At 61.5% G+C, this 110,979-nt stretch carries 114 protein-coding genes, 2 tRNA genes and 3 pseudogenes (2 of these 119 running past the window's edge); 42 read left to right on the forward strand and 77 right to left on the reverse strand.

All coding sequences use genetic code 11. From position 1 onward, the window contains the following. The 3 genes from tssC to tssA form a co-directional block, all read right to left on the reverse strand. Positions 1-361 carry the 5' portion of a type VI secretion system contractile sheath large subunit gene (gene tssC / locus AAZU54_RS06160; RefSeq protein ID WP_186552834.1) on the reverse strand. It extends 1,133 nt beyond the left edge of the window, so the window shows 361 of its 1,494 coding nt (coding positions 1-361); its start codon is at positions 359-361; the stop codon falls past the left edge of the window. A gap of 11 nt (positions 362-372) precedes the next feature. Beyond that, positions 373-888, reverse strand: a complete 516-nt coding sequence (gene tssB, locus AAZU54_RS06165; protein ID WP_186552833.1) for a type VI secretion system contractile sheath small subunit — start codon at positions 886-888, stop codon at positions 373-375. Between the two features lie 71 nt (positions 889-959). After that, positions 960-1,997: a type VI secretion system protein TssA gene (tssA, locus tag AAZU54_RS06170; protein WP_405129013.1), complete on the reverse strand. Its 1,038-nt coding sequence runs from the start codon at positions 1,995-1,997 to the stop codon at positions 960-962. A 396-nt stretch (positions 1,998-2,393) separates the two neighbouring features. Between tssA and tagH the strand changes: the two genes are divergently transcribed. From tagH to AAZU54_RS06250, 16 genes are all read left to right on the forward strand, one after another. Next, positions 2,394-3,779, forward strand: a complete 1,386-nt coding sequence (gene tagH, locus AAZU54_RS06175) for a type VI secretion system-associated FHA domain protein TagH (RefSeq protein ID WP_312155498.1) — start codon at positions 2,394-2,396, stop codon at positions 3,777-3,779. A 49-nt stretch (positions 3,780-3,828) separates the two neighbouring features. Then, positions 3,829-4,326 (forward strand): type VI secretion system lipoprotein TssJ, encoded by a 498-nt coding sequence (tssJ, locus tag AAZU54_RS06180; protein WP_186552830.1) that lies wholly within the window; start codon positions 3,829-3,831, stop codon positions 4,324-4,326. A 15-nt stretch (positions 4,327-4,341) separates the two neighbouring features. Continuing rightward, on the forward strand, positions 4,342-5,676 hold the full coding sequence (gene tssK, locus AAZU54_RS06185; RefSeq protein WP_405129015.1) for a type VI secretion system baseplate subunit TssK: 1,335 nt from the start codon (positions 4,342-4,344) through the stop codon (positions 5,674-5,676). Positions 5,677-5,682: 6 nt separating this feature from the next. Further along, the gene (locus AAZU54_RS06190) at positions 5,683-6,990 is read left to right on the forward strand and encodes a DotU family type VI secretion system protein (protein WP_186552828.1); all 1,308 of its coding nucleotides are present in this window, start codon (positions 5,683-5,685) and stop codon (positions 6,988-6,990) included. After that, positions 6,987-10,490 carry a type VI secretion system membrane subunit TssM gene (gene tssM / locus AAZU54_RS06195; protein ID WP_405129016.1) on the forward strand — a complete coding sequence of 1,168 codons (3,504 nt, stop codon included), beginning with the start codon at positions 6,987-6,989 and terminating at the stop codon, positions 10,488-10,490. Before AAZU54_RS06190 ends, tssM begins: the two co-directional genes overlap by 4 nt. Continuing rightward, a complete protein-coding gene (tagF, locus tag AAZU54_RS06200) occupies positions 10,487-11,143 on the forward strand; it encodes a type VI secretion system-associated protein TagF (protein ID WP_186552826.1) in 657 nt (218 codons plus the stop codon). Before tssM ends, tagF begins: the two co-directional genes overlap by 4 nt. Further along, entirely contained in the window at positions 11,140-11,859 is a 720-nt protein-coding gene (locus AAZU54_RS06205; RefSeq protein WP_186552825.1) for a PP2C family protein-serine/threonine phosphatase, read from the forward strand. The genes tagF and AAZU54_RS06205 overlap by 4 nt, the downstream gene beginning before the upstream one ends. A gap of 7 nt (positions 11,860-11,866) precedes the next feature. Beyond that, a complete protein-coding gene (locus tag AAZU54_RS06210) occupies positions 11,867-14,881 on the forward strand; it encodes a serine/threonine-protein kinase (RefSeq protein WP_434726828.1) in 3,015 nt (1,004 codons plus the stop codon). After that, positions 14,881-15,597: an ABC transporter ATP-binding protein gene (locus tag AAZU54_RS06215; protein WP_434726829.1), complete on the forward strand. Its 717-nt coding sequence runs from the start codon at positions 14,881-14,883 to the stop codon at positions 15,595-15,597. The genes AAZU54_RS06210 and AAZU54_RS06215 overlap by 1 nt, the downstream gene beginning before the upstream one ends. Beyond that, positions 15,597-16,799 (forward strand): ABC transporter permease, encoded by a 1,203-nt coding sequence (locus tag AAZU54_RS06220; RefSeq protein WP_186552822.1) that lies wholly within the window; start codon positions 15,597-15,599, stop codon positions 16,797-16,799. Before AAZU54_RS06215 ends, AAZU54_RS06220 begins: the two co-directional genes overlap by 1 nt. Beyond that, complete coding sequence (locus AAZU54_RS06225; RefSeq protein ID WP_312155701.1) at positions 16,792-18,564, forward strand: formylglycine-generating enzyme family protein; 1,773 nt, start codon at positions 16,792-16,794, stop codon at positions 18,562-18,564. Before AAZU54_RS06220 ends, AAZU54_RS06225 begins: the two co-directional genes overlap by 8 nt. Before the next feature lie 77 nt (positions 18,565-18,641). After that, complete coding sequence (gene tagQ, locus AAZU54_RS06230; RefSeq protein WP_434726830.1) at positions 18,642-19,568, forward strand: type VI secretion system-associated lipoprotein TagQ; 927 nt, start codon at positions 18,642-18,644, stop codon at positions 19,566-19,568. 151 nt (positions 19,569-19,719) lie between these two features. Beyond that, entirely contained in the window at positions 19,720-20,610 is an 891-nt protein-coding gene (locus AAZU54_RS06235) for an NAD synthetase (protein ID WP_189661677.1), read from the forward strand. Then, a complete protein-coding gene (locus tag AAZU54_RS06240; RefSeq protein ID WP_312152520.1) occupies positions 20,610-21,023 on the forward strand; it encodes a hypothetical protein in 414 nt (137 codons plus the stop codon). The genes AAZU54_RS06235 and AAZU54_RS06240 overlap by 1 nt, the downstream gene beginning before the upstream one ends. A 163-nt stretch (positions 21,024-21,186) precedes the next feature. Next, positions 21,187-21,378 (forward strand): type II toxin-antitoxin system HicA family toxin, encoded by a 192-nt coding sequence (locus AAZU54_RS06245; protein WP_186552817.1) that lies wholly within the window; start codon positions 21,187-21,189, stop codon positions 21,376-21,378. A gap of 16 nt (positions 21,379-21,394) precedes the next feature. After that, positions 21,395-21,802, forward strand: a complete 408-nt coding sequence (locus tag AAZU54_RS06250) for a type II toxin-antitoxin system HicB family antitoxin (protein WP_186552816.1) — start codon at positions 21,395-21,397, stop codon at positions 21,800-21,802. Positions 21,803-21,816: 14 nt separating this feature from the next. On the opposite strand, the gene AAZU54_RS06255 is transcribed toward AAZU54_RS06250, so the two are convergent. After that, positions 21,817-23,208: an ATP-binding protein gene (locus AAZU54_RS06255; RefSeq protein WP_434726831.1), complete on the reverse strand. Its 1,392-nt coding sequence runs from the start codon at positions 23,206-23,208 to the stop codon at positions 21,817-21,819. A 1-nt stretch (position 23,209) separates the two neighbouring features. Beyond that, on the reverse strand, positions 23,210-23,917 hold the full coding sequence (locus tag AAZU54_RS06260) for a response regulator (RefSeq protein WP_186552814.1): 708 nt from the start codon (positions 23,915-23,917) through the stop codon (positions 23,210-23,212). A gap of 138 nt (positions 23,918-24,055) precedes the next feature. On the opposite strand from AAZU54_RS06260, the gene AAZU54_RS06265 reads away from it, so the two are divergent. Continuing rightward, positions 24,056-26,350, forward strand: coding sequence for a TonB-dependent siderophore receptor (locus tag AAZU54_RS06265; RefSeq protein ID WP_434726832.1), 2,295 nt, complete (start codon positions 24,056-24,058; stop codon positions 26,348-26,350). Here AAZU54_RS06265 and dsdC read toward each other — a convergent pair. The 20 genes from dsdC to AAZU54_RS06365 all read right to left on the reverse strand — a co-directional run bounded on the left by dsdC (position 26,302) and on the right by AAZU54_RS06365 (position 42,684). Beyond that, complete coding sequence (dsdC, locus tag AAZU54_RS06270) at positions 26,302-27,348, reverse strand: DNA-binding transcriptional regulator DsdC (RefSeq protein WP_434726833.1); 1,047 nt, start codon at positions 27,346-27,348, stop codon at positions 26,302-26,304. The genes AAZU54_RS06265 and dsdC overlap by 49 nt on opposite strands. 8 nt (positions 27,349-27,356) lie before the next feature. Then, positions 27,357-28,715: a D-serine ammonia-lyase gene (dsdA, locus tag AAZU54_RS06275; protein WP_434726834.1), complete on the reverse strand. Its 1,359-nt coding sequence runs from the start codon at positions 28,713-28,715 to the stop codon at positions 27,357-27,359. Positions 28,716-29,325: 610 nt separating this feature from the next. Next, on the reverse strand, positions 29,326-30,039 hold the full coding sequence (locus AAZU54_RS06280; RefSeq protein ID WP_434726835.1) for a hypothetical protein: 714 nt from the start codon (positions 30,037-30,039) through the stop codon (positions 29,326-29,328). Positions 30,040-30,601: 562 nt separating this feature from the next. Further along, a complete protein-coding gene (locus AAZU54_RS06285; protein ID WP_212623612.1) occupies positions 30,602-30,865 on the reverse strand; it encodes a hypothetical protein in 264 nt (87 codons plus the stop codon). Positions 30,866-31,030: 165 nt separating this feature from the next. Next, entirely contained in the window at positions 31,031-31,636 is a 606-nt protein-coding gene (locus tag AAZU54_RS06290) for a hypothetical protein (RefSeq protein WP_434726836.1), read from the reverse strand. Then, complete coding sequence (locus AAZU54_RS06295) at positions 31,633-32,175, reverse strand: ImmA/IrrE family metallo-endopeptidase (protein WP_410045236.1); 543 nt, start codon at positions 32,173-32,175, stop codon at positions 31,633-31,635. The genes AAZU54_RS06290 and AAZU54_RS06295 overlap by 4 nt, the downstream gene beginning before the upstream one ends. Positions 32,176-33,287: 1,112 nt before the next feature. Next, complete coding sequence (locus AAZU54_RS06300; protein WP_434726837.1) at positions 33,288-34,424, reverse strand: RES family NAD+ phosphorylase; 1,137 nt, start codon at positions 34,422-34,424, stop codon at positions 33,288-33,290. A 233-nt stretch (positions 34,425-34,657) separates the two neighbouring features. Continuing rightward, positions 34,658-35,800 carry a site-specific integrase gene (locus AAZU54_RS06305; protein WP_434726838.1) on the reverse strand — a complete coding sequence of 381 codons (1,143 nt, stop codon included), beginning with the start codon at positions 35,798-35,800 and terminating at the stop codon, positions 34,658-34,660. Continuing rightward, a complete protein-coding gene (locus tag AAZU54_RS06310) occupies positions 35,797-36,012 on the reverse strand; it encodes a DUF4224 domain-containing protein (protein ID WP_434726839.1) in 216 nt (71 codons plus the stop codon). The genes AAZU54_RS06305 and AAZU54_RS06310 overlap by 4 nt, the downstream gene beginning before the upstream one ends. 124 nt (positions 36,013-36,136) lie before the next feature. Further along, a complete protein-coding gene (locus AAZU54_RS06315) occupies positions 36,137-36,337 on the reverse strand; it encodes a hypothetical protein (protein ID WP_434726840.1) in 201 nt (66 codons plus the stop codon). Further along, complete coding sequence (locus AAZU54_RS06320) at positions 36,334-36,642, reverse strand: hypothetical protein (protein WP_434726841.1); 309 nt, start codon at positions 36,640-36,642, stop codon at positions 36,334-36,336. Before AAZU54_RS06320 ends, AAZU54_RS06315 begins: the two co-directional genes overlap by 4 nt. 63 nt (positions 36,643-36,705) lie before the next feature. Then, on the reverse strand, positions 36,706-37,071 hold the full coding sequence (locus AAZU54_RS06325) for a hypothetical protein (RefSeq protein WP_434726842.1): 366 nt from the start codon (positions 37,069-37,071) through the stop codon (positions 36,706-36,708). Continuing rightward, positions 37,068-37,655 carry a hypothetical protein gene (locus AAZU54_RS06330; RefSeq protein ID WP_434726843.1) on the reverse strand — a complete coding sequence of 196 codons (588 nt, stop codon included), beginning with the start codon at positions 37,653-37,655 and terminating at the stop codon, positions 37,068-37,070. The genes AAZU54_RS06325 and AAZU54_RS06330 overlap by 4 nt, the downstream gene beginning before the upstream one ends. A 279-nt stretch (positions 37,656-37,934) precedes the next feature. Beyond that, positions 37,935-38,207, reverse strand: a complete 273-nt coding sequence (locus AAZU54_RS06335; RefSeq protein ID WP_434726844.1) for a hypothetical protein — start codon at positions 38,205-38,207, stop codon at positions 37,935-37,937. A gap of 50 nt (positions 38,208-38,257) precedes the next feature. Further along, positions 38,258-40,969 carry a toprim domain-containing protein gene (locus AAZU54_RS06340; protein WP_434726896.1) on the reverse strand — a complete coding sequence of 904 codons (2,712 nt, stop codon included), beginning with the start codon at positions 40,967-40,969 and terminating at the stop codon, positions 38,258-38,260. A 14-nt stretch (positions 40,970-40,983) separates the two neighbouring features. Continuing rightward, a complete protein-coding gene (locus AAZU54_RS06345; protein ID WP_434726845.1) occupies positions 40,984-41,229 on the reverse strand; it encodes a hypothetical protein in 246 nt (81 codons plus the stop codon). Positions 41,230-41,301: 72 nt separating this feature from the next. Continuing rightward, the gene (locus tag AAZU54_RS06350) at positions 41,302-41,676 is read right to left on the reverse strand and encodes a hypothetical protein (protein WP_434726846.1); all 375 of its coding nucleotides are present in this window, start codon (positions 41,674-41,676) and stop codon (positions 41,302-41,304) included. Continuing rightward, complete coding sequence (locus tag AAZU54_RS06355) at positions 41,673-41,972, reverse strand: ogr/Delta-like zinc finger family protein (protein ID WP_434726847.1); 300 nt, start codon at positions 41,970-41,972, stop codon at positions 41,673-41,675. The genes AAZU54_RS06350 and AAZU54_RS06355 overlap by 4 nt, the downstream gene beginning before the upstream one ends. Next, entirely contained in the window at positions 41,969-42,442 is a 474-nt protein-coding gene (locus AAZU54_RS06360) for a YmfL family putative regulatory protein (protein WP_434726848.1), read from the reverse strand. Before AAZU54_RS06360 ends, AAZU54_RS06355 begins: the two co-directional genes overlap by 4 nt. 29 nt (positions 42,443-42,471) lie before the next feature. Continuing rightward, positions 42,472-42,684, reverse strand: a complete 213-nt coding sequence (locus AAZU54_RS06365) for a DNA-binding protein (protein WP_434726849.1) — start codon at positions 42,682-42,684, stop codon at positions 42,472-42,474. A gap of 84 nt (positions 42,685-42,768) precedes the next feature. Between AAZU54_RS06365 and AAZU54_RS06370 the strand changes: the two genes are divergently transcribed. The 3 genes from AAZU54_RS06370 (at position 42,769) to AAZU54_RS06380 (ending at position 43,742) form a co-directional block, all read left to right on the forward strand. Further along, positions 42,769-43,104: a helix-turn-helix domain-containing protein gene (locus AAZU54_RS06370; protein ID WP_434726850.1), complete on the forward strand. Its 336-nt coding sequence runs from the start codon at positions 42,769-42,771 to the stop codon at positions 43,102-43,104. Between the two features lie 3 nt (positions 43,105-43,107). Beyond that, a complete protein-coding gene (locus AAZU54_RS06375) occupies positions 43,108-43,452 on the forward strand; it encodes a DUF2511 domain-containing protein (protein WP_434726851.1) in 345 nt (114 codons plus the stop codon). 128 nt (positions 43,453-43,580) lie between these two features. Beyond that, on the forward strand, positions 43,581-43,742 hold the full coding sequence (locus tag AAZU54_RS06380) for a hypothetical protein (protein ID WP_434726852.1): 162 nt from the start codon (positions 43,581-43,583) through the stop codon (positions 43,740-43,742). Between the two features lie 36 nt (positions 43,743-43,778). Here the strand turns inward: AAZU54_RS06380 and AAZU54_RS06385 are convergent, their stop codons facing one another. From AAZU54_RS06385 to AAZU54_RS06505, 25 genes and pseudogenes are all read right to left on the reverse strand, one after another. Next, positions 43,779-45,056 carry a phage late control D family protein gene (locus AAZU54_RS06385; RefSeq protein ID WP_434726853.1) on the reverse strand — a complete coding sequence of 426 codons (1,278 nt, stop codon included), beginning with the start codon at positions 45,054-45,056 and terminating at the stop codon, positions 43,779-43,781. Next, complete coding sequence (locus AAZU54_RS06390) at positions 45,053-45,493, reverse strand: phage tail protein (protein ID WP_434726854.1); 441 nt, start codon at positions 45,491-45,493, stop codon at positions 45,053-45,055. Before AAZU54_RS06390 ends, AAZU54_RS06385 begins: the two co-directional genes overlap by 4 nt. Positions 45,494-45,499: 6 nt before the next feature. Continuing rightward, a complete protein-coding gene (locus AAZU54_RS06395) occupies positions 45,500-48,145 on the reverse strand; it encodes a phage tail tape measure protein (protein WP_434726855.1) in 2,646 nt (881 codons plus the stop codon). Continuing rightward, complete coding sequence (locus AAZU54_RS06400; RefSeq protein ID WP_434726856.1) at positions 48,135-48,254, reverse strand: GpE family phage tail protein; 120 nt, start codon at positions 48,252-48,254, stop codon at positions 48,135-48,137. Before AAZU54_RS06400 ends, AAZU54_RS06395 begins: the two co-directional genes overlap by 11 nt. An 8-nt stretch (positions 48,255-48,262) precedes the next feature. After that, positions 48,263-48,610 carry a phage tail assembly protein gene (locus AAZU54_RS06405; RefSeq protein WP_434726857.1) on the reverse strand — a complete coding sequence of 116 codons (348 nt, stop codon included), beginning with the start codon at positions 48,608-48,610 and terminating at the stop codon, positions 48,263-48,265. Between the two features lie 24 nt (positions 48,611-48,634). Further along, the gene (locus AAZU54_RS06410; RefSeq protein ID WP_434726858.1) at positions 48,635-49,150 is read right to left on the reverse strand and encodes a phage major tail tube protein; all 516 of its coding nucleotides are present in this window, start codon (positions 49,148-49,150) and stop codon (positions 48,635-48,637) included. A gap of 14 nt (positions 49,151-49,164) precedes the next feature. Next, positions 49,165-50,337 (reverse strand): phage tail sheath protein, encoded by a 1,173-nt coding sequence (locus AAZU54_RS06415; protein ID WP_434726859.1) that lies wholly within the window; start codon positions 50,335-50,337, stop codon positions 49,165-49,167. 87 nt (positions 50,338-50,424) lie between these two features. Beyond that, entirely contained in the window at positions 50,425-50,838 is a 414-nt protein-coding gene (locus tag AAZU54_RS06420; protein ID WP_434726860.1) for a phage tail assembly chaperone, read from the reverse strand. A gap of 1,436 nt (positions 50,839-52,274) precedes the next feature. Further along, positions 52,275-53,348 (reverse strand): annotated as a pseudogene (locus AAZU54_RS06425) (phage tail protein); the annotation flags it as partial. Then, positions 53,341-53,952, reverse strand: a complete 612-nt coding sequence (locus tag AAZU54_RS06430) for a phage tail protein I (RefSeq protein WP_434726861.1) — start codon at positions 53,950-53,952, stop codon at positions 53,341-53,343. The gene AAZU54_RS06430 and the pseudogene AAZU54_RS06425, both read right to left, overlap by 8 nt. Continuing rightward, positions 53,949-54,863, reverse strand: a complete 915-nt coding sequence (locus AAZU54_RS06435) for a baseplate assembly protein (protein WP_434726862.1) — start codon at positions 54,861-54,863, stop codon at positions 53,949-53,951. Before AAZU54_RS06435 ends, AAZU54_RS06430 begins: the two co-directional genes overlap by 4 nt. Then, positions 54,860-55,204 (reverse strand): GPW/gp25 family protein, encoded by a 345-nt coding sequence (locus AAZU54_RS06440; protein ID WP_434726863.1) that lies wholly within the window; start codon positions 55,202-55,204, stop codon positions 54,860-54,862. The genes AAZU54_RS06435 and AAZU54_RS06440 overlap by 4 nt, the downstream gene beginning before the upstream one ends. After that, entirely contained in the window at positions 55,201-55,806 is a 606-nt protein-coding gene (locus tag AAZU54_RS06445; RefSeq protein WP_434726897.1) for a phage baseplate assembly protein V, read from the reverse strand. Before AAZU54_RS06445 ends, AAZU54_RS06440 begins: the two co-directional genes overlap by 4 nt. A gap of 25 nt (positions 55,807-55,831) precedes the next feature. Then, positions 55,832-56,287 carry a phage virion morphogenesis protein gene (locus AAZU54_RS06450; protein ID WP_434726864.1) on the reverse strand — a complete coding sequence of 152 codons (456 nt, stop codon included), beginning with the start codon at positions 56,285-56,287 and terminating at the stop codon, positions 55,832-55,834. Further along, positions 56,280-56,813 carry a phage tail protein gene (locus AAZU54_RS06455; protein WP_434726865.1) on the reverse strand — a complete coding sequence of 178 codons (534 nt, stop codon included), beginning with the start codon at positions 56,811-56,813 and terminating at the stop codon, positions 56,280-56,282. The genes AAZU54_RS06450 and AAZU54_RS06455 overlap by 8 nt, the downstream gene beginning before the upstream one ends. Next, entirely contained in the window at positions 56,797-57,057 is a 261-nt protein-coding gene (gene lysC, locus AAZU54_RS06460; protein WP_434726866.1) for an Rz1-like lysis system protein LysC, read from the reverse strand. Before lysC ends, AAZU54_RS06455 begins: the two co-directional genes overlap by 17 nt. After that, positions 56,984-57,352: pseudogene (locus AAZU54_RS06465) on the reverse strand (Rz-like lysis system protein LysB); the annotation flags it as partial. The gene lysC and the pseudogene AAZU54_RS06465, both read right to left, overlap by 74 nt. Then, positions 57,352-58,185 carry an N-acetylmuramidase domain-containing protein gene (locus AAZU54_RS06470; protein ID WP_434726867.1) on the reverse strand — a complete coding sequence of 278 codons (834 nt, stop codon included), beginning with the start codon at positions 58,183-58,185 and terminating at the stop codon, positions 57,352-57,354. The gene AAZU54_RS06470 and the pseudogene AAZU54_RS06465, both read right to left, overlap by 1 nt. Then, positions 58,182-58,496: a phage holin, lambda family gene (locus AAZU54_RS06475; RefSeq protein ID WP_434726868.1), complete on the reverse strand. Its 315-nt coding sequence runs from the start codon at positions 58,494-58,496 to the stop codon at positions 58,182-58,184. The genes AAZU54_RS06470 and AAZU54_RS06475 overlap by 4 nt, the downstream gene beginning before the upstream one ends. Positions 58,497-58,529: 33 nt before the next feature. Next, entirely contained in the window at positions 58,530-58,742 is a 213-nt protein-coding gene (locus tag AAZU54_RS06480; protein WP_434726869.1) for a tail protein X, read from the reverse strand. Next, positions 58,742-59,218, reverse strand: a complete 477-nt coding sequence (locus AAZU54_RS06485; protein ID WP_434726870.1) for a head completion/stabilization protein — start codon at positions 59,216-59,218, stop codon at positions 58,742-58,744. Before AAZU54_RS06485 ends, AAZU54_RS06480 begins: the two co-directional genes overlap by 1 nt. Further along, complete coding sequence (locus AAZU54_RS06490; RefSeq protein ID WP_434726871.1) at positions 59,215-59,511, reverse strand: hypothetical protein; 297 nt, start codon at positions 59,509-59,511, stop codon at positions 59,215-59,217. The genes AAZU54_RS06485 and AAZU54_RS06490 overlap by 4 nt, the downstream gene beginning before the upstream one ends. A gap of 95 nt (positions 59,512-59,606) precedes the next feature. Further along, complete coding sequence (gpM, locus tag AAZU54_RS06495; RefSeq protein WP_434726872.1) at positions 59,607-60,308, reverse strand: phage terminase small subunit; 702 nt, start codon at positions 60,306-60,308, stop codon at positions 59,607-59,609. Positions 60,309-60,311: 3 nt separating this feature from the next. Next, entirely contained in the window at positions 60,312-61,322 is a 1,011-nt protein-coding gene (locus AAZU54_RS06500; protein WP_434726873.1) for a phage major capsid protein, P2 family, read from the reverse strand. 38 nt (positions 61,323-61,360) lie between these two features. Next, a complete protein-coding gene (locus AAZU54_RS06505; protein ID WP_434726874.1) occupies positions 61,361-62,209 on the reverse strand; it encodes a GPO family capsid scaffolding protein in 849 nt (282 codons plus the stop codon). A 151-nt stretch (positions 62,210-62,360) separates the two neighbouring features. On the opposite strand from AAZU54_RS06505, the gene AAZU54_RS06510 reads away from it, so the two are divergent. Beyond that, positions 62,361-64,112, forward strand: coding sequence for a terminase ATPase subunit family protein (locus AAZU54_RS06510; protein ID WP_434726898.1), 1,752 nt, complete (start codon positions 62,361-62,363; stop codon positions 64,110-64,112). Between the two features lies 1 nt (position 64,113). After that, positions 64,114-65,154 (forward strand): phage portal protein, encoded by a 1,041-nt coding sequence (locus AAZU54_RS06515; protein WP_434726875.1) that lies wholly within the window; start codon positions 64,114-64,116, stop codon positions 65,152-65,154. Between the two features lie 162 nt (positions 65,155-65,316). On the opposite strand, the gene AAZU54_RS06520 is transcribed toward AAZU54_RS06515, so the two are convergent. From AAZU54_RS06520 to AAZU54_RS06565, 10 genes are all read right to left on the reverse strand, one after another. Further along, the gene (locus tag AAZU54_RS06520; RefSeq protein ID WP_434726876.1) at positions 65,317-65,634 is read right to left on the reverse strand and encodes a hypothetical protein; all 318 of its coding nucleotides are present in this window, start codon (positions 65,632-65,634) and stop codon (positions 65,317-65,319) included. Between the two features lie 742 nt (positions 65,635-66,376). Next, positions 66,377-66,733 carry a hypothetical protein gene (locus AAZU54_RS06525; RefSeq protein WP_434726877.1) on the reverse strand — a complete coding sequence of 119 codons (357 nt, stop codon included), beginning with the start codon at positions 66,731-66,733 and terminating at the stop codon, positions 66,377-66,379. Further along, entirely contained in the window at positions 66,730-67,236 is a 507-nt protein-coding gene (locus AAZU54_RS06530) for a Panacea domain-containing protein (protein ID WP_434726878.1), read from the reverse strand. The genes AAZU54_RS06525 and AAZU54_RS06530 overlap by 4 nt, the downstream gene beginning before the upstream one ends. 255 nt (positions 67,237-67,491) lie before the next feature. Continuing rightward, a tRNA-Thr gene (locus AAZU54_RS06535) sits at positions 67,492-67,567 on the reverse strand. A 98-nt stretch (positions 67,568-67,665) separates the two neighbouring features. Next, positions 67,666-67,914: a hypothetical protein gene (locus AAZU54_RS06540; protein WP_186552808.1), complete on the reverse strand. Its 249-nt coding sequence runs from the start codon at positions 67,912-67,914 to the stop codon at positions 67,666-67,668. 307 nt (positions 67,915-68,221) lie between these two features. Further along, positions 68,222-69,448 (reverse strand): methyltransferase, encoded by a 1,227-nt coding sequence (locus AAZU54_RS06545; RefSeq protein WP_434726879.1) that lies wholly within the window; start codon positions 69,446-69,448, stop codon positions 68,222-68,224. Positions 69,449-69,548: 100 nt separating this feature from the next. Then, entirely contained in the window at positions 69,549-70,238 is a 690-nt protein-coding gene (locus tag AAZU54_RS06550; protein ID WP_186552806.1) for an ABC transporter permease, read from the reverse strand. After that, positions 70,235-70,930 carry an ABC transporter permease gene (locus AAZU54_RS06555; RefSeq protein WP_186552805.1) on the reverse strand — a complete coding sequence of 232 codons (696 nt, stop codon included), beginning with the start codon at positions 70,928-70,930 and terminating at the stop codon, positions 70,235-70,237. Before AAZU54_RS06555 ends, AAZU54_RS06550 begins: the two co-directional genes overlap by 4 nt. Before the next feature lie 55 nt (positions 70,931-70,985). After that, complete coding sequence (locus AAZU54_RS06560) at positions 70,986-71,741, reverse strand: ABC transporter substrate-binding protein (protein WP_186552804.1); 756 nt, start codon at positions 71,739-71,741, stop codon at positions 70,986-70,988. An 11-nt stretch (positions 71,742-71,752) separates the two neighbouring features. Continuing rightward, on the reverse strand, positions 71,753-72,526 hold the full coding sequence (locus AAZU54_RS06565) for an ABC transporter ATP-binding protein (RefSeq protein WP_186552803.1): 774 nt from the start codon (positions 72,524-72,526) through the stop codon (positions 71,753-71,755). Positions 72,527-73,198: 672 nt separating this feature from the next. Here AAZU54_RS06565 and gabP point away from each other — a divergent pair. Continuing rightward, a complete protein-coding gene (gabP, locus tag AAZU54_RS06570) occupies positions 73,199-74,593 on the forward strand; it encodes a GABA permease (protein WP_186552802.1) in 1,395 nt (464 codons plus the stop codon). Positions 74,594-74,745: 152 nt separating this feature from the next. Here gabP and AAZU54_RS06575 read toward each other — a convergent pair whose 3' ends face one another. After that, positions 74,746-75,189 carry a hypothetical protein gene (locus tag AAZU54_RS06575; RefSeq protein ID WP_186553220.1) on the reverse strand — a complete coding sequence of 148 codons (444 nt, stop codon included), beginning with the start codon at positions 75,187-75,189 and terminating at the stop codon, positions 74,746-74,748. Between the two features lie 131 nt (positions 75,190-75,320). Here AAZU54_RS06575 and AAZU54_RS06580 point away from each other — a divergent pair, with 131 nt between their 5' ends. Further along, positions 75,321-75,854: a hypothetical protein gene (locus tag AAZU54_RS06580; RefSeq protein ID WP_186552801.1), complete on the forward strand. Its 534-nt coding sequence runs from the start codon at positions 75,321-75,323 to the stop codon at positions 75,852-75,854. Positions 75,855-75,909: 55 nt separating this feature from the next. Here AAZU54_RS06580 and ppk2 read toward each other — a convergent pair whose 3' ends face one another. From ppk2 to AAZU54_RS06605, 5 genes are all read right to left on the reverse strand, one after another. Continuing rightward, complete coding sequence (gene ppk2, locus AAZU54_RS06585) at positions 75,910-76,923, reverse strand: polyphosphate kinase 2 (RefSeq protein WP_434726880.1); 1,014 nt, start codon at positions 76,921-76,923, stop codon at positions 75,910-75,912. A gap of 214 nt (positions 76,924-77,137) precedes the next feature. Beyond that, positions 77,138-77,213 (reverse strand) — tRNA-Phe (locus AAZU54_RS06590). A 91-nt stretch (positions 77,214-77,304) separates the two neighbouring features. After that, entirely contained in the window at positions 77,305-77,577 is a 273-nt protein-coding gene (locus AAZU54_RS06595) for an oxidative damage protection protein (protein ID WP_186552800.1), read from the reverse strand. Continuing rightward, the gene (gene mutY, locus AAZU54_RS06600; RefSeq protein WP_186552799.1) at positions 77,574-78,641 is read right to left on the reverse strand and encodes an A/G-specific adenine glycosylase; all 1,068 of its coding nucleotides are present in this window, start codon (positions 78,639-78,641) and stop codon (positions 77,574-77,576) included. The genes AAZU54_RS06595 and mutY overlap by 4 nt, the downstream gene beginning before the upstream one ends. Next, on the reverse strand, positions 78,638-80,890 hold the full coding sequence (locus AAZU54_RS06605) for an AsmA family protein (RefSeq protein WP_405129028.1): 2,253 nt from the start codon (positions 80,888-80,890) through the stop codon (positions 78,638-78,640). Before AAZU54_RS06605 ends, mutY begins: the two co-directional genes overlap by 4 nt. A gap of 418 nt (positions 80,891-81,308) precedes the next feature. Here AAZU54_RS06605 and AAZU54_RS06610 point away from each other — a divergent pair, with 418 nt between their 5' ends. From AAZU54_RS06610 to hisF, 6 genes are all read left to right on the forward strand, one after another. Then, a complete protein-coding gene (locus AAZU54_RS06610) occupies positions 81,309-82,967 on the forward strand; it encodes an OFA family MFS transporter (RefSeq protein WP_186552797.1) in 1,659 nt (552 codons plus the stop codon). 188 nt (positions 82,968-83,155) lie between these two features. Then, positions 83,156-83,749, forward strand: a complete 594-nt coding sequence (gene hisB, locus AAZU54_RS06615) for an imidazoleglycerol-phosphate dehydratase HisB (protein WP_186552796.1) — start codon at positions 83,156-83,158, stop codon at positions 83,747-83,749. Beyond that, the gene (gene hisH, locus AAZU54_RS06620) at positions 83,750-84,388 is read left to right on the forward strand and encodes an imidazole glycerol phosphate synthase subunit HisH (protein ID WP_434726881.1); all 639 of its coding nucleotides are present in this window, start codon (positions 83,750-83,752) and stop codon (positions 84,386-84,388) included. Then, entirely contained in the window at positions 84,389-84,649 is a 261-nt protein-coding gene (locus AAZU54_RS06625; RefSeq protein WP_186552794.1) for a DUF2164 domain-containing protein, read from the forward strand. A gap of 27 nt (positions 84,650-84,676) precedes the next feature. Beyond that, positions 84,677-85,414: a 1-(5-phosphoribosyl)-5-[(5-phosphoribosylamino)methylideneamino]imidazole-4-carboxamide isomerase gene (gene hisA / locus AAZU54_RS06630; RefSeq protein ID WP_186552793.1), complete on the forward strand. Its 738-nt coding sequence runs from the start codon at positions 84,677-84,679 to the stop codon at positions 85,412-85,414. 9 nt (positions 85,415-85,423) lie between these two features. Further along, positions 85,424-86,194 (forward strand): imidazole glycerol phosphate synthase subunit HisF, encoded by a 771-nt coding sequence (gene hisF / locus AAZU54_RS06635; protein WP_186552792.1) that lies wholly within the window; start codon positions 85,424-85,426, stop codon positions 86,192-86,194. Positions 86,195-86,440: 246 nt separating this feature from the next. Here hisF and choV read toward each other — a convergent pair whose 3' ends face one another. The 3 genes from choV to AAZU54_RS06650 all read right to left on the reverse strand — a co-directional run bounded on the left by choV (position 86,441) and on the right by AAZU54_RS06650 (position 89,493). After that, complete coding sequence (gene choV, locus AAZU54_RS06640) at positions 86,441-87,619, reverse strand: choline ABC transporter ATP-binding protein (protein WP_186552791.1); 1,179 nt, start codon at positions 87,617-87,619, stop codon at positions 86,441-86,443. Then, complete coding sequence (gene choW / locus AAZU54_RS06645) at positions 87,616-88,464, reverse strand: choline ABC transporter permease subunit (protein ID WP_186553218.1); 849 nt, start codon at positions 88,462-88,464, stop codon at positions 87,616-87,618. Before choW ends, choV begins: the two co-directional genes overlap by 4 nt. Positions 88,465-88,545: 81 nt before the next feature. Next, positions 88,546-89,493, reverse strand: a complete 948-nt coding sequence (locus AAZU54_RS06650; RefSeq protein ID WP_186552790.1) for a choline ABC transporter substrate-binding protein — start codon at positions 89,491-89,493, stop codon at positions 88,546-88,548. 442 nt (positions 89,494-89,935) lie between these two features. Here AAZU54_RS06650 and AAZU54_RS06655 point away from each other — a divergent pair, with 442 nt between their 5' ends. Together AAZU54_RS06655 and AAZU54_RS06660 are read left to right on the forward strand one after the other, a co-directional pair. Next, positions 89,936-91,312 (forward strand): L-serine ammonia-lyase, encoded by a 1,377-nt coding sequence (locus AAZU54_RS06655; protein WP_434726882.1) that lies wholly within the window; start codon positions 89,936-89,938, stop codon positions 91,310-91,312. A 470-nt stretch (positions 91,313-91,782) separates the two neighbouring features. Then, on the forward strand, positions 91,783-92,889 hold the full coding sequence (locus AAZU54_RS06660; RefSeq protein WP_186552788.1) for a GlxA family transcriptional regulator: 1,107 nt from the start codon (positions 91,783-91,785) through the stop codon (positions 92,887-92,889). A 176-nt stretch (positions 92,890-93,065) separates the two neighbouring features. Here the strand turns inward: AAZU54_RS06660 and AAZU54_RS06665 are convergent, their stop codons facing one another. The 5 genes from AAZU54_RS06665 to choX all read right to left on the reverse strand — a co-directional run bounded on the left by AAZU54_RS06665 (position 93,066) and on the right by choX (position 97,182). Beyond that, a complete protein-coding gene (locus AAZU54_RS06665; protein ID WP_186552783.1) occupies positions 93,066-93,323 on the reverse strand; it encodes a hypothetical protein in 258 nt (85 codons plus the stop codon). A 278-nt stretch (positions 93,324-93,601) separates the two neighbouring features. Then, positions 93,602-94,072 carry a thioesterase family protein gene (locus AAZU54_RS06670; protein ID WP_312153388.1) on the reverse strand — a complete coding sequence of 157 codons (471 nt, stop codon included), beginning with the start codon at positions 94,070-94,072 and terminating at the stop codon, positions 93,602-93,604. A gap of 10 nt (positions 94,073-94,082) precedes the next feature. Then, complete coding sequence (locus AAZU54_RS06675; protein ID WP_186552781.1) at positions 94,083-95,048, reverse strand: L-carnitine dehydrogenase; 966 nt, start codon at positions 95,046-95,048, stop codon at positions 94,083-94,085. Between the two features lie 134 nt (positions 95,049-95,182). Beyond that, the gene (locus AAZU54_RS06680) at positions 95,183-96,067 is read right to left on the reverse strand and encodes a 3-keto-5-aminohexanoate cleavage protein (protein ID WP_434726883.1); all 885 of its coding nucleotides are present in this window, start codon (positions 96,065-96,067) and stop codon (positions 95,183-95,185) included. 170 nt (positions 96,068-96,237) lie between these two features. Beyond that, the gene (choX, locus tag AAZU54_RS06685; RefSeq protein WP_186552779.1) at positions 96,238-97,182 is read right to left on the reverse strand and encodes a choline ABC transporter substrate-binding protein; all 945 of its coding nucleotides are present in this window, start codon (positions 97,180-97,182) and stop codon (positions 96,238-96,240) included. A 147-nt stretch (positions 97,183-97,329) separates the two neighbouring features. Between choX and AAZU54_RS06690 the strand changes: the two genes are divergently transcribed. Continuing rightward, positions 97,330-98,277: a GlxA family transcriptional regulator gene (locus AAZU54_RS06690; RefSeq protein WP_186552778.1), complete on the forward strand. Its 948-nt coding sequence runs from the start codon at positions 97,330-97,332 to the stop codon at positions 98,275-98,277. A gap of 98 nt (positions 98,278-98,375) precedes the next feature. Here AAZU54_RS06690 and AAZU54_RS06695 read toward each other — a convergent pair whose 3' ends face one another. Continuing rightward, entirely contained in the window at positions 98,376-98,777 is a 402-nt protein-coding gene (locus tag AAZU54_RS06695; RefSeq protein ID WP_186552777.1) for a lysozyme inhibitor LprI family protein, read from the reverse strand. Positions 98,778-99,061: 284 nt separating this feature from the next. Between AAZU54_RS06695 and AAZU54_RS06700 the strand changes: the two genes are divergently transcribed. The 8 genes from AAZU54_RS06700 to AAZU54_RS06735 all read left to right on the forward strand — a co-directional run bounded on the left by AAZU54_RS06700 (position 99,062) and on the right by AAZU54_RS06735 (position 108,704). Continuing rightward, complete coding sequence (locus tag AAZU54_RS06700) at positions 99,062-100,039, forward strand: dipeptidase (protein ID WP_186552776.1); 978 nt, start codon at positions 99,062-99,064, stop codon at positions 100,037-100,039. 127 nt (positions 100,040-100,166) lie between these two features. After that, a complete protein-coding gene (locus AAZU54_RS06705) occupies positions 100,167-100,697 on the forward strand; it encodes a DUF5943 domain-containing protein (RefSeq protein WP_264235280.1) in 531 nt (176 codons plus the stop codon). A 15-nt stretch (positions 100,698-100,712) separates the two neighbouring features. Continuing rightward, on the forward strand, positions 100,713-102,773 hold the full coding sequence (gene dgcA, locus AAZU54_RS06710; RefSeq protein WP_434726884.1) for a dimethylglycine demethylation protein DgcA: 2,061 nt from the start codon (positions 100,713-100,715) through the stop codon (positions 102,771-102,773). A gap of 49 nt (positions 102,774-102,822) precedes the next feature. Beyond that, entirely contained in the window at positions 102,823-104,772 is a 1,950-nt protein-coding gene (dgcB, locus tag AAZU54_RS06715) for a dimethylglycine demethylation protein DgcB (RefSeq protein WP_434726885.1), read from the forward strand. After that, positions 104,772-106,004, forward strand: a complete 1,233-nt coding sequence (locus tag AAZU54_RS06720) for an electron transfer flavoprotein subunit alpha/FixB family protein (protein ID WP_186552772.1) — start codon at positions 104,772-104,774, stop codon at positions 106,002-106,004. The genes dgcB and AAZU54_RS06720 overlap by 1 nt, the downstream gene beginning before the upstream one ends. Positions 106,005-106,014: 10 nt before the next feature. Beyond that, positions 106,015-106,785: an electron transfer flavoprotein subunit beta gene (locus AAZU54_RS06725; protein WP_186552771.1), complete on the forward strand. Its 771-nt coding sequence runs from the start codon at positions 106,015-106,017 to the stop codon at positions 106,783-106,785. A gap of 640 nt (positions 106,786-107,425) precedes the next feature. Next, positions 107,426-108,328, forward strand: a complete 903-nt coding sequence (locus AAZU54_RS06730; protein WP_409456866.1) for an RHS repeat-associated core domain-containing protein — start codon at positions 107,426-107,428, stop codon at positions 108,326-108,328. Positions 108,329-108,368: 40 nt separating this feature from the next. Next, positions 108,369-108,704, forward strand: coding sequence for a hypothetical protein (locus AAZU54_RS06735; RefSeq protein WP_186552769.1), 336 nt, complete (start codon positions 108,369-108,371; stop codon positions 108,702-108,704). Between the two features lie 164 nt (positions 108,705-108,868). Here the strand turns inward: AAZU54_RS06735 and AAZU54_RS06740 are convergent. Next, positions 108,869-109,075, reverse strand: a pseudogene (locus AAZU54_RS06740) (SRPBCC family protein); the annotation flags it as partial. 320 nt (positions 109,076-109,395) lie between these two features. Here AAZU54_RS06740 and AAZU54_RS06745 point away from each other — a divergent pair. Continuing rightward, positions 109,396-110,259, forward strand: a complete 864-nt coding sequence (locus AAZU54_RS06745; protein WP_225915732.1) for an RHS repeat-associated core domain-containing protein — start codon at positions 109,396-109,398, stop codon at positions 110,257-110,259. A gap of 101 nt (positions 110,260-110,360) precedes the next feature. Here AAZU54_RS06745 and gbcA read toward each other — a convergent pair whose 3' ends face one another. After that, positions 110,361-110,979 carry the end of a glycine-betaine demethylase subunit GbcA gene (gene gbcA / locus AAZU54_RS06750; RefSeq protein WP_186552767.1) on the reverse strand. 671 nt of this gene lie beyond the right edge of the window, so 619 of the gene's 1,290 nt are visible here — the last part of the coding sequence; the start codon falls outside the window, past its right edge; it ends in the stop codon at positions 110,361-110,363.

A 110,979-nucleotide genomic window follows, 5' to 3' on the forward strand; every position in this document is an offset into this window, starting at 1 on the left:
AGATGTTGAGCACGCGGATCTTCAGCTGCTCGTCGCTCTCGGTGTTGTTGACCAGGTAGTGCAGGCCACGCCAGGCGCTTTCCAGCTGCTGGAAGTCGGGGTGATGGATGACCTGGTTGACCTGGGCGGTGAGCTTGGCGTCGATGGCGGCGATGATCTGCTCGATCGAGCCGATGGCATCGTTGGAGACCAGGTTGGTCTGTGCCAGGGCTTGTTCGGCGAGGGTGCGCACGGCGCTCTCGACGGCTTCCTTGGCGCGCTCGGTCTTGGGCTTGAACTCTTGCAGCAGCAGCGCTGCGAATTCACTCGGCTCCTGGGTGGTGGCCGGTTGCGACTGGGTGTCGCGCAATGGATCGTTCATGGGCGGTCTCCTCAGGCGCTTGGGTCAACGTCGGCAGGCTTTGGCGCGCTGGCCAGGGCCTGCAGCAGGGCAGGGTCTTTGATCGCTTTGAGGATGATGTCCTCGGCGCCGGTCTTGCCGTCCATGTAGGTCAGCAGGTTGGCCAGCTGGGTGCGTGCTTCGAGCAGCTGGTTGAGCGCGTCGATCTTGCGCGCCACCGCTGCAGGGCTGAAGTCGTCCATGCTCTCGAAGGTGATATCCAGGCTCAGGTTGCCTTCACCGGTCAGCTCGTTGGGCACGTTGAATGCTACCCGCGGCTGCATGGCCTTGAGGCGCGAGTCGAAGTTGTCGACGTCGATCTCCAGGAACTTGCGCTCGGCCACAGCCGGTAGCGGCTCGGCGGGTTTGCCGGCAAGGTCCGAGAGCACGCCCATGACGAACGGCAATTGGACTTTCTTCTCGGCGCCATACAGCTCGACGTCGTATTCGATCTGCACCCGCGGCGCACGGTTGCGTGCGATGAATTTCTGGGAGCTGGTGTTCGCCACGTTGTTCCTCCTGGTCGCCGGTGCGGCGGCTTCGTCTGTTGCGGGCGTCGGTTAAGCGGTGCGCGTGGGGCTCAGTCGGCCTCGGGACCGCGCAGGTTTTCAAATTGCGAGAGACCGTCCGGGATCAGGTCGCGGACGATGGTCGCGAAGTCGGCATTGACCAGGTTTTTGGCCCGGCGCAGCAGCACCGGCAACGGGCTCGACGGCTCGTGACGGGCGTAGTACTGGAGCAGGCGGTCAAGGCTTTGCAGCACCTCTTCGCGGCTGCTGACCTCACCGGGGCGAGCTGATGGGCGCAGGCTTTGCGCAGGCTGCGCTTCGCTCTGCTGGTCGCTGCCTGGGCTGTCGTCAGCGCCACTCTGGGCTTGGCTCAGTGGCAGTTCGCCGCCTGGCGCGTAATCGCCAAGCACTTGCTGCGCCTGGCGCAGTGGCTGCTTGAGGGCGCTGAGGTCGACCCCGCTGGCCGAACCGACCTGATCGCTGACGCGTCGCTCGATGGCCTCGCAGGCTTCGCGGGCTGCGGCCAGGGCCTGACGGGTCTGGGCCAGTTGTTCGGGATCGGCGTCGCGCAGGGCCGCGGCCAGTTCTTCGACGCTCAGCTGCTCGCTGGCGAAGTGCTGTACACCGGCGGCATTGAGTGCCGCGCGCAGGCTCACCGGGCCAAAGGCGCGCGAGCGGGCCAGCACGGCTTCGCGCAGCAGGGCAATGTTGGCATCGCAGGTCAGCCCGGCGAGGGCGTTGATGCGCACGGTAGGGTCGTTGTCGTCGGAGGCATCGAGCTGCGGGTGCACGTGCAGCCAGTATTCATCGAGCAAGTCGCGGATCAGTTCGAGGCTGGCGGCCAGGCCTGGCAAGCCGTGCAGGGCGAGGTTGGCCTGCAGCAAAAAATGGGTGATGCGCAGGTCTTTGCTGCGTTGCAGCAACGCGCTGCAAGACGCTTCGATAGCACGCCACTGTGGTGGCTCGGCAGGCTGGATGGCATCGCCCATGACACGCTCGGGCCGGCCCTGGGCATCGCGCTCCAGTTGCAGGAAGTCCGGGTCGTATTCGAGGTCTTCGCCGCAAGGAAAGTCTGCGCAAACAGCGGCGAGCAGCAACGGCGAGTTCACCAGAATTCGATCTCCATATCGGCCCGTGGTGGGGGCTTGATTGGCGCGAGTTGCGTTATGTGAACTGGCGCACAAACTTGTCAAAGAATGCGAAGTTGACATCACAGTGATATCACTTTGGCACTCTCAAGTTGCGCATTTATGGTTTATTTCCAAATTGCTGTCAAGGTAAGCTAGCCGCCCTCGAGTGGTGGTGTGATCGAGTTGGCAGGTGTTGAGCGCCATTGGTCGACTGCCAGCAAAGTGCGAGTTTCGTGTGGTTAGAATTCACGATCCAAGCGCAAAGAACCGCAAGAATACCCAGGAAATTCAACGGGTTTACTGAGTTTTTTGGACGATTGTGCTGAAACACTCAAATGAATGGAATCGAGCGTTGCAATATATGCAGGAGGCGTGGTGGCACTTTGCCTAACAATTACTAGTTACCACAAGATCACCCCGGGACAATGCTCGGAGAAGGTCGTGGAAAGTAGTGCCATCACTATTGGTCGTGGCCCTGATAATGACTGGGTACTGCCCGATCCTGAACGCTTGGTATCTTCACAACATTGCGTCATCCAATTCAGGGATGGCCGATACTATCTGACCGATAACAGTACAAACGGTGTGGAGTTAGTTCACGCCGGGATTCGCCTGCGCCGCGGCAACAGTGAGCCATTGATGGATGGCGAAGTTATTCGGATTGGCGATTACGAGATCCAGGCGCGGGTCGATGCGGGCTTTTCCCTGGGTGATGGCGGACAGCCGCAAGCGCAGAGCTTCGAAGCGTTGATGGCCAATCAGGCGAGTGCCTCCAGCTCACCGATTGCCCCGGCACCTGCGGCGTTCTTGCAGGGGGCGTCGAGCCACGACACCCTGCCGGATCTGTTCGACTTTCTCGGCCCATCTTCCGTGCCTGCGGCCAGTCAAGCCGATCACCTGCCAGCCCAGCAACACGATTTCCGTCCACCCACGCCGGTGGCGCCACCCGCGCCAGCAGAGGCTGTGCCCGCACCTGCTGGGCCAGGGGTGATTCCAGCGGACTGGCACCTGCTCGATGACCTGCCGCCGGCTGCTGCACTGGCGCAAGCTGTGCCGCCTGCCCCGGCCGCTGCGCCGCTGGCGCCAGCGCAAACTACTGCGCCTGTGCCACCAGAGCTGCCCCAGCAGGCACCTGAGCCTGTGCCGCGTGCAGCAGCACAGGCGGTCGATGGCGATGCGCTGCTGCAGGCCTTCCTGCGTGGTGCGGGCATCGAGCATCTGCGTATCGATGGCGGTGACGCCACGGCGCAGATGGAAGCTATCGGCCGCAGCTACCGGCTGATGGTCGAAGGGCTGATCGACGTATTGCGTGCACGCAGCAGCCTCAAGGGTGAGTTCCGCATGCAACAGACCTCCATCGCCCCGGTGCAGAACAACCCCCTGAAGTTCGCCCCCAACGCTGACGAAGCCCTGCTGTTGCTGCTGCGTCATGGCAATCAGGCGTTTCTCGCTCCGGACCAGGCGGTACGCGACAGCTTCGATGACCTGCGCGCCCATCAGTTGGCCGTGATGGCTGGCGTGGAAGCCGCGATCAAGCACCTGCTGACGCGCTTCGAACCTGCTCGCCTGGAGGCGCGTCTAGCCCCCGCCGCAGGCTTGGCCAAGCTGTTCGGTGGCTCGCGCCAAGCCCATTGCTGGCAGCAGTTCACCGAACTTTACGGGCAGATTTCGCGCGAGGCCGAGGACGATTTCCAGGACTTGTTCGGCCGCGAGTTCAGCCGCGCCTACGAGGCTCACAGCGCTCGCTTGCAACGCTCCTGAGGCACACGCAGCAGGACAGGAAGAACACCAAGACGTCATGAGGACGAGGATGAATGCAACAAGACTGATCGCAGTCGCGGCTCTCGCACTGCTCAGTGCCTGCAGCAAGGATGCGAGCGTAGCGCCCGTGGCCGAACAGGCCGCCGCCGGCCATGCCGTGACCCTGTACTTCAGCGCCGCCGAAGGCCTCAACCCAGGTGCCAGCGGTATACCTGCGCCAGTCCGGGTGCGTATCTACGAGCTGAAAAACAGCGCGGCGTTTGCCCGCGCCGACTACTTCGCCCTGGCCGAGCGCGCCCAGGCGACCTTGGCCGCCGACCTGCTCGACCAGGACGAGGTGCTGCTGCAGCCCGGTGAACAATTGAGCGTCGAGCGTCCCCTCGACCCGGCCACCCGCCAGATTGGCCTGGTGGTCGGCTACCGCGAAATCGACCAGGCCCAGTGGCGCAGCGTGCTCCCTGTGCCACCGCGCGATTATCAGATCAGCCTCGATGTGCGCGCCGTGCGCAGCGCCGTGGCCGTCCAACCCATTGAGTCTGCCCGCTAGGCAATCGGAGAACCCATGTCCTGGAACAATCGCGTGGTCTGGTCGGAAGGCATGTTCATCACGACCCAGCACTTCCAGCAGCAAGACCGCTACCTGGAGAACTTCATCGATGCCCGCAGCCGGCCATTGTCCTGCGCTGCCTGGGGGTTCTCCGAGCTGCTGATCGACCAGGGCCTGCTGGCCCAGGGCAAGCTGGCGATCCTCAGCGCCCGCGGCCTGCTGCCTGACGGCACGCCGTTCGATATCCCTCGCGATGACCTGCCGCCGCCGCCGCTGGAGATTCCTGATGACCTGCGCGATGGCCTGATCTACCTGGGCCTGCCGCTCAAGCGCTCCGGCGCCCGCGATACCGTCGACGAAGGCGAAGCTGCCGAGGGGGCGCGCTACGTCAGCCGTATCAGCGAGGTGCGTGACGATAACGCCCCGTTCGAGAACCGAGCGCCGCTGGCCTTGGGCAGCCGCGCCCTGCGCTTGCTGCTTGAGGTCGATGGGGTCAGCGATCATGCCGCGCTGGGTGTGGTGCGTATCCGTGAGAAGCGCGCCGACCGCGCCCTGGTGCTCGACGACAACTACATTGCGCCGCTGCTGGATGTCAGTGCCAACAACCTGCTCTCGGGGTTTCGCAGCGAACTGCTGGGCCTGCTGCACCAGCGTGGCGAAGCGTTGGCCGGGCGGGTGGTGGCCTCGGCCAACGGCGGCGCCTCGGAAATTGCCGACTTCATGCTGCTGCAACTGGTCAACCGCGCCCAGCCACTGCTCGAGCACCTCAACCAGCTCAGCCCGCTGCACCCCGAGCGGCTGTACAGCGAGCTGGTCAGCCTGGCCGGTGAATTCGCCACCTTCTGCAGTGAAGGCCGGCGTCCGGCCAGCTATCCGGTGTACCAGCACGACGATCTTGCGGCGACTTTCACCCCGGTCATGAGCGCGTTGCGCGAAGCGCTGTCGATGCTGATCGACAGCAAGGCGGTAGCCATCCCGATCATCGAGAAGGCCTACGGCATCCACGTGGCCATGCTCGCCGACCGCAGCCTGCTCGACAGCGCCAGCTTCATCCTGGTGGTGCGCGCCGATGTGCCCAGCGAGACCCTGCGTAGCCGGTTCGGCCAGCAGAGCAAGGTCGGCTCGGTGGAGCACATCCGCGACATGGTCAACCTGCAACTGCCGGGTATCGGCCTGCTGCCGTTGCCGGTGGCGCCACGGCAGATCCCGTTCCATGCCGGCTCGACCTATTTTGAGCTGGACCGCGGCAGCGAGCACTGGAAGCAATTGCAGCATTCCGGTGGTTTCGCCTTCTATGTCGCCGGCGAGTTCCCCGGCCTGAGCCTGGCCTTCTGGGCCATTCGAGGATAAGCCGCGATGCACTCCGACGATCCGCAGGCGTTCGACCGCACCCAGTTCATGCCCAGGCCCGGTGGCCGTGGCCCGCAACCGGCCGCAGCGGCCCAGCCAGCCCCGGCGCCGCTGAACCTGCCCGCCGAGCCACTGGCGCTGGGCCAGGCCCAGGGGCTCAATCCGCTGGAGCAGGCGGCGGGTCCGCTGCTGGCGCTGCTCACCCGCTTGCGCAACACCATTGCGCATCCGGCTCCGGCCAGTTTGCGCGCGCAACTGCTGGCCTACCTGCGCCAGTTCGAGGAGCGCGCCGAGGCTGCCGGGGTGGCGCGCAACGAGGTGCTGCTGGCGCGCTATGCCCTGTGCACCGCGCTCGACGAGGCGGTGCTCAGCACGCCTTGGGGCAGCAGCAGTGACTGGAGCAAGCAGAGCCTGTTGATCACTGTGCACAACGAGGCCTGGGGCGGCGAGAAGGTGTTTCAACTGCTCGAACATTGCCTGCAGAGCCCGCGTGAGCGGCTGAACCTGCTGGAGCTGTTGTACCTGTGCACCAGCCTCGGTTTCGAAGGTCGCTACCGGGTGATGAACGGCGGCCGGGCGCAACTGGAAGCGCTGCGCGAACGCACCGCCTCGGCGATTCGTAGTGCCCGCGGTGAGGTCGAGCGCGAACTGTCGCCGCATTGGCGTGGGGTGACGGTGACGCGTGATCGCCTGGCGCAGTTCGTACCGCCCTGGGTTGGCCTGGCGGTGGCCCTGGCCCTGCTGTTGCTGGTGCTGTTCGGCCTGCGCCTGAAGCTGGCCGCCGATGCCGAGCCGGTGTTTCGTGGCATCCATGCGCTGGGGGAAATTCCGGTGCAGGCGATGGACCGGCCAGTGGTCCAGGCAAAACCGGTGGAGCGCCCGCGCCTGGCGGGGTTCCTGGCAGACGACATCAAGGCCGGTCGAGTCAGTGTCGAGGATGCGGTCGACCGCTCGGTGGTGACCATTCGTGGCGATGAACTGTTTGCCTCCGCCAGCGCCAGCATCAAGGGCGATTTCGAGCCGCTGATGCTGCGCATCGCCGAGGCCGTAGCCAAGGTCAAGGGCAACGTGCGGGTCTCCGGGCACAGCGACAACCGACCGATCGCGACACTGCGCTTCCCCTCCAACTGGGCACTGTCGCAAGCCCGCGCCGAACAAGTGCGCGAAATCCTCGCGGCGCGTACTGGCCAGCCTGAGCGCTTCACCGCGCAAGGCCTGAGCGATACCGAACCGCTGGCGTCGAACGACAGCGCCCAAGGCCGCGCGAAGAATCGCCGGGTTGAAATCACCGTTTTGGCGGAGGGCGTCGAGTGAAGGCGTTTTTCAGTTTTGTCATCCGCTGGGTGATTCCGCTGCTGGGCCTGTTGGCCCTGAGCCTGATCATCTGGTTTATCGGCCCGCTGCTCGATGTGCTGGTGCCAGCGGCGCCGCGCTGGGTGTTGATCATCCTGCTGTTCACCGGCTGGCTCGGCTATCGCCTGTGGCGCATCGTCCAGGCCCGCCGGCAGGCGGCCAAGGTGATCCAGAGCCTGGCCGCAGAGAGCGCGCCCGACCCTGCCAGCGTCGCCACCGCCGAAGAGCTGGCGACCCTGCGCCAGCGCATGGACGAAGCCTTGCAGTTGCTGAAAAAGGCCCGCCTGGGGGGCGATGAGCGGCGCAACCTGTATGAGCTGCCGTGGTACGTGATCATCGGCCCACCCGGTTCGGGCAAGACCACGGCGCTGGTCAATTCCGGCCTGCACTTTCCGCTGGCGGCGCAGATGGGCGAGGGCGCCATTCGTGGTGTGGGCGGTACACGCAACTGCGACTGGTGGTTCACCGACCAGGCGGTGCTGCTCGACACCGCTGGCCGCTACACCACCCAGGACAGCCACGCGCAAGTCGACAAGGCGGCCTGGCTGGGCTTTCTCGACCTGCTGAAGAACCAGCGCTCGCGCCGGCCCATCGATGGCGCGTTCATCGCCATCAGCCTGTCTGACCTGCTGCTGGGCAGCGAGGCCGAGCGCGCCGCGCATGCCGTGGCGATCCGCACGCGGATCCAGGAGCTGTACAGCCAGTTGGGCGTGCGCTTCCCGATCTACCTGATGCTGACCAAGCTCGACTTGGTGCCGGGCTTCATGGAGTTCTTCGACAACCTCGGCAAGGACGAGCGCGCCCAGGTCTGGGGCATGACCTTTGGCCTGGACGACGGCCAGCACGGCGAAGGCCCGCTGGCTCAGTTCGGCAGCGAGTTCGCATTGCTCGAGCAGCGCCTCAACCAGCGTCTGGTCGAGCGCCTGCAACAGGAGCGCGACCCGGCCAGGCGTGACTTGGTGTACGGCTTCGTGCAGCAGTTCGCGGCCTTGCGCGGCAACCTCAAGACCTTCCTCGATGGCGTGTTCAAACCCAACGCCTTCGAAGACCGCGCGCTGCTGCGCGGCGTCTACTTCACCAGCGGTACCCAGGAAGGCAGCCCGATCGACCGGCTGATCGGCAGCATGGCCCAGAGCATGGGCCTGGATCGTGCCCACCTGGCCCGCCAGAGCGGTACCGGCCGCAGTTATTTCATCGAGCGCCTGTTCAGCGCCGTAGCCTTCGCCGAGCGCGGGCTGGTCGGCAGCAACCCGCAGGTCGAGCGCCGGCGCAAGTGGATCGCCCGCGGCGCGTTGGCCCTGAGCGTGGCCCTGGTGCTGGTGGTCGGCACCTTGTGGACCCTCAGCTATCGCGCCAACCAGCAGTACATCGCCGAAGTCGACAGCCGGCTCAAGCCGTTGGGCAGGAGTGTGCAGGCGCTGAGCCCGGCGCAGCGCAACGTGCTTGAAGTGCTGGGGCTGCTCAATGCCGTGCGCGGCCTGGCCGACAACCCGCCGAGCTGGGCCGAGGGCCTGGGGCTGTACCAGGGCGATATGCTCGAAGGCGAATCGAACAGCGTCTATCGCAAATTGCTGATCGCTGTGTTCGCCCCCCGGCTGGTGACACGCATCGAGGAGCAGCTGTATGCCGGTGGCCCGTCCGATTACCTCTACGAGGGCCTCAAGGCTTACCTGATGCTCGCCGACAGCGAGCATTACGACCCTGAGTTCATCAAGGCCTGGATCAGCCTCGATTGGGAGCGCAGTCTGCCGCGCGACCTGGCGCCCGAGCAGCGCCAGGCCCTTGAGCAGCACTTGCAGGCGCTGTTCGAGCGCCGGCCGCCAAATGCCCGCCTGGACCAACGCCTGGTCGAGGACGTGCGCCGCCAACTGCAGCAGTTGCCGGTAGCCCAGCGCGTCTATGACCGGGTCAAGCGGCAGAAACTGCCGGCTGGGGTCAGCGATTTTCGCATCAGCGACGCTGCCGGGCGCGATGCGGCGCTGGTGTTCCGACGCAAGAGCGGCAAGCCGTTGGACGAGCCGCTGCCGGGCATCTTCTCCGTCGAGGGCTACCGCAAGGCGTTTCTCGCTGCGAGCCTTGCGCACAGCGAGACGCTGGCCGAAGAGCGCTGGGTGCTGGGCCGCGAGGCCAGCGAGTCGGGCGATGCCAAGCGGTTGGCCGCCGATGTGCTGCAACTGTATTACCAGGACTATATCCGCCATTGGGATGCGCTGCTGGCCGACCTCGACTTCGTGCCGATCACCAGTGTCGGGCAGGCCGCAGATGTGCTGCGGGTGCTGTCCGGTCCGACCTCGCCGATGAAGAAGTTGCTGCAGGCGGCGGCCAAGCAAACCAACCTGGCGCAGCCGACCAGCCTCGACAAGGTCCAGGCCAAGGCCGAGCAGGCCGGGGTCGATCAGCTGCGTCAGCGCCTGGGCGGTCTGTTGGGTGATGCGCCGCTACCCAGCGACGACCCCGCCGCGCGTGAGCTGGACCCGGTGACCGCGCACTTCGCCGAGCTGGCCACCCTGGTGGAAACCAGCGAAGGCCAGCCAGCGGCCATCGATGCACTGCTCAGCGACCTCAATGCCCTGTACGTGCAGGTCAGCGCCATGGTTGGCGCCAGTGGCGACGCGCTGCTGGGCGAAGCCAAGAACCAGGCCCAGGCCGCTGCGCAGCGTGTCGCCCTGGGCGCTGCACGTCAGCCCGAGGTGGTGCAGAACCTGGTGAGTTCGGTGCTCGGCTCGACCCACACCATTGTCATGGGTGGGGTGCGCAACCAGCTCAATGCCGCCTGGAACAGCGAAGTGCTCAACGTCTACCGCCAGTCGCTCAGTGGCCGTTATCCGCTAGTGGCCGGCAGTGCGCGCGATGCCACCCTGGAAGATTTTGGTCAGTTCTTTGGGGTGGGCGGGGTAATGGACAACTACTTCCGCAAATACCTGCAACCCTACGTCAACACCTCCTCGACGCCGTGGAGCTGGCAGCCGGGGGCGGCGCAGAAGCTGGGTATCAACAGCAACGTCCTGGCCACCTTCCAGCGCGCCGCCGCCATTCGCGATGCCTACTTCCGTGCCAGCGGCGGCATGCAGCCGGGGGTACGCTTCGAGCTCAAACCGGTGGCGATGGATGCCTCGATCACCCAGTTCTTGCTCGATCTGGATGGCCAGCAGGTCAGCTATGACCACGGCCCGAGCCGGCCGGTAGCGCTGCAATGGCCTAATCCCAACAGCATTGGCGTGGTCCGGCTGTCGATCTCGCCGCCTGCCGCCAGCGGCCGCTCCGGGCTGACCATGGAGGGGCCGTGGGCCTGGTTCCGCCTGCTCGATCAGTCCGACCTGGTCGCCGCCGGCTCGCCTGAGCGCTTCAACCTGCGTCTGCGCGTCGATGGTGCCAGTGTCTCGTACGAGCTGCGCGCCAGCAGCGCGTTCAACCCGTTCCGCAGCCGCGTCAGTGGCTTCAGCCTGCCGGAGCGCCTGTGAACGATTTCGGCTTCTACGGCAAGCTCGCCAGTCGCGGCGATTTTGTCAGTCGCGGTTTGCCGCAGAGCTTCATCCAGCCCTGGGATCAATGGCTGGCGGCGGGGCTGCAGGCCAGCCAGCAGCAGTTGGGCGAGCAGTGGTTGCAGGCGTATCTGGTCAGCCCACTGTGGCGCTTTGCCCTGGCGCCGGGGGTATGCGGCGAGTCGCCGGTGGTCGGCGTGGTAATGCCGAGCATCGACCGGGTCGGGCGCTATTTTCCGCTGACTGTGGCGCAGCTACTGGCACCGGGGGAGTCGCTGGCAGCCGCAGTGTCTGGGGGGGATGAGTGGTTCGAGCAGGTGGAGAGCGATCTGCTGGCAACGCTTGAGCCGCAGGCTTCGTTTGAACAGTTCGAGGCGGCCTTGCGGCCTTTCCCAGGTGCCAGCCCCCAGCTGCCGGGCGCACGGGCTTCGTTCACTGGGATGCGCAGGCTGCACGTCACCACCCCTGAAGGGCGTGCACTGGCCCTGGCCGAGTGTGCCTGCGAGGGCATGAGCCTGTGGTGGGGCAGGGGTTCGGAGCGGATCGCCGCCGGCCTGATGCGCTGCGTGGGGTTGCCGCGCAGTGAGGATTTCGCCGGGTATCTCCTGGGCAACGAGGTAGATTGCAGATGACCGCCATGCATTACACCGCGGCCAGTTACAGCCATGTCGGCATGGTCCGCAAGATCAACGAAGACGCCTGCCTGGAATTGACCTGGGCGGGCTTGTGGGCGGTGGCCGACGGCATGGGCGGGCATGCGGCGGGCGATTATGTCAGCAGCCTGGCGGTGGACAGCCTGCGCAGTCTGCCGATGCTCGACGGCTTGGGCGAATTTGTCGATGAGGTGCGCGACGGGCTGGCCTGGGTCAATGGCACGGTGCGCGAGGAAACGCTGCGCCGGGGCGTGGCGATGATGGGCAGTACCGTCGTCGTGCTGGCCGCACGCGGTGACCAGGCGATTGGCCTGTGGGCCGGCGACAGTCGGCTGTACCGCCTGCGCGATGGCAGCATCGAGCGCCTGTCCCACGACCACAGCTACGTCCAGGAACTGCAGGACAGTGGCCTGCTCAACGAGGCTGAGGCGCGCGTGCACCCACGCGGCAACATCGTCACCCGCGCCATTGGCGTCGAGGATCACCTGGAGCTGCAGGCCGTCACCTTGCAGGTGCAGCCGGGCGATACCTACCTGCTGTGCAGCGATGGCCTGAACAAGACCGCCGAAGATCACGAGATCGCCGAAGTGCTCGGCCACGCCGACCCCTACCAAGTGGTGCGCAGCCTCGTCCATCTGGGCCTGACCCGTGGCGCGCCGGACAACATCACCGCTGTGGTCGTAAAGGCGAACTGAACAGAGCATGGACATGCACATCCCCGGATTCGACATCGACGGCGAGATTGGCCAAGGCGCCATGGCCAGCGTCTACCTGGCCACCCAGCGCTCACTGCAGCGCAAGGTGGCGTTGAAGGTCATGGCCGCGAGCCTGGCCGCCGACCCGACCTTCTGCGAGCGGTTCTTGCGCGAAGGCCGTACCCTGGCCCGCTTGGCGCATCCGCACATCGCCACCATTCACGACATCGGCAATGTGGGCGAGCTGTACTACATGGCCATGGAGTTTCTGCCCAGCGGTACGCTCAAGGAGCGCATCGCTGACGGCCTGACGCCGCAGCAGGGCCTGTTGTATGTGCGCCAGATCGCCCAGGCGCTGGGCTATGCCCACGCCCAGGGGCTGGTGCACCGTGACGTCAAACCGGCCAACATCCTGTTCCGCGCCGATGGCACCGCCGTGCTGTCGGACTTCGGCATCGCCAAGTCGCTGGATGATCGCACCCAGTTCACCCAGGCTGGGTTTGCTGTGGGCACACCCAGCTACATGAGCCCGGAACAAGCCCGCGGGCTTGAGATCGACGGCCGCGCCGACCTCTACGCGTTGGGCGTGGTGCTGTATGAAATCCTGGTCGGCAAGCTGCCGTACAACGGCACCGATGCGCTGTCCACGGCGTTGGCGCACCTCACCGAGCCACTGCCGGAACTGCCCATCGAGCATGGCCGTTACCAGGACATCTTGCGCGGGCTTCTGGCCAAGGACCCGAATGAGCGTTTCGCCGACGCTGCCGCCTTGCTGGCAGCGCTTGACCGCTTGCCGGTAGAAAGTACTGACAGCACTGTCATCCGCCCGCTGCCGCTGCCGCCAGTGGCACCGGCCAAGCCAGATCTGGCCGGGCTGACGCCGGTGTCTATCGAGATCCCCAAGGCGCCGCCAGCGCCCGAGCCGGTTAGCGCCGCCACTGTCGACCGCGCCCCTGCGCCAGCTGCCAAATCGGCATCGAATAAACCCGCCAAGGCGGTCCTGGCCTTGGCCATTGCTGCTGCGCTGGGCCTTGGTGGCGCGTTCTTCTGGCTGCTTGGCGGCGACCAGCAGCCCGCAGCGCAGGCGCCGCAAGAGCAATCGCCAGTGGCGCAGACAGCCGGTCAAACTGCGCCTGAGCGCACACCGCTCGCCGCCGTCGATGACCAGAGGCCTTTGCTGATGCCCGGCAAGAAGACCCTGTACCAGCGTGTGCTCAGCCAGCCCGGCGCGCAGCTGCTCGATCAGCCTGGCGGCAGTGCTGGCGAGCGTTTGCCAGCGTTCAGCGTGCTCTATGTCTACCAACGCAAGGAGGTCGACGGTAAGCCGTGGATCGAGGTCGGCAGCTCCAGCGATGGACAGCGCGATGGCTGGTTGCCGGCCAGCGCGAGCAGCGATTGGAAACAAAGCCTGGTGCTCAAGCTCACCGAGCGTTCCGGCCGCTCACCGGTGATGTTCATGCGCAATGCCGACGACGTGCAGCGCCTGCTCGATGACACCGGCCAGGCGCGCGAGCAGTTGCTCAAGGCGCAGAACCATCCCGACCAGGTGCCGCAGGTCATGGCCTTGGAGCCGACTGCCAGCGCCGTGCCGCAAGAGCAGTTCTACCTGATGCCGATCTTCGATTTCCGCGAAAGCTTCGATGCCCAGGGCCAGCCGGTGCAACTGCTCAACATCGCCTCGATCGACCCCGGCGCCAGCGCCCGCGACACGGCGCCAAAGGCCGCCGGGGTGGCGGGTGCCGATGGCAAGGCGTTTCGCACCGGTATCGTGCTGGTGGTGGACACCTCGGTTTCCATGCAGCCCTACATCGACCGCGTGCGCCAAGTGGTCAGCGAGCTGCAACAGCAGTTGGCTGCACGTGGCGAGCTGGACAGCGTCAGCTTTGGCCTGATCGGCTTTCGCAATAGCACCAAGCGCACCCCGGGGCTGGACTACCTGAGCAAGACCCTGGTGAGCCTGGAGCAGGGCCGCGATCCGGCGCGCTTCCTCAAGGCTGCGGCGCAAGTGAAGGCCACCAATGTTTCCAGTCACTCGTTCAATGAAGATGCCTTTGCCGGGGTCATGCAGGCCGTTGAAGGCATGGACTGGAACGGCTATGGCGGGCGCATCGTGCTGTTGGTCAGCGATGCCGGCGCGCTGCGCAAGAACGACCCCTACAGCAGCACCCAGATGAACGAGGCCGAGGTGCGCCAGGCCGCCTTGAGCAAGCAGATCAAGATCTACGCCCTGCACTTGCGCACCCCGGCGGGGCAGAAGAATCATGCAGGCGCCGAGCAGCAGTACCGGGTGCTGACGGCCGACAGCAACCCGCAGATCGGCGACCTGTATGTGTCGGTGCCCGGCGGTGACGTCAACGCCTTTGGCGAGCGCGTGCGCGAGATCGGCTCGACCTTCGCCGAGTTGGTCCACCAGGTGCGTAGCCAGCAGCCCCAGCCGGTGCCATTGCTGACCTCGGCGTCGAGCCTGGCTGCCAAGTCGCAGGCCATCGGCTATGCCATGCACATGGATTTCCTTGGCCGCCAAAGCGCCAGCCAGGCGCCGCAACTGGTCAGCGCCTGGACCGCCGACCGCGACCTGACCAACCCTGCGCTGCCCACCTTGCAGGTGTGCGTGATGCTGACCAAGCTGCAGCTCAACGATTTGCAGCAGTCGCTCAAGTTGATCGTCGATGCCGCGCGCAAGACCCGTAGCTCGCCTGGCGATTTCTTCAATGAAATCGCCAGCGCCAGTGCCTACATGAGCCGCGATCCTGGGGCACTGAGCAAGGGCACCAATCTGGCCCAGAGCGGTGTGCTCGGCGAGTACCTGGAAGGGCTGCCTTACCGCAGCAAGTCGCTGAGCATGAGCCAGGACCTATGGCTGTCGCTGTCGGTCGCCGAGCAGCAAGACTTCATCGACGAGCTCGACTCGAAGATCCGTCTCTACGAAACCTTCCACAACGACATGGCCAACTGGGTGCGTTTCGGCAACGCCGAGCCGGGTGACGCCTTGTACCGTGTCCCGCTATCGACGCTGCCGTGATGATCAACCTGCACGAGGTGAGCAAGACGCGTGGCGAGGGTAGCCAGCGCTACAGCCTGGAGATCGAGCGGCTGTGCTTGTCGGCGGGTGAGCGGGTGGCGTTGGTCGGCCCCAGTGGCTGTGGCAAAAGCACCTTGCTCGACCTGCTCGCGCTGGTGCTCGAACCTGATGCTGCGCAGGCATTCGGCCTCGCCCTCGATGGCCGCGAGGAAGATATCGCCGCGCTCTGGCGCAGTCGTCGACTCGACCGTCTGGCCGCCCTGCGTAGCCGCCATCTGGGCTATGTGTTGCAGGCCGGTGGGCTGTTGGGCTTTCTCGATGTGCGCGGCAATATTCGCCTGCCTCGGCAACTGCTGGGGCTGGACGAGGACGGCAGTGTCGAGCGCCTGGCGCAAGCGCTGGATGTCCACGACCAGTTGGAAAAGCGCCCGGGGGCGTTGTCGCTCGGCCAACGCCAGCGCGTCAGTTGCGCCCGCGCCCTGGCCCATCAGCCGGTGCTGCTGTTGGCCGATGAGCCGACGGCGGCGCTGGATCCGCTCAACGCCGAGCGGGTCATGGGCCTGTTGCTGCGTCAGGCCGAGGCACGCCGGGTGACCTGCGTGATCGCCACGCACGACGAACAGCTGGCCCGTGACGCTGGCCTGCGGGTGCTGCGCATGAGCTGTCGGCGCGATGCCGATGGTGGTGTCACGGCGACCTTGGGCAGGGCCGCCTGATGCGCCCGCTGCTGATCGCCAGCCTGGCCTGGCAGGACTATCGCAGCGATGCACGGCTGTCGGCCTGCAGCGTGTTGGCGCTGGTGGCGGTGATTGCGCCGCTGCTGGTGCTGTTCGGACTCAAGTTCGGCTTGGTCGGCAGCCTGACCGAGCGCTTGCAGCGCGATCCTGGCGTGCGCGAAATCATCCCCTTGGGCGGTGGTCGTTTCGATGCCGCGTTCATCGCCAATCTGGCTACCCGCGAGGAGGTGGCATTCGCCATTGCCCGGACCCGGCAGATCGCCGCGACAGCCGAGTTGCGGCTACCGGCACAGGGCCGTGCGGTGACGGTGGAAATGCTTCCCACCGCTGACGGTGACCCGTTGCTGCAAGGGGCGCCAGTGCCAACCGGCCTGCAACAAGCGGTGCTCAGCTTCACTGCGGCAGAAAAGCTTGGGGTCAAGGCCGGTGACTCGCTACTGGCCAGCTTCAGCCGCCAGCAGGCGGGGCAGCTGCAATGGCGCCAGAGCGAGCTGCAGGTGCTGGCGGTGTTGCCGCTGGCAGCCTTTGAACGCGATGGACTATTTGCCTCGCTGACGCTGCTGGAGGCCGCCGAAGATTATCGCGATGGCCGCGCCGTGCCTGCCCTGGACTGGGCCGGTGAGCGCGAGGCCAATGCCACCCAGCGGGTGTATCCGGCGTTTCGCCTGTATGCCCGCTCGCTGAACGATGTCGAGCCGCTGCGCCAGTACTTTGCCGAGCGCAAATGGCTGGTGTCGACCCAGGCGGCGCAGATCGCCCAGGTGCAGTCGCTGAGCCGCAACCTTGACCTGGTGTTCTGGATCATCGCGGCCCTGGCTGTCGTTGGTGCTACCGCCGCCATCGGCGCAGGCGCGGTGGCGGCGGTCGAGCGCAAGCAGCGCGAGTTGGCGGTGCTACGCCTGCTTGGCTTCGGCACTGGCGCACTGCTGCTGTTCGTGGTGCTCCAGGCGTTGTACAGCGGGGTGTTCGCCGCGGCCCTTGGCGGCCTGTTGTATGCCCTGGCCGAGCTCGGCCTGAACCGAATGTTCACCCAGGTGCCGGGCGAGTACGCCAGCCATCTGCTGCCCCTGCACTACCTCGTCGCGCTGCTCGCCGTCCTCTCGGCCAGCACCTTGGCTGCCGCCCTGGGTGGCTGGCGGGTGGCGCGGATCGATGCTTGCGAAGGAATCCGTGATGTCTGAATTTCGCCTCGGGGCGCTGGCCCTGATCCTAGCCACCCTCAGCCTGGGCGCCTGCTCTCAGGCAGAGGATGAACAGCCCAAGGCAGCTGCCAAGGCTGAAACTGGCCAGCCGCTCGCCGCTGACAAGTTGGACAACCCCAAACCCTTGGCCGGAGATGTCAGCCTGCCGCTGCCCTGTGGCGGCGAAATCGTCTTCCGCCCTGTCTATGTATTGGCCCAAGGCAGCCTCGACGATCGTGAGGTGAGCCTGGGTTACCCCTTCAGCGAAGGCGAGGCGGGCTACAAGCAGTCGTTCATTTCTGGCTATCGGCGCGACTTCATCAACGGTCAGTTCAGCCTGGCCGACTTGGCCCCGCAGTGGCAACAGCAGGTCTCGCCGAACCTGCCCAAGGTCGACGCGAAAAGCCCGCTCAAACCGATGATGTATTTCATCGGCAAGTACGAAGTCACCGCCCGCCAGTATGCCCAGGTGATGGCCCAGGCCCAGGCGCTGGCCAGTGGCGAGCAGCCGCCGGCGTGCGCGCCAGTCACCGACATGGCCGGGCGCCTGCCCAAGGTCAAGCTGTCGCGCTTTGAGGCCGAGCGTTTTGCAGCGGTGTACAGCGCCTGGCTGATGCAGCATCACCGCGCGCTGTTGCCCGTCAGTGGCCGAGGGAGCAAAGCCGAAGACGGCGGTATTGGCTTCGTGCGCCTGCCGACCGAAGTGGAGTGGGAGTTCGCCGCGCGCGGCGGCTCGCTGGTCAGTCGCCAGGAGCTGGAGGGCAGGTTGTTCCCGCGCAAAGTCGAGGGCAGCGACAGCGAAGGGCCGTTGGCCGACTGGGCGGTGTTCAACCAGGTTGCCGGCGGCACTGGCCAGGCGGCACGGCTGTTGCCAATCGGCACCAAGCTGCCGAACCCGTTGGGCTTGTTCGATGTGATCGGCAACGCTGCGGAGATGGTGCAGGAGTCGTTCCAGCTGGTCCATGCCGGGCGCCGCCAAGGTGCTTATGGCGGCTTCGTGGTCAAGGGCGGCAACTACCTGGAAGGCGAGGGCACCTTGTTTACCGGCATGCGCCGGGAGTATCCGCTGTTTGGCGCCGACGGCACCGAGCAACGCAACGAGACCACCGGTTTTCGCCTGGCCATTGGCGCGCTGTCGGCGCCGCGTTCGCGTTATCCGGAGCTGTTCGAGCAGTGGCAAAAGGAGGGTCGCCTGGCCAGCCTGACCGATGCCATCGATGACGCCCAGGACCCGACCAAGCGCCTGGACGGGATCATCGCCAGCGCCACCGACCCGCGCCTGCAAGCCGAACTGGGCCTGGTCAACGAAGAGCTCAAGCGCAACGTCTCGCTGATCGCCCAGCAGCGCGAGGAGGCCGCCGGCAACTTGATCCAGTCCGCAGCCCTGGTGGCCGAAACCATCAACAACTACAACATTCGCCTGACCAACCTGCGCAACACCCAGGCCAAGGCGCAAGCGGCTGGCGATCAGACCAGCGCGCGCATGTACGGCGCCGCCATCGCCAACGGCCGCAGCGCCCTCGATGGCGCGGTGGCGATCTATATCGACAACCTGGCCAGCGGCACGCGCTACACCGACGCGGTGATCCAGGCGCAGTTCCAGCGGGTCAAGCAAGAACTCAATCTCAAGCCGGTCCTGGGCAAGAGCCTGGAGAGCCGCGCCACCCTGTTCGTCCGCCACGTCGGGGAGTACCGCCAGCAACGGCGGGCCGATCCGGCGACGATCCTCAAGGAGCTGCTGGCATCGGCCGCCCCGCGCCCTTGAACGACTGCAATGCAAGCAAGCCATCCCGGGCGGCATGACGCCACCCGGACCTGTACAACCCAAGCGAGAACCTGACCATGCTTTTCACCCGTAACGCTCTGATCAATGCCACCCAGGCCCGTACCGCACTGCTCCTGGCCGCAGGCTTCAGCACCGTACTGTTGGCCGGCTGTGCTGGCTCGCCGGTCTCCAAGGTCGGTGCCAGCACCAAGGTCGAGTACTACCCAAGCTGCTACGAGCCTGTGCAGCACCTGCGCTCCACCGACTCCGACATGACCAAGTCGGTCGCCACCGGTGCCCTGCTCGGCGCGGTCGGCGGCGCGCTGACCGGCGCCCTGGTCGACGGTGACAAGCGCGGCCGCAATGCCGCGATTGGTGCCGCAGGCGGTGCCCTGGTCGGTGGCGCGGCGGGCTACTACACCGAGCGTCAGAAACAGATCAGCGACGATAAGCAGCGCATCGCCTCGTACGCTACCGACATCGACAAGAGTGCGGCCGACATGGACCGTACCACCACTTACGCCAAGGCTTCGCAGAGCTGCTACCAGCGCGAGTTCGCCAACCTCATGGACGGGCGCAAGGCCAACCGCATCAATGACACCGAAGGGCGCAAGCGCCTGGCCGAGATCGTCGCTGGCCTGCAAGAGTCGAACAACCTGATCAGCGCTGTCAGCGGTCGCCTGGGTGAGAACCTCAACAACTACACCCAAGCCTACGAGCAGGACCTCAAGCAGGTGGGTGTACAGCGCGCCGATGTGACCGTGGTGGCAGCGGCCGAAGCGCCGAAAGCCGCGACCACCGGCAAGAAGGCCAAGGCGGTGAAGAAGACCAAGCTGCCTGACGTGCCGAAAGAAGCCGTCGCTACCGAGAAGACCCTGCAGAACGCCACCAGCAAGAAAACCGAGGCCCAGCAAGTGGCCAAGGCTGGCCAGGATCAGGTCAACGGTATGTGCCGCAACCCAGACATGGGTGACTGGGCGCCGGTGCCTTGCCCGAACGTTTGATGCCTGATCTTCAAGGCAGTTAAGTACCTCGTGGGAGCGGGCTTGGCCCGCGATCGAGTCCGTCACGACGCGGACTCATCGCGGGGCAAGCCCGCCTCCCTATGAGGCACGCCCGCCTACTTCTGCAAGGACAGCACTCGTGACAGACCTTTTGGCAAACCCATTGGGTAATACCTCGCAGTTTCTCGCGCGTCAGCGAATCCAGGCACGAATCAACTTGCCGAAAATGTTCGCCGCGATCGATGCCGACCCCCGCATCGTTGGGGCAGGGGTTGTGTACATTGACGCTGACTTCAATGTCATTACCCTGCGTGAGTTCCAGCCGATCTGCAGCATCAGGCCCAAGCGCGTGATTCTGCGGGAAATCAACAAATACCAGACCCCCGCGCAGTACACCGAGCAGTTGCAAAACAATCCGCGTGAGTCGCGAGTGGTCAAGGAAGCGATCAACACCTCGCTTTCCTGCGCCGGTGCATTCATCGGCTGGTGGGTGGTTTTCAGCGGTACCATCGCCGCGCCGTTCACTGCAGGTACCAGCCTGGTGCTGACCTATGTCGGCGGTACAGCAGCTGCAGCCAGCACTGCCCAGTGCGCCATTGGGGTTATCCGTACGGTGCGCGAAGTGACCAATCCGGCCGCCAACGATGCACTGGATGAAAACCAGTGGTACCAGGCGGCTTCCAAGGTGCTCGATGGCGCGTCGCTGCTGGGCGTCGGGGCTTCGGGGCTGACCACGCTCAAATACCTTCAGGTGCACAAGGCCTCGACCGGGCGCAGCTGGCTTGAACTGACCCGATCACTCAGCCGGCAGCAGCGCAAGGCGCTCACCGATGAGCTGCTTTCGATCAAGCATCCCAGTCTCACGCCCAAGCAGCTCAAGTTACAGCAGGCTGCAGGCACCATGACCAAGCGCTACACGCCCACGCAGATCAACCATGCCACCCAGACGCTGTTGCGCGACTCTCTTGGTGCCACTTTTGGTCTAGCGGGCAGTGCCACGGTGCAAAGCATCGCCGTGGGCCTCTATGAGGAGTTCGAGTGATGATGAAGTTTGGCGAGTTCCAGGCTTTCATGCGGTGTTACTTCCCAACGTTTTTGTTGGGCTTTTTCACCTGTGTGATGTCGGGGGCTTTGTCACTGGCTATGTGGATCGATAGTCACTGGCGCAATCATTCGGATAATCCGTTGTACACCCTGATGGGCACGGCAACGCTAGCGCTGTTGCTCTGCGCTGGGCACTTCGCGATGATCCGCGGCCTCAAGTGGGCCATGTGGGTTGTTTTACCCGTCCCGTTCGTGGCGTTGCTGATGGCATTGAGTCTGTTGGGAAGCGGTTTGAATGCGGTGCTATTGGCGATTCTGCTGGCGCTGCCGTTGTTGGCGGCATGGGTGTTCAATAGCGAGCGGCATCGCGAAATGCGTCGGCGGTTGGTGGAGTTACGGCGCCAGCGCTGAGCTGCGACCTGTACTCGGCAAGATCCCGCATCACTTGTTTTCGGCTCTCATTCCCGCCTTCACCATACTTGCTTGTGAGCAATCCACCGCCAAGCGGTGGGTATGGTGTTGATAGTTGCGTATCGGTGGGTATAATAACCACTGCGGCAGCCAAGGAAGGTTCATGAACAGCCGCGAACTGATTTGCGTCATCCAAGCAGATGGCTGGTATCTGGTGCGCACGCGTGGCAGCCACCACCATTTCAAGCATCCACACAAGACCGGGCTGGTCACTATCCCCCATCCAAAGAAAGATCTGCTGCCAAAGACGGCAGCCAGCATTCTGCGGCAGGCGCGGATCGGCTATGCCAGCTGACCATGGAGAGCACCCGATGCTGTTCCCTATCGCGATTTTTCCCGGTGACGACGCCCATGCCTGGGGCGTGGAAGTCCCGGATATTCCTGGCTGTTACTCGGCAGGCGAGGATTTGGACGACGCCATGGCCATGGCTCGTGAGGCCATCGAAGGCCACTTGGAGCTGCTTGCCCAGGACCAACAGGAGATCCCCAAAGCCCGCAAAGTGACGGTGCACGCCGCTGATCCGGCCTATGCCGGCTGCACCTGGGCACTGATCGATATCGACATCACTCGCTACCTAGGAAAGGCAGAAAAACTGAACATCACATTACCGGCGTATTTGCTCAACCGAATCGACGCTTATGTGAAGAATCATCCTGAGCAGAAAAGCCGCTCTGGGTTTCTTGCCGAGGCCGCGCTGAAAGTGCTTCAGGGTAACTGAGCGTCATCACACTTCTACGGCGTGGCTCGAGATCTGGGCAGTAGCACGCTGACTCGCAAGCCACCCTCGGGGCGATTGGTTATGATCAAATCACCGCCATGGCTGGCTGCGATTCGCTGAGCGATACTCAGCCCCAATCCGTAACCTCCCGAGGCTTGGTTGCGTGAGTTCTCGCCACGTACGAACGGCTCGGTGATGGTGCTCAACTGCGCAGCGGCAATACCTGGGCCGTGGTCATCGATATGGATGGCAACCTGGTCTGCAGTCGGCTGCAGCGTGACCGAAACCTCTTTGGCATAACGCAGCGCATTCACCAGAAGATTCTGCAAACAGCGTTGCAGCATCAGCGCGTCGACCTCGATCATCCCCGCCTGGCCATGCACCGGCAGCGGCTCTTTAGCGCTGGCGAGGTCTGCGCACAGGCGAGCCAGCAACCGGTCCATGTCCACCTGCTGCAGGTTCTGCTGCTCGCCGGCACGCAGGTAATCCAGGACCTGGCCGATCATCTCGTCCATCTGCACGATGTTCTGGCGCAGTCGCTCTTTATGTTCGCCCGGCTCAAGCCGTTCCAGGCGCAGGCGCATGCGCGTCAGCGGCGTACGCAGGTCGTGCGACACCGCTGCGAGGAAGTAGGCTTTGTCGTTGACCATGGCAATCAAGCGCTGCTGCATGGCGTTGAAGGCCTGGGCTGCTTGGCGTACTTCCTCTGGGCCGTCCAGCGGCAACGGCGCCTGTTCCAGATTGCTACCCAAGCCCCGCGCGGCATCGGCCAGGCGGCGTAGCGGGCGCAGGCACAGGCGCACGGCAATCAGGCATACCAGCAGTACCGCGACGATGCGCAAGGCGTACACCCTCAGCAAGTAGTCGCTGATCAGCACCCAGGCCGACTCGCCACTCCAGCCCTGCAGTTCCTCGCCGTCGATGGTCAGCCAGTGGCCGTCGGCCAGGGGCACGGCGAACTGGATATGCGCCTGGGCGGTGCGTAGGCCAAACAGACTGCGCCAGACGATCGGCTGGCCGAGCTCATCGGTCAGTTGCACCTTGAGCAGGCGCGCGTGTGCGTCGCGGCCCAGTTCGTATGCCAGGGCTTGATCCAGCAGCAACTCGACCCGGTGTCGGCCGCGGCGCTCGTCTGTGTGCGCGACAGGCTCGGACACGGCGCAGCGTACCTGGTAGTGATTGGGCAACTGCAGGCTGCCAGCATGGCAGTCGGCCTGGGCGATCAGTGGCGCACTGCGGGCCGCGATCAGGCGTACCGGCGCTTCCATGACCTGGGCGAAGCGCACGTCGAACCAGATGCTGCTGGACATCAGCTGGATCACCAGAGTGCCGCTGACCATGATCAGCAGCAACTGGCCGAACAGGGTCTTCGGCCACAGGCGGCGCAGTGGGATCGGCAGGCGCATGTCAGCGCTGGGCGCCGGTGAGCAGATAGCCTTCGTTGCGAATGGTGAGAATCTGCACCGCGCCATCCGGGCTGCGCCGTAGCTGCTGGCGCAGGCGGCTGATGCACATGTCCACCGAGCGGTCGTCAGGCAGGTGGTCGCGGCCAAATGCACTGCGCGTCAGCAGATCGCGCGAGACCACCCGGTTGTTGGCATCGAGCAGTTCGCGCAGCACCCGGTAATCGGAGCGGGGCAGGGACAGCGCCTGGCCATCGGGGCAAGTCAGCAGGCGCTTGATGTGGTCCAGGCGGTAGCCAGCAAAGCTTTGCTCGTCCTGGGCGAGTGCTTCTACGGCCTGTTCGAGGCGCTGCGGGCGACGCAGCACGGCCTTGATCCGGGCGATCAGTTCGCGTGGCTCGAAAGGTTTGGCCAGGTAATCATCGGCGCCCACTTCCAGGCCGATGATGCGATCAAAGGTACTGCCCTTGGCCGACAGCATGATCACTGCCAGGCCCGGCTGGGCCTGCAACTGGCGGCACAGGCTCAGACCGTCTTCGCCAGGCAGCATCACGTCCAGTACCACCAGATCGACCTTGTGCCGCGCCAACTGCTGACGCATCTGCTCGCCATCGGCGGCGGCCAGTACCGCATAGCCAGCATCACTTAAGTAGTCGCAGAGAAGTTCGCGGATTTCGTCGTCATCGTCGACAACCAGCAGGGTGGTGCTCATGGGCCAAGTACCTGTTCGGGGAGCGCCAGCAGTGCTCGTTACGTTCGATTACATGCCCGTACATGCCGGCCATGGTGCGCAGAGGGCGCATGCCTAGAATCGTATCAAAAAATCATCTGCGAATACGAAGCTTTCCCAATGACTCAGAGCATCAGCCACGCCATGTCACCTTCAGTACGCGGTACTAGCCGCCTTACTCCGCTTGCTCTATGCATCGCTGCGGCCTTCAGCGCCCAGACCCTGGCCGCCGACAACCAGCCCTTGGAACTGGATGCCACGCAGATCGAAGACAGCGCTCTGCTGCCGGCCGATCAAGCGGGTCAGCTTGGCTATACCGTCGAGAGCACGCGCAGCTCAACGGGCCTGAAGCTTACCCCGCGCCAGACCCCGCAGTCAGTCACCAGCATTACTCGGCAACAGATGGATGACCGCGATATCCACACCATCGAGCAGGCGCTCGACACCACCCCTGGGGTGACTGCGAGCAAGATGGAAGTGGGCGGGCGTACCGATTTCCGCGCACGCGGTTACTCGATTTCCAACTGGAAGGTGGATGGCCTGCAGTTTTTCGGCGGCTCTGACTTCAGCGGCGGCGGCAATGCGCTGAACATGGACCTGTACGAGCGCATCGATATCGTCCGTGGCGCCAATGGCTTGCTGGGTGGTACCGGTGATCCTTCCGCAACGGTCAACCTGATCCGCAAAGCGCCGAGCAGAACCTTCGGCGGCAGTGCTTATGCCACCTACGGCAGCTGGGACAAACGCCGCCTGGGCGCCGACTTGAACCTGCCGCTGTCCGAAGATGGCCGCTTGCGGTCGCGCTTCGTGATGACCCAGCAGGATGCCAACTCGTTCCGCGACAACCAGTCCGAGCGCTCCCGCGCCGCCCTGGCCAACTTCGAGTTCGACCTGGATGACGCCACCACCCTTGGAGCGGGTTACCAGTACGAGTACAACAAAGTGGTCGGCGGCGGCTGGGGTGCCAACATCCCCATCTGGTACCGCGACGGCAGCAAGACCGACCTGCCGCGCAGCACCAACGTGGTCCCCAGCTGGAGCTTTGGCGAATACACCACCCGCACCACCTTCGGCTCGCTGGCGCACAGCTTCGACAACGACTGGAGCCTGGACCTGAAAGTCGCCCAGAGTGAAACCGAGGCGCTCAACCACCGCGGCTTGGCCAAGGTCAATTCGGCGGGCCGGGGCAGCTATGGCGGCTATTGGGAGCAGGATGGCAGCGGCGCTGTGCTCAATGGCCTGCACAGCTCCAGCGACACCACCCAGCAGTCGGCGCAGATCGATCTGTCTGGCCCGTTCCAGCTGTTCGGCCGCACCCATCAGGCGATGGTCGGCTACAACGACAGCCGCACCGTCGCCTGGTCGCCGCAGTACACCTGCACCATGCTCAGCGATGATCGCGTCAGTGCCCCGGCCTTAGGCTGTCAGTTCCGCGCCAATAATGGCTTGCCGCTGAGCGATTGGCACAATGGCGTGGACAGCGACTACGCCATGCTCGCCTCCAGGACCGGCCGCCACAGCAAGAACACCACCCGCCTGCAAGGCCTGTACGCCGCCACCCGCTTGAGCATCAGCGATCCGTTGTCGGTGATTGCCGGGGTGCGCAGCACCGACTATTCGGCCACCACCCGCAACGTCAGTGGCGTGCGCAGCAACCAGCAGAACAACGGCATCGTCACCCCTTACCTGGGCGTGGTGTATGACCTCAACGACAACTACTCGCTGTACGCCAGCTACACCGACATCTTCAACCCACAGAGCGAAGAGACCGTCAGTGGTAGCAAGGTCGAGCCGATCCGCGGGCAGAGCTATGAGACCGGCATCAAGGCGGCCTGGCTCGACGGCCGCCTGAACGCCTCTGCGGCTTACTTTCGCACCAAGCAACAGAACAAAGCGGTGCTCGATGACGGCCAGTCCACGCCTACCGGCGGTGATGCCTACACCACCGGCACTGGCCAGGAAACCGACGGTATCGACCTGGAGCTCGCTGGCGCGCTGACGCCGAACTGGAACGTCTATGCCGGCTACACCTACCTGCATTTCCGGCGCATCGACAGTGACGGGCGCAGCGACCCCGCGCACCTGTTCAAGGCCTCGACTACCTATCGCTTGTCCGGCCCGCTTGAGCGCCTCACCGTCGGCGCGGGTGTCACCGCGCAAAGCAACATCCGCGCGATCTCAAGCCCGGCTGGGCAGCCGGTCAATGGTGTGAGTTCGGGCGCGACCGACGTCAACTGGTCGGGCTACGCAATCTGGAACGCCATGGCCAAATACCAGCTGACCGATGACACGGCGGTGAGCCTCAATGCCAACAACCTGTTCGACAAGCACTACTACACCCGCTACGGGTTCTATGCGGGGGCGATCTATGGAGATCCGCGTAATCTGGCGGTGACGGTGAGTACGTCGTTCTGAGGACACGTGGCTTTCGGCCAAGCTCGGTGCTGGGTCATCAATGATTGTTCATGGTGTGTGGATGAGTAGTGGGCGCACTCCCGCAGCCAATCCATAAATACCGCTAACCGCTTAGGTACGCTATCGAGTACCGGATGCACCAGGTAGTAATCATAGTGGCCTGAGCGGCAGAACCCACCCAGAGGCAGCACCAGCTCGCCGCTATCCACATGCTTTTGCACCAACTGCTGCCGGCCGATGGCGATGCCGGCGTGGTTGAGGGCGGCTGTCACGGCCAGGTCGGAACGATCGAAGGTCAGGCTGCGTTTGGGGAGCGCTGCCAGTAGGTCGTGTTGCGCGGCCCATAGCGTCCACTCCGCATCGTAGGCGGCATGATCCCAGGCGAGGGAGTCGTGCAGGGTGGTGCAGTGCTGTAGGTTTTGCGGGTTTTCCATCAAGCCATGGCGTTGTGCGTATTCAGGGCTGCACACCGGCGCCAGGTGTTCGTGCATCAGCTTGTAGCTGGTCAACCCAGGAAACTCGCCATTGGCGTAGTACAAGGCCAGGTCGATCTTGCGCGTGCGAAAGTCGACATTGTCATTGCCCACGCGCAGATCCAACGCGATCGAAGGGTAACGTTCGATGAAATCAGCCAGCTTCGGCACCAGCCAACATTGGGCGATGGACGGCCTCACGTAGAGCGCGATCGGTCCAGCGACGTCGGCGTGGGACGAGGGCTCAAGCGCCTCGGACAAGTCGCCCATCGCCTGCTGAAGTATCGCGAAGATCCTCTCGCCTTCATCGGTCAGGGCGACCTGGCGAGTCAGGCGCTGGAACAGTTTCATCTGTAGCGCCTGCTCCAGCCGACTCATCCTGTGGCTCACGGCACTGGCGGTGATGCACAGCTCCTGCGCTGCCCGAGCGAAGCTCAGGTGCCGAGCCGCCACCAGAAACGTATGCAGGTTGGCGAACTGGCTGCTGTTCAGCCGGGAGCTGATACGCGGCGGAAGGTTGAGCACGGTTTCCCTCAAGCTTGTGGTTGGGCCAGCAGTTCACGGCCCTTGGCCAGATACGCCTGCATTTCATCGTCAGGCACCCTGTCGCCCCCGGTTGCCCACACCAGGTGGGTGGCGTTGGCCATGGCTTGGCGATCCAGCCCCAGGCGCACCCGGTAACCCTGCTGCTCAGCAAGGACTCTGGCAATACCCGGCACGCCGGCCAGTGCCGAAGGCTCAAGACGTAGACCCTCGCTGCGCTCCATCAGCGCCAGCAAACTGTACATTTCCTCGTCGCTGACCGTGTAGAAACCATCGAGCAAACGCTGCATGGCCTTGCCGACGAACCCCGAAGCGCGGCCCACCGCCAGGCCATCAGCGGCAGTCACATTGTCGATGCCGAAGTCCTGCACACTCACCTGGTCATGCAGCCCGGTGTATACGCCCAGTAGCATGCAGGGCGAATGGGTCGGCTCTGCGAAGAGGCAATGCACCGCATCGCCAAACGCCAGCTTCAAGCCAAAGGCCACGCCCCCTGGTGCGCCACCAACGCCGCAAGGCAGATAAACGAACAGCGGGTGTTGTGCATCGACGCGAATGTTCGCCGCCGCCAATTGCAGTTTCAGGCGCTCGGCGGCCACCGAGTAGCCGAGGAACAGGTTGACCGAGTTTTCATCGTCGACAAAGTGGCAGCCAGGGTCGGCCTCGGCTTGCTGGCGCCCTTGGGCAACCGCCACGCTGTAGTCGCTGGCGTACTCCACCACCGTCACCCCGTGCGCGCGCAGCGTGTCCTTCTTCCACTGCCTGGCATCTGCCGACATGTGCACGGTCACCTGGAATCCCAGCGCGGCGCCCATGATGCCGATCGACATCCCCAGGTTGCCGGTCGAGCCGACGGCAATCGTGTACTGGCCAAAGAACGCTCGCGCCCGCTCGCTGTCGAGCAGCGCGTAGTCGTCATCGAGCGTGATCAGCTTGGCGGCCAGGGCCAAGTCTTCGGCATGCTTGAGCACCTCATAGATGCCGCCGCGCGCCTTGATCGAGCCTGAAATAGGCAGATGACTGTCGCGCTTGAGCCATAGCGCACCGGTCAAGGTCTGCTTGTAGCGCTCGCCTAGCAATGGCTGCAGCCGAGTCAGCGGCATAATGTCGGACTCGATGATGCCGCCGCTGCTTTGGGTTTCTGGGAAGACGCGCTGTAAGTAGGATGCGAACCGCGTCAGCCTCGCGCTGGCATCGGCCACATCTGCCGCAGTCAGCCCTACGTCGGCCAGGGCTTGCGCGGTCGGCGCTACGCCGGGGTTGAACCAGGTGGTCTGTTGCAGCGCGACCAGATCGCGGATCAACGGAAAACGGGCATACCACTGTTCGAGCGTGCTTCCCAGAATCATGACGGGGTCCCTGTGCTTGGTCTGTATGAAACCTGTTCTGCATTAGAAGGCACAGGGCGCAGGGGTGACAAAGGATTGATGTTCAGGGGGTAGATGATTTGTGGTCATCTGTAGGTGGCGCTTTGTGAGAATGTTTGGGCCGTGAATGGCATAGCGCTCCGTCGGCGAGCCTTTAGCCACGCTTGCTCATGCAGCGGATTTTCGCCTTGGGTCGCTGTGGATAAACGTGTTCGGGAGCAGGTTTATCGTTAGGCGGCTGAGCGTGTGCTCGAGTGAGTTGTTTGAAGTGCGGGGCAGCGGAAAACAAAAAAGGCCCACCCGAAGGTGAGCCTTTGATGTTGTGTATGGTGCCGGCACCAGGAATCGAACCCAGGACCTACTGATTACAAGGCATCTGCACACAACAAGAAAATCAATGACTTACGTCGACTTTCTGTTACGCACAGGCGCCCGTAAAGCCGCATTTCTCAAGGGATTCTGAGCGATTGTTACGCGAAGGAATGGTGGATGGGATCATCCGAGGGGAATTCTTATAGCCACATTTTTCAAGCTTGCAGAGGTAGGCTGAGCATGCGGCCCCATCCATGTACGGGGCCAACCTTGGGTGTTTTCAATGATGGCGTAAATGTAGTTCTGTGTTATCTGCTTTCGCATTAGCCTGCAAGGAATTTAGCGATGTGATTTGCTCATCAGTCAGACCAAGCCATTTATAGACTTCCTCCTCTGAATAATGAGTGATGGTGCCGCGTTGAAAGTCTTCACAGTGTCCCCAAACTTCCAGCGCGCCTAGAGACAAGTTTAGCAGGAGAGTCGAGTAGGAATAGTCTGAGGCGTGGCCTCCATTTGTAAGCTCGGGCAGCCTGCTGTTCAGAATTTTCAGGCTGGCTAAGAGCATCTGAATCGCCTCTCGCTGATCCTTGTTGAACTTATGGGCGACATCAATAAAATACTCGTCTAAGCACAGAGAGCTAACGTGATTGGGGACTCGGTGGTGATTCGGTCTGCGCCCTTCAAGTAGGATTTTGCAGAGGTTGCACACCTCTGAAGCAACCGTAGTTGTTTGTCTCTTGATTTTAGCAATGTCCTCTTCACAGCACATTTTCTTATTTTGGCTCGCCTTATTCTCTTTTTTGGTCGAGCTGAAATGATTGAGTCCAAAACCTATAATTGCACCACCGAAGGCTGCGCCTACAGGTATTAGCTTATCTAAGGTAAATCCGGGGTGAGTGGACTGAACATACTGTAGGCATAAAGCAAAGTTTTCAACGTCCATTTTTAGCTCCGGATTTGCATTTGAAGACGAACATAATACGGTGGTGATCATACTCCTTACAGCCTGCGCGGTAACAGCAATCCTGCAAAGACTCCCGCTCGCAACAAATCGAATCAGAGAATTGGCTCGATTTCCTGTTATAGGCGGGCGCCCGGAAAGCTACGTTTAAGTGGGTATGAGGAACTATTAGTCGAGGGGACGAGGTGGCTTCGGTGTGTCGGAAGGGTCTACAAGCGGTAGGCTGCTGCAGATCAATGATTGGCTGGGCGAAGAAGTGATCCGCTTTTACCCCTATGAGGTACCGCCGGGCAACGTAGGCTAAGCGGCTGCTAGGCTGTAGTTTCCATCCCCAAGAGGGTGCGGCGATGCAGCAACAAAACATTCAGCAAGTCAAAGATGTATACAGCCTGCAAGACGTAAACCGTTTGCTTTCACAAGGTTGGGTACTGGTGGCAGTGGTGGCGGTGAGTAGTCCGCATAAGTTGGACATCACGATCCCATGCTATGTCGTGGGGCAGGCCGCACCGGAACCATAACTGCATCAGACATCGAAGACAAAAAAGCCGCCCTCGAAGGCGGCTTTTTTGCGTCACCGGAACCCGAGCGCGCACATTCAGTAGCGCATCGCCCAGCGTGGCCAGTCTTCGCCTTTGCACCCACCGTAAAACTGGCAGGCGGCTTCATGGGCGCTCAGGTCCTTGGGAATTCGTTCGGCTGCATAGAACGCATCGTCCATATGGATGAGCAGGCCGGTACCTGAATAGTGGTGCCTCTCCTTACCCTCTTCATCATGTCGGGACACGTTGATCGCATTCGCCATCAACGCAGTTTGAACCTCGGTGATGAACTGAAACTTCTTCCAATCGAACTCGGCCATAGGGCCTCCATGCAAGTGAGCTGGCTTGGTGCCGACGCTGGCCGGCACCGCTACCGAAAAGCTACGGCATATTGCCATCAGCGTCATCGGTTTCCTGCCATATTGGACCCGGCGTACGTCCTCGTCCCTACTTATGTGCCCACAGGGACATAAGGGGGGGAGCGATCACTTGCCGCGCATCGTCTTTATAAGCTTGCCGATTTCCTGAACTAGCACAGCGATGGCCCCGTAATCCTCAGGGGTCTCCTTCTCAGTGCTTTCCTTCCCGATTCGTACGAAGTTCGTAACGAAGCGCGCAATGGTGATGAACAGGATGATGGCTAGAGCAGAAGAGAACGAGGCCGGGATAAGCGGCGCTAGCATGGTGAAATACAGCTTTTCGTTATTAGGAATTTCAGGTTTGACCGGAGTCTCAACTGGGGAGCTCGGAGCCGCTTTGGACGGCTTTGCATTCTTGGCAGGAGAGTTCGATACAGGCTGCTTTGCAACGGCGACAACCTGCTCAGGGTTCCTGGCCATGAATTCCTGATGTTTGTCGTACGCCCCGAGAAAATGACACCCGACGTACATAGCGAATCCCAAGCATCCGATAGCAGAAGCGGACATAACGAAAAGCGCACCAAAGGCGAACCAACGGCTCCATGCCATTCGCTTGATAGATTCGTTTGTCAGCCCCGCATCGGGAGTGGAGGCCTGACTTGGAGACGCATGTCTCGGCCCCCCCAAGTCGCTCGCACCGAATCCTGCGCTTTCGTCAGTGCTGTCGCTCATCGAACAAGGCCGAGATTCTGCAATCTGTAGGACATTGCGGCGTTGGACACGCCGAAAGCTTCTGCCAACTGCTGAACAGTGGGCGAGCCGATGAACATCTCACGGACCTTTTGCTCAGGCATGATCAGCTCAGCTGCAAAAGTGTTGGCCGCTCGCTCTACCGGGTCGGAGTTGCCAAACGTGGTGTCACGTAACCGGTTCTTGTCTTCGTGCACATGGCGAAGCAACACGTGCCCCAGTTCATGCGCGACCGTGAAACGGTTCCGGTAACTGATCTCGTCGCCGTTGTAGTCGCAAAAATACGCCCAGCCCTCGCCGGTGTTCTCGAGCGATGCCTGTCCGCTGGCGGTGCCGAGCGAAAAAGAGTTCTGCCGTCGAACCCGAATAGGCACGTTCTCTACCGCGCCAGTTGCGTCGTTCTTTTTATAGACGACTAGTGCCTGGGCAATCACCTCAGGCTTGACAGGGAGATTGCCATCCCAGGCGAGCTGCAGTGCCTGCTTCGCAAATTCAACCGCTTTCTGCGTAGAAACAATCATTTAGCCCTCCTGTATCTGCTATCTCGTCTGAGCCGTGGCCATGATGGACGGCGCGAGATTATAGCGGTTATGACAACTATTACTACACCGTTATCACAACGTTTTACATCATTCAACCAAATTGGCCACTGTACGTTCATACAGTATAAGCGATTTTGAGCCTGTTGACACTAGGTGAGCGCAGTGTAGTCGCTGACGGGTAATACGCGAGGCTCGCCCGGCTGTCTCTGAGCCCGGCGCGCGCCCTCGTCCCCCCGCCACGCCCGCGGTCTAAACGTGTGGGAAATTCCGCGCCCCTGCAGCCACGGACAAGCCGCCCAGTATCTGGGCTTTGGCAGGTTATGAGGTGGATGGGAATTCTGCGAATCCCTGCGCCGGGGGTGTTTCTGGTGGCGAAGGGGGAGTCGTACCGTCTCGTTCTGGGGGGAGCCGTGGGAAAAAGGTAAGTTTTCGTTGTGAGGGCTTGGTGGGGGCTGAGGTGCCCGGATTTGCTGGGGTTGGTGGCTAACTTTTGATGGTTAGGAATGGTTAGGTTTGAGGTTAGGGATTCTCAAGTGCCTGATTTTAAAGGGTTTTATTTTTTGGAAACTGACTATAGGTAAAGGTAAGGAAATTACTATTACTTAACCAAAACCTAACCTTTAGCGGTCTTCTGGAAGCCAGAAAGGAAGGGGGATGCAGCCTGTTCGCCAAAAACCTAACCGACCTAACCTTTTTCCGATGGGTCAACATCAAACGGCGGTCGCCCCTAGGGGGAGGCTGGTCGAGGGTGACACGCAGATCTGCGTATACGCACGCCTCTTGTTACGTCGGTTGTTACGCGCATCGCCGAAACGACATGAAGAAACGCACGTAACACCTTGATAAATATGGTGCCGGCACCAGGAATCGAACCCGGGACCTACTGATTACAAGGACCCTGCTCACAGCTTATTAATCAATGGGTTAGCGTAGCTCCTGGTACGTGGTGGGTTTGATGAAAGCCAGAAATCATGCAGCCTCTGGCCGTGCTGGTACGTGGGAATCCGTTGGGGCTGGACCGCAGGCGCTGTCTTAGTAGAAGGCTGACTACCCCTCGGGATCGACGCTATTCCACTGATGAGTGGTATCTCTCATAAATTATCGACAACATAGTCAAGAAGATCGTTATAGTCTTTTGACTCTGTTATAACTGCCTCAATTTTGTGTACGACCAGCGACCCTTTGCTGAATTTTAAAAGTGGAATTGGTTTGGCAAAAAAAGGGTCGTGCCTAGTAGGGGCCCCCATGGGTGTTTCGTAATCATGAGGCGCGGTCACAGCGCTTTCTGGGAAAATTACGGCGTTTGTGCCTTTCAAACCAGTTTGCACCGAAGGAAAAATGATACCAGATACCTGGTCTTTAAACTTAATTCGGAGATACTCGAATACGACCTGCGTTGAAAGGTATCCTAAAGTGTCAGAGCTGCTCCTTGGTTTAGACAGCTTGAATATCAGACGCTTCAGGAACTCATAGGCGTGGGAAGCACGTGCATATCCGATGTCGAACGGATGTTCCTCAAAACTCGCCATCTCTTCAAGCTTGCGTAGATTGAGTAGTGACACAGACGTTACAGGCTTAAAGGCACCGCTAATTACCGTGTCTCCAGTAATGGACCTGATCTCGCTAAGGCAAGTCTCACGGTCCAATGCACAGTACATAGCTGAAATGCCGGACGGTGTCATTCGCTGGTCGCCGGCCTTAGCAGCAGGCGCTGGACCTAGCGCTGTCCAGGGAGCGTCCTCAAACGATTTCCAACTATCAAAACCTGATGTCTTGCGAGCTCTATAAAGTGGGTTGCTTTCATCAAGAGTCGTGATGAGCTCTTTTTTTAGCTTCCCGTTCTCGCAGGTGAATTTGAATAATGAGTCCAGAAATTCTCTTGCGCCATCATTAAAGTATCTATACCCATGGTTGATGTCCGATACAAATTTTTTCCATTCCTCCTCATAGGTGTTGTTCTCTAAGCTGCCGTCATCCAAGGCCCAGAGCTGCGCATTTCCATGCTCGTCATTGGCCAATTCATCTTCAAGGTGCTTAATAGCGTTCTCCGTGAATTCATCGACCCCGATCTCAAAGTCATCTTGAAGTATTTGCCAATATTCAACCATGGGTACTTTATCTGAGCCATGGAAAAACATTCCTCTTTCTAATTCGCTCAGCTCTTCGAATACGCGATAAGACTCCTTTATTCTCTCCCCGAGATATTCAAATACTACGATGTCTAGCAAGCACATTCCGGGCTTTCTGCAATAATCGCAGTGCCCGAACGCCCCTTGTGTGGTGATGAGCTTTTTAAGGGGAATCAGATTAACGCATTCCGTGCAAATCATTTGATGGCCTCATGCAGATTTGCTCGCCATCATGCCGCCAGTATTACTTGAAGGCTAGTCAGACGTCGCACCCGGTGCGGCATGTACAACAAAGTCGGGTGCGACGGCCAGCGTGCTGCAATTCGCGACCATCATTCCGCAGACGGGAATACGCGTGGGAGGCTGAAGTCGTAGATATCAAGCATGGCTTCGTCGCGGTGGCCGCTGGCGTCCTGCTTCTGCTTGCGGTCGCCAGGTGTATCGGTGATGCCGCGCCGCTTGAGGTCGTGCAGCGCAAAACGCTGGTCCTCGGTGATGATGCCTTCCTTTATCGCCCTGGTGATGAAACGTTGCCAAGTGCTGTCCAGGCTGCTTTTCTGCAACGCTCCGCCGTGGGCTGCCACGATTATGAAACGGCGCTCGGCAGAGGCCGGGATGGGGTAGGCCTGGTTCGTCCATACCCGGCGTCTGTAAGCCTTGGCCCCCTCCCAGGCAGCGCGGAGCCTGGGCGTCCAGCGCACCACGTTGTCACGACTGCCTTTGCGCCTGTTCGTCTGGACTCCGTCCTCCAGCTCGTTCGCATCAGTGAGAGTGACGGCCTCAATGCCACGTAGACGGCACAGGTAGGCCAGCTCCATCACGTAACCCAGGTAGGTCGGGCATGCTCCCGGTTGCCCTCGCGTGAGTTCCCCCATGGCATGAGCCCGAGCGATCAGCTCGCCCATGACTTTTGGGTTAGGCAGGCGGCGCTGTTTGCGCTCGGCAGGTGCTTCGATGCCCAAAGCGACATTGATCTCCAGGTAGCCGCGGTTGCGTCCCCACTGCATGACCCGTCGCAAGTATCGAAGGACATGCGCCGCCTTCGAAGGAGTTCCTTCGTCGGCGATCCGATCGACTAGGCGTTGCACCAGGGCCGAAGTGAATTTGCGTACTGACAGTTCGCCGAGTGGCTTCTGTAGCTTCGTCGGGATGGCCAGTAGTACATCGCGAGAGTACTCGTAATCGTCGCGGGTTTTCTTTGCTAGCCGCTTGCATTGAGCGCTGGCGTGGAACTCGTTGCACAGGTGGTTGAGGCTCTCACGATCAACACCCTTCCTTTCCTCCATGATCCGGTGCAGGTCGCTGAGGGTAGCGGTACGGCCGGCGATGTTCATCCGCTTGCGGTTGCCGCCCTCGTCACGCCAGGAGGTGTACCAGACGCCCTCCCATCGATGATCAAAAAAGACGGCCGCCGGAATGGCGGCCTGGTCAATGTGGGCAGGGATGTGCGGATTGTGTTTACGGGACCGCCTCATAGGATCTCGCTGTCATATTTCTCGGTAACCGACGACTTCCCGCCGGCTTGGTTGACCAGGTCGAGTGTGGTCCAGGGGCCATGCCGGCCCCAGAACCAACGGATGCCCTGCTTTCGCAGGGCAGCCTCCACACCAGAGCGCCGTGTGTATCCGGTCAGCCGTTGCAGATCCTGGAACGTCAGGACCGTGCTGGGTGGGTGTTGCTGGATCATAGCCGCAGGCCCTGTGGTTTGGAGACCAGAATCTCTGGCCTGAAATTCTTGGTCGGTCCCTCACGGTCAGCCATGGGGCGCTGTTCGCTCTACGCTGATAATCAGGTCAAGGGATGCGGTTTGGTTAGCGAGCATATCGGCGTCCCTGCTGTGCTTTCTTGGCTTCGACGTTGGCCATGTAGGCATCCCAATATGCCGACTGCCGTACCTGACGGACCTTGCTGCAACGTTGATGGTTACCGTGCGAGCGGGCCTTGTTGCAGATGTCGCAGTGATTCGGCAGGTCAAGGGCGTGGCTGGCCAGGCGTGGGCGTACCCCTGTCATTGCTTAGTCTCCTGCCTGGTGTCTGCATCCCAACCGATGGCATTTCGACGGCGCATCAGTTCAAGCGCTCGGCCGGCGCCGGTCTGGATCTCTTCTAGGTCGTCCAGCTCTCCGTCTGCAACAGCGGTGACGAAGGATTCGAGTGCGTCCATGGCAGCGAGGTCATGTCCTCGGCTCCAGCTGACAACTTCACCTCCATCGAACTCTCTTGGGACCGTCTTGCCCAGGGCACCGCGAATGACGATGGTGTCGTAGCGTGGTGTGGTAGCCTTCTTGGCGCCGACTTCGGGGGTTTCTACTTGCATGTCGTTTCTCCTTGGGGTTGGTCGGCGCCGGGGAGTTGCAGCTCCTCGGCGCCTCCCTTCTGCTTACTTGAGCTGGGTTTTCTTGCCGTTGGTGACGACAAAGAGGTCTATGTCGCACAACCGGTACACACCGCCTGGTCCGCCTACCACCGCGTAGTCACCATGAGTTGGCTGACCCACGCTTACCGGGAACATCTGATCGGTCTGGTGGGCGTATTCGCTGCACTTCTTGATCAGCGCATACAGCTGCTGCCCGCTGGGCATGCAGCCGGCTGGGCCATGGGCAGCTTCGAAGCCAAGCCAAGCAGCGCGCGTTTCGATGTTTGTGAAGGCGCCGTCGGCGCCGGTCTTGAGGTCGTAGCCTCGATCCTCGGCCCAGACCTGGAAGGCCAGTTCCATGTTCAGGCTGTCGAGATCTGGATTGCTCATGACGCACCACCTGTTTTCGCGAGGCGTGCTGCCTCGCACTCGCTGGGCAGGATCTCGACGGCGCCATTGATCCAACCGGACGTGGGTTTGCCCGCTGCGACCTTCTCTTCATGGTCGGCTTTGTTGATCTCGAAACCGAGGGCAAAGTAGGCGACGTCCTGGTGTTCGAACAGGATGCCGCCGCAGAGCAGCAGGTTCCCCGTGTTCACGTTTAGCCGGTCCCAGTACTCATGGGTTTCTAGGCGAGGTGGGCAGTGTGCTTTCCACAGCTCCCACAGACGCTCATGCTCGGTCCGAATCGCAGCGCGCTGCTCCTTGGTGATGCCCTTCGGTGGTACCGCCTTGCGGCGAAGGCTGCGGTAGCCATACTCGTCAGGGCGGCGCCAGTGGACATCCAGCTCAGGACTGGCGGAGAGCTTCACTCCACCCGCGAAGTGCGATGTGATGTCGCGCATTGGGGCGATGGCGCCCCCGAATATTTTGCCCAGGTCGGCCAGGCGCTCAGTCAGCAGGTCTTTCGCCTGGTAGTACTCCTGAACAATGGCCACCACGTCGGCGGCCTCGGATTTGTAGTAGTGGTGCATGTCGTTTCTCCTTGGGTACGCCGGGCAGTTGCAGCTGCCCGGCGTTCTGGTTATTGGCCAGTGGCGCCGGCTTGTATGTCTTTCGTGATGATCTCGACCACCTGGTCGCGACTGTCGGCGTACGCAAACGGCAGCGCTGAGCCTGGGCGGGTCACCGGATATCGGGGGTGAGGCAGTCGGCACTCGGCTACTGTGTACCCAGCGTCGGAGACCCAGCACCGGGGGATCGGGTCCCCTTCTTTGTTGCGCTTCACCTGGAATTTCATGACGGGCCCCGTATCAGTTAGCGACAACGACGTGAACAGTGACGCTGTTGCAGATACGGCTCTTAACCCGTCGTAGAAACGCGAGCTGTTGCTCTCTACATTCGTCTATACAGATAACCTTGAGCCCGCGCAGGGCAAGTACCAGGACCTTCGCTTCGAGTTCCCGATCCACATAGCTGGTACCGATCAAGATGTTCTTCTCGTTGATTCCTGCATTCTTGGCCGTTTGCCGGAGGCGGACGGTCTTGCCGGTTTGAGGTGCTCCTCGGGAAATGTGCAGTTGCATGTCGTTTCTCCTTGGGGTTGAGCCAGGCGTTGCAGCGCCCGGCGAGTAGGTCAGGGCTGGAAAACCCAGCACCGAACGGTCTTGCCGATGAAGTCGTCGCCTTTCCGGCCGGAGTTGATCGGTTTGTTGGCGTCGATGAACTTGGGCGACTTGCTGGTCTTGAGCAGGCGCTTCAGCTCGCTGAGCATGGCTGGCATCTGCTGCCGCTCGTTTGCGGCTTTTTTCACGAACTCGTTAAGGTTCACCGCAATCAAATCCTTGTTGCGCGAGTGGTTGAGCCCGTCGTCTTCGCCGTCCAGGAAGTCGTACAGATCCCAGAACTCGCGCACGACTTTGTGATCTGCGTTGATGGTCTCTTGGCGCTGTACAGCCATCCGACACAGCTCTTTGTGTACTAGCGCCCGGCGTTCCTCCCCCAGAGGCACGACCAGGGCCAGGCCGTCGGCAATGCTGCGCAGCTGCGCGTGGTTCTTCGCGATCCGTACGGTGCGGATCTCTGGCATGGCCAGCAGCTCCTGCTCATAGCCCCTGGTCTTCTCTTCCAGCAAGCGCAGGATTTCCTCCTCCTTTTGCAGCGCCTTGATGAGAAACCCGCTGATCTTTTCCATGGGCATGCATTCCAGTTCCTCGGCGTAGAGCTTCGTTTCTGGGGTGTGGTGTTCGCTGTTCAGCAGTACCTGGGCGATGCGGGTCAGGATCGGGTTAGAGGCGGTCACCGCGTTGTTCTGGGCGATCATCACGCCGGCACGGAATGGCGGCTCGCGGGTTTCGTTGCCGTTGTTCTTGACGCCGGTTGAGCGCACCGAGCGGCCGTTGTAGGTTGTCTTGATCTCGTCCCAGTCGTAGTGCTTGACCGGTGCGCCGTCCTGCTGCTCACGCTCGGACTCGATCAGCACCACCGGTAGATTGGCCACCTGTGAGAAGTTGCGGGCGCGGCCAGCGGCGGTACCTTTGGTGGGATCGAAGCCCTCGTACTCGATGCGGCCAACGAGTTTCCACAGGAACTCGATCAGGGTGGATTTACCCGAGCCGCCTTCGCCGACCAGCTCCAGGAAGCACAACGTCTTCTGCAACTGACGGATCTGCTCGGCGTGCAGGCAAGCCAGCCACCAGACCAGGACAACGGTGCCGCGAACCCCGAAGCACTTCCAGAACGTCTCGAACCAGCCTTCGTTGTAGGCGTTGAGGTCGGTGTTGATGACCAAGTTCGGCGACATGCTCTGGGATTTGATGCTCAGTGGGCCGACATCAAAGAAGTCCTCCTCGTTGAGCTTGTAGACGTTGCCCTGCGAGATCGCGATGTCGTTGAACACATAGGTTTTGTGTTCCTTGGAATAGCCGATCCAGTCAATGGTGTTGACCTGTTTCAGATCATCCATCTGCGGCTCAAGCAGCCGGATCAACTGGGCGGCACTGCCCGTGTACCAGCCGCCGTTGGACACGTTCAGCAGTCGTTTCGTGAACTCTGGGGCCGAAGCGAGTTGGGCGGCGGTGAAGGTGCTCTTGGTCACCGGCTTGCCGGGTCGCTCGATACGGAAGTAGTACCAGGCCTCGTCCGTCTGCTCGTTGCGCATGTTGTAGAGCGCCTGGAAGTAGCAGTTGGCGATACGGGCCACAGAAGCCGAATCGCGCAAGGCCTTGTCCCGCTTCTGGCGGTCAGTCAACGTGATGTCTTCCTGGTCTTTCGGGTTTTCCAGTTCGAGCATCTTCCTGTCAAACCGGGCCATGTCGAACTTGAACCAGTAGAGGCGGCTGGCAAACGAGAAGGAAAACTCGCTCCGTGGCTGCCAGTCGTACATGAGCAGGCCCTTTTCCTCCGGCGACTCGGCCAGCAGCAGAGCACCCTCATGGCGGGCACGCTTAAGGTCGGCCTGCACCTGGTCGTCGCGTTTGTCGTCGTCGAGGTACTTCCAGCGCAGGTGAAGGTCGTTCCAGTCCACCTTTTTGCTATCGGGCTGTGCAACCAACGCGGCCTCGCACTTGAAGCCCATTTCCCGCGCTTCCTTCGCCCAGCGACGGGTGTTGGCCTTCGCCACCGGCTCGTTGTCCAGCGCCCAGATCAGCTTGGGCGGGCGCTGGTCAGCCTCCTGGCATTTGCGCAACAGGTCTTTCAGCGATTCGGCTGGAAGGGGTGAGCTGGACATCATCGACACGGCATGAACGCCGTTATGCAGCAGGGCGATCGCGTCGAAGATCCCCTCAACGATCCACAGCTCGTCGACCTGGAGCAGGTCAAGGCCGGGCGGGCACCACCAGACGCCGCTGTAGCCTGTCTTGCCTTCGCCAGTCGGGCGGAAGCGCGCCTTCATCTTGCCGAAGCGGTTTGGCCTGTCGATCAGGCGCTCCCAGTAGCCGCCCTTGTCGAGCGGGAAACGGACCGTAGCGCTGCCGATCCCGAGCTTGGAGTCCCAGTACGTGTCCTGCGTGTACCAACCTTTGATCAACTCCTCGTGAAAGCCTCGGTTGAATTCCAGGTATGCACGCGCAGTGGCGGTTGGGTTTTCCTCGGTTGCCGGCGCGAGCTTGCTCCAGTCGTTGAACAGGTCGTCGTAAAGGTCCTTGACGTGTACTCGGTGGTTGCACTTTTCGGGGCGGCCGCAAACCAGCACCCAAGGGGCGTCGTGGAAGGTGTAAAGGGTTTTCTGACCGCAGCCGTGCGCTGGGCACTTGCCCTTACGCATAAACTTGGTGCCGGGCATGTGCTTGAGCCCGTAATCACGCTGCAAGCGCTCCTGGACTTCTGTGAGCAGCCTGTGCTCCATCGGGTGAGCCGTAGTCACTGCACACGCTCCGTCACAACGGGGCTGAGTTGCTCCTCAAGTGCTTTGCGCGTACGGCAGATGCCCAGCAGGTGTGGAACGTCAGCGAGCACCTTTGGGCCGCGCTGTCCCGAAGGCACATTGCGGTACCGGTCGGAATACCAGACATCCGCCATGGTGAGGTTGTATTGGCTGCTGAGCCATTGCAGGTAGTGCTGGGCTTGCTGCACATCCAGCTCAAATTGAAGGGTGATCTTGCTCATTTCGGCCACCAATGGAATGCAGTTTCCCCTTACCCACGCAGAACGGGGCATCGGGAAGGGGTCAGTTCGGGGTTACTTCGAAGTGTCGCGGTGCTGCTGTAGGCGCCGGGGCAAGTAGCGCGCCGGGACTGGGAACCGTTGTTGGGTGGCTGTATCCAGCAGGATCAGCCGAGCCCTGAAAATGCCACTGCTCGGACAAACGCCCAGGAGCTGGAGCCGTCGTGTCGTTTTGCTTTCAAACTCAGCAACGGCCAGTTCAGCGATGCGCTGCACCAGGTGCTCGGGCACTTCCAGCGACTGCGCCAGGAACCGACGGCAGTTCTCCAGCACCTGGTCATCACCCGACAGGTGCTGACCATTGCGGCGGAACAGGTAGGCGACGGCCGCTTGCTGCATCGCTAAGCGGTAGTCGGTTTCGGGGTTGGTGATCAGGGCTTGGGCGTTCATGCGGTTACAGCCTCCATATCCAGCTGGTCCAGCAGGTCGGGATGATCGTCACCAGCAGCGGATTTCATCGCTTGTCGGCGCATGGCCACTGGGGCAATGGGCAAACGAACGGTGGGGTTCGGCATGCCGCTTGGGCTCATTTCGTGGGTCATTTCAAACGCGGCACGTACGGCCCAGCCGCAGCCCTCGTTTACGCATTGCAGGTAGGCAACGCGCAGGAAAATGTGAGTGCCTTCACTGGTGCGGATACGCATACGGCTGTTGCAGTGGGGGCAAACGAGTTTGTAAGTGCTCAAACCTGGTCCCCTGTCGTGTACAGCAGAATGGTGGCTTTGACCTCGGCAGTGCGGGCGGCCATGTAGGCGGTGTGAGCCGCCATGATGGCTTTCGCTTCCGCCTCCTCGATCACCCCATCCTCTAGCGCTTTAGCGATGATCTGATCCACCGCGCCGCGCTTAGCGTCGGTCTTCACCGAACGCTGGAACAGTTCGACGTTGTCCAGGTCTTCGGCTTTCACCAATGGCACGAACATCCCGCCGTACATTTGGGCGATGAACTCAGGCAGGTACGTTGTCCCGATATCGCTCTCCAGGATGTGGACCTGGTCGCAGGTCAGCGGGCGGCTACCGGCGTTCTCGTAGACACGGTTGTCGAATTGCTTGAGCTCGTAACCGAGGCGAGCAGCGGCCGTTTCACGACCACCAGGCAGAGCGGATACCACCGCTGTGACTACCTGGCGAAAGGTTTCTAGAACTGGGCGTTTCATGTTCTGGTTTCCTCCTTGAGCCAGGCGACCTAACTTGTGGCTTCGGTTGATTTGATGCCGAGCAGAACAGCGGCCCTATGCGCTTCACCGCGCAGGCACTTTTTCTGGCCGGAAAGGACGGCGTAGACCGTGCTGGGATGCAGGTCGTGTCGCAAAGCAAACTCCTGGATTGAAACCCCTTGCTGGGCAAGGCGTTCGCGGGCGGCTTTGCAGGCTTGCTCGGGTACACAGGTGGCGTGCATAGTTGGTAATCGTGCAATTTCGTGTAGTGGTATGCGAAGGATGATGCACGATTGTTCATTTGTAAATAGGCAGAGGGAACGTTTGTGCATCTTTCTGAAGAAATAGGTGCGCGCCTCCAGTCCGAACGCAAGCGTCTCAATCTCAACCAAGAACAGCTGGCTGGTATCGTCGGGGTTTCTAAACGAACGCTGGCGAGCTACGAGAGTGGATCTCGTGAGGCCGGTTCGTTACTGCTCAACCTCGCGGCCGCAGCTGGTGTAGACGTCTTGTATGTCGTTACTGGGGAGCGTTTGCCCGTTGGGGAAAAGACCTTGTCAGCGGAAGAGCTGGAAATGGTGCAACACGTCCGGGCTTTACCAGCTGAGGACAAAGGAGCGGTGCAGCGGCTGCTACGCGCGTTCAGCAGCAAACAGGAGTGAGCAATGGTTAAAGGGATTTCAGGAGTGGTTTTGGCCGCGGGCCTTCTTGTATTAGTGGGATGCGGGGAGGATAGGAGAACGCTAACGGTATCCAGCGAGGAATCTGGTGCGTCTTGGCCATTTACCGTTGAGTCACTCGAACTAATGTGTGAGGGGCCATCGCCGTTAGCGCTGGCGAGAACTGCTGATGGGCAGATCTATGCCCTAAGCGGGTCTGCCCGCTCTCAGGCAAAAGATAAGGGCTGGAAAGATGGCCGAGACATCACCAAGCCTAATCCAGCGACCCCGATGATCAAGATGGACTACAGCGACTTTGTTGTCCGTGCTCAGGCACTGTGTGGCACATAACCTGACTTGATTTTCAGATACGCGGGCTGGTGGCACGCGTAATCATGCTGACAATCGCTCATTCCAAGGGTGCTTTGGTCGGTACCGAGGTTGGTACCGGGTACCCGAACGTGTGGAGTGGATGAAACATGTCGGTGATGAAAGAGGTGCAGACCAACCAGCCCGAGAGAATCGAACCTCGTGAACTCAGTCAGCGCGAACGGATGATTGTGCAGATGTTCAGGCGGCTCGATGAGCAGGGGCGGGAAGATATCATTCGGTTCCTGGATGCGCTTCTCGTAGCTCGATAAGAAGAACCCGGCCTTACGCCGGGTTTTTTGTCGCCGCTAATCAGCACCTTGCTGCATGCGCTTCCACTCTCTTTCTGCCGCTCGTCGTGCGTTCTTCTCGCTGACGTACACGCGCCGCAGGCGCCTGGGCTTCTTCTGATCACCTGCTGTAACTGACTTCTCTTTCCCTGTCGCGCTGTCCCGATAAAACGCAATGATGCCCGTGTACTGGATCTTGCCCCGTACCCCGTCCTCGAGCAGCCCGTCGACCGTGTCTTCTGGCAGCTTGCTTTCGAGCTCCAGGCTAACCGTATAGCCCGAATCAGCGGTCAGGCTGTGCTGGATGTTCCCGCCGTACCAGATGATCTCATCGATCTCTTGCTTGACCCCAATCAGCGTGTAGGTCAGCTCAGGGATTAGGTCTGGCCGGCCTTTGGCGAGGGTGTAGCTGAGCGTGGCGCTCCCGCGTTGCAGACGGTTCATTTCGGCCCTGGCGGCACGTAATGCCGACTGGCGGTCGCTGTAGGTGTGGCGCAGATCCTTGAGGTTCTCTCCACCACCGGCAATGGCTTCCTGCTTTTTGGCGCTGTTGACGTCGTAGAAGTAGGCGCGCACGCCGTCATAGCTGTCCCTGTCAGCTTGTAGGAATCGATGCTGATCCCCGTCGGCGCGGGTAAGGGTGATATGCGGCAGTGCCAGGCCGCTAGCGGATTTGCCGCCCCCGGCAGGCATACACACCAAGCAACCGGCCTTGACGGTGGCCACCGCGTCGAAGTCCTCGCCAAGCCTGGTCAGCAAGTTGGCATCGGACTCGTTGGCCTGATCGAGCTGCTCGATCGCAACGTCATGCAAGGCGGCTGCGACCGTCGCTGCCAGTCCATTGCCAGAGGCGATCTGTTCCAGCACTTTGCCCAGCGTCGTTTTGCTCCAGCTTCGCTCACGCTTGATCTTGAGGCCCTTGCGCAGGTCTGCCGAGCGGGCGCGGATGTTGAGCACGTCTGGGGCCCCGCTGTGCTCAGTCTCGTCGACGATGTAGCTGCCCTTGTCGACGAGGCCGGTGTCGCTCCAGCCAAGCCACAAACGAACGATGGCGCCGCGTGGGGGAATGCTGAGCAAGCCGTCGTGGTCGCTGAGCGTCAAACTCAGTTGATCGGCCTCCAGCCCCCGGTTGTCCGTGAGTTGTAGGCTCATCAGGCGCGGACTGATGAGCTGCGCGATATCGTTGCCGTCCACGGTAAGCCGGAACGCAGGGACCGGATACGCTGCGTCACGTTGCAGCCCGTCGCGTGTGTCTCGCAGGAAGCCGGTGACCTTGGATAGCACGGCCTCGATCACAGCAGCCCCCTCAGAATGTTCAAGCCACCGCTGATGCTTGAGCCCAGCAGATCGATGCGCCCGTCATCGATCCGCTTGAGGTTGATGCTGAAATCGATGCGGCGGGCAGCGCCGTCCCGGAAGAACAGCGTTCGATTGTCGTTGAGGCTTTCGATCACCCACAGGCCAAGCAGCCGACCGGTACCCTCGACCAGCGGCCAGGCCTTACCGGTGTCCGCCATTTGCCGAAGGGCATCCAGGCCGACGACGGTCCCGGCCAGCTCGGGTAGGAGCACGCCGGGCAGGGTAATGGCATCCTCCCCGCGCCCCAGGAACTGCCGAGCTGGCTGAGCCCCAACCCTGTTATTGGCGGCATGCCGCCATTCGGTCTGTCGCTGCATTTCCTGATAGGCCAGGGTGTGCAGGCTGAAAACGAACATGCCCAAAGCGAGCATCATGGTGTGTTACTCCTGGTCTGACAGGCGACTGCGCTGTCGGGCAGCTTTCTCGCTGTTGATACGGCCCAATTCGGCGCGCACGGCACGGGCAATGGCCTGCGCGTCCATACCTGGTGTGGGGTGGATGTTGATTTCATAGGTGTCGTGGCTGTCGTAACTTGCGGCGGGCGCCGAGCTGATAGGGGCTCGGTCGTCCATGGTGATCGCTGTACCAGGACCGGCGGGGGAGCCTGGCCCCCCGCCATTGAACTGGGGGAGTGTCTTTAGGTGCGGCACGCCGGCTTGAGTCAGTTGCTGTCCCAGGCGTTTGACCGCATCGAGCGGTTGTTTGGCGCCGTCGTCCAGGCCTTGGGCAAGCCCCTCGGTCGTGAACCCACCCAGCTCGGCGAACACTCGCGAGGGGCTATGTATCCCGAGCTTTTCCTTGAACCATCCAATGGTGGAATCACCCAGGGAGCTCACAGCGGTTTTGATCTGGCCCATGCCTGACAGCAACCCGTTGACCAGGCCGCTAACGATCATCCCGCCGAACTCGGTGAAACGGGTGGGCATCTCAACGCCCAGGTAGTTCAGCACCCCGGCGAATGCCTGATAGATCAGGCCGATCGGGCTGAAGTTGGCCAGCACCGTGAGAATCCCGCCGATCCCCGAGCTGAAGCCAGCACGGATCTCAGCCCAGGCGCTGATGAAGTAGGCCTTCACCTGGTCCCAGTTCTTGTAGATGAGGTATGCAGCACCGGCCAGAACTGCGACCACCGCCCCGATTGCGAGCGCTACAGGGTTCATCGCAAGCCCCCACAGGGCAATGCTCACCGCGCGGATAGCGGTCAGAAGGCCGCCGCCCAAGATCCCGATGAGTCTGCCGACGACCGAGAACAGACCAGCGCCTTTCACGCCGAACAAGGTCATGGCATAGCGAACGATCGCGAAGGGACCGAGCAAACTTGCCATTGTGATCGCGAGCGCGCCGAAGCCGGCTGCGAGAACGGCCACTACGGCGACGACTTTGACCAAGCCGCCAGCAAGCGCAGGGTTTTCACGCGCCCAGGCACCGACATTGGCAGCGACTTCGCCCAGCATGTTGATCAAGTCCTTAAGTTCAGGGGCTACGGCAGCCCCAAACTCCGCCATGGCATTGGTAAAGCTACCCTCGGCCGCTTCCATAACGTTTGACAGCGTGCTGAGCTGCTCATTGACCCGAGTGCGCAAGTCCGCCTGGTCCTGGAGCTTCTGCTGTACCTCCCGGTACCCGCCCAGGCCCTTATTCATCATGGTGTTAAGGACGGTGATAGTTTCCGAGTCGTCCCCAAACAGCGCCTTGATAGTTGAGGTTCGATCCTCGTCATTCAGGGCTTTCAGCTGCTCGACCTGAGCAAACAAGTTTTCCAACCCGGCAAAGTTGCCTCCGCTATCAGTGAAGTTGAAGCGGATCTTCTTGCCCTCTAGCTCCATGATCTTGTTGACGTCTTTAACACCATCCTTGTCCAGGCCGGCCTGGAAGATTTTGCGATAGGCGTTACCTGCTGCGCCGCCTTCCATGCCCGCCTGATCCATCATGACGAGTAATGGGCCGAGCTCATTTGCCGCTTCAATGCCTGTCTTCTTGATCACATCCATTACTGGGGAGATCTTGCTGAAACCCTGGAGCATGTTGGTCGGATCGACGCCGGCATAAAACCCGCGCTGGATGGTATCCATCAGCGCCATCATGTCCTTTTCCGTGGTGCGCGTTGCGTCCTGCATCTTGGCCGCGAACTCGGCAGCCTCCTCAACGGGCATCTGGAGCTGCACGCCAAGATAGGCCGCAGCTTCGCCGGTCCCCCCAAGAATGCTCTGCGCGCTGAGGCCCTGGCGCCTCAGCATGGTCATCATGTTCTGGAAGTCTGCTGTTGTGCCTGGCAGACGATCGCCGAGGCTGGTAGCGAGGTCGGTAATCCGCTTGAAGTCCTCGGCAACCTGGCCGCTGTTATCCATCATGGATACTTTCAACTGCGTCGCCGAATCCTCGTTAGGTGCGAACGCCCCCAGCACGGCCTTCACCGGCTGGGCAGCCGCATACCCAGTGGCGAGGCCCGCGGCGCCGGTTCCTGCCATCTTGGCGCCTAGCGCCTGGGTCTTTTCAAGGCTGGCGCGGGCTTTCGCGAGCTTTGCATGCCGCGCGGCCAACTCGTCCATGCGCTGACTCTGGGTGCGTATGGTTTGGTTGGTTGAGGCGATCTGCTCGCGCAGCGCACGCTCATGCGTGCCCAGGTTGCGAGTGCTGATTCCCGCGTCGTGCAGCTTGCTGCGCAACTGCTGGAGCTTCTCAGCCTGCTGCTGGTGCTGCTCCTTGAGCCGCTGAGCCTCGCGCACGGCGCTGCGCATATCGCGGGCAAGCCCCTTGGTTGGCGGGCCTGTGGCTGCCATCTGCTGACCAATCGTGCGCACTTTCTCCCTGGCTGCATCCAGTGCCTGGGTCGTTTGTCTGGCTTCGTTGTACTGGCTGCGCCAGGCGCTGACGTCCTTTTGCTGGCTGTTCAGCTCTTTGAGGCGGTCGCGGGCAGCCTTGAGACCGCGTGCCGTCTCAAGGCTGCCCTGGTTGATCTGCCGCAGCGGCGCGGTGGCCTTGTCGATGGCGCTTAACAGCACCTCCAGCCGCAGGTCATTGGCCATTGTTGCTACTCCTGATCCGCGCCCGCTCGCGCCAGTCCATCAAGTCCTTGACGCCCAGACGGTCCATGTCGCCGGGCGCCCAGTGGAAAACCACGGCCACATCGGCCATGGCGTCTTCTACGCAACGAGGGAGGCGTCCGTCTTCATCCGCTTCTGTAGCAAAAAACCGGATACCTTCGTGCCGATAGCAAACAGGTCAGCGGGGTCCAGGCGGCCGACTTCAAACTCGTTGAGATCGCTGATTCGCGGGACCAGTTTGATGAGGCTGGCAACATCCATTTGCAGCACCTCGGCCAGGTGCAGCCCGCGCAGTTCGCCAGAGGCGGGCTTGCGCAGGGTGATGATGGTGATCTCGCTTTCGCCGCGCTTGATTGGGGTGTCCAGCTCGACCTGGTTGTCGTTCAACTGTGGGGTGTTCGGTTCGACCTGGTTGTCGTTCTGTGCCGTGGTTTCGGTAGTTTTCATGGTGGCTCCAGTGAGGAAGGGGGGTTAGATGCCCAGCGCTTTGCGCTGCTCTGCGAGCATGTCTTTGCCGTCGATGACTTCGATGAAGTTGAGCAGGTCGATCTCGACCAGGACTTCGCCATCGACCGTGAGCTTGTAGTAGCTACAGGTGGTGGTAATGCTGTGCTCGGTGTCTTCACCGGGCGTGGCTTCGCCCATTTCAATGGTTTCGTGACGACCACGGACCACAACCTCCACGGCAGAGACGACGGCGGTATCGTCCTGCTGGTAGCTGCCAGCGAAGCGCAGCATCACTCCGTCAGCCTTCACTGCGCCGAACTGGCGCAAGACCAGCAGATCGAGGCCGCCGGTCTTCCATTCGAACTGGATACCGTCGTCGGAGAAGCCCAGGTCGGCCTTCACCGGGCCGTTCATACCGCCCCCGCGATAGCCTTCCATCTTGCGGCTGAGCGGCGGCAGGGTGCAGGACTTGCACACGCCCAGGTAGTTGGTGCCATCGTTGAACAGGTTGAGGTTCTTGAGTTTGCGCGGCATAGCCATGGTGGTGGTCTCCGTCAGCTGTTGATGCGGCTGGCGAAGTCAGCCAGGTAGCGGTCAGTGATGCGTTGGCGAAGGGTGAGATCCTCCAGCGGCGGCACCGGGGTGTAGTCGTAGTCGATGTAGAGCTTGCCGGCCTTGAGGGTGGTGGCACTGTTGGCCTCCTCGTCGTACCAGGCGCTGCCGCCGATCAGGTAGCCGCCGGCGATCAGCTCGCGGAACTTGGCGTTGATGCCCTCGAGGATGTCGCGCACCAGGGACGAGTGCATCGGCTTGTCCATCGCCCACATGTGCGCCTCGGCCATGGTGTCAGCCAAGACCTGGGCGGTGCGGATGTAGTTCTCGAAGGCAAACAGCGGGTCTTCGGTACAGGTGCGGCTACCCCAGAAGCGGAAGCCGTCCGCGTTAATTAGGGTGGTGACTTCGTTCCTGTTGAGGTAGTTGGCGTCGGTGGCTGGGTTTTGCAGATCCCAGAACACGTCGGCGCTGATGCCCGTCACGCCATTGACTGGGATGTTGGACAGGGTCTTATGCCAGCCAGTCTCTTTGTCGATCTTGGCGCGCAGGCCCAGGGCTTGGGCCACGGCCGGCGCTGTGGCGGTGCTGTCGCTCTCGGTGCTCCAGTATTCGAAGTCCGGCCAAATCACCATCACCTCACGGGCGCCGAAGTTCTCGCGGTAGGCGACGGCCTCTTCCTTGGTCTTGCAGCCGGAAGCGCTGACATAGGCGAAGGCGCGCAGCTGCTGCGCGATCGATACCAGGGCGGTGGCGACCGGCAGCGAATCCAGACCAGGTACGCCCAGGATGCGCGGGGTGACCTTAAGGCGAGTTTTCGCGGCCAGCAGTGCCTTCATGCCGGTGTATTTGCCGGTTTCGGTGGTGGTGCCGATGATGTTGCTGGTGGTTTCCGCGTCCGTGGCGCCCGTGGCCACACGCACAACGACGGTGACTGGCTGGGTCTGATCGGCGATCGCTTGCAGGCTGACGGCCAGGGTACCGGTCTTGCCGGCCTTGGCGATCGCGCTTTGCACGCTGGTCAGCAGGACAGGGGTATCGAGAGGGAAGGCTACCGGGTCAGCGTCGTCTGCGGTGCAGACCAGGCCGACGACGGCAGTAGAAACGGTGCGGATGGGCCGTGTGCCCTCGTTGATTTCGAGGACGCGCACGCCGTGGTGGTATTCGTCGGCCATGTTGAGTGCCTGTGCAGTGGGATGACACTGCACAGGCTGCCGCGCGCGCGGACCATGGGCGAGCCGCGAGGGTTGTAGCGGAAGGGTCTACAGCTGTTGCTCAAAAATCCATATCGGCTCAGCTGGTCGTTTAGAGGCGTCGGGGAAAGTATCCGCTAGTGGCCAGTCCCGCAGCCTTTGCATGTACGCGAGCAACTCCATGAACTGCTCATTACTAAGCGTCGTAGGGCGCCCCAGGTCTTGTTCGTCGCGGTGTCGGTCACGCAGCCATTGTCGAGCGGACAGCTCACTGTCTCGCCACTGACGTTCGGCAGCTTTGATTTCCTCCGGCGATTCAACCTTTTCGGCAAAAACACCATTCGCGTACAGCCACCCAGGCTTTACCGGCGACGTACAGGCGCGCCACTTCAAGTCAGGATGAAAGCGCCCCTCGGGATCAATCTCGGTTGTCTCGATTACAACGCCGCCTTGCACAAGCGCCCACATAGTCACCCCTACCATTTGATTTCTACCATTCCAGGCGCGCCGTTGCCGCCATAGGAATTAGCTGTGGTTCCTGCACCGCCGCCGCCGCCACCTGGCCCGCGAGCTGCTGCGGAACCGCCGAAGGTTCCAGCACTACCGGGACCGCCCCCAGTCCCACCGACACTTCCAGCGCTGCCCCCCACGGCGCCGTTAGAGCCATCGCCCAGACCGTAATTGATCACGCCCCCCGTACCAGTACCAGTACCGCCGCCCGAGGGGACTTGGCCACCAGTTCCACCGGTTGCCGAGCAGTAGGCACCAAACGCACTGGCCTTCCCGTTCTCACCTGGCCCCGGATCGGTTGCGCCGAGGCCAGCAGCACCAACAGTTATAGAAACTGAATTGAGCCCACTCACATCGAAAAGGCCCTCAGCAACCCCACCACCGCCACCGCCTCCACCGCCCGCATCACCAGCAACGCGCCTCACTGCGCCACCACCGCCGCCACCGACTACTTTCACCCATACCTTTTTGACGCCGGCGGGCACGCTCCAAGTAAAAACACCTGCGGTTCGGTAAACCTGCATTCCTTTTAAAGGACCGTGGCGGCTGGTAGTGAACTCTTCCCACGGAGTCCATTCCTTTGCCACGGAATAGGACCGACTTGCCACCTTGGTCTCTTCACCCGACATCCCCGCGTAAATCGTCTGCACCATCGCTCCGACTGAGGCTGATAGGCCAGAAACCACAACGTTATAGCGCAGAACGGTAGCCGCCCAACCTGGCGGAACGTTGGACAAACCTCCAGCCGGCGTCATGTAGTTGCCGGGTATCAAGTATTTGTTCAGGTCAGTTTCGGTAAGGAATACGGCCTGGCCAATGCCGAACGACTGCGGGCTGAGCATCGCACCCGGCGTTAAGTCCTGCGGGCCAGTCTGTTTTGGGGTATTACCGCTGGTCCAGATCTCACGCCACGGCAGCCAAGTGCCGCCCAGCTTTTTGGTGCGGATCATGGTGACAGCGAGGTCAGAGCTAGTGAAAGCATCCATGATTTGAGTCGCGGCGCCTCCTGAGCCGCGCTCAATGTGGAACAAATTGCCGGCTGTAATATCCTGCCCACCCACTCCGCCAGGGGCGTTTAGAGGCCATACAGGCAGCGTGCCGGCGTTACCTGACACGAGATAAACACCCGTCTCGCTTAATGTGTCGATGCTGCCGCCAAATGGCGCCGCCGTGCTGCCTAGCCCATACAACGCCATCGCCGCCCGCACAAATGCCGTCGTGGCGATGGAAGTATCTTTATCCGTGGATACCGGCGTCGGCGCCTTGGGGTCGCCCGTAAAAGTTGGACTGTCTAAAGGCGCCTTAAGGGCCAGCGCGTTGGTCATGGTCGCGGCAAAGTTCGGGTCATTGCCGAGAGCCGCTGCCAACTCGTTCAGCGTATCCAGAGCGCCCGGCGATGACGCGACCAAGGCCGCAATGGCCGACTGTACGAAAGCAGCCGTGGCCAACTGGGTGGTATTGGTGCCGGCAGCCGGGGTCGGCGCTGTCGGCACTCCGGTAAGGGCCGGACTGGCCAGCGGCGCCTTGAGCGTCAACGCTTGGTCAATTTGCGTCTTGGTGTAAACATCAGTCAGGCCGTAGCCGGCAACTGTTGTCGGGTTGGTCGCGGCGACCACGCGCCCGTAAATATCAACGGTGACGCTTCGGTACGTCCCGGCCGCAATACCCGTGCGACCAAACGCCAAACCAAAGGTCAAACCCGTGACGCCGAGCGCAATAGTCGCATCCGTCAGCAACTGCCAAGCTGTATCGCTGTTGACCGTGCCTCGCTCGACCATCACCAGCAGACCAGGGGTAACCTTGGCGCTGGTGTCCGCATCCGCGCAACGCGTCCAGGGGCCACCCGCCACGACCTGATACAGTCCGTTATCCTTGGCTGCGGCTTGGTTCTTTACCAGTACCCGCGACCCGGCGGGCAGTGCCACGCCGTCAATGGTTTGCAGCCCGCTCAGGGTAATGGGGTCCGTGGTAGCGACAAGCACCGAATGTTTGAAATCCTGCTTGGCCAGCTCTTCGGTCACCCATTCGCGGGTAGCAAGAACAACGCTCGGATCGATCTTGAGCTGCACGTTGCTGGAGCTGCTAACAATCAGGTTCATCCGCACAACCTGAGTACGCCCTGAGCCCTGACTCAGCAACGGCTTATAGGTCGGCGCGCAGTTGGCCACAGCCACCAGGTCGCCGTCTGAGTCATACAGACCGATTTCACGAATCCAGCGACCGCCAACGTCTGCGGGAATCACTTGTTCAGCGATGATGATGGCGTTGTCTTTGTCGTCGACCTTGAGCTGGTTGAGGGGAGCGCGCCGCCATTCATTGAGCAGACTGATTTGAGTGGCGTTAGGGGTGGGGTCCGTGCCATTGGCATCGCCAACACCCATTTGGGTGATCTTCCACGGAATGCCCAGGGCATCCGCGTTTGCCTGCTTTGCAGCCCCCACGTTGGTGAGGATCGCGTAAAACTGCGAGTTCTGGTCAACCATGTGCAATGTCCATTGTGTCGATGGTGTGTTCGCGTCCACCGCGGCCGATTGAAACGGTCACATCGATGTCACGGGAGGCAGGGGGGTAAACATCCAACTCGTCGCCTTCGTAAACGGCGCCGGCAACGTAGAAGGCCCCAGTGGTTTCGAGGCTGATAGCCAGGCCAGTGAGGTGACGGCTGACTGGCCGGGCGTCATCGATCAACCATGTCAGTTCCTGATATGTCTCTTCGCTGATCCCTTCATCCGATACGCCAACTTTGATAGCGAAGGTTCCGGGCACGCCTTGAGGTTCCGTCTGGAACCACTCCACGACCTCGATCAGGTAGCCCAGCGGCTCAACGACGCGGCGCAGCGCGCCAATCGTCCCTTTCCGCGAGTGGATGTAGTACGAAGAGCGGATCGCTCCGCGCTTGGCCGCTTCGGGCCAGCGGCTGTCCCAGCGGTCGACGGAAAACGCCCAGGCCAGGAATGGCAGCAGCGCCAAGGGGCAACGGTCTGGATTCATCAAATCCCGGATAGGCACGGGAACCCGCTCGATCTGCGCGAGTGCTTCGGCCGCCTGGCGCTCCAGGGCGGTAGCGTTGCCCGGCAGCAGCCTCATGGCTCAGTGCCCTGGGTCAAGGTGATGCTGTTGCAGTGCGGTGCCTGGCTGAAACTCGCGTTGATGTCCGCCCAGCCTTGCAGCTCAACTTTACGCACGCCCTCGACATGCAGAGCGGCATGGACCGCCGACTCCGACACTTGCATTCCCAGTCGGCGCCGCTGGTGAACAAAGGCTTTCAGCTGCTCCTCAGCGGCCGCAAGAATGGGTTCGGCCTCTGGCCCCAGGGTTTTCAAGTAGAGCTTGGCTACTACCTGGTAGCCCAGGATCTGCGCACCCTGAACGATCAGGCGGTCAGCTACTGGGCGGCGGTCTTCGTCGTTGAGGTACGCGCGCACGACATCGAGTAGTTCTTCGTCGGCGGTACCATCTCCCAACGCGGACTGCACAGTGACCACGGCGACAGCGGGCGATGGGCTTTCGGCTGAGGCGTCGGCGACCCGGCCATCTGCCGCCCTGGAGTGGAAGATATAGGCGTTGCGCGGCCCAGCAGTGCTCAACCCCTCGAACGCCATTTGCGCGCGCTCGCGCAAAGCGTCGTCACTTTCCAGCACTTGCGGCACAGGGGGGATGGCCTGCGGGTTGGCGGCTTGGATCACCAGCCGTTTCACGTTCACATTGCCGGCGACCTGGTCCAGGTCATTCCCTTTAGCCGAGCTGAGCAGCACGGCGAGAGCGGCTTCGTTGACGCGCTGACGCCAGATCATTTCCCGGTAAGCGTTCTCTTGCAGCAGTTTGGTGATGGGCTCGGACTCAAGCTCTAGACGTCCGGCCATTTCCGCCTGCTCCTCTGGTGGCCAGAGGCTGATGGCGTAGGCCTTTCGCTCAGCGAGGATCTGCTCATAGTCGATCTGTTCGACTACCTGCGGCGCTGGCAACTGACTGAGGTCGATGGGGAGGAAGGTATTCATACGGCGCCTCCCAGTTGCAGGGGCACGCGCAGACTAAACGGCTGGTTGTTGTCGACGAGCACGCCAGAGAGGGTCAGCTCGGCGCGGCCGCTCAGACCTTGGGTGTCAAATTGCACCTGGGCAAGGCTGATCCGGGGCTCCCAGCGCATCAGGGCCATCGCGGTTGCCGCATACAGGCGCAGGCGGGTAGCGTCGTTCTGCGGCTGATCGATCAGCTCGGGCAGCAGGCTGCCGTACTCACGGCGCTCAATGCGGGTTCCCAGGCGCGTGGTGAGTACGTCCGCAACTGACTGAGCGATGTGGTCCAGTTTGCCCAGGGTTGACCCGTTGTTTCGGTTCATTGGGGGGCTCCTGTCTTGCCCGGGCCAGACATGACGCCGCCATGGACGTGTTTAACCAGGCTGATGCCTGCTGCCACGACATCGATGCTGACCGTTACCTGTCCGGTGACGTTCTGGTTGCCGGTCTGGGTGTAGTTACCCTCGTGGGTGACGTCGCCGACTATGTGAATGCCGCCAGTGCTGATCAGGTCGGTGGTACCGCCGTCTGGCAACGTGGCGCTCAGGTGGTGAGCCACGCTGTCGTATTCGATCACGGCGCCGTCAGCGTAGGTCCGACGGTGCAGGCCGGCGCGGTCGCCATTGGCTGGGATCGCATCGCTGAAAATGCCGGTGATCGCCACGCCGTTTGCCAGCTGACCGCTGGGCGAGAGCAGCACGACTTGTTCACCGACGGTAGGCGGGTCCCACTCCTGATCAGCGCCGGCCCGCCAGGCAAGCCAGGGCAGCCAGGTGGTGGTGATCCCGCCAGTGCGCACCTTTACGCGAGGCGGCTTGTGCTGCACCTCGGCGATGGTGCCGAAGCGGATCAGGTTTTCCAGGAGTCGGTTGAGGTCGGCGATGTTCATGCCGGCGATGGTCGCGCCGCTCGCGCGAGGGCGCATCATCGCGGCGTTGTAGCGGGCGGCTCTACAGGGTCAGATGGGCCAGGAGGGCGTCGCGGATCTGCTCGCGCTCCAGGTCGGTAAAGCCCAACAACTCCCGTTTTTCATACTGCACGGTTGGCGCTCCAGGTGCGGCGCGATCGCTCAGACCTTCCTGGTGAACGCGGGCGATCCGCGCAATACGACCGGTAAAGCCGACCGTGGCGGCCGACGAGTCGCCGCGAGCCTTTAGGTGGCTGACCGTTCGCAGCTTCTGGAACATCTTCACCTTGGCGCGGATTCGGCCTTGTTTGCTGCGCAGTTTCCTGGGCTTTCGCGGGGCATAGGCGGAACCGTCAGGGTTGCGCTGCGCGATGACACGCTGTTGCTGACCGCGACGTAATTGCTGGGCGATCTTGCGGGCCAGTTTGGATCGCTCGGCAGGTTCGATTCTCTGAAGGAGGGGAGCCACCCAGTCCTCCAGGGCCTCAAGGTCAGCCACGGTTAGGCCGCTTTGGATGTGGGGTGATCAGGGCCATGCCATCCGGTGCGGGTGGCGGCTGCCAAGACGCAAGCGGATTACCGTTGGCCATCAAGGTTATCTCCCCGTGCTCTTCGTACGGCTCATATTGCGGTTCGCCGGGGTGACTCACGTCGTAGGTGCCGTCTTCGTTGCGTTTGACGACTACCCGTTCGGTAAGCGGCAGGGTGATGCTGAGGTCCACTTTTGAGCGATCGAGCATGTCGGCTTCAAACTTGAGGCCGTCGGCAGATTTGTCCAGGTTGGCCAGCAGTTCCGACTGGTTGACCCTGAGCCAACCGAGGATGGGCAACATTACGCTGTCAGGATGGCCCGCGAAGTCGGTAAGGATGATCTGCAAGGTGTAGGTGTACTCGAAAGACAGCGTGACAGCCGCAGTGCAGCGGACTTTGCCGCCATCAATGAACATGAGCAGGCGCTCAGCGTTTGGCTTGAGCCCTGGCACGGCCGCAAGCAGGTGATCGCGCAGGCTATTTGGCTTGTTCATGGCTCACCTGGTGCTGATAGACGCGATCGACTTGGGCAGCACACTCTGCCCAGGCCAGCTCGGTGCGCTCCTGGTCACTGAGCAATTGCCCGTTCTGCCTCGGCGCGGTCGCCGGCAGTTGGCACGGGGTGACTACCGGACAGCCACTGACGATAAGCGTCGGCGCCGGTGATGGTGGGGCGCTCGCGCAGCCGGCGAGCAGCGTCAGGTAGAGGCTGAGCAGCCCAGTTCCGCAGTTCTTCATTCTCAAGCTTGAGCTCCTCGATCTGACGCTCACGCTTGGCCAGGCTTGAACGCAGCTCGCCCTGGAGCTGTTGGAGCTTGGCCTGGCTTTCGCGCTCGCGCTCCAGGGTTGTTTTTAGTTCAGTGGCGGTAGCCAGGTTACGGCGGGCATCTTCCTGTGCGGTGTCGAGCTGCTGCGCCAGGCTCTTCGAGGTTTCCCGCTCGGTACCAAGCAGCAACTGCTGCCCCCAGCCCCACAACCCAGTACCGATGGCGGCGAGCAGGGCGACCGCGATGATGCCGGCGCGCAGATCCATTACGCGGCCACCAGGGCGCGGTCCTGGTAGCGCTCAAAGGCGCGCTCCAGCTTCACGTCGTACATGTTTCGTTGGTAGTCAGGGCCGTTGTAGAGCTTGGCCACTGTCGCCCACTTCTGCGCCTTCAAGGCCTTGAGCAGGTTGGCGTCGGCTTCGATGTAGCGGACAAAGGCTTCCAAGTGGTCCGCTTCGCTGCGATTCATCGCCGCCACGAACTCTTGGATGTTCGCGTAGCCCAGGCGCTGGCAGTGATACCCCATCACCTGGAATGCGCCCCAGCTGCACGATTCCAGCGCCGCCTGTTCGTCCAGCTGTCGGGCCTGGGCTAGGCGCTGATGCTCGGCAGTACCGCCGATGTAACCGCCGTATTTCGGGTTGACCAGGCTTGGGGCTTGCTTGGCCAGCAGCTCGGCGCGCTCGTGCAGTTGCTCCTGGTTATCAGAGGCTGAGCGCACCAGTTGCAGCCGGGCGTACATGATGTGGCGCTCGTACAGGATCACTGGCTTTCCGTTGCTGAGAAATCCGGCGCCGTGTGACTCGACCTCATTGAGGGCATACACGGCAGCGACCGGAACGCCCAGGCGGACGGACGCTTTGACCAGGTCGGCATGGGTCAGCAGCTTTTGCGTGTCGAGCCCGTCCAAGCTGGCCAGGGTCTTTTTACCGGCGATCCCATCGGATACCAGGCCGACTTTTTGCTGGTAGGCACGGACGGCGGCCTCGGTGGCATCACCGAAAGCGCCGTCGGTGGCCAGTTTGGCGCCCTGGCTGTTCAGTTTGCGTTGCAGTTCGCGTACCGCCTGGGAGCGATCGCCGTGGCGCAGGGTAGTCATGCGGTTCCCTCTTTGCGTGTGAAGAATCTCTTTGCTGCGGCACGGGTGAACTCAATGCCCAGTAGCCCGATAACGCCGCCGAAGAACGGTGCGGTACTGATGGGGATGCCAATGAGCGGCAATCCGTGGGTGGCGGACAGTGCTAGGGCGCCGCAGAGCGGGGCTTCCAGGGCTATCTGGCGAATCCCGCCGCCGCCGTACATCACACGCAGGGCAGCGATGATGATGGCCAGCCCGCCGGCATACAGGCCGGGCCAGTTGTGTTCGAGCCAGGTTGCGAGCCAGGCCCAAGTCTCGGGACGGTCAGGCATGTCGATCCTTCCTTGGTCGGTGGGTGTGGGCGATCAATTCCATAGGTTCACCATCTGGCGCTCTGGCGCGGTGGTTTGCAGCTCAGGCAGGGTCACCAGCACGCCGGCTGGAAGCACGGCACCGCGATCGGCTAAGCCAGGGTTGGCATCGAGCACAGCCTCGACTACCCCGGCGGTGCGGCCGTAGTGTCGCCAGCAAATGGCGTCGACTGTGTCGTTTTGCTGTGTGCGGAGTTGCTCGGCCATCAGAGCAGCTCCACGGTGGTGCGGGACGTGCCTAGGAAGTCTCGGACCGCCCAGCGCTGGTCGCGGCGGTAGTCGTCAATGGTGGGCTCGTTATCGTCGGCCTTCTTAACCCCGCTACCGGTGCTGTCGAAACCCCGGTACCGCTCACACACCTCTGCCCCGGCAGCGCATTCAACGGCGCGCAAGTACAGGTAAACCAACTGGGATTCGCCCTGGATCTTCTCGCTTGGGACTTCGGCCAATGAGGCATAGCCGGCGACCTGCTTGGCTACTCGCCATGCCACCAGGTCGCGGTTAACGCTGATGATTCCCGCGATAACTGCTGTTTCAAGCCGGGCGGCGGTGACGCTGGAGTCAATGCGCAGGGTCTCGCGCAGCTTGTCCAGGTCGATCGACGGCCAGAAAGGCTCGCTGTTTATGTGAGCGCCTGGGACAGGGGCGCTCGGCGACAAACCGCCTGGAATAAATCCGCTCATTTCTGATATCTCGAGTCATAGCGGCGGATTGCTTGGAGGATCTCCCGCCGGCTGTATTTCCCCGCGAACTGCTCGCAAAGATTGTCCAATTCGCGCTGCGCATGCTGGTTGATGCGTCCTAGCTCTAGCGATGTCGCCGGCAAGATCTCCCCGTTCCGATTAGGACCGGTGCAAACAGTGAGGTCGTAGGCTTCAGTCGCCTGGACATAACGGCCGGCAGCCTCCGCTAGTTCGCCGTCGCTGCGATCGGAGAACTGGCAATAGAACTGGGCGGCAAATTCGTTGGCGTGCATCTGGACCTCAGCCAAGTCGGCGGTGGTCGGGGCTTCACAGCTGAGCCATTGGCCGCTGATCCGCCCCGAGCCGCCGGGTTGCGTGGGACGCTCGGTTAGCCGGCGGAGCCGGCAAGTTTCTTGAGGAGCCGCTCGGCGCGGTCCAGATCTTTCTTGCCACCGCAGTGATCGTGCAGCTCGATCGCGCGCTTGAGCAGATCAATGCCGGTCTGCAACTGGCCTGGCTCGCCTGGACTGGAAGCGTCCAGACCCTCTAGGTAGCCGCGACCCAGGGCCAGCTTGAGCTTGGCGCGGACTTCGTCGGGCATGTCCTGCTTTTCGGTGAGGTCGGCGGTGCGAATCATGACGTCGATCGGGAACGATTCGCCGGCCTTCTGGGACTTGAGCGCCGCCTCGGCGACTTCCTCAGCGACCAGGCAACCAGTGGTCCGGTTGAAGCGGTTGGGCATTTTGAGGCCGTGCCGCAGCACGTACCCCGCTACATCCAGGCCGTCAGCCCAGGCGCCGGCATCAAAGCGCCACAGCATGACGGTGGTGACCACGTCATCTTGCGCACCACGGCCATCGGAGAGCACGCCGTCGATGTAGGGCTTGTATTCGCCCAGGAGCTCGGCCTTAACCAGGGCCTTGTGTTGGGTTGACTGAACCTGCTGCAAGCGCAGCTGATCCTGCTGGAGCTTGGCGAGCATCAGCTCGTAGGTGCTCAGGCCATCCATGAGCGCAGCCGGTGCGGTGAGTGCCGCCTCCTGGGCGGCACGCTTGCGCAGTTGAGTGCGTTGGGCGAGGGTCAGGGTCATGGTTTAGACCTTCTCGATGTTTTCGACCAAGGCGCAGGCGCCGAAGTCTTCGACGACGTACGACTCGTTGGACGACTGATAATCAGCGACCTGGTCGTATTCGGGTTCGTCACGGATGTGTCGGCGGCGTTTGTCGGTTTGGACGTAGATCGACAGCGCGCTCAGCGGGCCAACCCAGACCGCGCCTTCGATGAAGAAGGGAACGTCGTGCTCGATCGGCAACCCACCAACGCGGGTCTTGACGATGATTTCGTCTGCGGCGTTGGCCTCCTGGTTAGAGGTGGCGCCGTTCTCCAACGCCTTCAGCTGCTTGGCATGCAGCAATGCCGGATCGATGATCGCGACCAGGTCAGAGCGTTTACGGTGCCACGGGTCCAGCAGCTGGATGGCGTCAAAGACCAGGGCGTCGAGGGTCTTGTAATCGCCAGTGGCGCCCAGGGTTACCTTGCCGGCGACATCACCTTCGTCAATGACGCGCTCAGGCGCTCGGTCGCGCATTTTTTGCAGCCAGCCAATGTTCACGTCTTGCAGCATTGGGTTTGCTGCCAGGTCGGTGTCGGCAGCCGCGCTGGTACCGTTGAAGCCGATCATGATGCGGTCCAGGCCCTGGCGCTCGGCGATCGAGCCAGACAGGCGGGTCTGGAAGTCTTTGAATTTCGCCCAGGCGTCGAGCTTCGCATACGGCAGAGCGGTATCGAAGTTGGTTTTTTTGCAGGCATAGGTATCAGCTTTCAGAGAGCTCACGTCACGCGGCTGGCGGCGCTTGCCGGGGCCGGTCGCGGTGCGACTCGCGGTCGGGCCATTGACGCCGAGCATAATGGCCTCACCCTCGGCTTCGTCGACCGGGATGATGTTGATCTTCTTCAGGAAGGCGCTGGATTCCTGGATAGCGCTTTCGAGCTTTTGAGCGGGCGCCGGGGCGACGGTATAGGCCTCGGTCGCCGTGCTGACATCGTTGATTTTGGCTTGTTGGGCCAGGTAGCCGTTGTAGGCGATCCGGGTTTGCTTTTGCATGGTGTTTCTCCGAACTGGTGGTGTTGTAGCGACTGGGGTCAGTAGTCAACGACGGCATGCCCGTCGCCGCCGGCCATGGGGGGACGCTTGTGCTGGGTGTGGTCTTCGGTTTCGCCCAGGCGCTTGACCAGCTCGTTAAAATCGGTCGACAGCTTGTCGTGCTTGGCCTGGAGCTCTTCGCGGGCGGTACGCTCGGCAGTGAAGGCTTCGGCCTGCTCGGCGCCGTGGGTGGCGAGCTGCTCGATCAGCTCTCCCAAGGCAGCGAAATTGGCGGCGTCCTTGCCTTCCTTTTCCTTGCTCTTGCCGAGGAGGACGCCAACCTTGTCTCGCAGGGTGGCGAACATGCTGGGGGTCTCAACGACCTCCTCGAATTTCATCTCCACCTCTTCAGCAGCGCTGAACAGGTCGTCCTGGTGTTGCTTACGGCTGGCCAGCCCGCTCTGGGTGCTGAACTTCAACGCCTCGGTACCGAGGCTGGCGGGGCTGTCGGTGATGGCCAGGCCGATGAGGTAGGCCTTACCGGTCTCGGCGAAGTTGGGACGTACTTCGGCAGAGGTGTAGATCTTCTGCCCTTTCTTGTTCAGCTCGATCAGGCTCTCGGTCGGCTGGATCTGGGCATATAAGGCGAGCTTCTTCTCGCCACCGATCTCGACCTCTTCCGCCTTAAGCGCGAGCACGTCACCGAACGAACCGAACAGGGTGTCCGGGCCGAGACCACGGATGTGCTCGCAGTTCAGGCGGGCGCCGTAGGTGTTCGGGTCGTAGGACGCGGCCATGTCCTCGATCCAGGTGCGTTCTACGGTACGGCCGTCAGTGGTCGCGCCCTCTACGAAGATGCGGAACCAGTCGGAACGAAGTTTCTTGGCGGGGGCGGTGCTTGCGGCCATTCGGGCTGTCCTCATTGCGGTGGCGTTGTGCCTGGCGATGGGGGCATGGTCCGCAGCACGCTGTTCTACGGCAACGCGCTGGCTTTGTAGGCCAAGGGGCTACAGGCCGCGCCAGTGGGGCAACGCGCGCGTGAGCGTCAGCATCGGCGCCATGAACACTACCGCCCAACTCACGACAGATCCCCGCCGCCAAGCCAAGTTCATGTACTGGACGGGTTGGCGCATCACCGATATCGCCGATTACTTGGGCGAGAAAGAGAAGACCGTCCACAGCTGGAAAGCCCGGGATGGATGGGACAAGGCCGACAGCGTCGAGCGTATTGGCGGTGCCTTGGAGGCGCGGCTTGTTCAGCTGTTTCTCAAGGAGGGCAAGACCGGCGGAGATTTCAAGGAAATCGACCTACTCCACCGCCAGCTGGAGCGACAAGCTCGCATTCAGCGCTACCAGGGCGGCGGTACCGAAACCGATCTCAACCCGAATATCGCCAAGCGTAATGAGGGGCCGAAGAAGCAGGCTGTGCGCAACGAGCTGAACGAGGAGCAGATCGAGCTGCTCGTCGAAGCTTTCCGCGACGGTTGCTTTGACTACCAGTTGGATTGGTATCGCGCGGGCAACCAGCGCACCAGGATGATCCTCAAGAGCCGGCAGATCGGGGCCACCTTCTACTTTGCGCGGGAGGCGTTGATCGATGCGATCACTACTGGCCGCAATCAGATCTTCCTGTCTGCGAGCAAGGCCCAGGCTCACCAGTTCAAGACCTACATGCAGTCGTTCCTCAATGAGGTGCTGGGGGTCAAGCTGACCGGCGACCCAATCGTGCTTTGGAACAACGCGGAGCTGCACTTCCTCGGGACGAACTTCCGCACCGCGCAGGGGCGGTCGGGGAACTTCTACTTCGACGAATTTTTCTGGGTCCACGGCTTCGCCGAGATCAACAAGGTCGCGTCGGGCATGGCGCTACAGAAGCGGTGGCGCAAGACCTACTTCTCTACGCCGAGCAGCATGGCGCACCAGGCCTACCCCTGGTGGACAGGGGAGCGGGTCAACAAGGGCAAACCAACCGCCCAACATATCCAGCTAGACGTAAGCCATGAGGCGCTGCAACAAGGCCGGCTGGGCGAGGATAAGATCTGGCGGCAGATCGTCACGATCATGGACGCGGAGTCACGGGGCTGCGATCTGTTCGATCTGGATGAGCTACGGATGGAGTATGACCCAGCCGCCTTCCAGAACCTGCTGATGTGCCAGTTCGTTGACGATGGGTCGAGCATTTTCCCACTGTCGATGCTTCAGCCGTGCATGGTGGAAAGCTGGGACTGGCCTGGCTACAGCCCTTTTGCCATGAGGCCTTTCGGCGAGCGCCCGGTCTGGATTGGGTACGACCCAGCCGAGAGCGGCGACTCTGCTGGTTTGGTCGTACTAGGGCCGCCCCTGGTGCCGGGGGGCAAATTTTTCGTCCTGGAGCGGCATCAGTTCCGTGGCATGGACTTCAACTCTCAGGCCGAGACGATCCGCCAGGTGACTCGCCGCTACAACGTGACGTACATCGGCATCGATACAACCGGCATGGGCAGCGCCGTGGCGCAGCTGGTGCGCCAGTTCTTCCCCGCTTTACGCACTTTTTCCTACAACCCCGAGGTCAAGACCCGCCTGGTGATGAAGGCATGGGACGTGATCAGCAAGGGCCGGCTGGAGTTCGACGCCGGGTGGACAGACGTTGCCCAGTCGCTCATGGCCATCCGCAAGACCATCACCCCAAGTGGCCGCCAGTTCACATACACAGCAGGTCGGAACGAGGCCACCGGTCATGCGGATTTGGCCTGGGCACTTTTCCACGCATTGCACAACGAGCCGCTGGAGGGCCAGACCGTGGCCAACACCGGAATCATGGAGATCTACTGAGATGGGCACTATTGAGCAGGCCGGCGCTGTGCCGGCGAATGAGGGCGATCGGCTGGCTGGTCCGGGCAAGGCCGAGGCGTTCACCTTTGGCGAACCTACCCCGGTGCTCGATGGCCGCGAGATCCTGGATTACCTGGAGTGTTACGACAATGGCCGCTGGTACGAGCCGCCGGTATCCCTCGACGGGCTGGCCCGCTCATCGAAGGCCAGCGTCTATTTGCAGTCGGGGCTGATCTTCAAGCGGAACGCTCTCGCACGGACCTTCATCCCTCACAGGCTTTTGAACCGGCAGGCGTTCGAGCAGATCGTTATGGATATGGGATGGTCTGGCAATCTCTACCTGGAGAAGCGGGACAACATGCTGCGCCAGGCTCTTGGCCTACGACCATGCTTGGCAAAGTACATGCGGCGGGGGTCTGACTTGGAGACGTACCACCAGGTACGAAGCTGGCGGGATGAACACGAGTTTCGCGCAGGGAGCATCTGCCACCTGCGCGTGGCTGATATTAACCAGGAGGTCTACGGGCTGCCCGAGTGGCTGCCGGCGTTGCAGTCGGCGTTGCTCAATGAGGCTGCCACCCTATTCCGGCGCAAGTATTACCAGAACGGCAGTCATGCCGGTTTCATCCTGTACATGACTGACGCTGCTCACAATGAAGACTTCGTCGACGACCTGCGCAAAGCGATGAAGAACAGCAAAGGGCCGGGTAACTTCCGCAACCTGTTCATGTACGCACCGAACGGTAAGAAAGACGGCATCCAGCTCATCCCGATCAGCGAGGTCGCCGCCAAGGATGACTTCGGCACCATCAAGAACATCAGCCGCGACGATCAGCTGGCAATGTTGCGCATCCCGCCCCAGTTGATGGGGGTGGTGCCACAGAACGCAGGCGGGTTTGGGTCCGTGCGTGATGCTACCCAGGTGTGGGCGCTCAATGAACTGGAGCCGGAACAAGCCAGGCTTCTCCAGATCAACGAATGGTTGGGGGAGGAGGTGATTCGCTTCAAGCCTTATGACTTGCCTGCCGCTTCAGCGAATTGACATCCCAGACATAAGAAAGCCGCCCAATGAGGCGGCTTTTTATTGACCTCAATCGGCCAAAAATGTGTGGGTCATCAGCATGAAAAAACCCATTAAATATTATCACTCCAGGCAATATCAAGCCACATCAAATAGCACTGTCGCCCAATAAAACCGGGCCTTTCAGAGCATCGGGTAGACGCGGATCACTCGCTGTCTACCCGCTTCCCCATCAGCCCCTCCCCAGGTCGAGAATGCGTGCCGCTTGAGGTTGAATTCAACACACAGCCGTGATCGCACCTCTCTCAATTGTCGGTGCAGGTCCGCCATCTGGCTGTTCAGTTGCGCGTTGATATCGACCAGTTTCTGGACATCGGCCTTCGCCTTCGCAAGCTGACGCCGCGACTCCTCACTCTCGTGCCTCAACAGCACAACCTGGTGACGAATCATCTTTTCGAGCGTAGGGCTCCCCAGCTCGAATCCCTCGTCGTCAATGAGCATCGTCTTTCACCCCTTCGTTCAGGATACTGTATGTGCATACAGTATCAGCGGAGGCCCGGCGCATCCAGCCTGGCAGGGGGAGGACAGCCGGCGCCAAGTGAACCCCGGCGCGCGCCCTCGTCCCCCCGCCACGCCTGCGGGCTAAACGTGTCGGAATTTCCGCACCCCTGCGCAGATGCTGAGCAGGCCTCGCTGCTGGGCTGCCGGGAAGAATTGGCGATCCAGGTCTTCTGCGAATCCCTGCACCGAAGGGGGTATTGCGACGGCGCATAGCTGATCCTGTAGCGTTGTTTGGCCGAGCTAGGGAGGGGCTCTCAAAAAAAGAGTAACAAGCGTAATCGAGGGGGAAGATTGGTGCTGAAGACCCCGTATTTATTGGACTTCGCTGATTACAAAGAGAGGTAATAGAAGGGTAATTGAAAAAGTAATTTTTCTCTAACCAATTGATTTTAAAGGCTTTCAGGAATCGAAAATATCACTCAACTAAGGAGTAATCTGATTACTTAAAGGTTACTTAAAAATTACTTTTTGAAATGGAGCTGAGGCCTCGGAACTCGGGGGCTGTGAGGGAGAAAACGGTCAGGATTACTGAGGTTACTCTTTTTTTGAGGCCACCCACTACATTAAAAGTCACGAGCAAATCGCGTGCGCAAGCGCACACGTGTGTGCATCGCTGATGCTTATCTGGCAGCTCATTGGTCTGAGGAGAGGAAGGGAAGGGGTGAGTTCCTTCCCTGCGCGGTCAGCGTTTGGTGGCTGTACCGAATACAAAGCCGAGAGCGGAGGTCGTCAGCCCATAAAGCCACTTGCGAGCTTCGTTGAGTTCTGGGCTTTCAGTTACGAAGAAGCTTCCCACGATGAGAAGTGCCGATACGCCGATTACGAAGCCAGCAATGTTCGTGGGGGCTGCTCTATCAGTAGCCCCCCAGAACTTGCCAAGCCAGCCTAGATTTTGCTGATTGTGTTGAAGCTGAAAGTGCTCTTTACCGGCAGCGAAAAAAGCGTTTTCGTCGTTGCCCGAGCCGTTCAGCCCTGGCGCAGCGGCCTCAGCAGCTGGATCAATCGTAACCGAGCCAATGCTAGGGGTAGGCTCGGTCACGCTTGCACCGCCGTTTGGCCGCTTTGTGCTTTGCGCACCGCGTCTTTGAAGTGGGTAGCAATGGTGGTGAACGGAATGTCCACCCCGCGCATCCCTTTCGCAGCCGACCAGGTCACATCCCATGGAGTGCCGCTAGCGTGGGTCATCTCGGACAAGCGGACACCTGAGTACTTGCCGTAGCTGTTGTACACATTCTGCAAGAAGGTACGGATATCGGGGTCTGCCGGTGTCGCAGCCTCCCGGACGCCGAGGGCATCGTACTCAAATGCCTTCCCGGTGATTTCGCCGGAACCGAAGCGCTTGAATTCGTGATACAGCGAGGGGATCACGGGGCCGTACTGCCAAGCCTCGACTGCCTCGTTGATCAGTGGCCGCTCGGTGTAGCCGGCGTACCAACCATGGGCGTAGTAAACGAGCTTCTGCAGCTTCATCGGGCTAATGCACTCACCCCTGGCGGCAGCCAGTTCCAGAAAGTAGTTAGCAATCGATTTCGCATTGAACACGTTCGTTCTCCTTCACGCTACTTTGCGCTTAGAAAGCGCGAGTCCCCCTTGACACCCTGCAAAACGGCTTCCTAGAGGGCTAGTATGGCACGCCGGATGCGGGTTGTATCACAAATAGCTGGGGGGCCAAAAGCTATTCTTAAACTGTATGAGTATACAGTATTTTTGGGCTGACTACCGGTGACCTTGGTACGTGCGTTGGTACGTGTTCCAGAAACAACAAAGGCCTGCATTTCTGCAAGCCTTTGATTTATATGGTGCCGGCACCAGGAATCGAACCCGGGACCTACTGATTACAAGTCAGTTGCTCTACCATCTGAGCTATACCGGCACAGGGGCGTCATTATAGCGATCGGTTGGCCGCTGTAAATACCTTCCGTGCGATCTTTGTATAAAGACCTAAGTTACCGCGCCGAAAGGAGAAATTTCCTACCAGCCGCGGTGGATGGTATTGACGCTTGGCTCGGGCGTGGCGGGGTTGAAAAACAGCTTGTCGTTGTCGCAACCGCGCTTGCGGCAAGGCGTCTCGGCGCGCAGCGGTAGGCCATGGTCGCCGCCAAGCTGCATGCCGGGGGTGTTCCAGCCCAGGTCAGTGGTTTTTGGCGTGGGGGCGTTGTTGGCGCAGCCGCCGAGGGCCAGGGCGAAGCTCAGCAGGGCGAGGGGTTTGGCTTGGATCACGATTTCGAAGTCCGTTCGTAGGTCTGGTTATTTCTGAGTGCAAGGTGCGCAGTGATGGCAATTGTAACCCAGTGGATTTGTTCGGTGGGCACGTTGCCAGCTCCCATTTCGCGCTATGCCGCAAAACGCTTATGCACAAGGGGCATGCCAGCGTTGCGCTGAAGGCATACCGTTGGTCGTTACCACCGGTCTTTGCGCAAAGGCCTGTTTTTGCTGGGTTTGAAGATTCGAGAGGGTAAGCGGAAGGCTTTAAATAGCACCTTGGATCCGAAATTATGCAGTGTTCATCAAAAGCTTGTGCACAGACTTATCCACAGGTTTTTCCAGCTTTTAGCTCGGCCATTAGCATCAGGTTGCGAGGGGTAAGTGGGTACTCGCAGAACAAGCCAACCTGCACGTTGTAACCCTGTTCTTGCAGGAACAGCGCACGATCGAGCACCAGCCACAGCTCCAAGGGCCGTCTGAACAAGTTGCGTACTCGCTCCAGGTTGCGCACTTGCGCCAAGCGTTGCCAGCCGGCAGCCTCCAAGGCAGCCCAGTTGGGTTCGCCGCTGAGCGTCAGTTGCTTGAGTTCGGCCAGGTCACGGCAGTACTGGGCAAAGGGCTTTTCCAGCCAGCTGACGGGCAGGGACGGGGTTGGCAGGTAGTCGTCGCTTTGGCGTTGCTCGCGTTGCAGCAGGTCAAAGCCCAGTCGCCGTGCCATCGAGGTATCTCGCTGGCGGCGTACGCGGGCGCCAGCGGTGACTGTTTCGCTCAAGGGCAGGCCGAGGTCATCAAGATCCAGCTGCAAGGTCGAGGCACTGGCGGCTGTGGACATCGGCTGGTAGTGCTCGGCCTGGATGCGGTTATAGCAGCAGGGGGCCAGGGCGACGTGCTGGCAGCCCTGCTCGGCGGCTAGCCGCAGCAGGCGGACATGTAGATCGCCACAGGCATGCAGGGCGACCACGCTTTTGTTGCCATCCAGGTGACGGGCGCTGTCTGCGGCCATTACATCCTGATGCTGGTGGATGGCCGGGAGGTGATGGTGATCGCTCAAAGCCTGGCCGGCTGCGACCAGCGCGGCATCGTATTCAAGGCAGGTCAGTTGTTGGCCGGGCTGTAACAGGCGGCGGCCGAGGTGGCCTTTGCCTGAGCACCAATCCAGCCAGTGCTGGGTGTGCTGGCGAAAACTCAGGCGGCGGCTGAAGGCTTCGATCTGTTGCCATTTGCGGCCGGGCACGCCGACGTCGAGGCGGTGGCCGGCGGGGGGCAGGCCTGTGTCAGGTAGCTCGCCGAGTTCGCTCAGGTGCTGGGCTTGGGTGGCCAGCTCGGGGAAAGGGGCGGGCAGTTGGCTGGGGTCGAGTTGGGCGTCGGCGTCTTCTAGAGGGCGTTGGCGCAACCAGGTCGAGAGCTGTGGGTGTTGGGCTTCCCAAGGTAGCTGTAATGAGGTGAACGGCCTTGGTTTCCACAGGTGTTGGTGCTCGACGATGAATGGGTCGAGGGCCTGGAAGCGTTCGAGGAGTTGAGCGCTGTGGAGCAACGGCGTGGGTTTCATGGGCGTTGGGCGTTGGAAGTCAAAGGGTGTCAGTGATGGCCTCATCGCGGGGCAAGCCCGCTCCTACCGAGTCAATAGGAGCGATGAGGCCGCTACTGACTCAGCGCCCTTGGCAGGCGTCCACGCGCAACCAGCGTTCCAGCAGCTTGAACCCCTGCACCAGCAAGAACGAGATCAGCAGGTAGAACAACCCGGCAGCAAAGAAGATCTCCACCGGCAAGTAGGTGCGGGCGATGATGGTCCGTGCCATGCCGGTCAGTTCCAGCAGGGTGACGGTACTGGCCAGGGCGCTGGCCTTGAGCATCAGGATCACTTCGTTGCTGTAGGCCGGCAGGCCTATGCGCGAGGCGCGTGGCAGCATGATGTAGAACAGCGTCTTGGCCCGCGACATGCCCAGCGCGCGCGCCGCTTCGATCTCACCCTTGGGGATCGCCTGCAACGCACCACGCAGGATCTCGGCGATGTAGGCGGCAGTGTGCAGGGTCATGGTCAGCACGGTGCACCAGAACGGATCGCGCAGGTAGGGCCACAGCGCGCTGCTGCGCACCGCATCGAACTGGGCCAGGCCGTAGTAGACCAAAAACAGCTGCACCAGCAGCGGAGTGCCGCGGAAGAAGAAAATGTAGCCGTAGGGCAAGGCGCGTACGTACCAGTGCCGCGAAGCGCGGGCGACACCCAGCGGGATCGCCAGGATCAATCCGGCGATGACCGCGATAGCCACCAGCTCCAGGGTCAGGGTTGCGCCCTGAGCGAGGCGTGGCAGCCATTTGATGATGACTTCCCAGTTCATTGTTCGGCCCTCACGAAGCCGCGAGCGGCGCGTTTTTCCAGGAAGTACATGCCGGTCATGGCGATCACGGTCAGGCTCAGGTAGATGCAGGCCGCAACCATGTAGAAGGTGAACGGCTCCTTACTCACGGTCACCGCGATCTGCGAGTGACGCATGATTTCTTCCAGGCCGATCACCGACACCAGCGCGGTGTCTTTCATCAGAATCATGAACAGGTTGCCCAGGCCCGGCAGGGCGATGCGCCACATTTGCGGGAGGATGATCCGCGACAGGATGCGGCCCTTGGACAGGCCCAGGGCCATGCCCGCTTCACGGTGGCCCTTGGGAATCGCCAGGATCGCGCCACGGAACACTTCCGTGGCGTAGGCGCCAAAGCACAGGCCCAAGGCGATTACGCCCGCAGCGAAGGCACTGAGCTCAAGGCCGGGAATATTCAGGGCTTCGCCCAAGCTGTTGACCAGGCCAACGGTACCGAAATAGATCAGCAGGACCCACAGCAGCTCAGGCACGCCGCGAACCAGGGTCGAGTAGAAGCCGCCAAGCCATTGCAGTGGCTTGATCGAAGAAGTCTTGGCCAGTGCGCCGAGCAGGCCCAGGACCAGCCCCAGCAGCAGGGCGCAAAGCGCCAGTTTTACGGTCATGAAGGTGCCAGCCAACAAGGCCGGACCAAATCCGTGCAGGTCGATATTCATGGGTAGATGCGTTCTAGGGACCGACACGCCGCAAGGGCGTGCCGGTCGGGGCGAATCATTCGATGCTGAACGGGAAGTACTTGTCGTTGATCTTCTTGTACGTACCGTCGGCTTTGATTTCTTTCAGGGCGGCGTTGAGGTCGTTACGCAGCTTGTCGTCACCCTTGCGCACGGCGATGCCGATCTTGTCGGACTCTTCTACAGGCTCGCCCTTGAACTCGTAGTTCTGGCCGTCCTTGCTCTTGAGCCACTCGTACTGCACGTACTTGTCGGCGAGGATGCCGTCGATACGGCCGGACAGCAGGTCCAGGTAGGCGTTTTCCTGGGTGTCGTACAGCTTGATCTGAATATCATCGCCGTAGTTGTCTTCCAGCCAGGTGCCGGCCAGGGTTGCGCGCTGGGTACCGATCACCTTGCCCTTGAGCGAGGCCTTGTCGGTTTTGAAATCGACGTTCTTCGGCGCGATGAACTGCAGCTTGTTCGAGTAGTAGGGGTCGGTGAAGTCGACCGCCTGCTTGCGCTCGTCGGTGATCGACAGCGACGACACCAGGAAGTCGAACTTCTTGGCGTTCAGGGCGGGGATGATGCCGTCCCAGTCGGAGGTGACCACCGAGCACTCGACTTTCATCTTGGCGCACAGGGCGTCGCCGATGTCTTTGTCAAAGCCTACGACGTTACCGCTGGCATCCTTGTTGTTGAACGGCGGGTAGGCCGCTTCGATACCCATGCGCAGTTTTTCCGCGGCCATGGCGTTGGCCGAGAAGACCAGGGTGGCGGCGGCGGCCAGGAGGAATTTCTTGTAGGTCTGCATGTATTGCTCCGTTAGCGGTGGCTGGACATGAATTGCTTGCAACGCGCCGAGTTCGGGTTTTCAAAGACCTGCTGCGGCGTTCCTTGCTCTTCCACCAAGCCCTGGTGCAGGAAGACCACTTCACTGGACACCTGGCGGGCAAAGTTCATCTCGTGCGTCACCAGCAGCATGGTACGGCCTTCGTCGGCCAATGCGCGGATAACGTTAAGCACTTCCTGGACCATTTCCGGATCGAGCGCCGAGGTCGGCTCGTCGAACAGGATGACCTTGGGCTTCATGGCCAAGGTACGGGCAATGGCGGCACGCTGTTGCTGGCCACCGGAAAGCTGGGCGGGGTAGCTGTGACGCTTGTCATAGATGCCAACCTTGTTCAGCAGCGCCTCGGCGTGTTCGATCGCCTCGGCCTTGCTCTGGCCCAGCACCCGGCGCGGCGCCTCGATGATGTTGTCGAGGATCGACATGTGCGGCCACAGGTTGAAATTCTGGAAGACAAAGCCGATTTCGCTACGCAGGCGATTGATCTGGCGGTTGTCGGAGGGGATCAGGTCGCCATTCTTGGCAGCCTTGAGCTTGAGCTCTTCGCCGGCGACGAGGATCTGCCCCTGGTGCGGGTTCTCCAGCAGGTTGATGCAGCGCAGCAGGGTGGACTTGCCGGAGCCGGACGACCCCAGGATGGAGATCACGTCACCGTCACGGGCGGTCAGCGAAATGCCCTTGAGAATTTCCTGCTCGCCGTAGCGTTTGTGCAGGTTGCGGATTTCTAGCGCGGGCGTGGCCTCGGCCATGTGCGGTCCTCATGTGTTCGGGTGCGTTCCCAGCTGTTGGCGGCCTTCCTGGCGAGCGCCACGCTAGCATAGCGGCTCAGTGACATCCAACCGGGTCGCAGGGGGCTCGGGTCGCTGGCGGGACAGTTTGTCGCATCGCTGCAGCGCAACGTCGCGAGGATGTCCGCAGACCTTTGCGCCCAGCACCAGAGCCTTGATGAAAAAAGGCGCGATGGTGCCAGCTTTGGCCAAGCCTGGGAAGCCGTTTTTGGCCTCTTCGCGGCTAGCCCGCTCTCACAAATATCCCATAAACCTCAGGGATTGCGCCAAACCCTATGGGAGCGGGTTTGCCCGCGAAGGATTCGACGCCTACTTGAGGGTTGCGCCGAAGGTTGCACTTTTCTGCCTGGTTATTGTGCGCAGGTGTTACCGAGGAGCACCTTTGGTGCGTTTGTAAGTGGGTATTTCTGTAATCTGGACTTGGCATGGGGGTTTGGCGGCCTTTCGGTCAAAGCCTGGCCGAATGCCCTGCAAGCCGCGCCATATCTGCCTGCTGAAAGATTTCAGACGAAAGCCATTCTCACCTGGCCCGGTTATTGCCATCTGGAAATCACTGAATGCAGCGACGCCGACTTTCACCCCAGGCGCGCTGGCCGTCATTCGTGTAGTCCACCTCCTTACAAAGGTAGTTTTATGAGCGGTAACAATTCCAACGACCTCGCTCAGGGGCTCAAGCAACGGCATGTGACCATGCTGTCCATTGCTGGCGTGATCGGCGCCGGTCTGTTCGTCGGCTCCGGCCACGCCATTGCCGCTGCCGGCCCTGCCGTACTGCTGGCCTACGCCGCCGCCGGTACCCTGGTGGTGCTGGTGATGCGCATGCTGGGCGAAATGGCGATTGCCTCGCCTGACACCGGTTCGTTCTCCACTTATGCCGACCGCTCCATCGGGCGTTGGGCAGGTTTCACCATCGGCTGGCTGTACTGGTGGTTCTGGGTCTTGGTGATCCCGCTGGAAGCCAACGCCGCCGCAGCCATCCTGCATGCCTGGTTCCCTGCGGTCGATCTGTGGGCGTTCTCGCTGCTGATCACCCTGGCGCTGACCCTGACCAACCTGTGCAGCGTGAAGAACTACGGCGAGTTCGAGTTCTGGTTCGCCTTGCTCAAAGTGCTGGCGATCATCGGCTTCATCGTCGTCGGTTGCGCCGCCATGTTCGGCATGGTGCCCAGCAGCCAGGTCAGCGGTGTCAGCCACCTGTTCGACACCCAAGGCTTCATGCCCAATGGCCTGGGCGCCGTGCTGGCAGCCATGCTGACCACCATGTTCTCGTTCATGGGTACCGAGATCGTTACCATCGCTGCTGCCGAATCGAAAGATCCAGGCAAGCAGATCAGCCGCGCCACCAACTCGGTGATCTGGCGGATCTGCCTGTTCTACCTGGTGTCGATCTTCCTGGTCGTGGCCCTGGTGCCGTGGAACGATCCAGCCCTGGCCGAGACCGGTTCGTACCAGACCGTGCTGAGCATGATCGGCGTGCCGAATGCCAAGCTGATCGTTGATATCGTCGTGCTGATCGCCGTTACCAGCTGCCTGAACTCGGCGCTGTACACCTCCTCGCGCATGCTGTTCTCGCTGAGCAAGCGTGGCGACGCACCGGCTGTGGCCCAACGCACGACCAAGGCCGGTACTCCGCACTGGGCAGTGTTGCTGTCTACTGCTGCGGCCTTCCTCTGCGTGTTCGCCAACTTCGTCGCACCGGCGCAGGTGTTCGAGTTCTTGCTGGCCAGTTCCGGTGCTATCGCTTTGCTGGTGTACCTGGTGATTGCCGTATCGCAACTGCGCATGCGCAGCCAGCGCGAAGCGCGTGGTGAGAAGATCGACTTCAAAATGTGGCTGTTCCCCGGCCTGACCTGGGCGACCATTGCCTTCATCATTGCCGTGCTGGTGGTGATGGCGATCCGTCCGGATCATCGCGCCGAGATCGTCGCGACCGCGTTGCTGAGCATTGGTGTGGTGGCAGCGGGTCTGCTGGTGCATCGCAAGCGCAAGGCTGATGAAGCGGCGGGTCGGGTGGCGCTGGATAACTGATCCAGGCTGCTTGAACGCAAAAGGCCGCGCCCTGTGAAGGGTGCGGCCTTTTTGTTGGGCTGTGCGAGCCTATTCGCGGGCAAGCCCGTTCCTACAGGATTGCATGCTACCTGTGGCAGCGGGCTTGCCCGCGAACAGGCCGTTAAAGCGCTTTAGCCAAACTGTTTTTGCTGTTGCTGCTGCTTGGCCACCACCTCGGATGCGGCGATGTAGGCTTGCTGGAACTCGTCGCTCTCCAGCCAGGCCATGGTGGTGTCTTCGTCGGCGCCGTCCAGCCAGGTGCGATAGGCAGTGAACACCAGCACGATGTAGTCGGTGGCGTGCTCTTCCTTGTGGCCCTTGAGCACCAGCGCCAGCAGCGGGTCGACCAGGAACACCGAGATCATCGCGACCAGGCCGCTCTCCTGGGCCACCTTCATCTTCTCGAACAGCTCCTTGTAGCTGTCCGACTCCATGGCCTTGTTGAACACCTGCTCGATGCTGGCGCTATCGCCAGCGCTGGCCTTGACCGCTTGGCCGCCACGCACCATGCGGTTTTGCTTGGCCTTGGAGGCGGCGCGCTTGGCGCGTTTCTGTTGTTTGCTGTTGGAGGCCATGGTGAGCAGGTGTCCTTGGAAGGCGGAAAATGTGCGTATTGAATCGCACTTGCCGGTGAAACCCAAGCGACATGCGACGGTCTCAGGCAGGCTGTCGGACATTTGGCAGTTGCCCCTTGAGGATTTCACGGATGAAAACAGCAATTTCGCTCGGCCTGTTGGCTGTGGCGCTTTCTGGTTGCGGCAATATCGCCGCGGTCAAGTCGTTCAACACCCCCTATGGCTCGCCGACCGCGGGTGACACTGCGCGCTTGCGAGTGATCGCCAATGGCATGGTGCGCGCAGTACCCGGCAAGGATTGCGTGGACTGGTACAGCCCTGGAGCCGGGGTGATCGCGGTGCCGCAGAAAGGCTTCGCCGACCGCAATGGTGAATCTCTGGGCATGCCCACTGGCGCCGCAGTGGCGCAGGGCGATGTGGTCAGCGAAGTGCTGGTGCCGGCAGGCAAGCCGTTTACCCTGCACTTTCTCGACGGTGGGCGCACCAGCTACAACAGCGTGACCAACTGCCTCGGGATGTTCTACTTCGTCCCGCAGAAGGGCGCCGACTATGAGGTAGTCATGCGCGGTTACAGCGGCTGTGGGGTGAAGCTGCAGCAGTTGGGGTTGGATCAACCGGTGCAGGCCACCAAGGCGGAGTACTGCAGCGCCATTGCCAACTTCTGAGTGAAGTTGGCTTTTGCGGGCTTATCGCGGGGGCAATCCTGGGCCTGCAGGGGGGTCATGCAGCTGGCGCTTCATCCTCTTCAAAGCCCCGCGACGCACGTCCCACCAGCAGCGGATCCGGCGCATGCGCCACGCTCAGGTCCTTGCCTGGGTAATCCAGCGAATGCAGGAAGTGCCGGATGCAGTTGATCCGCGCGCGCTTCTTGTCATCGGACTTGATCACCGTCCACGGCGCATCGCCGGTATCGGTGTGGAAGAACATCGCCTCCTTGGCGGCGGTGTAGTCGTCCCATTTATCCAGCGACTTGATGTCGATCGGCGACAGCTTCCAGTGCTTGAGCGGATCGTCACGCCGCGAGATGAAGCGCCGTAGCTGCTCCTCGCGGTTGACCGAGAACCAGTACTTGAACAGCAAGATCCCGCTGTTGCAGAGCATCCGCTCCAAGTCTGGCGCCTGGCGCATGAATTCCAGGTATTGCACCGGCGTGCAGAAATCCATCACCCGCTCGACCCCGGCGCGGTTGTACCAAGAGCGGTCGAAGAAGACCATTTCTCCCGACGTGGGCAGGTGCTGGATGTAACGCTGGAAGTACCACTGGCCCTTTTCCTGCTCGGAAGGCTTCTCCAGCGCCACGATGCGCGCGCCGCGCGGGTTCAAGTGCTCCATGAAGCGCTTGATGGTGCCGCCCTTGCCAGCCGCATCACGCCCCTCGAACAGCACGACTACGCGCTGGCCGGTGTCCTTCACCCAGCTTTGCACCTTGAGCAGCTCGATCTGCAGGGCGTGCTTGGCCTTCTCGTAGTCGTTGCGGCGCAGACGGGTGACATACGGGTAGTTGGCCGGCAAGCGCGCCGAGGTGCTGTCCTCGTTGCTACCCTTGCGCGCAGTGGCCACCTGCAACGCGGCAGGCTGCTGGCTGACCGTGATGATCGAGCTTTCGCCTGTGGCCTTGGCCGCTGGCTTGCGCTGGCGAGGGCGGCGCGTGCGCGGGGGTGGGGGTGGGGTGACGCTGGGCGTGGCCTCGACGCTTGGCGCGGCGGAAAGAAGCGGGGTGGATTCGTCGCTCATGGAAGTCCTTGCGGGTCGATTCGAGTGTCCACCTGGCATGCTAAGGCGTTTTCGCGAGCGGCTAGTTGATTCGGGTCAAGGAGGGGATGGGAGGGGGTGGCTGCTGTGCAGCCATTCGCGGGAAAGCCCGCTCCCACAGGGGGGGTGGTGGGGGCTGGATAAAACTCGGGCAATAAAAAAACCCTGAATCTTTCGATTCAGGGTTTTAGTGTTTTGGTGCCCAGAGACGGAGTCGAACCGCCGACACGAGGATTTTCAATCCTCTGCTCTACCGACTGAGCTATCTGGGCAACGGGGCGCATTAAAAGGCTTTTTCAGGTTTGCGTCAACGACTTTTTGAAAATTTTTTAAATTAATTCCGTCGCTTACGATTTTGCTGGGTCATTCGGCCGGTGGCACGTAGCCGTCAGCCTTGGCGTAATCCTCGCCGGAGAAGTATTTGTCCATCTCCTGCTGAAGGAATTTGCGGTCCTCGGCATTCATCATGTTCAGGCGCTTCTCGTTGATCAGCAGGGTTTGGTGTTTCTGCCACTCATCCCAGGCCTTCTTCGAGATGTTGTCGAAGATGTCCTGGCCTTTGGCGCCTGGGTACGGCGGGCGCTCAAGGCCAGGCAGCTGTTCGTGGTATTTGCGGCAGTTCACGGTGCGGGTCATCGGGGCTCTCCTGCAATCAATTGGTCGGCCGCGCGTTTGAGCAGCTTCTTGACCGGGGCGGCGAGGCCCAGGCGCGGCGGGGTGGCGAGGTTATACCAGAGCCAGTCAGGCTCGGCCACGTGCGCGCCGAGCGGATCGACACGGACCAGCCAAGGCTCGATGGCCAGCTGGAAGTGGCTGAAGGTATGGGTCAGGCCATCGAGGGCCTGGCTGCCGGTCAGGCGCAGGCCGTGCTGGTAAGCCAGGTCATCGAGCTGCTCCAGGCTGTCTAGCTCGGGCAGGCTCCACAAACCGCCCCACAGGCCGCTGGAAGGGCGCCGGTAGAGCAGGATGGCGCCTTCTTGGTTGGCCAGGATCGGCATCAGCGTGCGCCGCTGTGGCAAGGTCTTGCGCGGCTTGGGCTCGGGGTAGTGAGTCTCCTGGCCGAGCAAGTGCGCCTCACAGCCGCGCTGGAGCGGGCAGATCAGGCAGCTGGGCTTGCTGCGCGTACACAGGGTCGCGCCCAGGTCCATCATCGCCTGGGTGTAGTGGTTGGCGCGGGCGTGTGGGGTGTAGCGCTCGGCAGTGGCCCACAGCGCGTTGGCCACCTTCGGCTCCCCCGGGTAGCCGCCCTGGGCGCTGTAGCGGGCCAGTACGCGCTTGACGTTGCCGTCGAGGATCGGCGCGCGGATGCCCATGCTGATACTGGCAATGGCGCCGGCCGTGGAGCGACCAATGCCAGGCAGCTCGGTCAGCTGCTCGACACTACGCGGGAATTCGCCGCCATGCTGGTTGACCACGATCTGCGCGGCCTTTTGCAGGTTGCGCGCGCGGGTGTAGTAGCCAAGCCCGGTCCACAGGTGCAGCACTTCGTCTTCCGGCGCCTCGGCCAGGTCCTGCACGGTCGGCAGGGCCTGCATGAAGCGGTCGAAGTAGTTGAGCACGGTGCTGACCTGGGTCTGCTGCAGCATGATTTCCGACACCCACACCCGGTAGGGGTTGATGCCCTGTTGCCAGGGCAGGTCGTGGCGGCCGTGCTGGTCGTACCACTCCAGCACTGCGCTGGAGAACTGCTGGGGGCTCATCGCTTGAACAGCCCCTTGAGTGCGTCTTTCAATTCAGGGCTCACTTTGTCTCCGAGTTTCTCGTCGAGCTTTTCATCGATCTTGTCTTTCAGGCGGTTGCCGGCGAGTTTGGCGGCAACCTTGCCCAGGCCGTCCTGATCCAGGCGGCAGGCCTTGGCGCCAAGCTCCAGCGGGCCACGGCAGCGCAGCGGCACTTCGACGCCGACATAGCGCTCGTTGACCTGGCAAGCCGGGTCGGGCATGGCACGCTGATCGCCTTCGACCACTACGCCGATCCGGTAGTCCATGCCCAGCACGCGCAGGTCCAGGTCGCCCTGGCCGTTGACGGTCAGGCCGGGGATGCGTGCCTTGAGGTCAGGGTTGCTGGCCACGCCATTGCGCACCACCAGGCTGCCTCGCAGTTCCTCGAACGGCGTGTCCTTGCCGCGCGGCTCACCGCTGAGCGACTTGCGGTTGAGGGTGGCGATGGCCTGGCACAGCTGCTGCTCCAGGTTGGCGTTGACCAGTACACCATCATTGATGGTGAAGCTGGCGTTGCCGTTGAGCGTATCGACCAGGGCCTTCTGGCTGTTGCCGGTGGCAGTCAGGTCGCTGTTGAGGGTCAGCAGGCCTTTGACTGGCGGCGTCTGCTCAGGGCTTTCGGACTTGATGAAGTGCTCGACCGGCACCCGGTTGATCTTGGTGTTGACGCCGATTTGCGGCACCGCCGGGCGTACATCGAGGGTGCCCTTGGCTTCGAAGCTGCCGTTGTACAGGCCGCCACGCAGGGTTTCCAGGGTCACCAGGCCGCCCTGGCCTTTGGCCTTGAGCTGGGCGTCTGTGATGGGCAGCTTGTCCAGGGTCAGCGCGCCGAAGCTGAGCTCGGCTTGTAGATCGAGGGCGCGCAGGCGATCGACCGGCAGCAGTTTGTCGTTGCTCCAGGCCACCTGGGTCGGGGCGTTAGGCAGGGGTGAACTGCCAGCGCCGGCCACGGCGGTGGTTTCCTGCTGCTTGACTTCGGCCTGGCGCGCAGCGGTGGCGCCCTTGGCTTGTTCGCTCTTGGCCGGGAAGTAGCGATCGGCGTCGAACTTATCGGCTTTTAGCTGCAGGCGCAGGGCTTGCTTGGCGAAGTCTTCGATCGCCACGCGGCCGCTGAAGGTGCTGTCGTCCAGTTTCACTGCCAGGTCTTCCAGCGCCAGGCTGTTAGGGCTACCGGCCAGGCGGCTGACCAGCTCCAGCTTGCCGAAAGCGGCTGGATCGGCAGTGGCGGGCAGCGGCTGGCCGATGCCGTCGAGGAAGGTGCGCAGGTCGAATTGGGCAATCGACAGCCCGCCGCTGACCTGTGGCGTCTTATCCAGCTCACGCACATTCAGCTCGCCAAGCGCGCGCAGCTGGTTGGCGGAGACCTTCAGGCCATTCCACGAGGCGACATTGGCCGCCATGTCGACCAGCAGTTGGCCTTGGGCGTTGAAGGTCAGGGTCTTGCCGGCCAGTGGTTCGCCCGAGGTTTCGCCGGACAGGCGCATGTCTTCGAGGTTGTAGCGCTTGAGCTTGCGGTCAAAGCGCAGTTCGCCGGTCAGTTCGGTGCGGGCTTTGATGTTCGGCTGCGCAGCGCTGAGGAAGGCGCTGGCCTTCAGGGCAATGTTCGCCCCTTCATGCACCGGGCCAGTGCTCAGCTGGATGCTCTCGGCACTGACGCTCTGGCCAGTCTTGGCATCGGTGTACTGCACGCGGGCGTTGTTCACCGTCAGGCTGTCGATATCCAGCTTGACCGAACGTTCGCTGGCGTTGTCGGCTGCTGCGGGCTCGCCCGCGGGCGTTGCAGCGGGGGCGTTGGGCGTGCTGGCGCTGGCATCTTGCGCCGGCAGTGGCTTGCCGATGTCTTGCCAGTTGCCGTGGCCGTTCTCATCGCGGACCAGGTTCAGGTTCAGGCCTTCGACCCGGACATCGCTCATCTGCACTTCGCGGCGCAGCAACGGCAGCACGCGCACCGACAGACCGAGCATCTGCAGGTCGGCGAACGGCTCTTTAGGCTTGTTCAGGGTGGCGATGCTGGCCTCATGCAATTCCAGGCCGAGCCAGGGGAACAGGCTCCAGCCGATATCGCCATTGAGGGTCAGCTCGACGTGGGCCTTGTCGCGCGCCAGTTGGCGAATCTCGTCTTTATAGTCGTTGGGATCGAAGAGGTGGGTCAGGGCGAAGCCCAGTGCCACGATGATCAGCAGCAACCCGAGAAGTCCCAGCCCCAGGATTTTGCCGAACGCTTTCATGGGCGAGTCCTTGTAGTCCGATTTTTGAAAATTCAAGCGCCAGAGTATAGCGCCGCGACTAGCTGCCCTGAGTATTCGACTAGAGATACAGGGCATTTCCTACTAATTGAGCAGATTACACAGGATCGTGCAGGCGCAGGCTGGTCGCGCGATGTGGTCAGTTCGGTGGATAACGAGTGGATTTCGACCGCCGCCACCCGGACAGTTCCTTGAATGGGTTCAGCTGTTGAAAAAATAACGATATCAGATTGCTTTCATTGAGCGATTCAGCTGGTAATCTTGCGCCGCTTTCGGAGCATAACGCGACCTTTTGTCGCGGATGTTGCCACGTTAACGGCCGGGCCATGCCTTGGTGCACTTGGATAAGAGCCGCGCGTCACATCCGCAAAGCACAGCCCACCTACAAGAGGAACAACCCATGAACAGCAGTATCACGGCAGGGGAGTTGGTGCGTGCGCCCGGCTTCCTGTCGAAGGAGCGCATCATCGCCCGCCCGGGCTTCAACCGCTGGCTGGTACCGCCGGCCGCCCTGGCGATCCACCTGTGCATCGGCATGGCCTACGGCTTCTCGGTGTTCTGGCTGCCACTGTCGCAGGCCATCGGCATCACCGCGCCAGTTGCCTGCTCGGCTGACATGGGCTTCGTCGCCCGGCTGTTCAGCGCCGAGTGCGACTGGCCGATCTCGATGCTGAGCTGGATCTACACGCTGTTCTTCGTGTTCCTCGGTTGCTCCGCCGCCGTGCTGGGCGGTTGGCTGGAACATGCCGGCCCGCGCAAGGCTGGCCTGGTGTCGGCGCTGTGCTGGTGTGGCGGCCTGCTGATTTCGGCGATCGGGGTGAAGACCCATCAGCTGTGGCTGATGTGGCTGGGTTCGGGAGTGATCGGCGGGATCGGCCTGGGCCTGGGGTACATTTCGCCAGTGTCGACGCTGATCAAGTGGTTCCCGGACAAGCGCGGCATGGCGACCGGTATGGCGATCATGGGCTTTGGCGGCGGTGCAATGGTCGGTGCTCCCCTGGCCACTGCGCTGATGGGCCATTTCGGCAGCGCGCAGGAAGTCGGCGTGTGGCAGAGCTTCGTCGCCATGGCGTTGATCTACCTGGTATTCATGACCGCTGGTGCCCTGGCCTATCGCGTGCCGCCGACCGGCTGGAAGCCTGAGGGCTGGACGCCACCTGCGAAAAAGGCCAATGCGATGGTCACTGACCGCCATGTGCATGTCAGCGTGGCCTGGAAAACGCCGCAGTTCGCCCTGGTCTGGCTGGTGCTGTGCCTGAACGTTTCGGCGGGTATCGGCATCCTCGGCATGGCCTCGCCTCTGCTGCAGGAAGTGTTCGCCGGCAAGCTGCTGGGCAACGAGCTGAGCTTCAGTGAGCTGAACGCCGCGCAACTGGCGCAGATTGCCGCGATCGCCGCAGGCTTCACCGGCCTGTTGAGCCTGTTCAACATTGGTGGGCGGTTCTTCTGGGCGTCGTTCTCCGACTACATTGGTCGCAAGAACACCTACTTCGCCTTCTTCGCCCTGGGCGTGGGCCTCTACAGCCTGGTGCCGAACATGGGCCACCTGGGCAACGTGGCGCTGTTCGTCGCTGCGTTCTGCATCATCCTGTCGATGTATGGCGGCGGCTTCGCCACGGTGCCGGCGTACTTGGCGGACCTGTTCGGTACGCAGATGGTCGGTGCGATCCATGGTCGTCTGCTGACTGCCTGGGCGGCGGCGGGCGTGCTTGGGCCGGTGCTGATCACCTATCTGCGTGAATCGCAGCTGGCGGCGGGTGTGGAGCGGGCTGCGGCCTACGACATGACCTTGTACATCCTCGCAGGCCTGCTGGTGCTGGGCTTTATCTGCAATGCGCTGGTGCGGCCGGTGGCGGACAAGTACTTCATGACTGATGCAGAACTCGCCGCTGAGCGTGCGCTGAGCCATGACAAGGGCGCCGATGGCGCGCGTTCGCTGGAATGGCATGCGGCGCCGGGCAGCCTGCCGCTGGTGCTGGTGGCGTGGGCCGTGGTGGTAATTCCGCTGGCCTGGGGCATCTGGGTGACCTTGCAGAAGACCGCTGTGCTGTTCCATTGATGTAGACAGCAGCAGCTCTATCGCGGGGCAAGCCCGCTGCCACGTTGCGCTTCAGCTCTGGAGTGACGGCGTGGCAGCGGGCTTGCCCCGCGCTGCTTTGCACAGCCATATGTCATCCGCGTTTCAAGCGGGCGCGTTCTAGGCCTATAATGGCAGCCTTTTCGCCCAATGATTTTGCGGAGCTGGTGATGGTCGAACGTAAGGCTTCCGTCGAGCGCAATACCCTGGAAACCCAGGTGAAGGCCTCGATCAACCTCGATGGCAGTGGCAAGGCCCGATTCGATATCGGTGTGCCTTTCCTTGAACACATGCTCGACCAGATCGCCCGGCATGGGCTGATCGATCTGGACATCGAGTGCAAGGGCGACCTGCACATCGATGATCACCACACTGTCGAAGACGTCGGCATCACCCTCGGCCAGGCATTCGCCCAGGCCATCGGTGACAAGAAAGGCATCTATCGCTACGGCCATGCCTACGTGCCGCTGGACGAAGCGTTGTCGCGCGTGGTCATCGACTTCTCCGGCCGCCCAGGCCTGCAGATGCATGTGCCGTACACCCGCGCCTCGGTTGGCGGTTTCGATGTCGACCTGTTCCAGGAATTCTTCCAAGGCTTCGTCAACCATGCCCTGGTGACCCTGCACATCGACAACCTGCGTGGGCACAACACCCACCACCAGATCGAGACCGTGTTCAAGGCCTTCGGCCGCGCGCTGCGCATGGCCGTGACCCAGGACGAGCGCATGGCCGGGCAGATGCCGTCGACCAAGGGATGCCTGTAAATGCAGACGGTAGCCGTAATCGACTATGGCATGGGCAACCTGCACTCGGTGGCCAAGGCGCTTGAGCACGTTGGCGCTGGCAAGGTGCTGGTCACCAGCGACGCAGCGGTGATCCGCGAGGCCGACCGGGTGGTGTTCCCAGGTGTCGGCGCGATTCGCGACTGCATGGCCGAGATCCGCCGCCTGGGCTTTGACAGCCTGGTGCGCGAAGTCAGCCAGGACCGGCCGTTCCTCGGTATCTGTGTCGGTATGCAAGCGCTACTCGAACACAGTGAAGAGAACGACGGCGTCGATTGCATCGGCCTGTTCCCTGGCCAGGTGCGCTTCTTCGGCAAAGACCTGCAAGAAGGTGGCGAGCACCTGAAGGTGCCGCACATGGGTTGGAACGAAGTCAGCCATGCGGTCGAGCATCCGCTGTGGCATGACATCCCCGATCGTGCCCGCTTCTACTTCGTCCACAGCTACTACATCCATGCAGGCAAGCCCGCCCAAGTGGTCGGTCGCGGCCACTATGGCGTCGACTTTGCCGCAGCGCTGGCCGAGGGCTCGCGATTTGCCGTGCAGTTCCATCCGGAGAAGAGCCATACCCATGGCTTGCAGCTGCTGCAGAACTTCGTCGCCTGGGATGGGCGCTGGTAAATGAGCAAGTCGCGGACCAAGGCCCCGATCATTACCCTGGCCCCCGAGCAGGAGCGCGAAGCGCTCGACACGCTCAAGCGCTTCCTGGAAGACCGCTTCGAGCTTGAGCTGGGGTCGTTCGAGGTGGCCGAGGTCCTTGACCTGTTCAGCAAGGAAATTGCACCCCACTACTACAACAGGGCGATTGCCGATGTTCAGCTGCACCTCAAGGAGCGGTTCGAGAGCATCGAAAGCGACCTGTGGGCGTTAGAGAAGCCCTGAAATCCACCGATTAGACAGGTTCCCAAGATGCTGATTATCCCCGCTATCGATCTCAAGGATGGTGCCTGCGTACGCCTGCGCCAAGGCCGCATGGAAGACTCCACGGTGTTCTCCGATGACCCGGTGAGCATGGCCGCCAAATGGGTTGAGGGTGGCTGCCGTCGCCTGCACCTGGTCGACCTCAATGGCGCCTTCGAAGGCCAGCCAGTCAATGGCGAAGTGGTGACTGCCATCGCCAAGCGCTACCCGAACCTGCCGATCCAGATCGGCGGCGGCATCCGCTCGCTGGAAACCATCGAGCACTACGTCAAGGCCGGCGTCAGCTACGTGATTATCGGCACCAAGGCGGTCAAGCAGCCTGAGTTCGTCGCCGAGGCATGCAAGGCCTTCCCGGGCAAGGTCATCGTTGGTCTGGATGCCAAAGACGGCTTCGTCGCCACCGATGGTTGGGCCGAAGTCAGCTCGGTGCAGGTCATCGACCTGGCCAAGCGTTTCGAGGCCGATGGCGTCTCGGCGATCGTCTACACCGACATCGCCAAGGACGGCATGATGCAGGGCTGCAACGTGCCTTTCACCAAGGCCCTGGCCGAAGCCACCCAGATCCCGGTGATCGCCTCCGGCGGCATCCACAACCTGGGTGACATCAAGGCCCTGCTCGACGCCAAGGCCCCTGGCATCATCGGCGCCATCACCGGCCGGGCGATCTACGAAGGTACTCTGGACGTCGCCGAGGCCCAGGCCTTCTGCGACACCTACCAAGGCTGAGGACACGACATGGCACTGGCCAAGCGCATCATCCCTTGCCTGGACGTGGACAACGGCCGGGTGGTCAAGGGCGTCAAGTTCGAGAACATCCGCGATGCCGGTGATCCGGTTGAGATCGCGCGTCGGTACGATGAACAGGGTGCCGACGAGATCACCTTCCTCGACATCACCGCCAGCGTCGATGGCCGTGACACCACCCTGCATACCGTCGAGCGCATGGCCAGCCAGGTGTTCATCCCGCTGACCGTCGGCGGTGGCGTACGTACCGTGCAAGACATCCGCAACCTGCTCAATGCCGGTGCCGACAAGGTCTCGATCAACACCGCTGCGGTGTTCAATCCGGAGTTCGTCGGCGAGGCTGCGCAGCGCTTTGGTTCGCAGTGCATTGTGGTTGCCATCGATGCCAAGAAGGTGTCCGCGCCGGGCGAAGCGCCGCGCTGGGAGATCTTCACCCATGGTGGGCGCAAGCCGACCGGATTGGACGCGGTGGAATGGGCGAAGAAGATGGAAGGCCTGGGTGCCGGTGAGATCCTGCTGACCAGCATGGATCAGGACGGCATGAAAAATGGCTTCGATCTGGGCGTGACCCGCGCCATCAGCGATGCGCTGGGGATTCCGGTGATCGCTTCGGGAGGTGTGGGTAATCTGCAGCACTTGGCTGACGGGATTCTGGAAGGGCATGCCAGCGCGGTGTTGGCGGCGAGTATCTTCCACTTCGGCGAGTACACCGTGCCTGAGGCCAAGGCCTACATGGCTGCGCGCGGGATCGTCGTTCGCTAAGACACCTGCATAGCGCTCGCAAGAGCGCTATGCAGTGCGACTGCTACGTGGGTGGGGTGCGTCGCAGCTGCTTCGTGGGAGCTACTGCGCGGGGTGGGGCGTAAGATCTACTGGGTGGGAGCGGGCTGCGTGGGAGCTGGCGCGTGGGAGCGGGCTTGCCCCGCGATTGCAGTGGAACATTCACCATCGCTATCGCGGGGCAAGCCCGCTCCCACGAAGCTCCCACGCGCCCGTTTCCCACGGGCATCAGCCGTGATTCTTGCCCAGCAGCGCGTGGTAAAGCTCGGTATCGCCCAGAATCCCGACCACCTTGTCGTTCTCCTGCAACACCAGCTTGTTCCCCGTCTGATAGCGAATCTGCAGCGCTTCGCGCATGCCGATATCCGCATGCACCAGGGTCGGTTTGCGATCCAGCCCCTCAACGGCCTGCCCCGGCGCCCAGTTCTGCATATCCAGGCCATTCTGGCCCTGGCGCGCACGCTTGAGTGAATTGCCTTCACCCAGGTCCAGCCACGAATCACCACCCGGATCCAGGCACACCGAACCATTGATCCGCTTGCACTTGTCCAGCGTGCGCATCAGGCTGCGCCCGCACAGTACGTTGAGTGGGTTGGTATGGGCGACGAAGGTGCGTACATACTCGTCGGCAGGGTTGAGCACGATCTCCTCAGGCTTGCTGTACTGGATGATCCGTCCATCTTTCATGATGGCGATGCGGCTGCCGAGCTTGAGCGCCTCGTCCAGGTCGTGGCTGACGAACACGATGGTCTTGCTCAGCTTGCGCTGCAGCTCCAGCAGTTCGTCCTGCAAACCTTGGCGGATCAGCGGGTCTAGTGCCGAGAACGGTTCGTCCATCAGCAGGATATCGGCATCCATCGCCAGTGCCCGGGCCAGGCCCACGCGTTGCTGCATGCCGCCGGACAGCTCGTCGGGCTTCTTGTTGCGCCACTGGGTCAGGCCCACCAGCTCAAGCTTTTCATCAACCAGCTTGCGCCGCTCTTTTTCCGGCCGGCCCTGCATCTCCAGGCCAAAGCTGATGTTCTCGCGCACCGTCAGCCAAGGCATCAGGGCGAACTTCTGGAACACCATGGCAATGCGCTTGGTGCGCATCATCTTCAGCTCGGCCGGGGTGCAGTGGGCGATGTCGATGTGGTTGCCTTCGTGCTCGACGAACAGCTTGCCGCGGCTGACGGTGTTGAGGCCGTTGATGCAGCGCAGCAGGCTCGATTTGCCGGAGCCAGACAAGCCCATCAGCACGCAGATCTCGCCTTTGTTGATGTCCAGGTTGGCTTTTTCCACCCCGACCACCAGGCCAGTCTGCTTGAGGATCTGCTCGCGGCTCAGGCCTTTGTCGAGCAGCGCCAGGGCCTCGCGCGGCTTGTTGGAGAAGATGACGTCGACGTCTTCGAATCGAATGATGCTCATGCCTCACCCCTTACCGTGACTTCCGGTTGCTTGCAGATACGGTCGAGCATGATCGCCAGCAGCACGATCGCCAGGCCCGCTTCGAAGCCGAGGGAGATATCGGCGGTGTTCAGTGCGTTGACTACAGGTTTGCCCAGGCCATCGGCGCCTACCAGGGCGGCGATCACCACCATCGACAGCGACAGCATGATGCATTGGGTTACGCCCGCGGCGATGCTCGGCATCGCGTGGGGTAGTTCGATGCGAGTCAGCAATTGGCGGCGCGAGCAGCCAAAGGCCTTGCCGGCATCGAGCAGCTCTTGCGGCACGTCGCAAATGCCCAGGTAGGTCAGGCGGATTGGCGCGGCAATGGCGAACACCACGGTCGAGATCAGCCCCGGCACTACCCCCAGGCCAAACAGGGTCAGGGTCGGGATCAGGTAGACGAAGGTCGGCACTGTCTGCATCAGGTCGAGCACCGGGCGCATGGCGGTGTAGAACATCGGCTTGTGCGCGGCAAGGATGCCCAGTGGCACGCCGATGGCCACGCACACCACCGTGGCGAAGGTCACTTGGGCCAGGGTCTCCATGGTTTCCTGCCAGTACCCCAGGTTGAGGATCAGCAGGAACGACAGGGCGACGAAGGCGGTGAGCGCCCATTTGCGCTGGATCAGGTGAGCCAGGGCAGCGAACAGGGCAATAAGGACGAGGGGGTTGAACCAGGTCAGGGCACTGGTGACCCCATGGATCATGAATTCCAGGCCTTGGGCGATGGCGTCAAAATACTCGGCGCCGTTCTGGGTCAGCCATTCGACGAACGACGCGATGTACTGTCCCAGGGGTATTTTCTGATCAATGAGCATGATAGCGAGCTTCCACCTGCATAGATTGGAATCAGTCCGCAGCGGCCACGGTGCCGCTGCGAGGTAGTGCCTACTGCTACTGCGTTACTGCGCAAGCTTTGCCTTGGCCGCCTCCAAGCCCGGTTTGCCGTCCACGGTCGTCACCCCGGCCAGCCAGGTGTCGAGCACTTGCGGGTTGTTTTTAAGCCACGCCTTGGCGGCCGCGTCGGGCTTTTGCTTGTCGTCCAGGACCTTGCCCATCAGCTCGCTTTCCATGTCGAGGGTAAACGACAGGTTCTTCAGCAACTGGCCAACGTTGCTGCACTCCTGTGCATAGCCCTTGCGGGTATTGGTCAGTACCGTCGCCTTGCCCAAGTCAGGGCCGAAGAACTCGTCGCCACCGGTCAGGTACTGCATCTTGAAGCGCTTGTTCATCGGGTGCGGTTCCCAACCGAGGAACACCACCGCTTCGCCGCGTTTCTGCGCGCGATCCACCTGCGAGAGCATGCCCGCCTCACTGGATTGGACGATCTTGAAACCGGCGCTTTTCAGGCCGAAGGCGTCCTTGTCGATCATGCTCTGGATGGTGCGGTTGCCGTCGTTGCCCGGCTCGATGCCGTAGATCTTGCCGTCGAGTTCTTTCTTGAACTTGGCAATGTCGGCGAAATCCTTCAGACCCTTGTCGTACAGCGCCTGCGGTACTGCCAGGGTGTACTTGGCGTTTTCCAGATTGGCCCGCACGGTCTCGACGGTGCCGGCGTCGCGGTACTGCTTGATGTCGTTCTCCATGGTTGGCATCCAGTTGCCGAGGAACACGTCCAAATCCTTGCCGGCCGCCAGCGACTTGTAGGTCACCGGTACCGAGATCATGGTGGTGTGGGTCTTGTAGCCCAGGGCTTCGAGCACGACGCTGGTCACGGCGGTGGTCACGGTGATGTCGGTCCAGCCGACATCCGAGAAACGTACCGTCTGACACTGTTCGGGTTCGGCGGCCTGAGCCAGCAACGGTGCGGCAAGCAACGCGACCAGCAACAGCGAGGGTGAACCTTTCATGGATGGACTCCTGTAGTTTTTTCTTCGGGTTCGCGAGGGTTGCCGGGCTTTCTCAGGGTCCGGTCAACCAGGCCTGCAGAGGGCAGGATGCGAGGCCGTGCAATACGAGTCGCTTTCGATAATCCTCCAGCGTTGGGCAATCGCCTACTGGTAGGGTCGTAACCAGTACAGGATGGGTCGCTTCCAGTACGGGCGATGTCGCATATGGATTTTTCCACCCCTACGGCCGCGTTTTTACGTCATCCGATCGCCCGAAAGCGGCGCAAACAGGGCCGGATCAGTGCGGCGCGGTCGGACAAAAGTACGTCGGTTGCAGACGGCGAAGGGGAAGGTAAAAGCCCGATGATGCGTGCATTAGCGGCAGCTCGCCGGTTTCAGACTAGCAGCTGCGGGGCCGCCCACATGGCGCGGCCAGACAAGCCCATCAAGAGGTGATTCGACAATGGCCATCAGCGTGTTCGACCTGTTCAAGATCGGTGTCGGGCCCTCCAGCTCCCACACCGTCGGCCCCATGCGCGCCGGCGCGCTGTTCGTCCAGGGCCTGCGTGAGCGTGGCGAGCTGGAGCAGGTGCGACGTATCGAGGTGCGCCTGTATGGCTCGTTGTCCGCCACCGGGGTCGGTCATGGCACCGATAACGCCACCATCATGGGCCTGATGGGCGAATGGCCGGACGCCATCGACCCGAGCCAGATCGTCCCGCGCATCGCCGACCTGCGCGAAACCAATATCCTCAAGCTGGATAACCGCCTGCCCATCGAGTTCATCTGGGCCCGCGACATGCAGCTACTCGAGCAGAACCTGCCGTATCACCCCAACGCCATGACCTTGATCGCCGAGGGTGAGCACGGCGAGCTGCACCAGGACACCTACTACTCGGTCGGCGGCGGCTTCGTGGTCGATGCCGCGCAAGCGGCCAGTGGCGTGCTGGATGCCGACCAGACGGTGCTGCCCTACGATTTCAACAGCGCCGCCGAGCTGCTGCGCCTGTGCAAGCAAAACGACCTCAGCGTGTCGCAATTGATGATGGCAAACGAGCGGGTCTGGCGCAGCGAAGCCGAGATCCGCGCCGGCCTGCTCACGCTCTGGGACGCCATGCAGGCGTGCGTGAGCAACGGCCTCAAGCACGAGGGCCTGCTGCCCGGCGGGCTCAATGTGCGCCGGCGTGCGGCCAAGCTGCACCGCAGCCTGCAAGAGATCGGCAAACCCAACGTGATCGGCTCGACCATGAGCGCGATGGAGTGGGTCAACCTGTTTGCCCTGGCGGTCAACGAAGAAAACGCCGCAGGCGGGCGCATGGTCACTGCGCCCACCAATGGCGCAGCGGGGATCATCCCGGCGGTGCTGCACTACTACATGCGCTTCTCCGACGTGGTCGATGACAGCAACGTGGTGGACTTCTTCCTCGGCGCCGCAGCGGTGGGCATCCTGTGCAAGAAGAACGCTTCGATTTCCGGTGCTGAAGTGGGCTGTCAGGGGGAGGTCGGTTCGGCCTGCGCCATGGCTGCCGCAGGCTTGGCCCAGGTGCTCGGCGCCACGCCGGGGCAATTGGAGAACGCCGCTGAAATTGCCTTGGAGCACAACCTGGGGCTGACCTGCGACCCGGTTGGCGGGTTGGTTCAGGTGCCGTGTATCGAGCGCAACGCGATTGCCGCAGTCAAGGCGATCAACGCCGTGCAGATGGCCCTGCGCGGAGACGGCGAGCACTTCATTTCGCTCGACCAGGTCATCCGCACCATGCGCGATACCGGCGCCGACATGCATGACAAATACAAGGAAACCTCGCGTGGCGGCCTCGCCGTCAGTGCGATCGAGTGTTGATCTGCGACCCTGTCGCGCTTGCGATTCGCGGGCAAGGCCGCTCCTGCAGGGTTCGGTGTAACCCCTGTAGGAGTGGGCTTGCCCGCGATTGGGTTACACGCTGAAATCAACCCGCCTCAATTTGGTGCGCCGGTCATCAGCATTTTCAACTTAACTGTGCAGCAGGCTGATACTGGTGCGGTGACAGGGCCACATGTCGCTCACTGATATGTACCCAGGCACTGCTACCGAAATGCTCACTGTTACGAAGGAAAAGCCCTACAACGCAAGTTTGAGCATCTTACAGCGCTGTAGGAAAACTGTGGATCCACAGGCCTAGAAGGTCGTTTTTGGATTTTGTTGGATGCGCGTTCAATTTCAGGCATGCCATTTGCGTTGGAATTGGCAAAGCCCCCGCAAACGAACTGGGGCCATTACAAGAACAGTGCCCGCCTGAGGCACACCCTGCATTTGTGTGAGGAGAAATCGCGATGACGTCGTACACCTCCGGGACCCAAACCCAGAACCGCACAGCACCCCAGTCCATCGGATTTCTCCTGCTGGACAACTTCACCCTGATTTCCCTGGCATCGGCCGTCGAGCCGCTGCGCATGGCCAACCAACTCTCCGGTCGCGAGCTGTATCGCTGGCACACCCTGACGGTCGATGGCGGCCAGGTCTGGGCCAGTGACGGTTTGCAGATCACCCCTGATGCAGCGATGCACAGCGCGCCGCCGATCGATACCGTGATCGTCTGCGGCGGAGTCGGTATCCAGCGCACCGTCACCCGCGAGCATGTCACCTGGCTGCAAGCCCAGGCCCGCCAGTCGCGCCGCCTGGGTGCGGTGTGTACCGGCAGCTGGGCGCTGGCCTGTGCTGGTCTGCTCGATGGCTTTGATTGCAGCGTGCACTGGGAATGCCTGGCATCGATGCAGGAAGCCTTCCCGCGGGTCAACATGAGCACCCGCCTGTTCACCCTCGACCGCAACCGCTTCACCAGCTCTGGCGGCACTGCGCCGCTGGACATGATGCTGCACCTGATCAGCCGCGATCATGGTCGCGAACTGTCGGCAGCCATCTCCGAGATGTTCGTCTACGAGCGCATCCGCAATGAGCAAGATCACCAGCGCGTACCGCTCAAGCACATGCTCGGCACCAATCAGCCGAAGTTGCAGGAGATCGTGGCGCTGATGGAGGCTAACCTTGAGGAGCCGATCGATCTCGACGAGCTCGCGGTGTATGTGGCGGTATCGCGCCGGCAGCTCGAGCGGTTGTTCCAGAAATATCTGCACTGCTCGCCATCGCGCTACTACCTCAAGCTGCGACTGATCCGCGCCCGTCAGCTGCTCAAGCAGACGCCGATGTCGATCATCGAAGTGGCCTCGGTGTGTGGCTTCGTCTCCACGCCGCACTTCTCCAAGTGCTACCGCGAGTACTTCGGCATTCCGCCGCGCGATGAGCGCGTTGGCTCCAACACCGCCCAGCAGGTGGCGATGATGCCGATCCCGCAGGCCATGGCGCTGTCACCGCACAGCGGGCCGTTGGCCGCACTCAGCCAGGCGCGCAACGAGTCGACGTTTGCCAGTGTGAGGCTCTGACTGCGCGTCGTGCCTTTCGCGGGCACGCCCGCTTCCACAGGAGCCGGAGGCGGTTTCAGGGTTTGTAGTCAATAACACCAACCGCCGCTCCTACAGAAATTGCGCAGGCTTCAGATCTGCGCGCACCCTGTGGGAGCGGGCTTGCCCGCGAACGAGGGCGCAGCCCTCGCAAATCCTCAAGCGCGCTTGCTGTACTGCGCCAATGCTGGCAGCAGCTGCTGCTCGATTGCTTGGCGTACCGCCGGCAGAATCGTCGCGCTACCGGTATACATCTGCTCGACCATGCCCTTGAGCGCTCGCGCATTAGGCTCGGTCAGCCCGCGCACCACCGCTTCGCAGGCCTGTTCGGCACTGGCCCCGGCCGGAATGTCGAAGCCCCGCGCGCGCAGGTGGCCCAACAGGTCGTCCTGATCAATCAAATCCGCATGCATCATGGCTGTTGTCCCTTTTATCGCTAAGAGAGTGCTGCTGTGATTGTCAGTCGATTCTGTGACCAACCCCGCGTACCGGCAAGGACAGAATGTCGCAATGACTGCTTTGGCTAAGAACAGGTCGTTCCCGGCTAAATCAATTGCCTGGGAAGTCAGCACACTGGGGTCATTCACGGCAACGCAGGGTTTGGTCACCCTCGCACGTCACGGTGGATGTTGCTCGCTCTTGGCCCCGCTAGCTCACGGCTTTGCGGGGTTATTTTTTGGGGCAGGTGAATGTTTTAGCTTGGGAGTTTTATCACCCGGCCGGCGAATTGTGCAGCGGGCAGGTCCTGCTGTTCGTCTACTAGCGCTTGCAACCGTGCCAGGCTGAGCTCAGCGAACGGCGCCGACTTCGGCCCTGCCAGGTCCACATGCAGCAGCATCTGCTCGCTGGCCGCCAGGGCCTCGTCGAAGCCGGCCCGGTGCAGGCTGTGATACAGGTGCAGGCGCTTGCGATCGAACCCGATAATCTGCGTCTGCACCCACACCTCGCTGGCGAGCTTCACCTCATGCAGGTAGTTGATATGCGCCTCCAGGGTGAACAGCGAGTGCCCGCTCTGACCACGGCTGTCGGCGTCCAGGCCGATACGCTCCATCAGCGCATCGGTGGCGTAGCTGAAGATCAGCAGGTAATAGGCATCGCGCAGGTGGCCGTTGTAGTCGACCCAGTCCTGCAACACTGGGGTGCGATAGGTGATCAGTGCCGGCATGGTTGTCTCCTCACTCGCCGAAAGCCATGCCGTGCTTGGCCTTGGTGGTCTTGACCGCATCGAGCACCGCCAGCAGGCAGTCATCACGATAGCGCTCAAGTGCAGCGATGCTGCGTTCGCCTTGTTGCTCGGCGGTGCCATCGACCACATCGTCGATCAGTTGGTCGGTCAGCTGTGGCGCTGGGAGGTAGGTCCAAGGCAGCTGCAGGGCAGGGCCGAACTGGGCCATGAAATGACGCATCCCGGCGTCGCCGCCTGCCAGGGTGTAGGTCAGGAAGGTGCCCATGAACGACCAGCGCAGGCCCGCGCCGAAGCGGATCGCGTCGTCGATTTCACCGGTGGTCGCCACACCATCGTTAACCAGGTGCAAGGCCTCGCGCCAGAGTGCTTCGAGCAGGCGGTCGGCGATAAAACCTGGGACTTCCTTGCGCACATGCAGCGGGCGCATGCCAAGGGCGGTGTAGATGGTTTTCGCCGCCTCGATGGCTTGGGGTGCGGTGTTGCGGCCGCCAACGATTTCGACCAGCGGCAACAGGTATACCGGGTTGAACGGATGGCCAACCACGCAGCGCTCGGGGTGAGTCGCGGACTCGTAGAACTCGCTCGGCAGCAGTCCCGAAGTGCTCGAAGCAATGATCGCATTGGGCTTGGCCGCAGCGCTGATCTTGGCATGCAGTTCCAGTTTCAGCTCCAGCCGCTCTGGGGCGCTTTCCTGGATGAAATCGGCATCGCGCACGCATTCCTCGATGGTGGGCACAAAGCGTAGGCGCTGCTGCGCCGCGCCGGGGGCCAGGCCTTGTTTCTCCAGTGCCGGCCAAGCATTGGCGATGCGCTGGCGCAGGGCCGCTTCGGCGCCGGGCGCCGGGTCCCAGGCGATCACGTCCAGGCCGTGGGCAAGCGCCCGGGCAACCCAGCCACTGCCGATGACGCCACTGCCCAGCGCAGCGAAGGTTTTGATCTCGGTGATGAAAGGCATGTCGAGTCCTCAGGGTAAACAGAGAAATTTGGCTTGACGCTAATCCTGTGGGAGCGGGCTTGCCCGCGAACACCGGCGCAGCCGGTGCCATCTGCGCGCTGTCTGTTTCAAGGGCAGGCCTGCTGCCAATGGCATCAACGGCGCTTGAGATTCATTTTTTCCCGACCTTCTGCCGGGGTCAGGGCGCGGGCACCGAGTCGGCTGACGATCTCCACCGCGCGCTCGACCAGCTGGCCGTTGCTGGCCAGTACGCCCTTGTCCAAGTACAGGTTGTCTTCCAGCCCGACCCGCACGTTACCGCCGAGCAGCACCGCCTGGGCGGCCATCGGCATCTGCATGCGACCGATGCCGAAACCGGCCCAGGTCGCGCCTTGTGGCAAGTTGTCGACCATGGCTTTCATGGTGGTGGTATCGGCCGGCGCGCCCCAGGGGATGCCCAGGCACAGCTGGAACAGCGGATCGTCGAGCAGGCCTTCCTTGATCATCTGTTTGGCGAACCACAGGTGGCCGGTGTCGAAGATTTCCAGCTCGGCCTTGACCCCCAGTTCTGTGATGCGCTTGGCTCCGGCGCGCAGCTGCGCGGGGGTGGAGACGTAGATGGCGTTGCCATCGCCGAAGTTGAGCGTGCCGCAGTCGAGGGTGCAGATTTCCGGCAGCAGCGCTTCGACGTGGGCCAGGCGCTCCAGTGGGCCGATCAGGTCGGTGCCTGGGCCGAATTCCATGGGGCGTTCGCCGGGGCCGATTTCCAGGTCGCCGCCCATGCCGGCGGTGAGGTTGACGATGATGTCGATGTCGGCTTCGCGGATGCGCTCCATGACTTCGCGGTACAAGTTGACGTCACGGCTGAAGCGGCCGGTTTGCGGGTCGCGGACGTGGCAGTGGACCACAGTGGCGCCAGCCTTGGCGGCTTCGACGGCAGCTTCGGCGATCTGTTTGGGCGTGACGGGGACCAGGTGGCTTTTGGCTACGGTGTCGCCGGCGCCGGTGAGGGCACAGGTGATGATGATGTCGTGGTTCATGTTGGTTTCCTTCAGGCGTGTCGAGGCATTTCGTGGCTGCAGGGCGACGATGAAATGGGGGTGTCAGTAGTGGCCTCATCGCGGGGCAAGCCCGCTCCCACGCGGTCGCTGTGTGAGCGTCACCCTGGGGTTCGCTCGTGGGAGCGGGCTTGACCCGCGATGGCGAACGGTCAGTTGGCAGTGAGCTTGAGGTTGTCCGCCGCAGGCTTGCCGTCGAAGGTGGTCACGCCTTCGAGCCAGCGCGCCTTGTCTTCGGGGTGGTCTTTGAGCCACTGGCGGGCCGACTCCAGGGCGTCCTTGTGGTCGAGCAGCGGCTGCATCATGCGGCTCTCGTCCTCGGCGCTGAAGGTCAGGTTGGCCAGCAGCCGGCTGGCGTTCGGGCAGCGTTCGGCGTAGTCCGGCGCAGTGACCGTCCACACCGTGGCGCGGCCTTCGTCCGGGCCCAGGGCATCCTGGCTGTCACCCAGGTAGACCAGGTCGATGTTGACGTTCATCGGGTGCGGCGCCCAACCGAAGAACACCACCGCTTCCTTGCGCCGCACAGCGCGGTCGACGGCAGCGAGCATGCCGGCTTCGCTGGACTCGACCAGCTGGAACTTGCCGAGATTGAACTGGTTCTTGGCGATCATCGCCTTGATCTGGGTATTGGCCCCCGAGCCTGGCTCGATGCCGTAGATCTTGCCGCCCAGCTCTTTGTCGAACTTGTGAATGTCGGCAAAGCGCTTCAGGCCTTTGTCAGCCAGGTACTTGGGCACCGCGAGGGTCGCCCGCGCATCGCTCAGGCTCGGCTCCGCCAGCACCTTGACCTGCTTGGCCTCGACGAATGGGGTGATGGTCTGGTTCATGATCGGGTTCCAGTAGCCGAGGAACATGTCCAGGCGCTTGTCGCGGATACCGGCAAAGATGATCTGCTGCGAGGCGCTGGTCTGCTTGGTCTGGTAACCCAGGCCATCGAGCAGCACCTGGGCCATGGCGCTGGTGGCGATGACGTCGGTCCAGTTGACCACGCCCAGGCGCACCTTCTGACAGACCGCAGGTTCCGCGGCGAATACTGGGCTTGCCAAGGTGCTGGTGAGGGCGAGGGATAACAGGCTGCGGCGGATCAAGCTGTGCATGGTGGCTCTCCATCGGCAGTGCATATTGTTATGGTGGGCGGCCTCTGCGGGCCGTGTGAATAAGCTACGCGGCGTACGGGGTGGAAATTCGCACCCTGGCGACCAACACTTGCACCCAAGCGACCACCTTTTGTCGTGGAGCATTCGATGCCGGACACCATCCACTTTTTGTTGCTGCCGGGCTTTTCGGCGATGGGCTTTATCAGCGCCGTGGAACCGCTGCGCGTGGCCAATCGCTTTCGTGGGCCGCTGTACCACTGGCGCGTGCTCAGCTTAGACGGCGGAGCTGTGCAGGCCAGCAATGGCATGTCGGTGAATGCCGATGCGGCGCTGGCGCAAGAGGCGCCGGGGAGGATGCTGCTGGTGGTGGCGGGCTTCGACCCTTTGGCGCATTTTGGGCCTGGGCTGCAACAAGGCTTGCGCCGCTTCGATCATGACGGGGTGATTCTGGGCGGGATCGATACCGGGGCCATGCTGCTGGCGGAGGCGGGCTTGCTCGATGGCCACCGAGCCACCTTGCATTGGGAGGCGTTGGAGGCGTTCAAGGAACGCTATCCGCGTTTGCAGGCGACGCAGGAGCTGTTCGAAATAGATAGGCGGCGGATTACCTGTGCCGGCGGCACCGCCTCGATTGACCTGATGCTCGACCTGATCGCCCAGGCCCATGGCAGTGAATTGGCGGTGCAGGTGTCCGAGCAGTTCGTGCTTGGGCGGATTCGCCCGCGCCAGGATCACCAGCGCATGCAGATCGCCTCACGCTATGGGATCAGCAACAAGAAGCTGGTCAAGGTGATTGGCGAGATGGAGCGCAATACCGAGCAGCCGCTCAATACCCAGGTGCTGGCCGAAGCGGTGCAGATTACCCGGCGCCAGTTGGAGCGGCTGTTCAAGCTGCACCTGGAAGATACCCCAAGCGGGTTTTACTTGCGCCTGCGCTTGGACAAGGCCAGGCAGTTGTTACGCCAGACCGACATGAGCGTGCTGGAGGTGAGCATTGCCTGTGGGTTTGAATCGGCGTCGTATTTCACCCGCTGTTATCGGGCCAGGTTTGCCTGCTGTCCGCGCGAGGATCGGCAGGTCAGTGCGGTGTCATGAGATACCCGTGGTCTGCACTGACGCTATCGCGGGGCAAGCCCGCTCCCACGCAGGGTCGGTAGTACGTGGGGCTTGCCCCGCGATAGCGTCAGCGCAGCCTACTGCTGACCAATAGACTGCAGATACTCCGAGCGATCATCGCTACGCTGCGCCACACAGGTATCCCAAGCCGCCTGGAACGCCTTGGTGCCCTGTTTCTCGGCATAGGTCTCGACCTTGCAGTCGGCATCACGCACTTGCGTCCACAGGGTCTCGGCAGCCTGGAAACGGGCCGTCAACGCCTCGACCTTCTCGCCTTCATCTGGATACTGGTCGCGAATGCGCTGAATCAAATCGTCGAACGCCGCTTTCAGTTCACGCTCGGCGGTCTGCTTGTTATAGGCCGCACACGCATAACCTTGCTGGTCGCTGTCGACATTATCGCAAGGTGTGCTTTCTTCCTCGCCGGCGTGGGCGCCTAGCGCAACGGCCGTCAGAACCAGCCATGCCATTGATTTCATCGGTTTTCTCCTCACCCGGCTGAGCAATCGGGGCTGATTCTCGCTCAGCCCGGCTGCGGACGATAGCTCTCTGACGAAATGTTCATCAAGTTCAGAAAATGCCCTTATCGAGAGTCGCTCTCAACACCGCAGGGTGCGGCGCAGGGCACTTGTCGCGGATTGACGCTTTCGGCAAACCCCCTGTCGTTTTTGCATCCGGCTCCCCGGTCGCGCAGGCATATGCTGGCCCCAAAGCGCCGACACAACGTTCGGCGCAGACCAAGTCAATAAAAGGGGACAGCCTGATGAGCCCAGCCGAATTACACGCCGACAGCATCGTCATCGATGGCCTGATCATCGCCAAGTGGAACCGCGAGCTGTTCGAAGACATGCGCAAAGGCGGCCTGACGGCCGCCAACTGCACGGTGTCGGTTTGGGAGGGGTTCAAGGCCACCGTCGACAACATCGCCTCCAGCCAGAAGCTGATTCGTGACAACAGCGACCTGGTGATGCCGGTGCGCACCACCGCCGACATCCGCAAGGCCAAGGAGCTGGGCAAGACCGGCATCCTCTTCGGCTTCCAGAACGCTCACGCCTTCGAAGACCAGATCGCCTACGTCGACGTGTTCAAGCAGCTGGGCGTGGGCATCGTGCAGATGTGCTACAACACCCAGAACCTGGTCGGCACCGGTTGCTACGAGCGCGATGGCGGCCTGTCGGGCTTTGGCCGCGAGATCGTCGCTGAGATGAACCGTGTCGGCATCATGTGCGACCTGTCCCACGTCGGTTCCAAGACCTCTGAAGAGGTCATCCTCGAATCGAAAAAGCCCGTCTGCTACTCGCACTGCCTGCCTTCGGGCCTCAAAGAACACCCGCGCAACAAGTCTGATGAAGAACTGAAGTTCATCGCCGACCACGGCGGCTTCGTTGGCGTGACCATGTTTGCGCCGTTCCTGGCCAAGGGCATCGATTCGACCATCGACGACTACGCCGAAGCCATCGAGTACACCATGAACATCGTCGGTGAAGACGCCATCGGCATTGGCACCGACTTCACCCAGGGTCACGGCCAGGACTTCTTCGAGTACCTGACCCACGACAAGGGCTACGCCCGTCGCCTGACCAACTTCGGCAAGATCATCAACCCGCTGGGCATTCGCACTGTGGGCGAGTTCCCCAACCTCACCGAGACCTTGCTCAAGCGCGGCCACCCCGAGCGCGTGGTGCGCAAGATCATGGGCGAGAACTGGGTCAGTGTCCTCAAGGACGTCTGGGGCGAGTGAGCACTGCTGGGGCCTACTGCGCGCGCCGATCGCTGCGACCCAACAGCACTCACAGCGGCTGTTTATAAAAGCATGAGCCAACGCGGCTTTTGATCGAATCGAACATTTTTTATGGAGTTAAGTTTCCATGGCTAAGATCGCCCCGCAATTGCCTATCGAAGTCGACAGCGAGACCGGTGTCTGGACCAGCGACGCCCTGCCGATGCTGTACGTGCCACGGCATTTCTTCGTCAACAACCATATGGGCATCGAGGAAGTGCTGGGCGCCGACGCCTACGCCGAGATCCTCTACAAGGCGGGCTACAAGTCGGCCTGGCACTGGTGTGAAAAGGAAGCCGAATGCCATGGCCTGGAAGGTGTGGCGGTGTTCGAGCACTACATGAAGCGTCTGTCGCAACGCGGCTGGGGCCTGTTCGAGATCCAGGACATCGACCTGGACAAGGGCACCTGCAGCGTCAAGCTCAAGCACTCGGCGTTCGTCTACGTGTACGGCAAGGTCGGGCGCAAGGTCGACTACATGTTCACTGGCTGGTTTGCCGGCGCCATGGACCAGATTCTCGCTGCCCGCGGCAGCTCGATCCGCACTGTGGCCGAGCAGGTCTATGGCGGTTCGGAAGAGGGCCACGAAGATGGCCTGTTCGTTACAAGACCGTTGTAAGCCGGAGAGAGCGTCATGGCCTTCGAAGCAATGTTCCAGCCGATCCAGATCGGCAAACTGACCATCCGCAACCGTGTGCTGAGCACCGCGCACGCCGAGGTGTATGCCACTGATGGCGGCATGACCACCGACCGCTACGTCAAATACTACGAAGAGAAGGCCAAGGGCGGCATCGGCCTGGCCATCTGCGGCGGCTCGTCGGTGGTGGCCATCGACAGCCCGCAAGAATGGTGGTCATCGGTCAACCTGTCGACCGACCGCATTATTCCGCACTTCCAGAACCTGGCCGACGCCATGCACAAGCATGGCGCCAAGATCATGATCCAGATTACCCACATGGGCCGCCGCTCGCGCTGGGATGGCTTCAACTGGCCGACCCTGATGTCGCCGTCGGGCATCCGTGAACCGGTGCACCGCGCCACCTGCAAGACCATCGAACCGGAAGAGATCTGGCGGGTGATCGGCAACTACGCGCAAGCTGCGCGTCGTGCCAAAGAAGGCGGCCTGGATGGCGTTGAGCTGTCGGCCGTGCACCAGCACATGATCGACCAGTTCTGGAGCCCACGGGTCAACAAGCGTACCGACGAATGGGGCGGCAGCTTCGAAGGCCGGATGAAATTTGGCCTGGAAGTGCTCAAGGCGGTGCGCGCCGAGGTTGGTGACGACTTCTGCGTGGGGATGCGTATCTGCGGTGACGAGTTCCACCCCGATGGCCTCAGCCACGAGGACATGAAGCAGATCGCCGCGTATTACGACGCCACCGGCATGCTCGACTTCTTCGGCGTGATCGGTTCGGGCTGCGACACCCACAACACCCTGGCCAACGTCATCCCCAACATGAGCTATCCGCCGGAGCCGTTCCTGCACCTGGCGGCTGGCATCAAAGAGGTGGTCAAGGTCCCGGTACTGCACGCGCAGAACATCAAGGATCCGAACCAAGCCACGCGCATCCTCGAAGGCGGCTATGTCGACATGGTCGGCATGACCCGTGCGCACATCGCCGACCCGCACCTGATCGCCAAGATCAAGATGGGTCAGGTCGACCAGATCAAGCAGTGCGTCGGTGCCAACTACTGCATCGACCGTCAGTACCAAGGCCTGGATGTGCTGTGCATCCAGAACGCCGCGACCTCCCGTGAATACATGGGCGTGCCGCACATTATCGAAAAATCCACCGGACCTAAACGCAAGGTGGTGGTGGTTGGCGCCGGTCCTGCGGGTATGGAGGCCGCCCGGGTGGCCGCCGAGCGTGGACATGACGTCACCGTGTTCGAGAAGAAAGAACAGATCGGCGGGCAGATCACCATTGCCGCCAAGGCTCCGCAGCGCGATCAGATTGCCGGTATCACCCGCTGGTATCAGCTGGAGTTCGCCCGCTTGAAGATCGACCTGCGCTTGAGCACGGCAGCAGACGTGGCGGCTATCCAGGACCTGCGTCCGGATGTGATCGTGCTGGCGGTGGGCGGTCATCCGTTCGTCGAGCAGAACGAGCACTGGGGCGCTGCCGAAGGGCTGGTGGTGAGCAGTTGGGACGTGCTCGACGGCAAGGTTGCGCCGGGCAAGAACGTGCTGGTGTACGACACCATCTGCGAATTCACCGGTATGTCGACAGCGGACTTCCTGGCAGACAAAGGTTCTCAGGTCGAGATCGTCACCGACGACATCAAGCCGGGCGTGGCCATTGGCGGCACCAGCTTCCCGACCTACTACCGCAGCATGTACCCCAAGGAAGTGATCATGACCGGCGACCTGATGCTGGACAAGGTCTACCGCGAGGGCGACAAGCTGGTGGCAGTGCTGGAGAACGAGTACACCGGCGCCAAAGAGGAGCGGGTGGTCGACCAGGTGGTGATCGAAAACGGCGTGCGGCCTGACGAGGCGCTGTACTACGCGCTCAAGGAAGACTCGCGCAACAAGGGCCAGATCGACGTGGAGGCGCTGTTTGCCATCAAGCCGCAGCCGATCCTCAGCCAGCCGGGCGAAGGCTACTTGCTGTACCGCATCGGCGACTGCGTGGCCCAACGCAACGTGCATGCGGCGATCTACGACGCCTTGCGCCTGTGCAAGGACTTTTGATCGTCCGGTGATGCGCCTCGCCTCTGGGGCGACGGCGTGGGAGCCTCCCATGTTGAACACCCTTCTACCCATCCTGCTGTTCGCTGCCCTTGCGCTGGCAGTGCTCGGCGCCGTGCGCCGGGTGCGCATGTGGCGCCGCGGGCGACCGTCCAAGGTCAACCTGCTCGGCGGGTTGCTGGCCATGCCGCGCCGTTATCTGGTCGATTTGCACCACGTGGTCGAGCGCGACAAGTACATGTCCAAGACCCACGTGGCCACGGCCGGCGGCTTTGTCCTGTCGGCCGCTTTGGCGATCCTGGTGCACGGCTTTGGCCTGCAGAGCAAGATCCTCGGCTACGGGTTGCTGGTGGCCACGGTGATCATGTTCACTGGCGCCATCTTCGTCTTCAAACGTCGCCTCAATCCACCTGCGCGCCTGTCCACGGGCCCGTGGATGCGCTTGCCCAAGAGCCTGCTGGTGTTCGCCGCCAGCTTCTTCATCGCCACCTTGCCGGTTGCCGGCATCCTGCCTGCCGGCACCGGTGGTTGGGTGATGGTCGGCGTGCTTGGCCTGGGTGTGCTGTGGGGTGTGTCGGAGCTGTTCTTCGGCATGACCTGGGGCGGGCCGATGAAGCACGCCTTCGCTGGCGCCCTGCACCTGGCCTGGCACCGGCGCGCCGAGCGCTTCGGCGGTGGCCGTTCCACTGGCCTGAAGCCGCTCGATCTGGAAGACCCCAACGCACCGCTGGGGGTCGAAAAACCAGTCGATTTCACCTGGAACCAACTGCTCGGTTTCGACGCTTGCGTGCAGTGCGGTAAGTGTGAGGCCATGTGCCCGGCGTTTGCCGCAGGCCAGCCGCTGAACCCGAAAAAACTCATCCAGGATATGGTCATTGGCCTGGCCGGTGGCACCGATGCCACGTTCGCGGGCAGCCCGTATCCAGGCAAGCCCATTGGCGAGCATGGCGGCCATCCGCACCAGCCGATCGTCAATGGCCTGGTCGACGCCGAAACCCTGTGGTCGTGCACCACCTGCCGTGCCTGCGTCGAGGAGTGCCCGATGATGATCGAGCACGTCGATGCCATCGTCGACATGCGTCGTCACCTGACCCTGGAGAAGGGCGCGACCCCGAACAAAGGCGCCGAGGTGCTCGACAACCTGATCGCCACCGACAACCCTGGCGGCTTCAACCCAGGCGGGCGGATGAACTGGGCCGCCGACCTGAACATGCAATTGCTGGCGGATGTGCAGAGCACCGACGTGCTGTTCTGGGTCGGTGATGGCGCCTTCGACATGCGCAATCAACGCACCCTGCGCGCCTTCGTCAAAGTACTCAAGGCCTCCGGTGTGGACTTTGCCGTGCTCGGCCTGGAAGAGCGCGACAGTGGCGATGTGGCCCGCCGTCTGGGCGATGAAGCAACCTTCCAGCTGCTGGCCAAGCGCAATATCCAGACGCTTGCCAAGTACCGCTTCCAGCGCATCGTCACCTGCGACCCGCACAGCTTCCATGTGCTGAAAAACGAGTACGGCGCCCTTGGTGGTGACTACCAGGTGCAGCACCACAGCACCTATATCGCCGAGTTGATTGCCGCCAACAAACTCAACCTCGGTCAGCACAAAAGCGGCAGCGTGACCTATCACGACCCGTGCTACCTGGGCCGCTACAATGGCGAGTACGAAGCACCCCGCGCAGTGCTCAAGGCGCTCGGCATCGAGGTGCGCGAGATGCAACGCTCGGGCTTCCGTTCACGCTGCTGTGGCGGTGGCGGCGGCGCGCCGATCACTGACATTCCGGGCAAGCAACGGATCCCAGACATGCGCATGGACGATATCCGCGAGACCGAGGCGCAGCTGGTGGCCGTGGGTTGTCCACAGTGCACGGCAATGCTCGAAGGCGTGGTCGAGCCGCGCCCACAAATCAAGGATCTCGCCGAATTGGTGGCTGACGTGCTGATCGAAGACGACGCCCCCGCCGCAAAGCCCCCAGTAGCCAAACGTGAACCTGCGGAGGTGCACTGATGAGCGACATCATCCGCCGCGACCCACGCGCTGAGTGGATCGCCCGCAACCGCCTGCACCCGCTGCATGCGGCGATGCAGACGCAACCGACCAGCTGGATGGGGCCTAACGGCATCCTGCGCAAGAACCCGCACGCGATTGCCGCAGGGTTCATCGGCCCCAGCGGCCTCAAGCGCCTCGACCGCAGCGGTGCCCAGCAGGGCACAGGTGTCGGCGGGCGGCGCAGCGCGGCAGCCGAAGTGCAGCTGCCGCTGCATCAGGTGGCCGACCCTGCCTTCTACATCGCCGTAGTGCCGGACATGGTCGGTGGTCGCCTCGGCAGCCACGACCGCGACTTGCTGGGCCTGGCCCACAGCCTGGCGGGCAGCGAGGGGGCGGTGCTGGCCATCGTCTTTGGCGAACACAAGGAAAACAACTTTTCCACAGCCGGGGTTGATCGTCTGCTGGTCATCGACGGTGAAGCGTTCCAGGGCTATGCCCCGGAGCAACTGGTGCAAGGCCTGCGCGCTGTGGATAACCAGTTCACCCCGCGCCATTGGCTGCTGCCCGACAGCCGTACCGGTGGCGGCGAACTGGGTCGGCGCCTCGGCGCGGCCCTGGGCGAGCGCCCGGCGACGCGGGTTTGGCAAGTCAAGGATGGCCAATGCATCGGCCGCGCCGGCTCCGGCCAGCAGGACCTGCAGCGCGGCATCGCCCGCTTGATCCTGGCTGGTGCCGAATGCGCCGAACCGGTTAACGAGACCCGTCACGAAGCGTTGCCGGTCGAGTTGTCCACAAGCGTTGCGCGCAGCCTGTCGCGGATTGAAGACTTAGGCCCGGTGGCGGTCGACCCTGCTGCGATCGCCATGGCCGAATCCGAGTTCATCGTCTCTGGCGGCAACGGCGTCAAGGATTGGGCGCTTTTCCACAGGGCCACTGCCGCCCTCGGCGCCACCGAAGGCGCCTCGCGGGTGGCGGTGGACGACGGCTTCATGCCGCGTAACCGTCAGGTCGGCGCTACCGGTACCTGGGTTACTGCGCGGGTCTACGTGGCTGTGGGTATCTCTGGCGCAATCCAGCACCTGCAGGGCATCGGCGCCTGCGACAAGGTGGTGGCGATCAACATGGACCCCGGCTGTGACATGATCAAACGGGCTGACCTGTCGGTAATTGGCGACAGCGCGGCGATTCTTCAGGCACTGATCGAGGCTGTGGACAACTTCCGCAGCGCCGGCCAGCGCGACGCGGCATAAGGGCATGAGCATGAGTACGAAAGTCATCAGCCTGGTCTCCATCGGCGCCCACCCAAGCTCCGGCCGCACCCGCCGCGCCGAACAGGACGCGCGGGCCGTGGAGCTGGGTTTGCAACTGGCTGGGGATAACTTGCAGGTCGTGCATGCCGGCGACCCTCGGGAAGAGGCACTGCGTGCCTATCTGGGTATGGGATTGGACCATCTGGATGTGCTGGAGCAGCCCGCTGGGGCCGATGTGCTGGGCGTGCTCGGGGATTACCTGCGTGATGCTGGCGCCCAGTTAGTGCTCACCGGCAGCCAGGCGGAAACCGGCGAAGGTTCGGGGATGTTGCCGTTCTTGTTGGCGGAGAAGCTCGGTTGGCCGCTGATCGTGGGGCTGGCAGAAGTAGAGTCGATCGACAATGGCACCGCCCAGGTACTGCAAGCCCTGCCGCGGGGCCAGCGGCGTCGTTTGAAAGTACGCCTGCCGTTGCTGGCGACTGTGGATAACGCTGCGCCAAATCCGCGACAGAGTGCTTTTGGCCCGGCGCGGCGGGGTGTGTTGGCTGCGCGGAACGTGGCGGTGGTCGAGGATGAGCTGCTAACCGGTGCCGAGCTGCAGCCCGCTAGACCTCGGCCCAAGCGGCTCAAGGTGATCAAGGCCAAGAGCGGTGCAGACCGCATGAAGGCCGCCACAGCCAAGGCCAGTGGCGGCGGCGGCAAGGTGCTCAAGGATGTTTCTCCACAGGAAGGGGCCGAGGCTATTCTCAAGCTGCTGGTGGAGGAGGGGGTCTTACGCTGAAGGGTTGTGCACAAAGACTGTTGGCCCCTCTGTGGATAAAGTGTTTGCGCATTGCTCAAACCCTCAGATCACGGGGCCTTCAGGAGATTGAGTAAAAAATGATCAAATAAGGCCTGTCACTTAGGGCCAATGGGTCCGCTGTGCGGCCCATCGCAGGCTGCAAAGCAGCCCCAGTTACCCCCCTAGTTTTTCGCGCTCAACTGCGTTCGCCTGAAATTACCCACAAACACTGTTAGCGCTCTTGTGGATAAACTGTTCGATGATCCCTACAGCCCCCGGGTGTCAACGTGCGCGCGTGATTGCTCATTAATTGATCAACCACTCTCTAATGGGCTGGATACCAATAGGAAATAGGTGCTTATCCCTGTTATCCACAGCACCGTTTGGTCGTGGCAACAGTTGTCTACAAACTCTGTTGGTTGCTCTGTGGATAAGGTGTTGGGTTAGCGCTGGAGCCATTGCCGTTCATGGGCTAGAGGCTTTTGTCTGTTTTTTAACCAGCACCTTCACTGTTGAACTGGGCGCTTTTTGATAGCACCCCCACTTCGGCCCGGTCCATCGACCTGGCATTTTTGATAGGTTCGCCAACTACATTGCACTGATAGCCTGCTGGCAAGATTCCGAACCTGGAGATTCCAGAATGGCCACCCAGCAGCTGCTAGCGACAGATCGCCTTTTAAGCCCGCTTATGGCTCTTGGTGCAAGCGGCCGTTCCAGGGCTGCTTACACCCCATACGGCTATCGACCTGCGCAAGATACCGCTCCTTCCTTGGGGTTTACCGGGCAACTGCCTGAGCGTGCATTAGGGTGGTATCTGCTTGGCAACGGTCACCGAGCCTACAATCCAGTGCTGATGCGTTTTCATTCTGCGGATCGGTTAAGTCCGTTTGGAGCAGGTGGATTTAACGCTTACGCATATTGCCATGGAGACCCTATTAATTTTCATGATCGTAGTGGAGAGAGCATTATTGATCAGATAATGTGGAGAGATGTAACTGCAGGTGTGGGCATGCTTGCAGGGGGGCGCGTAGGGGAGGATACGAAGACACTGTATCGGATGATCAGAAGCAATATGCAAATCAGCAAGGCCAGAAGCCGCGGTATAGCAGCTAAAGATTTGCCACTAAAATTTACTGCCACTCAGTTTATATCTGCAGGGGCATCTTGGTTAAGTAGCTTTACTACGCTTGCGATGGGGGCTACTGGGCTGGGAATTGACGATCAACCGGTTTCTTTAGCGGCTATCAACTCCGTCGCTGTACTTGTTTCAGAAGCCACCAGCTATCAAAGTCGAAAATTGAGTGGGGACTCCTCTGAGGCTTGGAGCATTGCACAAAATTTGACCCCCATGGGCCCGAATACGGGGTTGCCGCTTTCTGCATTTGGAAGGGATGGCAGGCCTGCCGCGCAACAGACTGTTCCTGAAGCTGTTATCCGACAGTCTAATAGTTCATCTGGTGTTGACTCGACTCATAGCGCGGCTCAGGTTAATACAGCAATCCGTGGCGACGCATCCCTTTCAAATGCGGAAACTGAAGTTTGAGCATTGTCGGGACAGGGGTCTACACGATTAGGAGGGTGGTATGTCGACACTGAACATTCTGGCAACAGACCAACTCCAAACCCCGCTCTCGCTGCTGGGTACAGGCGGCAAGTTGCGGAGTGCCTACACCCCCTACGGTTACCGAGTAACGCAAGCAGGTGCACCTGCTCTAGGTTTTACTGGTGGTCGACTGATCGAGCCTGAGATGGGTTGGTGCCTGCTTGGAAATGTTCATGAATTTGACAAGAAGCCAAGAAAATATGAGAAAGATTTAGTTGGGGCGTTTCTCGATTTCAAACACGCTGCTGCCTTGGTAGTTGTGTCTTGTCGGGCGGGCGTGCATTGGCTTCTATCAATCAGTAGAAACGATTGCTAAGTTAAGAGGTGAAATTGTCATGCTAAGGGCAGCTCAGGATCTTCGGGATGAGGAAAATACTTTGATGGGAGATACGCGTACGTAGACTGACCTTGGTTTGTAAATGCAGTGTTAATTTTGATCGTACGTTGGGAAAAGCTGGCGATATCCTCAATTCGTTGTAATTACTGTGCTGTAACCTCTTTCAAATAGGCAGCCGGCTCCGCCCCCAAATTCTCCAGTACCCGCTGGCTATACCAGTCGATAAAGTTCACCACGCCAAACTCGTAAGTCTTCGAATAAGGCCCCGGCTGATACGCGGTAGAGTTGATCCCCCGCTGATCCTCCTCCGCCAAGCGCCGATCCTGATCGTTGGTGGCATCCCACACCTGTTATCCACAGCACCGTTTAGTCGCGGCAATAGTTGCCTACAAACTCTGTTGGTTGCTCTGTGGATAAGGTGTTGGGTTACCGCTGCGTCCATTGCCGTTCAAGGGCTACAGGGTTTTGTCTGCTTTTTAACCAGTGCCTTGGCGCTGAACTTGATGGGTTTTTATAGAGCCGCGCACTCCTACCACTGCATCGACCTGGCATTTTTGTCAGGTTCGCTGAATGCGTTGCACTGATAGCCTACTGGCAAGACTCCGAACCTGGAGATTCCAGAATGGCCACCCAGCAGCTGCTAGCGACAGATCGTCTGTTAAGTCCACTTATGGCGGTCGGGGCCGGCCACTACAGGAGTGCTTACACCCCATACGGCTATCGACCTGCGCAAGATACCGCACCTTCACTGGGTTTTACCGGGCAGCTGTGTGAGCGTGAAGTCGGGTGGTATCTACTCGGCAACGGTCACCGACCTTATAATCCTGTGATCATGCGTTTTCATTCTGCGGATCGATTAAGTCCTTTTGCCGAAGGTGGGATAAATGCGTATGCCTACTGTAAGGGAGATCCAGTTAATAGGCATGACCCAAGCGGGAATTTTGATATTTTCAAGATTCTTACTGCATCATATTCATTCTCTGAGGGTACTGGGGATGCGCTTGCTTTTGCTGGTTTAGCGGGGGTAATAGATGCGGGGCGAGTAAGCCGGCAGCGTGATGCTGCGTATACTAGAATGTCCGTTCTTTCGTTAGGGGCAGTCGGATTAGGCTCCGGAACGTATTTGCTAGGTCGAGGCCTGGAGCGAGCTGGGTTGCCTATTGAAGGAAACACCTTGCAGAATCTTGGAAATAGTTTACAAATCCTGGGGGTAGGGCTAGGTGCTTGGGACTTGCGTCGCAATGTACCTGATAGACGCGTCGAAAGTGGGCTACCTTACACGAGTGTGCGGCGAAGCCCCGCGGCGAATGGGAGCCAGGTATTTCCAGGCGCTGGGGTTTCCACTTCAGGAGGTAGAGAAAGTAGAAGGGGCAGAGGAACTAGGACGGTCTCATCTTTATATTCATCTCCCTCTCCCCCTTCACCTGTACCGGACCGCATAGCGGAGGAACATGTACTGAACCGCATACCGGAGGAACAGGTAGCGAACAGCGTGGCGGAGCAACATGCTTCGATACGCACAGATAATTCATAAGTCGCTCTGTGCAGCGCTTTTGGTTGCCAATACAATGGATTGTGTAAAAGTCTATTAGTTAACCGAAAGCGCCCCTGTTTCAAAAAAGGGGCGCTGTCGTTTTAGGCCTTAAGTTCCTTGAGATAAGGCGCCGGCTCCGCCCCCAAATTCTCCAGTACCCGCTGGCTATACCAGTCGATAAAGTTCACCACGCCAAACTCGTAAGTCTTCGAATAAGGCCCCGGCTGATACGCGGTAGAGTTGATCCCCCGCTGATTCTCCTCCGCCAAGCGCCGATCCTGATCGTTGGTGGCATCCCACACCCTGCGCATGTCATCGGGGTTGTAATCCACCCCCTCCACCGCATCCTTGTGCACCAACCACTTGGTGGTGACCATGGTTTCCTGCGCGTTGATCGGCCATACGGTGAAGACGATGATGTGATCACCCATGCAGTGGTTCCACGAGTGCGGCAGGTGCAGGATGCGCATCGAGCCGAGGTCGGGGTTCTTGATCCGGCCCATCAGCTTCTGGCAGGCCTGCTTGCCGTCCATGGTCATCGACACAGTGCCCTTGAGCAGCGGCATGCGCACGATGCGGTTACGCAGGCCGTGGCTTTTGTGCAGGTAGGGAATCTTCTCGGCTTCCCAGGCAGCGGCCGAGGCGGCGACGTGGTCCTTGAAGGCCTGGTCGGCGCGGGGGTCCTCGGTGTCGTCCCACTCCAGCAGGGTTTTCAGCAAC

Source organism: Pseudomonas sp. Je.1.5.c (assembly GCF_051129895.1).
Classification (GTDB): domain Bacteria; phylum Pseudomonadota; class Gammaproteobacteria; order Pseudomonadales; family Pseudomonadaceae; genus Aquipseudomonas; species Aquipseudomonas urmiensis.

Excerpts from the sequence above, each read along its gene's own strand:
- tssJ (WP_186552830.1), top strand. The coding sequence starts at position 3,829 with ATGAATGCAACAAGACTGATCGCAGTCGCGGCTCTCGCACTGCTCAGT.
- tssK (WP_405129015.1), top strand. The coding sequence starts at position 4,342 with ATGTCCTGGAACAATCGCGTGGTCTGGTCGGAAGGCATGTTCATCACG.
- AAZU54_RS06190 (WP_186552828.1), top strand. The coding sequence starts at position 5,683 with ATGCACTCCGACGATCCGCAGGCGTTCGACCGCACCCAGTTCATGCCC.
- AAZU54_RS06205 (WP_186552825.1), top strand. The coding sequence starts at position 11,140 with ATGACCGCCATGCATTACACCGCGGCCAGTTACAGCCATGTCGGCATG.
- AAZU54_RS06210 (WP_434726828.1), top strand. The coding sequence starts at position 11,867 with ATGGACATGCACATCCCCGGATTCGACATCGACGGCGAGATTGGCCAA.
- AAZU54_RS06215 (WP_434726829.1), top strand. The coding sequence starts at position 14,881 with ATGATCAACCTGCACGAGGTGAGCAAGACGCGTGGCGAGGGTAGCCAG.
- AAZU54_RS06220 (WP_186552822.1), top strand. The coding sequence starts at position 15,597 with ATGCGCCCGCTGCTGATCGCCAGCCTGGCCTGGCAGGACTATCGCAGC.
- AAZU54_RS06225 (WP_312155701.1), top strand. The coding sequence starts at position 16,792 with ATGTCTGAATTTCGCCTCGGGGCGCTGGCCCTGATCCTAGCCACCCTC.
- tagQ (WP_434726830.1), top strand. The coding sequence starts at position 18,642 with ATGCTTTTCACCCGTAACGCTCTGATCAATGCCACCCAGGCCCGTACC.
- AAZU54_RS06240 (WP_312152520.1), top strand. The coding sequence starts at position 20,610 with ATGATGAAGTTTGGCGAGTTCCAGGCTTTCATGCGGTGTTACTTCCCA.
- AAZU54_RS06245 (WP_186552817.1), top strand. The coding sequence starts at position 21,187 with ATGAACAGCCGCGAACTGATTTGCGTCATCCAAGCAGATGGCTGGTAT.
- AAZU54_RS06250 (WP_186552816.1), top strand. The coding sequence starts at position 21,395 with ATGCTGTTCCCTATCGCGATTTTTCCCGGTGACGACGCCCATGCCTGG.
- AAZU54_RS06255 (WP_434726831.1), bottom strand. The coding sequence starts at position 23,208 with ATGCGCCTGCCGATCCCACTGCGCCGCCTGTGGCCGAAGACCCTGTTC.
- AAZU54_RS06260 (WP_186552814.1), bottom strand. The coding sequence starts at position 23,917 with ATGAGCACCACCCTGCTGGTTGTCGACGATGACGACGAAATCCGCGAA.
- AAZU54_RS06265 (WP_434726832.1), top strand. The coding sequence starts at position 24,056 with ATGACTCAGAGCATCAGCCACGCCATGTCACCTTCAGTACGCGGTACT.
- dsdA (WP_434726834.1), bottom strand. The coding sequence starts at position 28,715 with ATGATTCTGGGAAGCACGCTCGAACAGTGGTATGCCCGTTTTCCGTTG.
- AAZU54_RS06280 (WP_434726835.1), bottom strand. The coding sequence starts at position 30,039 with ATGATCACCACCGTATTATGTTCGTCTTCAAATGCAAATCCGGAGCTA.
- AAZU54_RS06285 (WP_212623612.1), bottom strand. The coding sequence starts at position 30,865 with ATGGCCGAGTTCGATTGGAAGAAGTTTCAGTTCATCACCGAGGTTCAA.
- AAZU54_RS06290 (WP_434726836.1), bottom strand. The coding sequence starts at position 31,636 with ATGAGCGACAGCACTGACGAAAGCGCAGGATTCGGTGCGAGCGACTTG.
- AAZU54_RS06295 (WP_410045236.1), bottom strand. The coding sequence starts at position 32,175 with ATGATTGTTTCTACGCAGAAAGCGGTTGAATTTGCGAAGCAGGCACTG.
- AAZU54_RS06305 (WP_434726838.1), bottom strand. The coding sequence starts at position 35,800 with ATGAGGCGGTCCCGTAAACACAATCCGCACATCCCTGCCCACATTGAC.
- AAZU54_RS06310 (WP_434726839.1), bottom strand. The coding sequence starts at position 36,012 with ATGATCCAGCAACACCCACCCAGCACGGTCCTGACGTTCCAGGATCTG.
- AAZU54_RS06315 (WP_434726840.1), bottom strand. The coding sequence starts at position 36,337 with ATGACAGGGGTACGCCCACGCCTGGCCAGCCACGCCCTTGACCTGCCG.
- AAZU54_RS06320 (WP_434726841.1), bottom strand. The coding sequence starts at position 36,642 with ATGCAAGTAGAAACCCCCGAAGTCGGCGCCAAGAAGGCTACCACACCA.
- AAZU54_RS06325 (WP_434726842.1), bottom strand. The coding sequence starts at position 37,071 with ATGAGCAATCCAGATCTCGACAGCCTGAACATGGAACTGGCCTTCCAG.
- AAZU54_RS06330 (WP_434726843.1), bottom strand. The coding sequence starts at position 37,655 with ATGCACCACTACTACAAATCCGAGGCCGCCGACGTGGTGGCCATTGTT.
- AAZU54_RS06335 (WP_434726844.1), bottom strand. The coding sequence starts at position 38,207 with ATGCAACTGCACATTTCCCGAGGAGCACCTCAAACCGGCAAGACCGTC.
- AAZU54_RS06340 (WP_434726896.1), bottom strand. The coding sequence starts at position 40,969 with ATGGAGCACAGGCTGCTCACAGAAGTCCAGGAGCGCTTGCAGCGTGAT.
- AAZU54_RS06345 (WP_434726845.1), bottom strand. The coding sequence starts at position 41,229 with ATGAGCAAGATCACCCTTCAATTTGAGCTGGATGTGCAGCAAGCCCAG.
- AAZU54_RS06350 (WP_434726846.1), bottom strand. The coding sequence starts at position 41,676 with ATGAACGCCCAAGCCCTGATCACCAACCCCGAAACCGACTACCGCTTA.
- AAZU54_RS06360 (WP_434726848.1), bottom strand. The coding sequence starts at position 42,442 with ATGAAACGCCCAGTTCTAGAAACCTTTCGCCAGGTAGTCACAGCGGTG.
- AAZU54_RS06365 (WP_434726849.1), bottom strand. The coding sequence starts at position 42,684 with ATGCACGCCACCTGTGTACCCGAGCAAGCCTGCAAAGCCGCCCGCGAA.
- AAZU54_RS06375 (WP_434726851.1), top strand. The coding sequence starts at position 43,108 with ATGGTTAAAGGGATTTCAGGAGTGGTTTTGGCCGCGGGCCTTCTTGTA.
- AAZU54_RS06380 (WP_434726852.1), top strand. The coding sequence starts at position 43,581 with ATGTCGGTGATGAAAGAGGTGCAGACCAACCAGCCCGAGAGAATCGAA.
- AAZU54_RS06390 (WP_434726854.1), bottom strand. The coding sequence starts at position 45,493 with ATGATGCTCGCTTTGGGCATGTTCGTTTTCAGCCTGCACACCCTGGCC.
- AAZU54_RS06395 (WP_434726855.1), bottom strand. The coding sequence starts at position 48,145 with ATGGCCAATGACCTGCGGCTGGAGGTGCTGTTAAGCGCCATCGACAAG.
- AAZU54_RS06400 (WP_434726856.1), bottom strand. The coding sequence starts at position 48,254 with ATGGCCGATGTGGCCGTGGTTTTCCACTGGGCGCCCGGCGACATGGAC.
- AAZU54_RS06405 (WP_434726857.1), bottom strand. The coding sequence starts at position 48,610 with ATGAAAACTACCGAAACCACGGCACAGAACGACAACCAGGTCGAACCG.
- AAZU54_RS06410 (WP_434726858.1), bottom strand. The coding sequence starts at position 49,150 with ATGGCTATGCCGCGCAAACTCAAGAACCTCAACCTGTTCAACGATGGC.
- AAZU54_RS06415 (WP_434726859.1), bottom strand. The coding sequence starts at position 50,337 with ATGGCCGACGAATACCACCACGGCGTGCGCGTCCTCGAAATCAACGAG.
- AAZU54_RS06420 (WP_434726860.1), bottom strand. The coding sequence starts at position 50,838 with ATGGTAGGGGTGACTATGTGGGCGCTTGTGCAAGGCGGCGTTGTAATC.
- AAZU54_RS06430 (WP_434726861.1), bottom strand. The coding sequence starts at position 53,952 with ATGAGGCTGCTGCCGGGCAACGCTACCGCCCTGGAGCGCCAGGCGGCC.
- AAZU54_RS06435 (WP_434726862.1), bottom strand. The coding sequence starts at position 54,863 with ATGAATACCTTCCTCCCCATCGACCTCAGTCAGTTGCCAGCGCCGCAG.
- AAZU54_RS06440 (WP_434726863.1), bottom strand. The coding sequence starts at position 55,204 with ATGAACCGAAACAACGGGTCAACCCTGGGCAAACTGGACCACATCGCT.
- AAZU54_RS06445 (WP_434726897.1), bottom strand. The coding sequence starts at position 55,806 with ATGCGCCCTCGCGCGAGCGGCGCGACCATCGCCGGCATGAACATCGCC.
- AAZU54_RS06455 (WP_434726865.1), bottom strand. The coding sequence starts at position 56,813 with ATGAACAAGCCAAATAGCCTGCGCGATCACCTGCTTGCGGCCGTGCCA.
- lysC (WP_434726866.1), bottom strand. The coding sequence starts at position 57,057 with ATGAAGAACTGCGGAACTGGGCTGCTCAGCCTCTACCTGACGCTGCTC.
- AAZU54_RS06470 (WP_434726867.1), bottom strand. The coding sequence starts at position 58,185 with ATGACTACCCTGCGCCACGGCGATCGCTCCCAGGCGGTACGCGAACTG.
- AAZU54_RS06475 (WP_434726868.1), bottom strand. The coding sequence starts at position 58,496 with ATGCCTGACCGTCCCGAGACTTGGGCCTGGCTCGCAACCTGGCTCGAA.
- AAZU54_RS06480 (WP_434726869.1), bottom strand. The coding sequence starts at position 58,742 with ATGGCCGAGCAACTCCGCACACAGCAAAACGACACAGTCGACGCCATT.
- AAZU54_RS06485 (WP_434726870.1), bottom strand. The coding sequence starts at position 59,218 with ATGAGCGGATTTATTCCAGGCGGTTTGTCGCCGAGCGCCCCTGTCCCA.
- AAZU54_RS06490 (WP_434726871.1), bottom strand. The coding sequence starts at position 59,511 with ATGCACGCCAACGAATTTGCCGCCCAGTTCTATTGCCAGTTCTCCGAT.
- gpM (WP_434726872.1), bottom strand. The coding sequence starts at position 60,308 with ATGACCCTGACCCTCGCCCAACGCACTCAACTGCGCAAGCGTGCCGCC.
- AAZU54_RS06500 (WP_434726873.1), bottom strand. The coding sequence starts at position 61,322 with ATGCAAAAGCAAACCCGGATCGCCTACAACGGCTACCTGGCCCAACAA.
- AAZU54_RS06505 (WP_434726874.1), bottom strand. The coding sequence starts at position 62,209 with ATGGCCGCAAGCACCGCCCCCGCCAAGAAACTTCGTTCCGACTGGTTC.
- AAZU54_RS06510 (WP_434726898.1), top strand. The coding sequence starts at position 62,361 with ATGAACACTACCGCCCAACTCACGACAGATCCCCGCCGCCAAGCCAAG.
- AAZU54_RS06515 (WP_434726875.1), top strand. The coding sequence starts at position 64,114 with ATGGGCACTATTGAGCAGGCCGGCGCTGTGCCGGCGAATGAGGGCGAT.
- AAZU54_RS06520 (WP_434726876.1), bottom strand. The coding sequence starts at position 65,634 with ATGCTCATTGACGACGAGGGATTCGAGCTGGGGAGCCCTACGCTCGAA.
- AAZU54_RS06545 (WP_434726879.1), bottom strand. The coding sequence starts at position 69,448 with ATGAAACCCACGCCGTTGCTCCACAGCGCTCAACTCCTCGAACGCTTC.
- AAZU54_RS06550 (WP_186552806.1), bottom strand. The coding sequence starts at position 70,238 with ATGAACTGGGAAGTCATCATCAAATGGCTGCCACGCCTCGCTCAGGGC.
- AAZU54_RS06555 (WP_186552805.1), bottom strand. The coding sequence starts at position 70,930 with ATGAATATCGACCTGCACGGATTTGGTCCGGCCTTGTTGGCTGGCACC.
- AAZU54_RS06560 (WP_186552804.1), bottom strand. The coding sequence starts at position 71,741 with ATGCAGACCTACAAGAAATTCCTCCTGGCCGCCGCCGCCACCCTGGTC.
- AAZU54_RS06565 (WP_186552803.1), bottom strand. The coding sequence starts at position 72,526 with ATGGCCGAGGCCACGCCCGCGCTAGAAATCCGCAACCTGCACAAACGC.
- gabP (WP_186552802.1), top strand. The coding sequence starts at position 73,199 with ATGAGCGGTAACAATTCCAACGACCTCGCTCAGGGGCTCAAGCAACGG.
- AAZU54_RS06575 (WP_186553220.1), bottom strand. The coding sequence starts at position 75,189 with ATGGCCTCCAACAGCAAACAACAGAAACGCGCCAAGCGCGCCGCCTCC.
- AAZU54_RS06580 (WP_186552801.1), top strand. The coding sequence starts at position 75,321 with ATGAAAACAGCAATTTCGCTCGGCCTGTTGGCTGTGGCGCTTTCTGGT.
- ppk2 (WP_434726880.1), bottom strand. The coding sequence starts at position 76,923 with ATGAGCGACGAATCCACCCCGCTTCTTTCCGCCGCGCCAAGCGTCGAG.
- AAZU54_RS06595 (WP_186552800.1), bottom strand. The coding sequence starts at position 77,577 with ATGACCCGCACCGTGAACTGCCGCAAATACCACGAACAGCTGCCTGGC.
- mutY (WP_186552799.1), bottom strand. The coding sequence starts at position 78,641 with ATGAGCCCCCAGCAGTTCTCCAGCGCAGTGCTGGAGTGGTACGACCAG.
- AAZU54_RS06605 (WP_405129028.1), bottom strand. The coding sequence starts at position 80,890 with ATGAAAGCGTTCGGCAAAATCCTGGGGCTGGGACTTCTCGGGTTGCTG.
- AAZU54_RS06610 (WP_186552797.1), top strand. The coding sequence starts at position 81,309 with ATGAACAGCAGTATCACGGCAGGGGAGTTGGTGCGTGCGCCCGGCTTC.
- hisB (WP_186552796.1), top strand. The coding sequence starts at position 83,156 with ATGGTCGAACGTAAGGCTTCCGTCGAGCGCAATACCCTGGAAACCCAG.
- hisH (WP_434726881.1), top strand. The coding sequence starts at position 83,750 with ATGCAGACGGTAGCCGTAATCGACTATGGCATGGGCAACCTGCACTCG.
- AAZU54_RS06625 (WP_186552794.1), top strand. The coding sequence starts at position 84,389 with ATGAGCAAGTCGCGGACCAAGGCCCCGATCATTACCCTGGCCCCCGAG.
- hisA (WP_186552793.1), top strand. The coding sequence starts at position 84,677 with ATGCTGATTATCCCCGCTATCGATCTCAAGGATGGTGCCTGCGTACGC.
- hisF (WP_186552792.1), top strand. The coding sequence starts at position 85,424 with ATGGCACTGGCCAAGCGCATCATCCCTTGCCTGGACGTGGACAACGGC.
- choV (WP_186552791.1), bottom strand. The coding sequence starts at position 87,619 with ATGAGCATCATTCGATTCGAAGACGTCGACGTCATCTTCTCCAACAAG.
- AAZU54_RS06650 (WP_186552790.1), bottom strand. The coding sequence starts at position 89,493 with ATGAAAGGTTCACCCTCGCTGTTGCTGGTCGCGTTGCTTGCCGCACCG.
- AAZU54_RS06655 (WP_434726882.1), top strand. The coding sequence starts at position 89,936 with ATGGCCATCAGCGTGTTCGACCTGTTCAAGATCGGTGTCGGGCCCTCC.
- AAZU54_RS06660 (WP_186552788.1), top strand. The coding sequence starts at position 91,783 with ATGACGTCGTACACCTCCGGGACCCAAACCCAGAACCGCACAGCACCC.
- AAZU54_RS06665 (WP_186552783.1), bottom strand. The coding sequence starts at position 93,323 with ATGATGCATGCGGATTTGATTGATCAGGACGACCTGTTGGGCCACCTG.
- AAZU54_RS06670 (WP_312153388.1), bottom strand. The coding sequence starts at position 94,072 with ATGCCGGCACTGATCACCTATCGCACCCCAGTGTTGCAGGACTGGGTC.
- AAZU54_RS06675 (WP_186552781.1), bottom strand. The coding sequence starts at position 95,048 with ATGCCTTTCATCACCGAGATCAAAACCTTCGCTGCGCTGGGCAGTGGC.
- AAZU54_RS06680 (WP_434726883.1), bottom strand. The coding sequence starts at position 96,067 with ATGAACCACGACATCATCATCACCTGTGCCCTCACCGGCGCCGGCGAC.
- choX (WP_186552779.1), bottom strand. The coding sequence starts at position 97,182 with ATGCACAGCTTGATCCGCCGCAGCCTGTTATCCCTCGCCCTCACCAGC.
- AAZU54_RS06690 (WP_186552778.1), top strand. The coding sequence starts at position 97,330 with ATGCCGGACACCATCCACTTTTTGTTGCTGCCGGGCTTTTCGGCGATG.
- AAZU54_RS06695 (WP_186552777.1), bottom strand. The coding sequence starts at position 98,777 with ATGAAATCAATGGCATGGCTGGTTCTGACGGCCGTTGCGCTAGGCGCC.
- AAZU54_RS06700 (WP_186552776.1), top strand. The coding sequence starts at position 99,062 with ATGAGCCCAGCCGAATTACACGCCGACAGCATCGTCATCGATGGCCTG.
- AAZU54_RS06705 (WP_264235280.1), top strand. The coding sequence starts at position 100,167 with ATGGCTAAGATCGCCCCGCAATTGCCTATCGAAGTCGACAGCGAGACC.
- dgcA (WP_434726884.1), top strand. The coding sequence starts at position 100,713 with ATGGCCTTCGAAGCAATGTTCCAGCCGATCCAGATCGGCAAACTGACC.
- dgcB (WP_434726885.1), top strand. The coding sequence starts at position 102,823 with ATGTTGAACACCCTTCTACCCATCCTGCTGTTCGCTGCCCTTGCGCTG.
- AAZU54_RS06720 (WP_186552772.1), top strand. The coding sequence starts at position 104,772 with ATGAGCGACATCATCCGCCGCGACCCACGCGCTGAGTGGATCGCCCGC.
- AAZU54_RS06725 (WP_186552771.1), top strand. The coding sequence starts at position 106,015 with ATGAGTACGAAAGTCATCAGCCTGGTCTCCATCGGCGCCCACCCAAGC.
- AAZU54_RS06730 (WP_409456866.1), top strand. The coding sequence starts at position 107,426 with ATGGCCACCCAGCAGCTGCTAGCGACAGATCGCCTTTTAAGCCCGCTT.
- AAZU54_RS06735 (WP_186552769.1), top strand. The coding sequence starts at position 108,369 with ATGTCGACACTGAACATTCTGGCAACAGACCAACTCCAAACCCCGCTC.
- AAZU54_RS06745 (WP_225915732.1), top strand. The coding sequence starts at position 109,396 with ATGGCGGTCGGGGCCGGCCACTACAGGAGTGCTTACACCCCATACGGC.